Raw genomic sequence first — 113,024 nt, forward strand, 5'->3', positions numbered from 1 at the left:
GCGCTTCCGACACCACCAGCGGGGTTCCCTGCATGCAGGTCGTGACCATGCCCGGCTCGATCCTGCCGCGGACCACTGCAATCACACCAGGACGCAGCTCGGGCGGTGGGTGCACCAGCAGGTACTCCCGGTCACTGGTGTTGAGGACCAGGCAGCCGAGTTCGACCCCCGTCCGCACTTCGCCGCGCAACGTCACCTCCGTTCCCGCCACCTGGGCGGCGGGCGGCGACGCGGGCGCGCTGTTCGGGGGATTCGCGGGCGGCTCGCCGCAGCCTGCCAGCGCGATGAGCGCGGAGAGTAGCGCCGGGTAGCACCAGACGGCCCGCGAAGCTGGTGGCCTCAGAAGCACAGTGCGCACGTTATGGGTGTGCCCGGGTGCGGCTCGCGTCAACCGTCCGAAGGGATCCGGGCGCGGTCGCTGTGTGAGGTATCAATGACCCCGTTGGCAATCGTGACGGGAGGGCTGATGAGCGACATGCGAGTCGCAGTGGTGACCGGGGCCGGATCCGGCGTGGGGCAGGAGATCGCGCAGGCGCTGCTCGGCGCGGGCTACCGGGTGGCGCTGGCGGGCCGGCGGCCAGAGCCGTTGGAAGAGACCGCGCAGGGCTCCGCAGCCGCCCGAGTGGCACCGACCGACGTCAGCGACCCAGAGTCGGCCGCCGCGCTGTTCGAGGGCGTGCGCGACGCGTGGGGCCGGGTCGACCTGCTGGTCAACAACGCGGGCATCTTCGGCGCCGCCGGTTCGGTCGGCGAACTGTCCTATTCGGACTGGCAGGACGTCGTGCAGGCCAACCTGACCGGCTCGTTCCTGTGCGCGCACCACGCCTTCCGGATCATGCGGGACCAGGACCCGCAGGGCGGCCGGATCCTCAACAACGGTTCCATCTCCGCGCACAGCCCGCGGCCGCGCAGCGTCGCCTACACCGCGACCAAGCACGCCATCACCGGCCTGACCAAGTCGATCTCGCTGGACGGTCGGCCCTACGGCATCGCCTGCGGACAGATCGACATCGGCAACGCGGCCACCGAGATGACCTCGGGCATCGCCACCGGCGCGGTGCAGGCGGACGGCTCGGTTCGCCCCGAACCGACCTTCGACGCCCGGCACGTCGCCGACGCCGTGCTCTACATGGCGGGCCTGCCGCTGAACACGAACGTGCAGTTCCTGACCATCACCGCTACCGCGATGCCGTTCATCGGACGAGGTTAGGACGCCAGCCAGGACTTGGCGAGCAGTTCGTAGGAGCGGACCCGGTCGGCATGGTCGTGGGTGGCTGTGGTTATCACGAGCTCGTCGGCGGCGGTGGCATCGCGCAAACTCACAAGCTTGCGCACCACCGTCTCCGGCGAGCCCACGATCTGCGTGTCCAGCCGGTCGGCGACAATTTCCCGCGCCTGGACTGTCCACGGGAACTCAGCTGCTTCGGCCGGGCTGGGGTACGGGTTCGCGCCTTCCCCGGCGCGGATGCTGTGCACCGGCCCGTACGGGGCGGCGAGCTCCCGGGCCTGCTCGTCGGTGTCGGCCACCACCACGTCCGCCGACACCACGACGTGCGGGCGGGCCAGCTTCGCGGATGCGGTGAAGTCGTCCCGGTAGGCGGCGACCGCCTCCAGCACCGTTGATGGGCTGACGTGGTAGTTCGCCGCGAACGGAAGGCCCAGCGAACCCGCCGCGGCCGAGCTCTGCCCGGCGCTGGACCCGAGGACCCAGACGTCGAGATCGGCACCTTCGACCGGCAGCGCGTGCAGCGGTTCGCCGCTGGCGGACCGGAATCCACCGTCGACGAACCGTAGGATCTGCTCGACCTGGGCTCGGTAGTCCAGCGGCGATTCCGCGGGCTCGCCGGTGCTGAGCAGCCGTTGCTGCTCCTCGATGCGCGCCACGAACCGCTCCGATCTGGCCAGCCCGCGCGGCTTGGGCGGGATCAGCAGCCCGTCCACCACCTTGGCCTCGGGCGCCGGCCCGTCGGCGGGACCGGCGAACCGGCGCACCAGCTCCCGGCCGCGCAGCAGGCCGGAGCGCCCGAGCCCAAGATCGACGCGGCCCGGGTGCAGCTGGGCGATCGTGCCGAACTGCTCGGCGACCACCAGCGGTGGGTGGTGCCCCAGCAGCACCGCCGCCGAACCCACCCGGATCCGGCTGGTCGCGCCCGCGATCAGCGCGATCAGCACCGCCGGCGCCGAGGAGGCGACGCCGCGCATGAGGTGGTGTTCGGCCACCCAGTAGCGGCGGTAGCCGAGGTGTTCGGTGCGCTGCGCGAGGTCGATGGTGTTGCGCAAGGCGTCGGCCGAGGTCTGCCCGGACGGGACGGGCGACAGGTCGAGGACGGACAGCGGGGTGGGCATCAGTGCGACCTCCAAGCCGACCTGGTCATGAGGCGGTCTTCGTGCTGCGGTGGGGGTCTGCCAGCGGCGGCAGCCCGAGGTTCTCGCGCAGCGTCGCGCCCGGGTACTCGGTGCGGTACACGCCCCGTTCCTGCAGCAGCGGGACGACGGTGTCGACGAACTCGTCGAGGCCGCCCGGGGTGAGGTGCGGGACGAGGATGAAGCCGTCGGAGGCGTCTTCCTGCACGCACCGGTTCATCGTCTCGGCCACGGTCTCCGGCGTGCCGATGAACGACTGCCGGGCGGTGACCTCGATGATCAGCTCCCGGATGGACAGCTGCTTGGCCTCGGCGAGTTCGCGCCACCGCCGGGCGATGGTGATCGGGTCGCGGTGGCGCCGGGAGCTGGCCCGCCCCTTGGTGATCGCATCGGCGCCGACCACCGGATCGAACTCGGGCAGCGGTCCGTCGGGGTCGAAGCCGCCGAGGTCGGTGTTCCAGAGCTGTTCCAGGAACCGGATGGCGGTCTGGCCGCTGACCTGCTGGTGACGGATGTGCGCGGCGCGTTCGTGGGCTTCCGCGTCGGTGTCTCCGAGCACCACGGTCGTCGCCGGGAACACCAGGAGCTCGCCGCGGGACCGGCCGTGCCGGACAAGCCTGTCCTTGACGTCCGCGTAGAACTCCTTGCCCGCCTCCAGGGTTCCGTGGCCGGTGAAGATCGCGTCGGCGGCCGAGGCGGCGAACTCGCGGCCCGCGTCGGAATCCCCTGCCTGGAAGATCACCGGTCGGCCCTGTGGGCTGCGGGGCACGTTGAAGCGGCCCGCGATGTCGAAGTGCGCGTCGCGGAGCGCGAAGGAGCCGGCCCGCGGGTCTTTCAGGAAGACCCCGGACTCCTTGTCGGCGACGATCTCGTCGCCGCGCCAGGAGTCGAAGAGCTCCCACGCGGTGCGCAGGAACCGCTCGGCGCGTTCGTAGCGCTGGTCCTCCGGCAGGAAGCCGCCGCGCCGGAAGTTCTCGCCGGTGAACGCATCCCATGACGTGACGACGTTCCAGGCCGCCCGGCCGCCGGAGAGGTGGTCGAGGCTGGCGAACTGCCGGGCCACCTCGTACGGCTCGTTGAACGTCGAGTTGATGGTGCCCGCCAGCCCGAGGTGCTCGGTGACGGCGGCCAGCCCGGCGAGTACCGTGAAGGTGTCCGGGCGGCCCACCACGTCCAGGTCGTAGATCTTCCCGGCGTGTTCGCGCAGCCGCAATCCCTCGGCGAGGAACAGGAAATCGAACTTCCCGCGCTCGGCGGTGCGAGCTAGGTGCGTGAACGAGGAGAACTCGATCTGGCTCAGCGAAGCCGGATCGCTCCATACCGTTGTGTTGTTTACGCCCGGGAAGTGCGCGGCCAGGTGAATCTGCTTGCTCACAGGTGTCCTCCGGCGGTGGCGGCATAGCGGCCGGCGGGCCGGTGCAGGCCGAACAACCCGCGCAGCGTGCCGGCCTCGTAGGCGGTGCGGAAGGCTCCGCGTCGTTGCAGCTCCGGGACCAGGCCGCGGGTGATCGCGGTGAGGTCGTGCGGGATCGCGCCGGGCCGCAACCGGAATCCGGAAAGCCCCGCCTCGGCCCAGGAGAGCAGCCGATCGGCTAGTTCGGACGCGGTGCCGGTGAACACCGGAGCGTCCGATGTGTACACCGCACCGTCGAGCTCGTCTAGCCGGTCCTTCCGCTCGGCCGCGCGTTCGCCAAGGAACACGACCAGATCGCCGAACACGTGCGGGCCGGGTCCGGAAGCCGGTTGGTCGGCGCGGATTCGGTCGGTGTTGATCCGCGCCTGCTCCGCGTCGTGCGGGGTGGTAAAGACGACGTCTGCGGCGCGGGCGGCGAACCGGTGCGCGGCGGCCTCCGAGGCCAGGGCCGTCACCAGCGGCTGGCCCTGCGGCGGACGTGGCGTGATCGACGGCCCCTTGACGTCGAACCACTTCCCGGCGAAGTCGATGTAGTGCAGCTTTTCGCGGTCGATGAACCTGCCGGTCGCGACGTCGCGGATCTCCGCGTCGTCCTCCCAGCTGTCCCACAGCCGGCGGACCACCTCGACGTAGTCGGCGGCCTCGTCGAAGAGCTCCGCGGGGTCGACCTCGCGCCGGCCGAAGTGCGCGGCCTCGGTGCGTCGGTCCGAAACCTGCACCTGCCAACCCGCGCGGCCGGCGCTGATGTAGTCCAGGCTGGCGACCGCCTTGGAGATGTGGAACGGCTCGGTGTGCGTGACGACGGCGCTGGGCACGAGGCCGATGTGCGTGGTGCGGGGCGCGACGCGAGAGGCGATCAGGCCCGCGTCGAGCCGCCCGCGCACCTGGTCGGTCCGGTCGTCCGAGCCGTCGACGAGGGTCGACTGCGGGCCGAGCGAGTCCTCGATCGTGACGAAGTCGAGCAGGCCGTGCTCGGCTTCCCGCACGACGTCGACCCAGTACCCGGCGGTGAAGAGCTCGGCAGCGCGGGCCGATTCATCCCGCCACGCGGCGGAATGCCAGCCAGCGCCGTCCAGCGCCACCGCGAGGTGCAGGTTCGGTCGTGGTGCCATCTGCAGGTCCTTCCTGCCGCGCGACGACGAATCCACAGTGGATCGTCAGCTTGGGGAGCGTTCGCGAAGCGACGCCGGGAACCGGCGGCGAACGGTGACCGGCGAATGAGGCCGGGATGATGTGCGGGGCTGCGGGAGCTCAGTGCCGCGGACAGACGGCGGAGGTGATCCGGAGGAGGTCGACATGGTCCCTGGTGACCAACTGCACCGACTGCGCCATGACATGAACGCTAGAAGCGGTGTGGGGAAGCGTCAACGGATCGCCCCGGCTGCCCACGATGTGGACGGGAAATGCTCAGCGCAGCGAGATCGTCGCGGTACCGGCGGGCAGCACCCGGCCGATCACCGGCGCGCCCGGGATCTCGCCGACCACGAGCAGACCGCCCGAGGTTTGGGCGTCGGCGAGCAACAGCAGGTCTTCTCCCGACGTCGAACCGGGATCGAGGTGAGGGAGGACCCAGTCGAGGTTCCGGCGGGTGCCGCCGCTGACGAACCCGGCCCGCACCGCGTCCCGCGCGCCGTCGAGATACGGCACGGCGGCGACGTCGATTTCGGCGGCGGTCCCGGACGCGCGCATGGTCTTGAACAGGTGACCCAGCAGACCGAACCCGGTGACGTCGGTCGCGCACACCACCCCGGCCCGCGCCGCAGCGACCGCGGCGTCGCGGTTGAGCGTCGTCATCGCCTCGATTGCCTGCTCGAAGCGTTCCCCGGTGCGCTTGTGCCGGGTGTTGAGTACGCCGAGGCCCAGCGGTTTCGTCAGCGACAGCGGCAGGCCCGGCCGCGCGGTGTCGTTGCGCAGCAATCGATCGGGGTCGACGAGGCCGGTGGCCGCCAGGCCGTACTTCGGTTCGGGGTCGTCGACGCTGTGCCCACCGCCGATGTGGCAGCCCGCCGCCCCGGCGGTATCGGAGCCGCCGCGCAGCACCTCGGCGGCCAGCTCGAACGGCAGCACATCGCGCGGCCAGCCCAGGAGGTTGACCGCGAGGATCGGAGTGCCGCCCATCGCGTACACATCGGACAGGGCGTTGGCGGCGGCGATGCGGCCCCAGTCGTAGGGATCGTCGACGACAGGTGTGAAGAAGTCCGTGGTGGCCACGATCGCGGGTCCGCCGTCGGCGCGCACCACGGCCGCGTCGTCACCGGTCTCCAGGCCGACGATCAGCTCCGAGTTCGGCCGTTCGACGGCGGGCGCCAGGGCGCTGACGATCGACTCCAGCTCGCCGGGCGGGATCTTGCAGGCGCAGCCGCCGCCGTGCGCGTACTGGGTGAGGCGAATCGGTTTGGACCCGGTCATGCCCCCATTGCAGCACGTCGGAGCCGGCTCCACAGGCGGAGACGGACGGGAATCGAACCCGCCGCACCGAGGTGCTCGGTGCCATCGGCTTTGAAGGCCGAGGGGGCCACCAGGCGCCCATACGTCTCCGCCGCCACTGTAGCCCCGCGTGCGACAGCGCACCTGCCGGTGGACGGAGTCCTTTGTGGACGAACGTCTGTGAGCTCGGCGACTTCCGGGCTGGTGCCGCGTCGGCGGTCGTAGGATGTCGGCGTGCCGTTCGCGAAGACTGCTGACCAAGCCGAGATCTATTACCAGGTGCGGGGTTTCGGCGAACCGCTGGTGCTGTTGAGCGGGCAGGCGAACACCCACCACTGGTGGGACAACGTCCACGCCGACTTCGAGGGCGACCACCAGACGTTCGTGCTGGACTACCTCGGCACCGGCGAGAGCGACAAGCCCGAGGACGCGGAGTACAACGTCCGCCGCTTCGCCGGCGATGTGATCAGCGTTCTCGACGAACTAGGCATCGCGCGGGCCCACGTCTACGGCACCTCGATGGGCGGCAAGGTCGCGCAATGGGTGGCCATCGACCACCCGGACCGGCTCGGGGCGCTGGTCCTGGGCTGCACCTCGGTCGGCGGCACCCGCGGACTCCACCCGGATGCCGCGGTCACCCGATCCCTGGCGCAACCGTCGGTCGAGGCGGCGCGCCAAGCCTTGATCGACCTGATGTACACGCCGGGATGGGTGCGGACCCATCCCGGCCCGTACGTGGTGCTCGGCGGCCGGATGCCCAACCACGCCCGGCGCGGGCACCTGCGGGCCAGCAACGGCCACGACAGCTGGGCGGAGCTGAACCGCGTGACGGCGCCGACGCTGGTGCTGCACGGCACGGACGACATCTTCAGCCCGGCGCGGAACGCGGCGATCCTCGCCGAGCGCATCCCCGGAGCTGAGGTGCACTACCTCGACGGAGCCCGCCACGCGTACTTCGAGGAGAAGCAGGCCGAGGCGTCCGGGGTAGTACTGCGGTTCCTCGCCGCGCATCCGTTGCGCTGAATCCGGCTCACTGCGGGTAGGTGTCGGGCAGCCCGAAGGAGGGGAACAGGCTGACGTCGAAGAACGTGACGGCGTGCTTGACCTTCGCGCGGTCGAATTCGAGCACCTGCAGGTGGAACGGCCGGAACACGCCGTCGGGCTGGCGCATGTAGACGCCGAAGGCGACCTGGCCGTTCGCCCGGGCCGGCAGCAGCCGCATGTCGTCCGGGCCGGCCGGGCACTTGAGGTCGACCAGCACGCCGATCTGCTCGGCGCCGCGCACCCAGTTGGTGAAGGGCGGCATCTCCCAGATCGCGTCCTCGGTGAACAACTGCACGATGCGGGAGATGTCCTTGGCTTCGAACGCCGCCACGTAGCGCTCCAGCATCTGCTGCTGTTCGGCGGTCAGCGGCTCGCGGGTGTCGTCCTCGGACGGCTTGACCTGGTCCAGCTGCGCCCGGGCGCGTTGCAGGGAGCTGTTGACCGCAGCGGTGCTGGTGCCGAGCGCTTCCGCCACTTCGGCGGCCTTCCATTTCAGCACGTCGCGGAGGATCAGCACCGCCCGCTGCCGGGCGGGCAGGTGCTGCAGGGCGGCGATGAAGGCCAACCGGGTGCTCTCCCGCGTGCTGACGATCGCCGCCGGGTCCGTGTGGTCGTCGGTGATCATGGTGTCCGGTATGGGCTCCAGCCACGGCACCTCGGGCAGCTCAACCAGCTTGTCGCGGGACGGGTCGCTGGGACCGCCCAGGCCGGTCGGCAGCGGTCGGCGCTTCCGGTTCTCCAGCGCCGTCAAGCAAGTGGTGGTGGCGATCCGGTAGAGCCAGGTGCGCAGCGACGACCGGCCCTCGAACCGGTCGTAGCCCCGCCAGGCGCGCAGGTAGGTCTCCTGCACGAGGTCCTCGGCGTCGTGCAGCGAGCCGAGCATCCGGTAGCAGTGCGCCAGCAGTTCCCGCCGGTACGGGTCGGCCTTCGCGACGAAATCGTCGGTGACCGTGGTGGTGGCCATGACTACGCCCTTTCGGCTTCCTGTGCTGCTGCTTCGGGACGCCCCGGACTGCGCCGACCGGCAGATGGGGTGTCGAAGGGCACAGTATCGGATACCACCGACAGGACGGTCCGATTCGCCGGCCAGCCAGCCGCCGCGGGACCGCGATCCCGATGCCGCCGTCTGATGTGGACGGTCGTGTCGCGGCTCGTGCCTGGTGGCGCAGGCATGGGCCGAGTGAATCCCGGAGATCCGCATCCGCTTGGATGAATCGAAGTCTTGTTGGCGGAACATGCCGTACGAGGGGTTAGCTCGGTGGGAAGTCTTCGATCTCGGATCTCGTCCTGGTTCGTGCGTCGGTATCTCACGCGCCTGCGCGGGAAAGGGACCGGGGCGCTGGCGTTGTTGCCGGACGCGGCGTTGATGCCGTTGCGCCGGACCGGCCTGGACCCGGTGCCGGAACTCGGCGTCAAGCGCCAGCAGGAGCCGGTCGCCAAGCTCCCGGTGCCGTTTGGGCTGAACGTCTGGCTGGTCACCGGCTATCGGGAGGCCAAGGCGGTGCTCGGGGACGCCGGCACGTTCAGCAACGACTTCAAGCACCTCGTCGGCAACGCGGGCGTCCAGGCGGAGGACAACCCCGGTGGCCTCGGCTTCACTGATCCGCCGGACCACACCCGGTTACGCCGCATGCTGACGCCGGAGTTCACGATGCGGCGGTTGGAGCGGTTGCGGCCGGAGATCCAGGCGATCGTCGGCGAGCGGCTGGACTCGATGGCAGCGGCGGACGGGCCGGTCGACCTGGTGCGGGAGTTCGCGATGCCCATCCCGTCGCTGGTGATCTGCGAACTGCTCGGTGTGCCGCACGTGGACCGCGCGGAGTTCCAGCAGCTGAGCGTGGCGCGGTTCGACCTGTTCGACGGCGTCGCCGCGTCGCTCGGCGCGATGTCGCAGTCGTTGGAGTACCTGCACCGGGTCGTCAAGGAACAGCGCGAGAGCCCGGGCGACGGCCTGCTGGGCGCCCTCATCAAGGAGCACGGCGAGGACGTCACCGATCGTGAGCTGGCGGAGCTCGCGGACGGGGTGCTCACCGGCGGGTTCGAGACCACGGCCAGCATGCTCTCGCTGGGAGCTCTGGTCATGCTGCAGAACCCGGACCATTTGGCGATGGTCCATGACGATGCCGCCGTCGCCGGTTTCGTCGAGGAACTGCTGCGCCACCTCACCGTCGTCCAGGTCGCTTTCCCGCGCTTCGCACGAGAGGACGTGGAGATCGGCGGGGTGAAGATCTCGCGAGGCGACGTCGTGGTGTGCTCGCTGGCCGGCGCGAACCGGGATGACGAGCTCGGGTCGGACCTCGAGCGGCTCGATCCCACGCGTCCTGCCACCTCGCACCTGGCCTTCGGCTACGGCATCCACCGCTGCGTTGGCGCGGAGCTCGGCCGGTTGGAGCTCCGCGAGGCCTATCCCGCCCTGGTGCGGCGTTTCCCGGACATGCGCCTGGCGATTGCCCCCGAGGAGCTGGCCTTCCGGAAGGCTTCGATCGTCTACGGGCTGGAATCCCTGCCCGTCCACCTGAAGTAGGCGCGCCTAGCTGTCGAGGGCAGTTCAGTTCCTCCAGCACCGGGCGTCGCAGCCGCCGAGCGTGGCGGCGAAGCGACGGATGCTGCGGCGGTACGCTGCTCGCCGCTGACCTCCAGGAGTCGGCTCGTGTCGGCCCCGACGGAATCGGACTCGAAAGATGTCGGACATCGTTGTCTTCGCCAACGCCGCGATCACCATCGTCGGCGTCGTCGTGCTCATCCTCCGGGCCAAGATCAGCCCGGCCATCGCGCTCGTCCTCGGCGCGATCTACCTGGGGCTGGTCTCGAGACTGGGCCCCGAGCAGACCATCAAGTCCATCACCACCGGCTTCGGCGACCTGATGACCGAGGTCGGCCTGCTGATCGCGTTCGGCGTGCTGCTCGGCTCGCTGATGGCCTCCCTCGGCGCGATCGAGAAGCTCGTCGACCTGCTCGTGCGGACCTTCGGCCCGCGGTCCCTGCCCTACACCTTCGGCGCCACCGTCGGCACCGTCCTGCAGTCGATCTTCGCGGACGTGCTGCTGGTGATCACCGCGCCGCTGGCCGGCCGGCTGTCCCGGCAGATCGGCCCGTACGGCGCGGCGCGGATGTGCGCGGCGATGGCGCTGGGCATCGAGGTCGGCCTGGTGTTCGTGCTGCCCGGTGTCGGGGCGGTCGCCCTGGCCGGGGTGCTGAACCTGTCGTTCGGCAAGATGTTCATCTTCGGCCTCGTCACGGCGGTCTTCACCATCGTCGCCACGCTGGCGCTGTTCACGGCGCTGGCCAAGCGCGGCTTGTGGAACCCGAAGCTGGACGAGACCGAGGACTTGCCGGTCGCGGAGGTCGCCGAGGAGGAGCGGTCGCGCGAGCTGCCGCCGCTGCCCCTGCTGCTGGCTCCGCTGCTGCTCGCGCTGGCACTGATCGCCTTCGGTGCCATCGCGGAGATGGCCGGGTTCTCCTCGCCGTGGGTCGACTTCCTCGGCGACCCGGTGATCGCCCTGCTCATCGGCCTGGTCGGGGCGGTGGTCCTCGCGCGTTGGAAGCTCCCGGCCGAGCAGACCGCGGCGGCGTTCAAGCGCGGTTTCCACGAGAGCGGCCAAATCCTCATCCTCACGGGTGTCGGCGGCTCGCTGGCGCAGACGGTCAAGGACGTGGGCCTGGGTGAACTGCTGAAGGGCTACTTCTCCACCAGCACGGTCGTCCCGCTGCTGCTGGTGTGGTTGGTGGCCGCGGTGCTGCACATCGCGATCGGCTCGGTGACACTCGCCTCGATCACCGCCGCCGGGGTGCTGGGCCCAGTCATGCCGCTGCTGGGCATAGACCCGGTCTTCGTCGCCCTGGCGGCGGGCGCGGGTTCGCTGTTCGTCATCCACGCCACCAGCAACACGTTCTGGCTGCTGCAAACCCTGCTGCCGCAAACGACTCGAGGGACCCTGAAGTCGGTAACGCTGACGGTCTCGGCCGCCTCGATCATCGCGATGATCCCGATCCAGGTCATGGCCCTGGCTTTCTGAACCGCGGGACGCTCGTGAAGACGGTGCTCATGCGGCGAAGTTACCGAGAGCCGCGGACCTCCAGCGACGCCAGTAGGGTGGCCGTGGCCTTCTCGATCTCGTCCACCGCCTGCTCGAAAGCGGCCGCGTTGTGCGCGGCGGGCGCGCGGAACCCCGAGATCTTGCGGACGTACTGCAATGCGGCCGCCCGGATGTCACCGTCGGTGACGTCATCGGCGTAGGGCGGGCGGAGCGTCTTGATGCTGCGGCACATGAACATTCCCTGGTTGGATTTCCCCAGCTCGTACCAGGTCGATGAGCTGCGGACCGAGACGGCTCGGGTGCTGTCCCGGTCATGTTAGCGGCGATGTCCCGTCCGGAAGGCCCGGCGGCCGGGCCGAAGGCTGAGGCCGTTGGACCCTGGGGAGGCACCGTGGGGCCGCGCAATCTGAGGAGGCCGAACCCGACGAGCCTCTTGTGAGGTGGTCATGCCGAACGCCCATGCGCAGCCCGCTACGACTGCCGCTGAACCGCTGGCCCGGCTCGGGCAGTCCTGGGGTTGGCTGCTGACCTTCGGGGTCCTGACCGCGATCGCCGGAATTCTAGTGCTGGTGTGGCCAGGGCCGGCGGTCGTGGCTTTGGCGATCATTGTCGGAGTGCAGTTGTTGGTCGGCGGGATCTTCTGGTTCGTCAAGGCCGTGAGCGCGCACCAGGAGAACCGCTTCGCCCTGGTTCTGCTTGCCGTGCTGGCGATCATCGCTGGTGTGGTGGTGCTGAGGTCGCCTGTTGCCTCCGTCGCGCTGTTCCCGCTTGCGCTGGGTCTGTTCTGGACGATCAGCGGTGTTGTCGAAACCTTGCACGCCATCGTCGCTGCGGGCGTTCCGGCGCGGGGATGGGCGATCGCGTCCGGGCTGCTTAGCGTGCTCGCCGGTATCGCCTTGCTGGCCTACCCCGGCCTCGGGCTGGTGACCCTGACCTACATCCTCGGCATCTGGCTGGTGGTGTACGGGGTTGTCGCCGCTGTCCGAGCAGTTAGAGTACGGCCGCATGCAGCAGCGGCAGCCGCAGCGCAGGCGGGTCCAGCACCCGCGTAGCAGCAGGAGTTCGCCATGAGCAGTCAGAGGAGCCAGCATTCACCGGACAGGACGCATCATTGGGCGTCCCCCCGCGCCATCACGAGCTTGGTGCTTGTCGTGGCGGCAGTGGTGCTCGTGCTCGAGAACCGGCAAGCTGTCGAGATCAGGATCTTCGTGCCGTTGGTCACGATGCCGATGTGGACGGCGCTGGCCGTGATGCTGGTCGTCGGGATCGTCGCCGGGCTCTTGGTGTCCCGTCCCCGGAAATGAAGGGGAGCTGGCGGGCCCGGCGTCGCGGTGCTTCGATCACTGCGCCTCGGGTTGGCGTCGTGGTCTGAGGTCGCCCGAGGTGTGCAGGTGCACGCTTTCAATCGCGGTCCAGTACCGGGTGGCGTCCGTGACTGCCACGGCCAACTCGGCGCTGAGCGTGGCCAGGTGGGTTCCGGCGAGCCTCAGCTTGTCACCGGGGTGATTGCTGGTCTTGGCCCGCTCCACATCCTGTTCGTCGAAGCGCCCAACCTGTTCGGCCAGCACGGAGCTCAGTTGGCTGAGCTCGGCGAGCGTGCCCACGATTGCCGAGCCGAAGGCGTGGAGTTCGTTCAAGGACGGCTGCGGGGTCCTGGCCTGCAGGCTCACGGACTCCGCCACAGCATCCCGCCCGCGGTGCAGCGCTTCCAGGGGATGTTCGTGTTCGGGCATGGGAAATGCCTCCTCGGCTGAGTGGCGACTCCAGCGGCTGCGGAGCGGGGAAGCCCTGTTCGGAGGCTTCGCTGCCCGGTGGCGCAGGAAGGCGCGGTAACGCTGAAGTACCCGATTTCGCTGACCGACTCTCGTGCGCAGGACTCCGGCGGTCCTGGACGTTGTCTCAGTCGTCGACGGACAACCGGGCGAGGCGCCGGGCCGTTGGCCAACGGACGTGGGTGACCCAACCGAGCTTCTCGAAGATCCGGATCAGCCGCGCGGAGATGTCGATCTGGCCAGGCCGGACGCCATGCCGAGCGCAGGTCGGGTCGGCGTGGTGCAGGTTGTGCCACGACTCGCCCATGCTCAGCAGGGCGAGCGGCCAGAAGTTGGCCGCCTTGTCGCGGCTGCGGAACGGGCGCTCCCCGAACATGTGGCAGATCGAGTTCACCGACCAGGTCACGTGGTGCAGGAAGGCGACGCGGACCAACCCGGCCCAGAAGAAGGACGTCGCGGCACCCCACCAGGTGCCGGTGATCAAGCCGCCGCACAACGCGGGCAGCGCGAACGTGGCCACGGTCAGCGGCCCGAACAACCGATGCACCAGCCGGATGTCGGGGTCGGCCAGCAGATCGGGCGCGAACCGCTGCTGATTCGTCAGATCCCGGTCGAAGATCCAGCCCATGTGCGCGTGCCAGAACCCCCGCGCCAACGCGACGGGGGACGTGCCAAACGCCCACGGCGAGTGCGGATCGCCCTCCCGGTCGGCGAACGCGTGGTGCCTGCGATGATCTGCGACCCAGTGCAGGATCGGTCCCTGGACCGCCATGCTGCCCGCGACCGCGAGTGCGATGCGCATCGAGCGCTTGGCGCGGAACGCGCCGTGCGTGAAGTAGCGGTGGTAGCCGACCGTCACGCCGAGAATGGTGAACACGTACCAGCCGGCGGCGAGCAGCGCATCCCACCAGCGCAAGCCCCACCCCCACACCAGCGGCACAGCCGCGATCAAGGCCAGGAACGGCACGAGGATGAACGCGTAGACCGACAGGTGCGGGGCCAGTGGCCTGCGCCCGGCCAGCAGCGGTTGGGGATTCGACTTGGACACGTCGCTGGCGACCATCGCAGCAGAAACCTCGAATCCGCCTAGTCGGAAGCTCTGCCACCACCGACCGGGAGGCAGCCGTTCACCCACCACACAACCGGCAAGGGGCACGAAGAGCAACGAACCGCTCGGCAAGCATTGGTGAACGCGGGTGAAGAGCTTGGTGTCGAGACACTGCTGCCGGATCCCCTCATGAACGTGCGGTCAGGTCTGTGCTGGAGGAAAAGCCTGGTTGCTTTCGACCTCGACCCGGTTGCGGCCGGCGTGCTTCGCCCGGTAGAGGGCTCGGTCGGCGGCGGCGAATAGGGGGTCGAATTGGGTGGGGCCGATGGCCACGCCGACGCTGATGGTCGGCGGTCGGGTTCTCGGGCCCACCTGCGGCGTCCAGTCGTGGGTCTCCACAGCGGCGCGGATGCGCTCGGCCAGCTCCGGGCCGCCGGGGCCAGGAGCCTGTTCCCGGTCGGCGAGCAGTACCAGGAACTCGTCGCCCGCCCATCGGCAGACGAGGTCGTCGGAGCGGCACTCGCGCCGCAGCAGCAGGGCCACCTCCTGCAAGACGGCGTCGCCTGCGGTGTGGCCCGCGGCGTCGTTGATCTTCTTGAAGTTGTCGACGTCCATACCCCTCGGCGACGAGGTCGAGGGCGAGCGGAATCCGATCCAGCCGCCACGCCAGGTAGGCCCGGTGCACGAGCACGACGCTGGAGTCCCACCGGTCATCGACGTGGTTGGCCCCGTCGGCGACCAGCCGCCTGAAGGCGAGGCCGGCGGCGTTCGGGCGGCCGGACTCCAGCAACATCCGGACGTGCCGGTCCGGCTCGGGGACCAGCCCCGCCATCAACGGATCGTTCTCCCGCACTGCCTCATCCTCGCAGCCACGCAACCCGGTGACCTGCTGTTCTGTGCCACCGCGCTGCGTTCAGACTACTGGGATTGCTCAGCCCCAAAGGCCGAGGGCGAACTCGGCGATCACGGTCGACAGGAGGAACGACGCCGTGATCGCGAGCAGGCCGACCGGGATGATCTTCCAGCCGATCCGCCGCAGCAGCGGGATGTCCTTGCCCAGCGACAGCCCCGCCAGGGTCAGCATGATGGTGGCGATCGAGAGGAAGTCCACCGACTTCACCAGCGGGTTCAGCACCTCTGCGCCGGGGAACCAGGGGCTCGAGATGTAGGCGCCCACCGTGGTGATCCAAACGATCGCCGAGATCTTCCGGGACACCTTCGCCAGGAGGAGCCCGACCAGGACCAGGGCCAGGAGCACCGCGTAACCGCCGACGACCTTCCAGCTCAAGGCACCGGCCGCGATCGAGGCGGTGCCGATGCCCAGCACCGTCAGCACCCCGAGCGACCGCCACAGCGGCAGCGTGACCTGGGTGGAGACCGCGGCGACCTGCTCCCGGAACGCGCGGTTGTCCGCGACCTCGTCCGACCCGGCACCGGCGGAAGCCGCTGGCGCGCCCGATCCCGCAGCGGCGGTGTCCCGGCGTCCCGTGAGCAGCCGGTAGAACCGGTCGGCCAGCGGCAGCGCGATGTAGATCCCGACGTACACGCCCAGGATCGTGGTGATCAGGTTCGACACGGCGGCCATGCCCAGGATGGCCTCTTCACCGGCCGGATACGCGTCCACGATGCTCGCCGTGGACGCCGCCATCATCGAGCCGGACCCGACTCCCGCGCCCATGGCCAGCGCCAGCGGATCGAAGATCCGCCAGTTGGCCACGAGGGACGTCAGGAGCGTGATGAACACCGCGCCGAAGAGCGTGCCGAATACGTACATCGCCAGCACGCCGCGGTACTGGTCCGAGTCCGGCCCGTACTTCTCCGAGACCATCGCGAACGACGGCTCGCGGTCGAGGGAGAACGTGGCGCCGACCGTGGCCTTGCCCATGCGCAGCAGCACGGCCAGCGGCAGGGCGAGGGCGATCGTCCCGAGCAGATGGCCGACCTCCTGCAGCAGCAGGGCGGGCCCCGCTTTGACCAGGGTCGGCAGGCTCGGGCCGATGTTGAAGGCGAGCCGGGCCACCAGCAGCATCACCGCCACGCCGACTAAGGCCGAGGCCGCCTTCTGCAGGTCCAGGCCGAGCGGCTTGAACCGTTGCACCGACACCAGCAGGCCGAGGACCAGCCCCCACACCATCGGGAAGATGATGATGGACCCAATGCCCAGATCGATCTTGACTTGGCCGACGAACTGGACGACCAGCGCGATGACCAGCGCCAGGGCGGCGATCGGCAGCGTTTGCTTCGTTCCGGCCTCGGCCGGGGCGGTGGAAATGGTCATCGGGCTGCTGCTTCCTGCGAGGGGTTCCGGCGGTGGGCCGCCGCGGTGAACCGGTCTTTCTGCTGGTTCGGTCCCATCACGCCGCCTAGTAGCTCAGCGCTGGGAACGGTGCGCCTGCGGCGCGGGTGGGCACCCAGACGGCCTTGGTCTGGGTGTACTCGTCGAGCACACCCGGGCCGGAGGAGCGGCCGTGGCCGGAGTCGCCGAAGCCGCCGAAGGGGACGGCGACGTGGATCGTCTTGTAGGAGTTGATCCAGAAAGTGCCGACCTTGACCGAGCGTGCCACGTGGTGGGCGCGGGACACGTCGCCGGTCCACACCGCGCCCGCCAGGCCGAAGTTCGTGCCGTTGGCCCGGTCGATCGCTTCCGCCTCGGTGTCGAATGCGTCGGCGCCGACAACGGGACCGAACACCTCGCTGGTCTCCAACCGGTTGGCGGGTGTGACCCCGTCGAGCAGGGTAGGCGCGACCCAGTGACCGGCCGCCAGCGCGGTGCCGGTCAGCGCGGCGGGCAGCTCCGCGCCGGTGACCCGGCGGCCGCCGTCCTGCAGCCCCGCCTCGATCAGGGAGGTCACGGTGGCGAACTGCGGTGCGGTGATGATCGGGCCGACCTCGGTGTCGGGGTCGAGCGGATCGCCGAGACGCAATCGCGCCGCCCGCTCCGCAACGCGTTCGACGAACTCGGCGTGGACGCTGCGCTGCACCAGCAGCCGCGAACCGGCCACGCAGGACTGCCCGGCACCGGAGAACACGGCCGCGATGGCACCGTCGGCCGCGCGGTCCAGGTCCGCGTCGGCGAAGACGATGTTGGCGCTCTTGCCGCCGAGTTCGAGGACGGCCGGAATACCGGCCTGGGCCGCCGATACCGCCACCCGGCGGCCGGTGGCCACCGAGCCGACGAACGAGACCTTCCCGACGCGCGGGTCGCTGGTGAGCGCGGCGCCGACGGTGCCCCCGAGGCCGACGGCGACGTTGAAGACGCCTTCCGGCAGACCGGCCTGGTGCGCCAGCTGGGCCAGCCTGACGGTGGAGGCCGGGGTGAACTCGCTGGGTTTGACGACGACGGCGTTGCCGGCGGCCAGCGGGGCGGCCGAATTCCAACCGGCCGTGAACAGCGGCGCGTTCCACGGCGTGATGGCCACGACGACGCCCCAGGGGATGCGTTCGGTGTAGGTGTGCCAGTTGCCGGGGACGGGGATCGTCCGGCCCATCAGCTTGTCGGCCCACCCCGCGTAGTAGCCGAACATTTCGGCGACCTTGGCCGCCTCGCTTCGGGTGTCCCGGAGCGGCTTTCCGGTGGTGGCGGACTCCAGCACGGCCAGTTCCTCGGCGTGCTCGGAGATGGTGCCGGAGACCTTGCGCAGGATCGCCGCCCGTTCGAAGGCGTCCGTCGCGGCCCACTTCGCGGCCCCGTGGACCGCGCTGGTCAGGATGGCGTCGGCGCCCTCCCGGCCGGGATCGTTGAAGTCGGCGTAGTCCTCGCCGGTGGCGGCGGAGGTGAGGGTGATGCGCTCGCCGCCGCCGGTGACGATGGCGCCGTCGATGAAGGCTCCAAGACCTTGCGGGAAGGCGGCGTCCAAGGCCTGGCGTGCAGATGCGGCCGAAGAAGTGGCCGGGATGGTGCTCATGATTTGGGGGATCCTTCGCGGGTGAGGGAGGGGGCGACGGTTCGCGCGATCTCGGTGAAGTCGGCGCTGGGGCCGAGTCGGGCGAGGGCGTCCTGCCAGCGCTGGCTCGCGGCGGCCAGCAGGCCTGGCTGCTCGCCGCGCTGGCCGGCGATCTCGATGGCCAGGGCGGCGTCCCGGGCCATCAGCCCGAGGGAGAAACCGGAGTCGTGGGTGCCGGAGAGCACCCAGTCCGGGTACATCGCGGCGGAGACCAAGCTGGCGCCGGAAGCTCCGCTGATCCCCGCCGCGGCGATGGCGGGATCCACGCCGTAGGCCTTCGCGACGGCTAGGGCCTCACCGACGGATACCAGATTGGCCGCGGCCAGGACGTTGTTGAGCAGCTTGACCACGTTGCCGGAGCCGGGGCCTCCGAGGTGCTGGTACTGGCCGCCGGTCAGGGCCTCCAGCACGGGCCGAGCCGCGTCGAGGGCGTCTGGCGTGGCCCCGACGAACGCGGTCAACCGGCCCGTCGCGGCCCCGTCTCGCCCGCCCGAGACGGGTGCGTCCACGAAGGCCGCGCCCCTTTCGGCGGCGAGGGCGGCGAGCTTGGCGCTGGTGGCCGGCTCCGACGTCGTCGTGTCGACGATCGCGATGGTGCCCGCGCTCTCCAGCAGTTGGGGGACCGTCGCCTCGACCACGCGGGCCGAGGGCAGCGAGAGGACGACGTAGGGCGTTCCGGCCAGCAAGCCGACGTCGTCCACGGTTCGGATGCCGCCACTTCCTGCGGCGGAACGCGCATCGGGGGAGGGGTCGAACCCGGACACCTGCCAGCCGGCCCGGTGCAGGGCGGAGGCCATGGCACCGCCCATCGACCCCAGGCCGACGACGGCGATTTGCTTGTCCATCAGAGCTCCTGTTCGTGGGGACGTTCCGATTCGTCCCTAGTCGAGGTAGATGTCCAGGTCCTTCCACAGCTGCTGGGTGCGGCGGATGGCGGCGCGGCTGCGTTCCGGCTGGGCCGCTTGCATCCCGGCGAGCAGCCCGTAGACGACCGAGGTGGCCGCGGTGACGGACTGGAAGAAGGAAATGCCTTCCGACGGCACGATCAGCAGGTGGTCGGCCACGGTGGTGGCCAGCCGGCCTCGGCGCATGTCGGTGATCGCGATGATCGTCGCGCCTGCGGCGCGGGCTGCCTCGGTGGTGGCGATGAGCTGCTTCATGGATCGCCACATGTTGATGACCACCAGGACGTCGCCCGGTCCCAGGCTGTTGATGGCGGTGGCCAGGTGCACCCCGGCCCGGTTCTCCAGGAAGATCGGGTAGCCCATGGTGGAACCGAGGTGGGCCATGACGCTGGCCGGGCCGGCGAAGGAGCCGACGCCGACCACGAGGATCGACCTGGCCGCGGCCAGTGCCGCGATGGCGGCCTCCGCGTCGGCGGCGGTGTTGGTGTCCAGCGCCTGGCGCAGGTTGTCGATGTCGTGCGTCAGGGCGTCGTGCAGCGGGCTCCGGTGCTCGCCGTGCTCGACGAGCGTGTCCTCGGAGGAGATCAGCACCAGGTAGCGGGCGCGCAGCTCGCGCTGCAGGTCCGGCCAGCCCCGGTAGCCCAGCGTCTGGGCGGCGCGGACCACGGTGGAGTTGTTGACGTCGGCCCGCTGCGCGATCTCGGCGATGTCCGCGTAGGACGCAAGTTGCGGATTGCGGGCGATCACGTCGACCACGCGCGACTGCGCCTTGGAGAGCGGCACGCCGGGCAAGACGTCACCCAGCCACTGGGCGTCGGCGTTGCCGAAGATCTCGTCGTTGTGTGCTGTGGACACGAACCCTCTCCCGGATACGAGGCGGAGCGCCCTGCAAGCGCGATTGCGACAATGTACATCGCAATTTTGATTGCAGAAAGGCCTCTTGCGCGCTGGATGGCGAGACGCCGGCGTGGGATCAAGTCGACTGCGCGGACCGTCTGGGGCCGAACCCGCTCGCTGCTGCCGTGAGCAGCAGCGCGGCCCCGAGGAAGTAGACGGCGGTGATGCCGAGCCAGTCGGCGAGCACGCCGCCCAGGAGGAGGCTGACCAACCTGCCGGTCTGGAACAGCGCGTCGAATCCGGCGAAGACGCGACCTCGCGCTGCCTCGCCGGTGTGGGTTTGCACCAGGCTGGTGAAGGTTATGGTGCCGGTCGAGGTGCTCAGGCCGTAGAACAGCAGCGCCGCAGCCGCCAACAGGGGCCACGTCGTCAGGGCCAGCAGCACGTCGACCAAGCCGCGAACGCCGTATGCACCGAAGACGATGCCCGGCCGGACCGGGCCGCGCACGATCCGGGTCAGCAGGGCGGGGCCGGCGAGGGCGCCGACGGCGATGGTGGCCAAGAGCCAGCCGAAACCCTGCGGGCCCAGACCGAGCCGTTCCCGGACGAGGACGACGAGTAAAGCGCTGGTGGCTCCGGCCGACAACGCGGCAAGCAACTGTGCCGTGGCCAGTGAGCGCAGCAGCCGGTCGGCGACGAGCAGTCGCACGCCGTCGAGGGCGTCGCGCGCCCAACCCTGCGAGGTCGCGGCGCGATGACCGGGAACCGCCAAGCCGGTGAGCAGCATGGCGCTGATGGCGAACGATGCGGCGTTGAGCCAGAACGCGGCGGCGTAACCGGCGACGGCGGCGAGCGCGCCGGCCAGCGGTGCGAGCGCGATTTGGGCGACGATCGCGGTGGTCCAGATGCCGGAATTGGCGGCGACGAGTTCGCGTTCGCCGACCAGTGCAGGTAGCAGGCTGTTGGCTGCGGGGTTGAAGAACACCGCGGCAGCCGAGAGCGCGAACGCGATCGCATAGACCGCTCCCAGGTGGGTACCGACCAGAGGCAGCAAAGCGGCGAGGGCCATGCGGACGAGGTCGGCTGCGATCATGATGCGGCGTCGAGGCAGGCGATCGACCACGACGCCGGCCACGGGAGCGAACAGCAGCACGGGCACGACGTCGGCGATCACCACTCCGGCCACACCCAGACCCGAGCCCGTGCGGTCCAGGACCAGCAGGAGCAGCGTCACCCCGGCCAGGATGTCCCCAGCGCGCGAGATCACCGCAGCGGCCCACCACCTCCGGTAGACGGGCCGCGCGAGCAACTCGCGCACCGTGATCCGGCCCGGTTCTGCCGCTGGCACAGATGTCCTCCCGCAGCTTCCCGACGGTGTGAGGGCAGGACCTGTTGTTCAGGAGGCCGGGTTGAGCGGGTTGGGGCAGCACGGGCAGCGGGCACGCGCCTGGGCCCGCAGCCCGGACCGGTCAGTCACCGTCGAGTTCCACCCACCGCTTGGCGACGAGGCGGGCGAGGAAGTTCGCCACGTCGTCGTCGGCCACGTGGTCGTAGCGGTCGCGCAGCTTCTCCACGATCTCGGCGACCGTGCGCCGTCCGTCGCACAGGTGCAGGGTGGTCGCGCCGGTCAGGTTCAGCACCGTCGCAGATTCGGGCACCTGCAACATGTACTGCTTCCGTGCCCGGTCGAAGCCCAAGCGCACGTGCGAGGCCAATTTGGGCTGGCTCGATGGCTGTAGTGCTGTGCTCATCGCCGTCTCAGTTCACTCGGTCCGGACAGCTCGGTCTGCGGACCTGCATCGGGGAGCAGGTTTCTCGCGGTGGTCTGCTCGTCGACGCAGGGGCCACTGCTGGTGTTCGGTGCTAGCCCTCCATCCGCGAGACGTACATCGTCACTTCGGACGCGCACGCGAGTTCTTCGAAGTCCGGGGCCTCCCAGTCGACTTCCTCGAACTTCGGGGGCTCCCATTCAAGAGCCGTCCGAGCGGTATCGGATTGCATGGTCGGCACCTCCGCTCTGCGGATTTCACCGTCTTGCAAGGGAACTCCCGCCTGCGGGCAGGCGGGAGCTCTGCGGTTGACAAGAGCCGGTTTATGGGCTGAAAGCCCGGGCTAGCTGGATAAGATTGGTGGGGTCAGGGCGCGATCAGCAGCCCCAGCCACCCCAACCCCAGCCGCCCCAGCCCCAGCCGCCGCGGCCCCAGCCGCCCCAGCCTCCGCCATGGTCGCCCCAGCCTCCGCCGCGGCCGCCCCAGCCTCCGCCGCGGCCGCCCCAGCCGCCGCCGCGGGAGCTGAAAATCGTGCTGATCTTCATCGTGATCCCTCATTTTCAAAAGGGTTCAACAACTTTCGTTGGACCTTCGGATGTTGCTTTTGCAACCAACAACGCCGGCGTCGTTCCGAAAAGCATCAGCCCGGGATGGTCGGGAATGTGCACGATCGCTCTGCGTGGTGTTGCACTTGCAACCATAGAGTTAAAGGGTGGTGTCAACAGGGGGCTTTCGTCCTCAACACTATCTGTAGCCCCTTTGGTTGCGCTACGTATTCGGGTGTCGCGCTGCGGCCAACGTGCCGGTCGCGAAATCGCGTGCCAGAGCATCCACTGTGGAATTTTCTTTCGCGGATCTGCGCGCGATTTCCAGCTGTCAGAGACGGTTGTGCGGGCGGCTGGACCGCCTACGTGGTCCATGGCCGCCTGTGTGGCTGCCGTGGTTCGGCGTGCGCGAGAATTCCAGGGTGCTGTTCGGGATTCTGGGTTCGGCTGGAGGTGCTGGGCTCGCCGCGCTCAACGGCGACGGCGAGCGCGCCGCGCTGCTGCGGGGGATCGCGAAGACCCTCGTCGGCCGGACGTCGACCGCCCACCGCGAGCTGGTGAGCGACTTCGCGCCCTGGAGATGAGAACGGTCTTGTTGTGCATCGTTGCTCCTAACTCGGCTTTCGTGCTTGACGGGAACGAGCTTCGGCAACGGCGCTGATCGCTCGCTGACGGGCCGCTGACGGGTGGTTTTCCCGAGTCGAGCGGCGGGACGGCGCGTAAGGTGGACGCCGCGCTGCAACGAGCTCGCGCCCGGGCTAACCCTGATCAACCTCGGCGTGCACTTCGCCGGCGGCACGGTGCTGCACTGGGACAGCGGCGAGGGAGCGCTGTTCACCGGCGACATCGTGCAGGTCATCCCGGACCGCACGCACGTGGCCTTCATGTACAGCTACCCGAACCTGATCCCGGAACGTCCCAGCGTCGTCCGCCGCGCCGCGCAGCTGCTGGAGCCCTACCGTTCGACGCGCTCTACGGGGCCTGGTGGGACACGGTGATTCCTACCGACGCGCGCGGCATCGTGCAGCGCTCCGCCGCCCGCTATCTCCGCTACGCCCTGGATGACGTGGAGAACTGAGCGGCTCACACGTCGATGGTCGCGGCGCAGTGCCAGCCGCGAGAGTCGTGCTCGATCTGAAGTTCGTTCAGCGAAACGGCTTTGGGCGCGGCACCGATGATCTCGGCGCGTGCCACCGCGACGTTGGCCAGTTCCAGCGCGATGCCGGTTGCGCGCGGCCGGACGCGGATGTCCAGCGGGACCGTGCCTTCCGCGTCCAGCAGGTAGATGATCTCGTCGAGCACCGCGAGCAGGAGTTGCTCGTCGGTGCCGTCGAATTCGACGGTTCTGGTGCTTTCCGGCCCATCCACCGCGACCTCGGCGAAAGCGGCCACCAACGCGCGGGCCGCGGCTGCCAGGCATTCCTCGCGCGTCGAACTCCACGCTTCGAACCGGATGTCGGCGGTGTGCGGCAGGAAGCGGAACCCGTTCATCTCGACTCCATACGGCGGATGCCCCGGCCGTCAGGCCAGGGAGGAGACGATCCCGCGTGTCCGGCTGCGCAACGGCCACTGTAAGATCGGTTCCGGCAAGCGAACCTTGCCGCCCCAGCACACCAAGCTGGAACCACAAGCAACACCATGGGTACCGGTGGTCTATCGGGAGCCCGCCCACGGAGTGGGCGAATGCCTGCGGAGCTGGCGCAAGACATAGCAGGCCGAGCCTGGCGCGGCTGGCTGTGAAACAGGAAACCCAGTCCGCGAGGACTGAATCTCCCTGCACCAACCGGGAGAGAAGTCAACCCTTCACCACGCCCAGCGGCACGAGCCTGGCGATGCGGCGGCACAACCCGGCTCCTTCGGCGACGGCGACAACGGCGTCGACGTCCTTGTAGGCGGTCGGCGCCTCCTCGGCGAGCCCGCGAGCGGAACTGCCGCGGACGACGATGCCGTCGTGCTCCAGGTCCCGGCGCAGGCGGCGGGGATCGGTCGTGCGGATCGCCTGGTGCCGGCTCTGCGTGCGTCCGGCGCCGTGGCACGTCGAGAAGAACGCATCACCGGTCGGCACGCCGGTGAGCACATAGGACGCCGTGCCCATCGAACCGGGGATCAGCACCGGCTGCCCGGCTTCCCGCAGGCCCGGCGGCAGTTCCGGGTGCCCGGGCGGCAGCGCGCGCGTGGCTCCCTTGCGGTGCACGCACAGCGTTCGTCGCTGACCCTCCACCTCGTGCGTCTCGATCTTGGCGAGATTGTGCGAGATGTCGTAGACGAGGTCGAGCCCGCGGCCGGTCACCTTCCGCAGCACCTCGCCGGCGGCGACGCCGAGCACCTGGCGGTTCGCGCGGGCGTAGTTCGCCGCTGCGGCCATCGCGCCGAGGTAAGCGCGACCCGCTGGCGAATCGACCGGCGTGCACGCCAACTGGCGATCCGGGACGGTCAGGCCGTAATCGGCCATGCTCTCGTCCATGCTGCGCACGTGGTCGGTGCAGATCTGGTGGCCGAGCCCGCGGGAACCGCAGTGGATCATCACGCACAGCTGGTCGAGGCGGAGCCCGAAGGCCCCGGCGACGCCCTCGTCGTAGATCTCGGCGACCGCCTGGACCTCCAGGAAGTGGTTGCCGGACCCGAGGCTGCCGACCTGCCCGAGGCCCCGGTCCCGCGCGCGGGCGCTGACCCGACCCGGCTCCGCGTCGGCCACCGCGCCGCCGTCCTCGCAGCGCTCCAGGTCGCGCGGCGTGCCGCGCCCGCGCGCGACGGCGTAGTGGCACCCCTCTTCCAGTAACCGGTCGAGGCCCTCGCGGGGCAACTCCCACACCGCGCCCCGGCCCGCCCCGCGCGGCGTGGCCCGGCTGAGCCCGTCCATGATCCGCTCGGCGACTCGGCGGAAGTCCGGCCGGTCCAGCTCGGCGGCCAGCAGCCGCACCCCGCAGGAGATGTCGAAACCGACGCCACCCGGTGAGACGACACCGCCGGCGCGGACGTCGGTCGCCGCGACGCCGCCGATCGGGAATCCGTAGCCCCAGTGCATGTCCGGCATGGCGTACGACGCGCCGACGATGCCGGGCAGGGCGGCTACGTTGACGACCTGGTCGAGCGCGCCGTCGCCCTTCGACGGCAGCAGTCGCCGCGACGCGAACACCACCCCCGGCACACGCATCGCGCCGTGCTGTTCGATCCGGAACCGGAATGGCGTTTCCTCGACGAGCTCCACCCGGGCCTCCCGCGTTCCTCCGCCCCCGCAGTACCCACCGAGGCCCGGCCCGACACGCGCCCGATGGCAGGCAGCGAACTCGGCCCCGTCGGTCAGGCCCCGTCGGGTCAGGCTTTGGCGGGTCAGGCTTTGGCGGGCTCGTCCTCCTCGCGGGGGAGCGGCGGCGCGGACGCCGGGTCGGCGAGGGTGGCTCGGGCCCGGTCGCAGTCCAGCGCTCCGTCCCATTTGGACACGATGAACGTCGCCACGCAGTTGCCCAGCAGGTTGGTGACGACCCGCATGGTGTCCATGATCCGGTCCGCGCCGAGCATCAGCGCGACCGCGGCGACGGGGATGACGCCGACCGCGCCGGCCGTCGCCGACAAAGCGATGAACGCCAAGCCGGGGATCCCGGCCATGCCCTTTGAGGTGAGGACCAGCACCAGCACCACAGTGATCTGCTGCCCGATGGTGAGGTCCACGCCGACGGCCTGGGCCATGAACAGCGTTGCCAGCGAGAGGTAGATGGACGCGCCGTCGAGGTTGAACGAGTAGCCAGTCGGGATGACCAGCCCGACCGCCTCCTTGCGGCAGCCCGCGCGTTCGAGCTTCTCCGATTTTCTTAATGTGGAAGTATACTTCTGAAGTTGTCTCCTGGGGCTGGTACGGGAGTTTGCGTGCTGTCGGGATCCGCGTCAAGGGACCGAATGTGAGCGCGATTCAGAATTTCCGGCGAGGCGGCCTTGAACTGCGGTTTCGGCGTTGTCGCCAAGCCTGACTGGAGTGAATCCGGATTGGGTTACAGCACGGTTCGAGGTAGCTGCTGAACCCACTGGTATCGAGGGTGCGCTCGGGAGCCGGCGTCAGTCGCAGCGTCGCGCACCGGTGGACCGGGAGGATGACGGCTGGCACCGGCGTTTCGCGTTCGCCGACCGGGACGAGCACCTTCGTGGTGATGCGGCTCTGGGCGTTCAGCCGCTCAAGGGCGCATCGCTCCAGCTGGGAGTAGTGCGATCTGGAACTTCTCCACGAGCGCTGTGCGCAACCTCGGCGGGATAAGCGGGTGGTCGAAGCCCTGGTCGGCGAGGTCGAACGGGCCGGCGACGTAGGCCTCGGCGAGCGTTGGTAGCACCGTGAATTCATCGACGGCGACGGAGTGCACGACCTCCGCCATAGTGGGGGAGCCCGGCAGGGCAGCCGCACCCCACTCCGCGATCCGCGGCAGTCTCCGCAGCCGGTTGACCGCGAGTCGCCGGAGGGATTCCCGGTACAGGGCGCTCGTGCGGTCGGCGTCGGCCAGAGCGATGAACTCGCAAGCCATGGCGACGGCCTCCGCGATGAGCAGGCCTTCTCCGAATTGCAGTTGGGTCGCTGCGGCCGGACCATTGTGCTCGGTGAGTTCAGCCAGGTGGTCCATGTGCGAGGCCATGTGCAGGTGCAGGCCCCAGCGCACGACGCGAGTTGCGGCGGTGCGTTGCTTCGCGACGACGACCAGGGTTGGTCGATTGTTGTCCACCAGCCATTCCCGCCATACGAGTTCTGCCGGCAGATCGGTGTCGACGCAGTGGTGGCCGGTGCGTCCCAGCACTCGTGTGCGGGCGTTGCGGTCCAGCTCGGCGGAGACGTCCGCTGCATCGGCCGGCTCGGTGTGCTCCTCGTCCCACCCTTCTGGCGTGCAGCTGTCGACGAAGCGTGCCAGCTGCGCCGCGCGGGCGCGGACGGCGGGGCGGGGCCACGGGGCTTCGGGATCTTGCTTGCGGTCCTCCACGTAGTCGGCAGGCGCATCTGCGAGGAAGCCGCGCATCCGACGGAGCCGGTCGGCGAACCGTGAGTACACGGGGGGCGACGTCAGGACAAAATCGTCCACTGCGGACACCAGGAGTGGGTCTCTCGATGTCCGGGCCGCCAGCAGCAGCTCTGCCATGTTGCGGGCGCGCCAGTCATCCGCCTCGGTGTCCGTGGCGGGAACGTTCGTGGCGAGCCGGATGAGCACGTCGGCGGGTGTCATCGGATGACCAGCCTGACGCGCAAGATGAGCCGTCGGGGGTCGGAGAACCACGTCCGCCCGTGCAGGACGCGTTCGTTGTCGCAGATGAGCACGCTGTCGGTGCCAAGCACGAACTCAGCTGCGTCGGGGTGCGAGTCCAGGTGTTCGTCGAAGTCGGTCGCCACCGAGCGCAGCGCGGAATCCACGTCGAGGTTGTCGACCCGCCACCGGATCCTTCCGTCCTCTCTGGACACCGAGCGTGGTATGTCGGGTTCACCGCCGAACGTGGCTGGCGGAATCCAGCGCCAGACGGGTTTTCGCAGCAGAGCGGACATCTCCCCCGGGAGGCCGGAAAGTGCTTTCCGGGCTTGCAGCAAACGGCTTGCTCCACCGTCTTCGGCGGGGCGCACGCAGAACAGTGCGAATCGCTGCTCGGGTTCCGCTCGGTAGGCGGCGTCGGTGTGGAAGCGTGCCTCGCCGGCGCGCACGCTGAACGTATCGGTTGACCCGGACTTCCGCGGTGTCACCGGCCAGATGGCCTGCCCTCCGTCGCGATCCGAGGCCGTTCCGTAACGGCTCGCGATTCGTTCGACCTCCCGGTAATCCACGTCGGATCCATCGGTGAAACCGGCGCTGTCGATCAATGCCCAACCTTGATTTGTTAGCGTTTCGAGCACGGAGGTCATGGTTGCCTTTCCATGGTCCTTACGCCTGGGGGCAATCGTGCCTGCCGGATAGTACGGCCCACAATGGTCCATGTGGGTGGCGCTTCGCTTGCGCCACAACCCGTTCGGCCGAAGAGAGCGGTCTGACGGGCCAGGCGTAAAATTCCGCTCGCGACCAGGCGGCTGACGGGTCTGGGATGTAGATCTGACGATTGTTGCGCCAGATGAGTGATGTTGGGATCGGGTGGTGCGGTACTTGCTGGAAATTGGGCAGACTCGCCGTCATGACGGGATTCGCTGGGTATCAGCGCGAAATCGTCCAACTCGGCGAAGATGGAGTATCGCTTCCTTTTACGACGGATCTGGCCGCGCTGGAGGACGCCGTTCGAGCCAAGGTGCCGGCCGGACCGTACTGGTACGTGGCAGGCGGTGCCGGGACGGGTGCCACTGTTCGCGCCAACCGCGCGGCGTTCGAGCGTTGGCGGATCGTGCCAAGGATGCTCCGAAACGCCGACCGCAGAGACCTGAGCACCACAGTGCTCGGCATGCACCTGCCTGCCCCGGTGCTGCTGGCACCCGTCGGTGTTCAATCCATACTGCACCCGGAGTCGGAACTCGCGAGCACACGTGCGGCCGCAGATCTGGGTCTTCCATCGGTGCTCTCCTCGTCAGCGTCGCGGACTCTCGAAGAGGTCGCTTCCGCCGGTTGTGACGCGCCGAGGTGGATGCAGTTGTACTGGTCGAGCGACCGCGAGATCTGCGCCAGCATCCTCGACCGCGGCAAGCGCGCCGGCTTCTCCGCCCTGGTGGTCACCGTGGACACCTGGGCCCGGGGCTGGCGACCTCACGAAATGGACAGGCGCTACTACCCGGCTGAGCAAGGAATCGGCATGGCGATCCCGTTTTCCGATCCTGTTTTCCGATCCAGGCTCGCCAGGCCGCCCGAAGAGGATCTCGCCGCGGCACTCCAGTTGTGGCAGCGCATGCCCACTGATGCCGGCAAGAGCTGGCAGCAGTTCTCCTTCCTGCGCGATCACTGGTCCGGCCCGATCGTGGTGAAAGGAATCCTGCATCCCGACGACGCGCGCCATGCTGTCGCGCGCGGGGCCGACGGGATCGTCGTCTCCAACCACGGAGGACGCCAGGTCGACGGTGCCGTAGGTGCGTTGGAGATGCTCCCCGAGGTCGTCGACGCGGTCGGCGCGGAGGTAGACGTATTGTTCGATTCCGGAATCCGGACCGGTGCCGACGTCATCAAAGCCCTTGCCCTGGGAGCGAAAGCCGTGCTCGTCGGCCGACCCTACGCGTACGGGCTCGCTCAAGCGGGCGAGGCGGGCGTGCGCCACGTGCTGCGCAGCCTGCTCGCGGACATCGACATCACGCTCGGGCTTGTCGGGTACCGCAGCCCGGCTGAGCTCGACCGAGATGCGCTCCGCTGAATCACCCGGCTCCCCGGCCATACACAGGGTTGGAGAAGACACCTTGAACTTTCCCGTCAGCCTCGTCGACTGCACGTTGCGTGAAGTCGAGTACGAAACCCACCTCACCCTTGCCGAGTCCGTCCGAATCGCGGCGGAGCTCTCCGATGCCGGGGTGCACTACCTCGAGATTGCCGACAAGGGCGCTCCGTCCTGGGCCGATCTGGAGATCGAGGAGTACGTCGGTGCGGTTGCGCAGGCGGCCCCCCGATCCACCGTGGCCATCATGGTCTACCCGGGCGCGTCCCTGGAGACCATCGCGCGGGCGGTTGCGGCCGGCGCGGGCTGCGTCCGCCTGACCGCGAACATCACCGAGGCCTCGGACATTCTTCCCTTGGCCGCCAGCGTGAAGGAACTCGGTGTCCAGCTGATCACCTTCAACGCCATGAAGACCTATGCGGTGCTTCCCGCCGAAGCGGTCCGCATTGCCGAGGACGCCCGCGCTGCCGGGGTGGATGTCTTCTACACGGCCGATTCCGCTGGCTGCATGCTGCCTGGAGAGGTCATTGGCCTGCTCCGGTTGTTGCGGGACCGGGGGATCGCCACCGGATTTCATGGCCACGACAACACCGCCCTCGCCGTGGCGAATTCCCTGGCGGCGCTGGACGCCGGTGCTGTGATGGTCGATGGCACGCTTCGCGGGGCCGGCCGTAGCGCTGGCAACGCGCAGCTCGAAGTACTCGTCAAGGCCGCACAACGCGGCGGGTTCCTGTCTGGTGTAGATGGTGATCTGCTGGCCGGGAAGTCCGAGGAGCACGTCGCAGGTCGTCGGTTGCGGGATCGCGGAGTGTCCTATTTGGATATAGCGATCGGAGAAGGCCGCTTCCACACCGAGCGGCTGGCTCTGGCCCGCGAGGTCGCCGAGAGCTGCGGCGTGCCGCTGCCGGATTTGGTCCGGGAAGTCGGCCGCCGCGATCCGGTGCGGCCGTCGCGTGAGCTGATGGAAGCGGCCGCAGCGGACCTGTGCGCCTCGCGGGCCGGATGACCGTGCACGCTAATGCGCTTCGGCGATGTGGATTCGGCGTAGGTGGCGATGTGGATCAACGAAGGCGGTGCGTGCGTGCAGCAGGCGCCAGTTGTCCCAGATCACCATGTCGTTGCGCTGGTAGCTGATCGCTAGGTGCTGTTCGTCGAAGAGCCGCTGCCAGACCGACTGCAGCGCGGCGACTGGATCGGTGTCATCGCGGACGATGTTGTTGACCGAGAATCTCACCACCGTGCTCCCGCGGTGCTCGTCCAGCAGCGGGTGCCGGAAGGCGACGCCGAGGTCGCCGTGCGGATTCGTCCAGTCGTACGCGGTCTGCTCCAGGTGCTGGCGGTTCTGCTCGGACAACCCCGTCAGCCACGGCCGAGTGTCGGCCAGAGTTGTTTCCCCGCCATCTCCAGCCGGGGGATGCACGCACCAAAGGGCCAGGTACCGCGGCGGAAGCCCTAGCAGGTCATAACCCTCGGTGTGCGGCGCGAACGCTTTGGTGCTGCCCGGGTAGTAGACGCCGTCTGCCGTGGGCGCGGGTCTGACCTCGGCCACGAGAGCACCGTCATGGTGCGGCATGAGCGGACCCAGTCGACGGCCGAACGCCACGGGGTCGAAGTCATCCGGCAGGCCTGTCAGGTGGACGTAGCCGTGTTCGTCCATGAGGCTTTGGAAAGTCTTCTCGAAGAGTACGTCGGGAACGGGTTTTCCGTTGGCATCAGTCCGGTGGAGGACGCTGAGTGGTGAACGACCCATGTTCCACTCCTTTCGGTCGATGTGCACTCTCGGGCGCGTCGCGTTCGAGACGAGCGGTAGAAGGGGCCGGGGTCAGTGCTGCTGCCCCGGCCCCGCTCCATCGGCGTGGTACGGCCGTTGCCTAGGGCGCGGCCGGGAGGTCTGGGAACGGAATAGTGCTGACCTGCCAGCGTGAGCCAGCGGCGTGCACGACCGCACCCGGCTGGCAGTCCGGTGCCAGGTGGGCGAACGCCAGCACGCGGCCTTCCCGCGGAGAAGAGGCGGCTGACGTGACGTATCCCAGGAAGCCGCCGCTGTCGTCGAGCACCTCGTCACCCACCAGCGGGCAGCCGGATTTCGTGTCGGCAGCGTGCAAACCGGCCAGCCACAGCCGTTGCGAACCGCGGCTTTTCAGCAGTCCCTCGCGACCGATGTAGTCGCGGCCGTCGTGGTCGTCGGGCACCATCCAACCCGCTCCGATCTCGAACAGGGTGGTGCCGGTGTGGACGTCTACCGGGAAGAGACCGAAGGTGATGTCCCGGCACTCCATTCGGTAGATGGTGAGTATTTCCCAGCCACACGGGGTGATCTCGGGCCGTTCGGTGACGAGCTGCCGCCACATCGCAGCCAGCACCTCTGCGGACGCCCAGACCTCGTAACCAATGACGCTCCTGAGCACTCGGGCCCGGCCACCGGCGAGCGTTCGCACCTGGCAGGACTGGAAGTTGCGCAGGTCGGCGATCACACGCCGGTCCGCATCCTCGACGAGGCTCTGCACCGCTTGCAGGCGCTTGGGCCCCTTGATGTTGAAGCTGAAGACTTCGCTGGGCAGGATGCTGACTTCGGTGAAGAATTCGGCAGTGCGGCGCAGCCAGCCCGGCTCCTTTCCGCCGCCGCAGGACAACAGGAACTCCTCCGGACCGGTGCGGACGACGACAGCCTCCTCGTCGACCGTTCCGGCCGGCGTGGTGAACAGCACGAACCTCGCGGAACCGAGCGGCAGGTCCGACACCCTGCGGGGGGAAAGTGCGTCCAACAACGCCCCGGCGTCGCTGCCCGAAACCTCGAGGTAGCACATCGCGGACGCGATGAAAGCGCCTGCGCCGTGGGTCACCGCGCGGTACTGCTGGTCCAGATCGACCTCGCGCCACCCCCACGCGCCGATCACGTTGTCGCCGAGGATGGTCCACTTCGTGACCCCGCCGAGCAGTACGTCCGTCGCGTGCAGGATCCCCCCAGGATCGACGCGGCGCAGTTTGAGGACGTTCTGCATGACTGGCAGTTCCGCTGGTTCAATATTGCTCCATACCGTACCCGATTGGGCTAGCGGGTTCCGGATTTCCGGATTCCATTCACGAGGTGTAAAGCCTTCGTCCCGTAGCGTCTGCACGGGGCGATGCTAGCCGGATTTCTTGATTCCACGTTGCTACAGGCAGGTGAATCACATCAACCGCCCGATCGGACGCGTTGACGAGTGGGGCTCAACGGTGGGACATTCTTCCAGGTTTGCTCCCGGGGTGGTTGCTTAAAAATCCATTATGGACAACTTCGTCTGTCATTTTTCCGAAGTATCCGGTAGCGGGTGGTGAGGATTCCCTGACAAGGTCCTGCGGTCCCGGAACGTTAGCTGGTTGCGGCTCGGGGGGAACAACACCGGCCCCAACGGTTCTTGTGCGAGTCAAGGAGGGCGTCCATGAATGAAACCCACGCACCGCTGGTCTGGTGGCACGGTGAGGTCGTGCCCTGGGACCAGGCCCGAATTCCGGTCACTGCGCTGCGCGGACTGACCGTGTTCGACGGCCTCCGCGCGTACTGGCGGCCGGAGCAAAAGCGGTTCGCGGTGGTGCAGGTGGACGGCCACCTGAACCGCCTCCGGTCGGCCGCCGAGCTGCTGCACGTTCCGGAGAACGGTTTGATTGACCAGTTGGACAAGGGAATGGCCGATCTCCTAGCGGCGACCAGCTTCCGCGAGGACGTCTACCTACGGCTGACCGTGTACATCGACTCCGGCCGGTCCAATGTGTACCCCGACGCGCTGTCGCCAGGGCAGTCGCTGGATGAGTTCGCCCCGATGGATTCGTTCATCTCGTTGCACCAGATCGGTCCCCGCTTCGACGAGCCGATCAGCTGCGTGATCAGCTCCTGGCAGCGCACCCAGGACACGTCCTTCCCGGTGCTGGTGAAGACTGGTGCGTCCTACGCGGCGCTGAGGCTGGGGCGGGTCGAGGCGAAGAAGGCGGGAGCCGACCAGGCGATCCTGCTCAACAACCGAGGCATGGTGGCGGAAACCGCCGAAGCGGTGATCTTTATGGTCCGCCACGGCCGGCTGTACACGCCTCCGCTGTCCGACGGAGTCCTGGACAGCCTGACCCGGGAGACCGTGATCCAGCTGGCCCGCAGAGAACTCGCTCTTACGGTCGAGGAGTGTTCGATCACCCGCTCCGAGCTGTACACCGCCGACGAGGTCTTCATCTGTGGTACCTGGGAAGAGATCCGGGTGGTCGGCTCGATCGACGGCATCCAGCCGCGCAACCCGGAAGCACCGATCTCCCACGCGTTGCGGCAAGCCTACCTCGACATGTGCACCGGGCGGCGCCCTCCGATCGAACCCGACTTCGTGCGATTGCTGCCTTGACGGAACCAGCATTGCAGAGGTGAGAACAGGTGCGCGACCAAGAACTGCGTCCCGACGCATCAACCGCGACGCCGGGCGGAGCACCCGACCCGCGGGAGACCATGCGGGTGCTACCTGGATTCCTCCAACCCGCCCTCACGTGGCTCACCGGCAAACCGCTGGGAGACCAGCGGCCGTGGCAGCTCACGCCGCTGCACCACCTGTGGGCCAGCGTGCTGCCCATTGTCGCGGGAATCGCGCTGGGAGCTGCGGTGGTGGGCGCGGGGTGGTGGATGCTGTTGCTGCCGGCTTCCTGGCTGCTGACCACGCACGGCATCCGGAAGCTGCGGGTGATGATCGTCCACCAGTGTTCGCACGCGAACTTCCTGCGGCGCAAGCAGATCGACACCGCGATCGGCAGCGCGATCGCGTTGCTGCTGGTGACACAGGAGTACGGCGAGTACAAGAGCGAGCACGTCAGCGACCACCACTCCAGCAACCACATGACGTTGAAGGATCCCACCGTCCAGTTCCTGATGCTGGTCCTGGACATGCGTGTCGGCATGACCCGCCGGCAACTGTGGCGCAGAATGCTCGCGGGTGTCTTCTCGCCGCGTCTGCAGGCGAAGGCGACTTACTCGCGGATCGCCTCGCACCTCCGGGGCACCGCTGCCTGGTACCGGACGCTGTTCCTGGCGCTGGTCGGCGGGCAGCTCATGGTGGTCATCGCACTCGGGATCTGGGTCGAGTACCTCGTCGTGTGGGTGTTCCCCCTGGTGTTCCTGTTCAACGCCGCAGCCACGATCCGCCTTTCATCGCGACACATCTTCCCGGCCCGCGGACCGGTGCGTAAGGGGCGGGCAACGGTGGCCGGGTATACCCACGGCGTCTTCTTCGGCGAAGCCGCGCCTGGCCCCGACGTGTCCGGTGTCCGGCGGGTTCTGAGCTGGTCGCGGTGGTGGCTGCGGATGCTGTTCGTGCACCTGCCGGCGCGCCTGTTCGTCTTCGTCGGCGACGGGCCGTGCCATGACTACCACCACCGGTTCCCACGCTCGCGGGACTGGGCGAACTACATCTTCGCCCGGCACCGCGACATCGCCGCCGGGCATCCGGGCTGGCCGCCCTACACCGAAGTGTGGGGTCTGGTGGCCGCCATCAACGCGGTGTTCACCACGCTGAGCGCGGCCGACCGGCAGCTGTACGACGTCTCCCAGGTCACGTCGGTCAGCCAGCAGGAACTCCTGTCGGCCTTCGAAGAGTAGTCCCGCAACGCGGAGGGCTTGCGACGCGCCATGCAGAACACGAAGCACTCATCCTTCTCCGGTGTCGAAATCCTGCCCGGCACCACGATGCAGGAGTACCTCGACGAGCTCCGGATCCGCCACCCGAGGTTGTACGAGCGCCTTGACCTGGCACGGCTGGACCCCACGCAGCTCGCCCGGATATACGAGGCGCTGGACTGCTTCGCCTCGCCGTTCGACACCAAGGAACACGGCGGTCGCGGTGACGCCTATCGCAGCACCCAGCTCGCGCATCCCCTGGTACGTGCACGGGGGATCAGCAACCTGTGCGAGCTGGCCATACCGGTGGACAGCAGCCCCGCCCGCAGCCTCCTGCTCGACGCGCTCGGTGGCAACGGAACCATGACGCGAGCGATGCGGCTACTCCAGCCGGCCACGGGTCCCGCCATCTTCACCGGCGACGTGGCCGCCCCGATGATCGCCGACGCCTTGGCCCAAGGGCTCCCAGCCGTGCGGCAATCCACGCAGCGGTGGCTGTTCCGGGATGCGGCACTCGATGGCGTCATCTTCGCCTACGGCACCCACCACATTCCCGTGGATGAGCGCCCGCAGGCGATGGCGGAAGCCCACCGGGTGCTCCGGCCAGGGGGGCGGATCGTCGTGCACGACTTCGAGGAGGGCAGTACCACGGCCCGCTGGTACAGCGAAGCCCTGGACCGCTACACCTACACCGGGCACAAGCACGAGCACTTTCTTCGCGAGGAAATGCACGAGTTGCTCGTCACTGCGGGCTTCCACGACGTGCGGGTCCGGGACCTCTACGACCCGTGCGTCGTAGATGCTGACTCCCCGGCGGCAGCACGGCGCGGCGTGATCAACTATATGTACGACCTATTCGCGCTGGCGAAGCTCGTTCCCCCGGACGCGTTGGACGACGAGGACTCCTGGATGATCGTCGATGAGGTGGTCCGTCGCTACGCCACCTTCGGTCCAGACGAACGAGCCAGGCTTGGCGCGCAGGTGGCGGAGCTGACCGTCCGTCCGGCCGGCCGAGGTTTCCGGGCCGAACTCCCCAGGGTTGCGCTCGTCGCGACCGCAACCCGTTGATCCCTGTTCGAAAGAACGTTTCGGCAGCAGGACCGTTTGTGACTGGTTGCCGCGAGCCCGGCAGCCGTTGATGTAAAGCACGCCGAGGCGCGGTGGTGCGCGCCTACCTGCTCCGCGAGCTGGTCCCGGTGCTCGCGCGCGTGTTCCCCGACATCATGAATGCCTAAGGGCGTCGGCCAGTGACGGTCGGCGCCCTTCAGGCGTTCAGCCGCATGGACAGGCCCGCCTTGGCGACAGCCCAGCGCCGGCGCGCCGAGAGTCAGCTCACATCGGCCCGTCTTGACGCCCCCGACCAGCTGATTCCATACTCGTCCACAGTTAGCCACAAATAGCCACAGAAACGGTCAAATATGCTCGTTGCTGAGCGGCATGCCCGCATCAACCAGGCAATCCGGTCTGGCCGGGTCGTGTCGACGGTGGAGCTCTCCGAGCTGCTAACCGTCTCCACCGAGACCATCCGGCGCGACCTGGCCGAACTGGGGAACAAGGGCGTCCTGGTGCGCGTGCGCGGTGGCGCCGTGCGCACCGGCCACCTCGGCGACGAGGTGCCCTACGTGGAGCGGTCCAGCACGGCGGAGGAGGGCAAGTCGGTCATCGGCAGACTGGCCGCGGAGCTGATCCGGCCCGGTCAGACGATCGCCATCGACGTCGGCACCACCGCTGTGCAGGTCGCCCGCGCCATCCCGAAGGACTTCACCGGCGTGGTGGTGACCTGCTCGATGCAGGCAGCCACCGAGCTCGCCGACGTGCCGGGTGCGGAGGTCCATCTCAGCGGCGGCCGGATGCGGCGCGGCGACCTGGCCCTGTGTGGATCTCCCGGCTGGCCAACCCGGTCCTGGGCTGGATCATGGGCTGGGTGTCGTTCACCTTCCTCGGCGTGGTCGTCGTCGCCGTGGACTACACGATCGCCGCGACGATCCTGCCCGTGCTGTTCCAGTACCAGGGCACCAACGAGAATGCCTGGGCCATCACCGCGGTCGTGCTGCTGCTGCAAGCGATCCTGGTGGCGCTGTCCACCCGGGCCACGCAGCGGGTGAACAACGTGGCGGTCACCATCCAGCTGATCGGGATGGTGTCGCTGACCGTGCTGCTGTTCGTCGTCGGCGGCGTCACCGGCCAGCTCGACTTCAGCACCCTGTTCAGCACCGGCGACATCCCGCGCGAGAGTCCTACTTCTCGCTCGGCGGCCTGACTTCGGTCGGCCCGTGGGCCCTGGGTTTCCTGCTCGGCGCGTTCACCATCGTCGGCTTCGAATCAGCGGCGAACCTGGCCGAGGAGACCAAGAACCCGGCGCGGGTGGTGCCCAAGGCGATGGCGCAGGCCGTGGTCGGGCTCGGCGTGCTCGGCATGCTGTTCCTGGTCGCGGTGACGGCGCTGGCCGGTGACCCGGTGGCGCTGGCGCAGTCCGACACCCCGGTCGCGGACGTGATCGCCCGGGTGCTCGGCTCCTACGTCGGCAAGGCGCTGCTGGTGCTGGTCGTGGTCTCGATCTTCTCCTGCGGCCTGGTGATCTCGCTCAGCGGCGCCCGGCTGGTGTGGGCGATGGCCCGGGACAAGCGGTTCCCCGCCTGGCAGCTGCTGAACAAGATCAACGGCTCGACCGGCACCCCGATGAACGCCTCGGTGTTCATGTTCGTGGTCAGCCAGATCGTGCTGGCGCTTTTCGCCCGGTCCACCCAGGCGTTGTTCTCGCTGTTCTCCGCCGCGACGCTGCTGCCGGCGCTGATCTACGCGGCTACCGTGGCCCTCTACGTCGCCAAGCGCAGGAGCCTGCCGCCGTCGAAGGGCTTCGAGCTCGGCCGCCTGGAGATCCCGGTGCTGGTGCTGGCGGTCGTCTCGCTGGCCTACGAGCTGCTGATCTTCCGGGAGACCTCGTTCGCGGAACCCTGGCTCTACGTGCTGGTCATGTTCGCCATCGGCGCGCTCTACCTGATCTACCTGCTGGTGCGCCACGGCGCGAGGGCGAGCTTCAGCGGGATGACGCTGTCCACAGAAGCCGGACATCTGGTCAAGGCGGCGCTCGACGGCATCGCCGCCCAGGTCACCGAGCTCGTCGACTGCGCCGCGCGGGACATCGGCGAACCGCTGTCGCGGCTGCGCGTCGACGGCGGGCTCACCCGCAGCCGGGTGCTGATGCAGGCGGTCGCCGACCTGCTGCAGGTCCAGGTCGATGTGTACCCGTCGGCGCATGCGACGGCGCTCGGTGCGGCCGGCTTCGCCCGCGCCGCAGTCGATCCCGGGCTCCCGCTCGATCAGGCGGTCGTCGACTGGACGCCGAGCACCAGCTTCGCCCCGCAACTGGGCGCCGACACCGCCGCCGCGTTCCGCGCCCGCTGGCGCGCCGCCGTCGACACCGCGCTCACCAGTGATCGCAAGATTCAGGAGGAGTCATGACTTCGGCGCACGACAAGGGGATCGTCGATGTGGCCGTGATCGGTGCCGGGGTCGTCGGTTCGGCGATCGCCCGGCTGCTGTCGGGGCACCAGCTCGACGTGGCGTTGATCGAGTCGCGCTGCGATGTCGGCGACGGCACGAGCAAGGCCAACACGGCGATCCTGCACACCGGCTTCGACGCCAAGCCGGAAACGTTGGAGTCACGGCTGGTGGCCAGGGGGTACCACCTGCTCAAGGCGTACGCCGATGAGACGGGCATCCCGTACGAGCCGACCGGGGCGTTGCTGGTGGCGTGGGACGACGAGCAGCTGGCGGCACTGCCGGGGTTGCAGGAGAAGGCCGAGCAGAACGGTTACGCCGGGACCGAGATCGTCGGTCCGGACGAGGTGTACCGGCAGGTGCCGACGTTGGGCCCGGGAGCGCTGGGCGGTTTGACGGTGCCGGGCGAGTCGATTATCTGCACGTGGACCACGAACCTCGCCCTGGCCACGGACGCGGTCCGGCGGGGCACGCGGCTGCTGCGCTCCCATCGCGTCGAGTCCGTGACCGTCGGTGCCGACGAGACAGTGCTGCACACCAACCGGGGCGACCTGCGAGCCCGCTGGGTGATCAACGCGGCCGGTCTGGGCAGCGACGTGATCGACGAGCTGTTCGGCCACGACCGGTTCCACCTGCACCCGGCCTACGGCAAGGTGGTGTGCTTCTGCGAGCGGGTCACCGAGGGCGAGGTCCGGGACGCGCTGAACAGCACGATCCCGCCGTGCGACCTGGATGGATTGCGCCGGCGGACGAGGGCCATGAACGGGCGCTGCCAGGGGTTCTACTGCGGCGCGAACGTGACCGGGATGTTGCAGGACACCGAGACGGAGGCACGCCGATGAGCACGGCACGCACGCGGCTCACCCCGACCGTGGCCATCGTCGGTGCGGGCCCGGCCGCCCTGCGCGCGGCGCAGGAGTTGGCGCCGGCAGTGCCGGGCGAGGTGCTGGTGCTGGACAGGGAGCAGCAGGCCGGGGGAATCCCGCGGCACTGCGCCCACCCCGGTTTCGGGATCCGCGACCTGCACCGGTTCTACAGCGGCCCGGAATACGCCCGGAGGATGGTCGAAAGCGCCGAGCGGGCGGGTGCGGTGATCCGCACCGGTGCGATGGTCACCGGCTGGTCGGCCGACGGCGGGCTGGAGGTGACGAGCCCGGAGGGCCTGTTCGAGGTGCACGCGGAGGCGATCGTGCTGGCCACCGGCGCGCGCGAGCGGCCGCGCACCGCGCGGATGGTGCCCGGCGACCGCCCCGGCGGGGTGTACACGACCGGTCAGCTGCAGAACCTGGTTCACCTGCACCACCGGGAGGTCGGCAGCAAGGCGGTGATCGTCGGCAGCGAACTCGTCTCCTGGTCGGCGGTGCTGACGCTGCGCGACGCGGGCTGCGACACCGTGCTGATGACCAGCGAGCAGCCGAAAATCGAGTCCTACGCGCTGTTCTCGGTTCCGGGCAAGCTGGGCTTGCGGGTTCTGGTGCGCACCCGCACCAAGGTCACCCGGATCATCGGCAAGCACCGGGTGCGGGCCGTCTAAGTAGCAGACCTCGGCACCGAACACCGCGAAACGGTGCCCTGCGACACCGTGGTGTTCACCGGCGACTGGATCCCGGATAACGAGCTCTTCCGCGCCGCCGGGCTGGAACTGGACCCCGGCACGCTCGGCCCGGTGGTGGACACCGAGCTGCGCACCGATCGGCCCGGCGTGTTCGCCGCCGGGAACGTGCTGCACCCGGTCGACACCGCTGATATCGCGGCGCTGGACGGCAAGCAGGTCGCCGCGAGCGTGCTGGACCACCTCCGCAGCAACCGACGCCCCTCGGAGAAGGGCATCCGGATCGTCGCCGACGAGCCGCTGCGGTGGATCTCGCCGATGGTGCGCCGGGTCGGCGACCGCCGGCCCGCCCGCAACCGGCTGCTGGCCTGGGTTGACGAGTACGTGCGGTTCCCGCGGGTCGTGGTGACCCAGAACGGCCGGGTGGTGGCCGAGAAGCGCCTGCCGTGGCCCGCCGCGCCGGGGCGCGTTTTCCGCATCCCCGGCGAGCTGCTCGACGCCGCCCGCCCCGGCGAGGGCGACGTGCACATCTCGCTGCGCCGATGACCACCGGAACCGCCGTCGTCGACCTCGACGGCGTGTTGTACGCGGCGGACACGTTCGCGGAACTGGCGATTCACCGCTACCGGCGGTCTCCCAAGCGGGCGCTCGCGATCGCCGCGAGCGCCCCGCGCCTCGCCTGGGCCTGGCACCACGAGCACCTGCGGCCAGACGTGTTGCGCCGCTTGGCCACTCGCGCGGTGGTGGGGATGGAACGATCCGCCTACGACGGGTTGGCCCGGGACCTCGCGAACCGGATGGCGAATTCGTCTCGCGTCGCATGGGATGGAGTGGCGGTCCTGCGCGGATTCTGCAACGCGGGTTGGCGGGTCGTCGTGGCGACTGCTTCGGAACACGAGCTCGCGTCCGCGTACCTGCGGGGTATCGGACTTGGTGCGGTGGAACTCGTCGCATCCCAGCTGGATCCCACCGCTGGTCGCTTCATCGTGCACAACCACGGCGCGGAGAAGGTGCGTCAGCTCGGACTTCTCGGCTGCACGAGCTGGGATCTGGCGTATACCGATGCCCTGTCGGACCTGCCGCTGCTGGCGCGCGCCGCGCGGCCGGTGCTGGTCAACGCGGGCAGCGCACTGGTCCGCAGAGCCGCGGAGCGGCTGGGTGCCGAACCAGAAGTCGTACGGTGGGGAACCGGAAAGCGTTGGTAAATGTGCGGCGCCGATGGCGCAGTGCGATCATCGCCGCGCCGGTTATCGGTCCCGCATTGCGCCTCATTAAGCTCTTCGGGATTGGGAACTTTTCCGGGAGAAGAGGTGGCGGTCGCGTGACTCAGCGGTCCGTGCAGGTCACGCGTCGCGGTTGGGCGTCGAAATCCGCCGGTCTCTGCGCGGCGTTGCTGGGTCTGCTTTCCGCGCTGCTGGCGCTGGCGGTGCCGTTCCTGCCGGTCGAGCACGAGGTCACGACGCTGCAGTGGCCGACCGCGCAGGGCACGAAACCGGTCTCGGCACCGCTGGCCAGCCACGCCCCGCTGTGGCTCGCGGCGGAGGTGCCGTGCGCGGCGGCGCGGAGCCTGGATGCGCGCATCGACGGGCCGGGTGTGCTGATCGCCACGAACGCGCCGTCGTCGGAGTACGGCGGGCTGACCGGGATGACCCTGCAGGTCGACGCCGGGCAGGTCACGCTTTGGTCGAAGGGGCACCAGGCCGGCACCGCCACCCTGCCCGAGGGCGACTGCTTCATCTCCGTGCACTCGGACGCGGCCGGCACGCAGGCCGGCGTGGGCGGGCTGCCGCTGGCCGCGGTGCCCGGCGATCAGCGGCCGCAGCTGACCGGCATCCACTCACAGCTCGACTCCGCGATCGACGACGTTCGCGGCCTGGATTTCCAGGCGCGGGTGGACAACCGCTTCGCGAGCCAGGCGACTCCGCTGAAGGTCGCCGTGATGGTGCTGGCCGTCCTGGCGTTTCTTGGTTCGATGATCGCGTTGCGCCGCCTGGAGATCCGGCGGGCGCCGCGCCTGGTCCCGCCGGGGTGGTGGCGGCCGGACGTCCGCGACGTCGCCGTGCTCGGCGCGCTGGGCGTGTGGTGGCTGATCGGCGCGATGACCGCCGACGACGGCTACATCCTGACCATGCTGCGCGCGGCCGACAGCGCCGGGTACGTCACCAACTACTTCCGCTGGTTCGGCAACCCGGAATCGCCCTTCGGGTGGTTCTACGAGATTTACGCGCTGTGGGTGCAGATCTCGCCCGCGACGCCGTGGGTGCGGTTGCCCGCGCTGTTCCTCGGGGTCGTCAGCTGGCTGCTCGTCAGCCGCGGCGTGCTGCCGCGGCTCGGGCAGCAGGTGGGGCGCAGCAAGTCCGCGGGCTGGGCCGCGGCGGCGGTGTTCCTGGCATTCTGGCTGCCCTACAACAACGGTCTCCGGCCGGAACCGGTCGTCGTGGCGTTCTTCCTGCTCGCGCTTTGCGCAGTCGAGCGGGCGGTCGCCACCCGGCGGCTGACTCCGGCCGCTCTCGGGCTCGTCGCGGCGGCGTTGGGCCTGGGCGCGAACCCGCACGGAATGGTCGCGGTGCTGCCGTTCGTCGTGGCCGCGAAGCCGCTGCTCCGGATGCTATGGCAGCGTGTGCGGGAACGCGGCGCGCTGCCGGTGCTGGCCCCCGTCGCGGCGGCCGGGCTGGTGATTCTCGTCGGCGTCTTCTTCGACCAGACCCTGCAGTCAGTGCTGGACTCGGTGGCGCTGAAGACCAAGTTCGGCCCGAACGAGCAGTGGTACGAGGAGCTCAGCCGCTACGACCGGCTGTTCGGCCAGTGGCCGGACGGGTCGTTGACGCGCCGGTTCCCGGTGCTGCTGCTGGTCCTGTGCCTCGTGGCGAGCGGAGTGGTGCTGCTGCGCCGGCACAAGATTCGCGGCGCCGCGCTGGGCCCGAGCCGCCGCGTGCTGGCGGTGGCCGCGCTGAGCTTCGTGGTGCTGGCCATGACGCCCACGAAGCACACGCACCACTTCGGGATCCTCGCCGGGATCGGTGCGGTGGTGGCCGCGCTGACTGCGTTGGCGACGAGCGCGGCCGTGCTGCGATCCCGGCGCAACCGGGCGGGCTTCTTCGCCGGTCTCATGGTCATCTGCGCCTTCTCCGTCACCGGCACGAACTCGTGGTGGTACGTCTCGGGTTGGGGCGTGCCGTGGTTCGACCGGGCGCCGAGCCTCGACGGGCGAAGCGTGAGCACGTACTTCCTGGCGGCAGCGGCGGTGGCCGGTGTCCTCGCCATGGTCGAGCACCTGCGGCACGACGAGCTCCCGGTCATCACGCCGGCCGCACGACGGCGGGTGCTCAGCCTCGGCGCCGCTCCGCTGACGATCACCTGCGCGATCCTGCTGCTCGGTGAGGTGGCGCTGTTCGCCGCGGGAATGCAGCGGCAGCGCGGCGGTTACAGCCTGGGCGCGGACAACATCAAGCAGCTAGCCGGTTCCAGCTGCGGGCTCTCCGACTACGTCGGCGTCGAGACCGATCCCCGGCGAGGTGTGCTCACCGTGTCGCCGTTCCAGCCGGCCGCGGAGAGCGCGGAGTCGGCGAACCGGCGCACCAAGCCGAAGCCCGCCGACTACCTCGCTGCCACCGCGGTCGGCTTCCACCGCTTCGGCTACCCGGGGGGCAAGCAATGGACCCCGCCGTTCGGGTTCGGCGGCGACGACGCGCCGGTGTGGGGCACGTTCTCCGCCGACAACCCCGTCACAGGTGAGCTGCGCACCCCCTGGTACGACCTGCCGCCGCAGGCCACCAGCGGTGAAGCCCCCGTCGTGCTGTCCTTCGGCGGCGACGCCACCGGCGTGAATTTGCTCGGCGTCGAATGGGGCCGGGACACCCCGCAGGGCTTCGAGATCATGGGCCACGTCGACATCGCCCAGCTCAGCGGCATGTGGTGGGATCGCCGGTTCATCGTGGACGGTGCGACGAAGGTCCGGGTGGTGGGCGTGGACCGGAAGATCGACAGCGGTGGCTGGATGGCGGTCAGCGCGCCGCGCGTCCCGCAGTTGACCAGCATGACGAAGGTGATCGGCGACGCCCCCGCCTTCGTGGAATGGACCGCCGCACTGGTGCACCCATGCCTGAACCTCGCGCGCCTGCACAACGGGATCGTGGAGATGCCGCGGTTCCGGGTCGCCGGTGGCGGAATACTGCGCGACATGGGCCAGGGCTGGTCGGCGCCGGGGGCGGGCGGCCCGTTCGGTTGGCTCAACGTGGCCGCCAGCGTCCGCGTGATGCCGACCTATCTCGAAGGCGATCTGCACCGCGACTGGGGCTCGCTGTACCTGGTGGACTCCTACCAGTCCGACGCGCTCCCGGCGGAGGCCGCGATGGCGGTCCACTCCGAAACGCATTGGGGGCTTTGGAGCCCGGGACCGCTGACGAAGGCCGTGAAGCTGCCCGGCGGCGCGCCCGGCTCCAGCGGCCGCACCGATCTCAGCCCGCTGGGCCCGGTCCCGGCCGGCGACGCTGCATGATCCGGTGTGAGCATCGCCATGTCCGAGCGTCGGCGGCGACCTAGATCGTTTAGGATCGCTAACCGTTGAGGCGTGCTGGTGCACCGGCACCTGACGGGACTTCTGCCGCGCGGAGGCGTCGTGGGTGGCGTGATCGAGGGCTTCGGCGTCATCGCCGCCATCGTGCTGACCGGCTACCTGCTCGGCCGCACCAAGGCACTCGGCGAGAACGGGCGCGAAGTGCTGACCCGGTTGTCGTTCTACGTCGGAACTCCCGCGCTGCTGCTGAAGATGCTGTCGGAATCCGACGTCTCGATCATCTTCTCGACCCCGCTGCTGGTCAGCGCCTTGAGCACGTTCGCGGCCGCGGGGCTGTTCGTGCTGGTCGGCGTGCTGCGCCGGTGGAACATCCGCCGCACGACGATCGGCGCCCTGTGCTCCAGCTACGTCAACGCCGGCAACCTCGGCATCCCGATCGCCGTGTACGTGCTCGGCGATGCGACGCTGGTGGCCCCGGTGATGCTGTTCCAGCTGCTGGTGATGACGCCGATCGGCCTGACCGTGATCGACTTCTCGCAGGCGGGGGAGCGTTCCTCGGCGTGGCTGCGGATCCTCGCGCCGTTCCGCAACCCGATCGTCATCTGCTCGCTGATCGGCGTCGGGATCTCGTTGAGCGGCTGGCGGATCCCGGCGCCGGTGCTGGAGCCGATCGGCCTGCTCGGGCACCTGTCCGTGCCGACGGTGCTGCTCGCGTTCGGTATCTCGTTGCACGGCAGCGCATTGCCCGCGGGCGGCACGGAGCGGTGGCCGGTGCTGCTGTCGGTCGTGTTGAAGTCGGTCGTGCACCCGGTGATCGCCTGGGCGATCGGCGCGGGCCTGTTCGGGATGGAAGGCGCGTCGTTGTTCGCCGCGGTGGTGATCTCTGCGCTTCCGGCGGCGCAGAACCTTTTCGTCTACGCCTCCCGCTACGACGTAGGTGTGCGGCTGGCCCGCGAATCGATCTTGCTGTCGACAATCCTGTCCGTGCCAGTGCTTTTCACCGTCACGGCACTGCTTGGTTGACGTGGAGGCGGGTCACCGCTGGTTTCGCCGAGGAGTTCTTCGCACAGTTCCAGGCCGACTCGGCGGACGCCGGCAGGCAGCTCGCCGCGGCCGGCGGCGAGTGCGAGCTCGTCGAGGAAACCGACCAGCACATATCGGCCGTAGGGCACGATCGGCGCCCGGCCGACCGCGCTCTCGGCCTGCTGGCGACGGGCCCGGCGGCGAACGGATTCGGCGGCCCGGGCGATGAGGTCGTGGTCGGTTCGCCGTTGGCGGAGCTGTGCTTGCGTTACCACGGACAGTCATCCCCGCCCGTGGCCGGCGTGCGCTCCGCGGAGCGTTGATTGCGCACGCAAGTAATCGAACATGGGTTCTAGTCTGGCAAAGTCCATCCTTGATCGCATCTCGCCGATGACCTGCGCTTTTGTCCGGTCCTGACGCGCCCCCTCGGCACCGTGCCCTGGCCGGGCCGAACTCCCGTGCGCAACTGCTCACCAGTCGTTGCATCGTGCTCGCCGCGACCTGGCATGGGCGAACCGCTCCGCGCTGGGACTGATCTTCCCGCGCTGCGACTACGTGCACGCGGCGACAAGCAAGAGCTCTGTAAACTGGACAAGGGCTATCCGGCCGGAGCCGAATGACCCTCCGCGCCGGACCAGCTCGCGAGGATCCGGCGGGATTCGAAGCGGCGCCGCCGACCGCTGATCGGATCGGTGAACTCCAGCGCCTTGGCGAGGAGCTGCAGGGGAGCGGTGAAGTCGTCTGCGGCGCGGTCGCGGACGATGGGGTAGAGGTCGTCGCCGACGATCGGGATACCGAGACTGTTGAGGTGCACGCGCAGCTGGTGGGTCCGGCCGGTGCGCGGCAGCAGCCGGTAGCGACCGAGGCCGTCGCGGTGCTCGATCAGCTCGATGCGCGTTTCGCTGTTCGGCTCGCCGGGTTCCTCTCGAGCGGCCAGCACGCCGCGATGCTTGACGATCCGGCTGCGCACCGTGCGCGGCATCGCCAAACCCGGGTCGAAGGGGGCGACGGCGTCGTATTCCTTGCGCACCAAGCGGTCGTGGAACAGGGTCTGGTACGCACCGCGCAGTTCGGGTTTGAGCACGAACATGACCAGCCCGGCGGTCAGCCGGTCCAACCGGTGCGCCGGGCTGAGCCGCGGCAGGCCGAGGTCCCGTCGCAGCCGCACCAGCGCGGTCTCCACGACATGCCCGCCGCGGGGTGTGGTGGCCAGGAAGTGCGGCTTGTCCACGACCAGCAGGTCGTCGTCGCGGTGCAGAACGTCCAGGCCGAACGGCACCGGTGCCTCGTCGGGCAGGTCGCGGTGGAACCAGATGAACCCGCCGGGCGTGAACGGCGCGCCGGGCCCGAGCGGGCCGTCGACGCCGACGATCCGGCCCTCGCGGAGCATGGCGTCGATGCGTTCCGGGGCGAGCTTAGGTATCCGGTCGACGAGGTGGTCCCGGACGGTGGCCCAGTGGCCGTCGGCGGGCAGTCGCAACCGGACGGGGTCCAGGCCGTGCCGCTGGGGCAGCGGAGACTTGAGCTTGCGTCGCATCGCCCCGCCAGCGTAACCGGTGATCAGAGCCGGAGTTTGTAGCCCTCGTGCGAGGCCTCGAAGCCGAGCCGGTCGTAGAAGCGGTGCGCGGCGGAGCGTTCTTGTCGGTGGTCAGCTGTACCAGCGTGCAGCCGCGCCCGCGAGACTCGGCGATGGCCCACTCGAAAATCTCGCGCCCGAGGCCGTGGCTGCGGTGCTGCTTGTGGACGCGGACCGCTTCGATCTGCGCCCGCAACGCGCCCCGCCGGGCCAGCCCGGGGATGAACGTCAGCTGCATCGTCGCCACGACCTGGCCGCCCGGCGTCGCGGCGACCAGTAGGAGATGCGCGGGATCGGCGTCGATCGCCTCGAACGTCCGCCGGTAGGGCTCCAGCTCGGCCGCGGATTCCCGGGTCGCGCCGAGCTGGTCGGCTGCCAGCAGCTCGACGATCGGCCCGAGGTCGTCGGCGGTCGCACGGCGCAGCAGGTACTTCCCGGACCGGGTGGACAGCGCGGCCGGCACGCTCACGAAACCTCCACTGTGGACTCTAATTCGAGATCTGCCGACCCTAGCGTGGCACATGAACACGAAGACCCGGAGCGCGAGCCGGCTGGCCTTTGGCATGATCGTCGGGGACTCCGGAGAAGGGAGGGGTATGCCCGAAGTCGCGACCGATCGGCGGCCGGTGGCGGCGCGGCTGGCGGTGGCCACGCTGTTCCTGGTCAACGGCGCGAGCTTCGCCAGCGTCGTGCCCCGCTACCCGGAGCTCAAGGACGCCCTGTCGCTGTCCAACGCCGCGCTGGGCACCGCGATCGCCGCGCTGGCCCTGGGTTCGCTGGTCGCGGGACTGCTCGCCGGGCCGATCCTGGCCCGATGGCGCTCGGCGAGCGTCGCGGTCGGCTGTTCGGTGCTGCTGGCCGCCGATCTCGTGCTGATCGGGTTGGCGGCGCAGTGGTGGCAGCTGGCTGCGGCCCTGTTCTTCGCGGGCGCGATGGACGCGGTCGTGGACGTGGCGATGAACGCGCACGGGCTTCGGGTGCAGCGGCGCTACCGGCGATCGATCGTGAACTCCTTCCACGGCATGTGGAGCGTCGGCGCGATCATCGGCGGCCTGGCAGGCTCGTTGGCAGCGGGAGCGGCCCTACCGCTGCCGGTGCATCTCGGCGGCGCCGCCGTCGTGCTGTCCGCCGTCGCGATCATCTCCACGCGGTTCCTGCTGCCCGGACATGACGACGCCGAACGGGAAAGGAGACCGCGAGCCCGGCCGCGCTTCACACTGCTGGTCGCCCTGCTGGCGCTGGGCCTGTTGTGCGCTGCGGCGGCGCTGGTCGAGGACACGGCGGTTTCGTGGGGCGCGGTGTACATGCGCGATTCGCTGGGCGCGGCCCCGGTGTTGGCGGGGCTGGCGTTCGTCGCGTTGCAGGCCGCGCAGACGGTCGGCAGGCTCTCCGGCGACCGGTTGGTGGACCGCTTTGGCAACCGGGCGGTGGCCCGCATCGGCGGGCTCATGGTGCTCGTGGGCGTCGGTACGGCACTCGTCTGGCCGTCCATCCCCATGACGCTGGTCGGATTCGCGGTGGCGGGCTGGGGGGTCGCCACGATCATCCCGGCCGGGTTCCACGCCGCGGACGAACTCCCCGGCCTGTCCTCCGGTGCCGGGATCGTGGTCGTCAGCTGGGTCTACCGGCTCGGGGTGCTGGCCGTGCCGCCCATCGTCGGGCTGCTCGCCGATGCGGTCAGCCTGCGCGTGGGGCTGGTGATCGTTCCGGTCGCAGGCGGGCTGATCGTGCTGCTGGCCTCGCGCCTGCCCCGCTGACCCGTCAGGGCAGCCTTCCGCCCGCCCTCGACCGGTGCGGGCCTCCGCCGGTCAGCCGAGCAGCTTGGCGAAGAACCAGCCGACCCGGCTGACCTTGCGGATCCGCGGGTTGTCGGCCACGCCGTGGATCTCCCACTGCTGCCCGCATTCGTCGCAGCGCCACAAGCCGATCCGGCCGGTGTCGGGTTCGCAGGGGTGGCCTCGGCGCCCTCGTCTCATGCACCGATGACACCACACGCGGTGCCCGCGGTGACCCGAATCGGTTCCGGAAGATCGGGCGAAACCGTGACTTTCGGCCTTACCGCGGGTGCCCGGCAGCCCCGTACCGTCATCGGCGGTGTTGCACGTCGGGGAGAGGGGCACCAGGTGACGGTGCGGGAGTTGGTCGAGCAGATGGAACAGCGCTGGGAAGAGCTGATGACTCTGCGCGCGAGCCCGGACATGTACGGCAGCGAGAGCCTGGACGGCCAGCTCTCCGAGCTGGAGCTGTGGCTGCTGCGGATGCACCGCCTGACCGCGGGGACCTCCGCCGCATGACAGGACTTCCGGCGGTGCGCGGGGTCCGGATCAGCTGAGTCCATTGAGGACAGATCGGTTGCCGGGTCAGGTGGCCTGGCCGCGATTCTTGCCGAGCTGGCAGGTGCAGGGGTCCTGGCAGGCGTGGTTGACACCCGGCAGCGGATAGGTGTCGACCTTCCGCCCGCGGTCGATCGTCAGCCACGCAAGCACACCGCCTGCGGCGCACATGGCCGCCGAGATCAGCATGGCCTGGCCGAAACCGGGGCCGAGCGGGGCACCCGTTCCGGTGTGCGACAACCCGGCGATCACCGGGAGCACCGCGATTGCGAGCAACCCGGCCAGACGGGATATGGCATTGTTCACGCCCGAGGCGACACCGGCGTTGTCCGGGCTGACCGAGGCGAGTACCGCCGAGGTCAGCGGCGCCACCGTGATGGACAGGCCGACGCCGAAGACCAGGACGCCCGGCAACACGCCGCTCAGGTACGTGCTGCCGGGCACCGCCCACGTCATCAGCGCCAGGCCGACCGCGCAGCTGAACGGGCCGATGGTCATCGGCACGCGCGGGCCGGTGCGCTGCGCGAGAGCACCCACGCGGCCGGACATCAGCAGCATGATGATCGTGATCGGCAACGTCGCGATCCCGGCGGCCAGCGCGGGGTAGCCCATCGACTGCTGCAACTGCAGGGACAGCAGGAACAACGCACCGCTCAGTGCCGCATAGACGGTGAAGGTCGTGAGGTTCGCTCCGGTGAACTGCGCGGAGCGGAACAACGACAGCGGCAGCAGCGGATCCGGGTGGCGCATCTCGATCAGCGGGAAGGCCACCAGTGCGACCACGCCCACCACGGCCGCTGTCGCGGAGACCGCGTCAAGCCCCTTGGTCGGGATCTCGATCAGGGCGTACACGGCGCCGGCCAGGCCGACGGTCACGGCGATCGCGCCGTAGACGTCCAGGCGACCGGCCGCAGCCGGGTTTCGGCTCTCCGGCACGTGCCGCAGCGCGAGCAGCGCCGCTGCCGCGATGGGGACGTTGATGAAGAACACCCACCGCCAGGACGCCGCGTCCACCAGCCAGCCACCCGCGAACGGCCCGATCGCCGACGACATGCCGGTCAACCCGGCCCAGCGGCCGACCGCCTCGCCGCGGTCGTCGTGCCGGATGGCGGAGTTGATCAGCGCGAGGCTGCCGGGCACCAGCAACGCCCCGCCGACGCCTTGCACCAGGCGTGCGACGATCAATGCCGTGCCGCCGGGTGCCAGGCCGCAGCCCAGCGACGCCAGGGTGAACAGCACCAACCCGAGCACGTACACCCGGCGGCGGCCGTAGCGGTCGCCGAGCGCCCCGCCGAGCAGCAACAACGCGCTGAGCGTGAGCAGATAGGCGTCCAGCACCCACTGCAGGACGCTGAGGTCACCGCCGATGTCCCGGCCGATCGCCGGCAACGCGACGTTGACGACCGAACCGTCGAGAAACGCCACACCGGAACCGAGGATCGTGGCGACGAGGATCCAGCGTCCCGGCTGGGAGCGCAGGGCAACAGCGGTGGTCACCGCACGACCATAAGGCGCGTGCCTAGGGCCCGCCCCCGATCACCTGCTACCCGGCGTGAACGCCACCGGCAGGTGCTTGATCCCGTTGATGAAGTTCGATACCAGGTGCTCGACCGGCCCCGTCACCCGCAGATCGCGCATCCGCCACAGCGCCTCGTGGTAGAACGCCCGCAGCTGCAGCCGGGCGAAATGCGCACCCAGGCACACGTGCGGGCCGTTGCCGAAGGCGACGTGGTCGTTGGGCGTGCGCCGGACGTCGAAGCAGTGCGGGTCGGGGAACTGCTGCTCGTCGAAATGCGCCGAGCAGTGGAACACCACGACCTTGTCCCCGGCGGCGATTCGCTGACCGCCCAGCTCGGTGTCGGTGGTCGCGGTGCGGCGGAAGCTGAGCACCGGTGGGTGGAAGCGCAGCGCCTCCTCCACGGCGGAGTCCAGCAGCCCTGGATCGTCGCGCAGCAGCCGCAACTGGTCGGGGTTCTCCGTGAAGGCGAGCATCCCGCCCGGCAGCGCGCTGCGCACGGTGTCGTTGCCGGCCACCGAGAGCAGGAAGAAGAACATCTCCAACTCGGCGCCGGCCAGCCCGCGCCCGTCCAGCTCGGCGGTAGCCAGCGCGGTCATCACGTCATCGGCGGGGTTACGGCGCTTGAACGCCGCGAGGTCCTGGGCGAAGGCGAACATGTCGGCCAGCATCGTCGGCGAGCGCGGGTTGACCGGCTTGCCGTCCGGGCCCCGGGTCACCTCGGAGTGCTCCGGGTCCTGGTAGCCGATCACCCGGTTGGTCCACTCCAGCAGCATCCGCCGGTCCGGCTCCGGCACACCGAGCAGGTCGGCGAGGTTGCGCAGCGGGTAGTCGTCGGTGACCTCCACCGGCAGATCGCACTCGCCGCGCTCGATCACCTCGTCGACTAGCTGGCGGGCCCGCTCGGCGATCTCGTACCGGAACCGGTCGATCCGCCGCGGTGTGAACGCGCGGCTGACGAGGCGGCGCAACCGCCCGTGCTCTGGCGGGTCGAGGTTGAGCATCATGCTGCGGATGAACGGCAGGTCCGCCGGGTCGGGATCGCGGATCTGCGTGGCGCCCAGCCAGGACGAGTAGACCTCGGCGGACTTCAGCACGGCGACGACGTCGGTGTACCGGGTGACGGCCCAGAACCCGGGCCCGGCCGGCCAGTCGCCGATCTCGTGCTCCTCCTGCCAGCTCACCGGCGCGTGCCGGCGCAGCCAGGCGAAGTCCTCGTGCGGCACGCCGCCGGCGTACCTGCGCGGATCGAAGATGTCCGGGACGTGGGCGGGCGCTGCCATGGCGACTCCTTCAACGTCTTACGGTCCTGGAGCCTATAGCCGGATCCGTTTCGTGCGGCAGTGCAAGCGGTGGAACTTCCGTTCGATATTCCGCACAACGTTCGCTGGATCGCATGGTTTGGCCGGGTTGGCCGGGTTGGGTGGTCAAGCGCCTGAGCTGGTGTTGGCCGATACCGGGTACGATGTTCGGAATATCGGTCAAACAGTTGGCCGGTTGCGATATGACAGGGGGAGGAAACGCGTGGCACGAGCGGTACCTGCGGTGGAACGGGCATTCGATGTCCTGGAGCTGTTCCTGGACGCCCACGAGCTGAGCGCGCCGCAGATCACCGCGCGGCTGGGCCTGCCGCGCACCACGGTGCACGAGCTGGTCGGCACGCTCAGCGAGCGCGGCTACCTGATGCCCGCAGGTAGCGGCAGCAACCGGTTCCGGCTGGGAGTACGCGGCTTCCAGCTTGGCGCGGCCTACGCCGAGCGGCTGGACCTCGCCCGGGAGGGCCGGCTCGTCGCCGAGAACATCGCCGAGCGCTGCCAGGAAACGGTGCACGTCGGGGTGCGAGACGGGGCGGACGTGCTGTACGTGGCCAAGGTCGACAGCAGCCACCCGGTGCGGATGGTCTCGGCCGTGGGCCGGCGGCTGCCCGCGCACTGCACCGCGCTCGGCAAGGCGCTGCTGGCGGCGCTGCCGCGCGCAGAAGTCGACGAGCTCTACGGCAACCGCCGCCTGGATGCGATGACCGAGCACAGCATCACCACCCGCAAGGCGCTGCGCCAAGAGCTCGACGCCATCGCCAAGAACGGCGTGGCACGCGAGTACTGCGAGTCCAACGAGTCGGTGGCCTGCGTTGCGGCGCCGGTGCGCGACCAGTCCGGCGAGGTAGTCGCCGCGATGAGCATCGCGGTGCCGATCCTGCGCTGGAACGACCAGACCGAAGTGGCGCTGCGCGAACTCGTCCACGAAGGCGCGGCCGCCCTGTCCGAACGCCTGGGCCACACCGGCTAGGCCGCCGCGCTACCCCTAAGGCCTGTTTCGAAAGTGGTTTGCGTAGCGGTGCGGGTAGCGGAACCTCAGAGGCCTTCTCACTGCGGGATCCCCGACATCATGAATGCCCAATTCACCACGTCGGGGACTGGCCTCGCCGAGAGCCCTCCGGCGGGCACAGCCCCTGAGAACCCACGGTGGTGCCAGTTGAGTCCCACACCGCAAGCGGCTGCCGCCGCTTATAAACACGTCCTAGTGCCGGACGATCACCACCGGGCATTTCGCGTGTTGGACGCAGCGCTGGCTCACCGAGCCGAGCAGCGCGCCGTAGAAGCTGCCGTGGCCGCGGCTGCCGACCACCAGCAGGTCGGCGCCCTCGGAGGCGTCCAGCAGCGTCTGCGCCGCGTGCCCATGGGCGAGCTCGCGCTCCACCGGCACCGGCGGGCTCATCTCGTGCTCGATCTCGTCGACGGTGTCGTGGAGGCTCTTGCGCGCGGACTCCTCGAAGTCATCCGGCGGCATCGGGCCACCCTCCCAGCTGTAGAAGGCGGGGAACTCCCAGGAGGTGACCGCGTGCACCGCGGCCCCGGAAAGCGCTGCCTGCTTCAGCGCCCACCGCAGGGCGCACTTGGACGACTCCGAGCCGTCCACGCCGACGACGATCTTGTGCTGGGTTCCGCTGTTCATGACGCCAGCCTCCAGTTCGACGATCCGCTGTGGCGGGTTCAGCCGCGGGCCCGCTCGACGAGCTTGCCGGAGAGCTCTCGCAGCCGCGTCCTGTCCTGCTCGTCGTAGGCCTGCTCGAGCGCGCGGCACGCGCGGGTCCCATGGAAGTACTCCCCGGTGACCTCGTCCAGTCCCGGATCCGCGACCAGCCGCATCGTCGCCTCGACGCCTTCGGCGATCGTGCCCAGCGGACTCACGCCGGCCTCGCGGACCATTGCGGTGTTCATGTAGGTCGCCGGGTGCAGCGCGTTGACCGTCACGCCGTGGCCACGAAGCTGTTCGGCCAGGTCGAAGGTGAACATGATCTGCGCGAGCTTGCTCTGCGCGTACGCCCGGGCGCCGATGTAGTTCTCGGTCATCATCGGGTCGTCGAAGTCGATCGGGTGCTGACCGGCCGAGGCGACGTTGACCACCCGGGCCGGTGCCGAGGCGAGCAGCAGCGGCTGCAGCAGGTGCGTCAGGTGGTAGCCGGCCAGGTAGTTCACCGCGAACCGCAGTTCGATGCCGTCCGGGCTCTCCTCGCGCCCGCCGCCCGGCGGCCCGGAACCGATGCCCGCGTTGTTCACCAGCACGTCCAGCCGGTCGCAGCGCAGCTGCACGTCGTTGGCCAGTCGTTCGACCTGGCGCAGCTCAGCGAGGTCGGCGAGCGCCACGTCTAGGCGGTCGGAGCCGGTGGCCGCCGCGATCTCCGCGCGCGTTTGCTCGGCTAGCTCCGCGCTGCGCCCGTGTATCAGTACCCGGGACCCGGTCTTGGCGAGCTGGTGGGCAAGTGCCCGTCCGAGCCCGCTGGTCGCGCCGGTGACCAGGATGCAGCGCTGGCTGGGAGTGCGCACGGTCGCTCCGAACTGTCGGGAGTTGATTACCACCAGTGTGCGGATGAGCTTCCGCTGTTGTCATCAGCGCATGCGTGTCGTACCTGATAGCCCCCGACCTGAGTACCCCGAAAGCGTTGTGTCGCAGGTATTTCATTGAGGACATCGAGACCGGCGGCACAGATCGTGCAGTCCTTACCCGAGTGGGTGCTTGTAACTGTGGGTAACCCGCGATACACCTGGGGACGGTGTGGCGCCGCTACACCCGAAACCTGCCGAGGGAGCGACCATGACCACCAGCGAGGAGAGCTCCACCGGACGTTATCTGGTGCTGCTGGAAGACAATTCGACGATCATCGGAACCCGCGAGCTGACGCGGCTGACGGGCATCCGCTGCGCCAACACCGCCGACGCGGCCGGCGCGGCACCGGGGGAGCTGTTCCGCGGCGCGGGCGGGATCGTGCTGCATCAGCTCGGCATCGCGTTGATCAGCGCCGACCCGGACCAGGCCGCGGCGCTCGAACGCGCGTCCCGGGAGACCAGCCCGATCGCTGCGTTCGAGCAGGAGCGCAGGGTGTTCGCCATCGGCGCGGAGGCGCAGGTGGAGGACGGCGAGTCCACGTGGGGCCTGCAGGCGGTGCGCGCCGACCACGCGCAGCCCACCGGCAAGGGCGTCCGGGTCGCGGTGCTCGACACCGGCCTGGACCTCAAGCACCCCGACTTCGCCGACCGGGACATCGTCGCCGGGTCGTTCGTGGAGGGCCAGGACGTGCAGGACGGCCACGGGCACGGCACGCACGTGATCGGCACCTCCTGCGGTCCGCGGACCTTGCAGGGCGGCCCCGGCTACGGCATCGCTTCGGAGGCCAGCATCTACGCGGGCAAGGTGCTCGGCGACGACGGCTCCGGAACCGACGGCGGCATCCTCTCCGGCATCGAGTGGGCAATCTCCAACGGAGCCGCCGTGGTGTCGATGTCGCTCGGCGCGCCGACGCAGCCCGGCGAACCGTTCTCCGCGGCCTTCGAGCGGGTCGCCCAGCGCGCTATGGAGCGCGGCACGCTGGTCATCGCCGCGGCCGGCAACGAGAGCCAGCGTTCCGCCGGGGTGGTCGCGCCGGTCGGCCACCCGGCGAACTGCCCGTCGATCCTGGCGGTCGGCGCGATTGACCCGCAGCTGCAGATCGCGGACTTCTCCTGCGGCACCGTCGACGAGATCGGCCAGGTGGATCTGGTCGGCCCCGGCGTCGACGTCTACTCCAGCTGGCCGGGGGCGGAGCGCTACCGCAAGCTCAGCGGCACCAGCATGGCCACCCCACACGTCGCCGGTGTCGCGGCGCTGTACGCGCAGCAGTATCCGGAGCGAGCGTGGGGCCTGTGGGCGCGGCTGTCGCAGACCGCACGCCGTTTGCCGCTCGCATCGACCGACGTCGGTGCGGGCGTGGTCCAGGCGCCGTAGCTGCCGGGGTCGCCGCGCGGTCAGTCATCATCGATGGCCTGCGCGGCGACCTTCGCGCAGTTGCCGAGGTCTTCGGCGGCGGCCGCGGCCTGGTCGAGCGCGACGTGCACCGCCGACGGCTCGGCGGCGTTCGGCGTCTCATAGCTGGCGGCCAGCAAGTCGAGCTGCCGGGCAAGCCGGGCCCCCGCCGCGGTGACTGCCAGCAACGCTTCCCGCGCCGCGGCGATTTCGGCCGGTGTCCTGGCTTGGCGGGTGCTCCATTCCAACTTGCCGCTGGCCTGCGCGATCGCTTCGGCGGTCGCGTTGACGTCCTGCCAGCGCGACGGCGTTCCGCTCTCCATCTGGTCGCCCCCCACAAGCACCGGTATCGGCGCACTATCAGCAGTTTCCGTCCCTGGTGGGGCGGTTGAACCGGGCCCCCCGCCGCATTCACCCACCCGAACGGCGGGAACCCGCGTTCGGCAGCTCGGCATTCGGCTCAGCTCCGCTGCAGGGCCCGCTCCAGCTCCGCCTTGGTCATCCTCGAACGGCCCTTGATATCGGCGCGCTGCGCGTCCGCGTAGAGCTGTTGCTTGGTTCGACCGCCCGGCCCGGAGCCGGATCCGGAGCGTAGTCCACCGCGGCGTTGCGGGGGGATGTCCTGCGTGGCGGTCCTGCTCCGCTGCTGGGACTCACCTGCCTGCGCGCGGTTCTTGTTGACCGTCCGCGCCGCGATCTCTTCGGCGCGGTCCTCGCTGCTGCCGCGCTCCATCGCCTGGTTCTTGATGTGCTCGTACTGCCGTTCCTCTTTCTCGGTCCAGCTCTGCTGCGGCATTCCCACCCACCTCGCCTCCGCGGTACGTCGGTTGCGACGTGCTTCGCGTACCCGGTGCGAGCGGCGGTCACACGTTGGCGTGACGGGAGCGGAGGCGCGCCGCGACGACCGCGCCGAGAGCACCCGCGGCGACCTCCAGGCGCCGCGGGCCGGAAACAGCGAGCCGTCGCCCGAACACGTCGAACCCGGACTCCACGATGCGGTCGAGGATCTCGCCGTACAACGTGAACGCGGTGCGCACGCACGGCCGCGACCAGGAGGCGAGCAGCGCGATGCCAGGTTCCGCGGCCCGGTACTTCGAGCGGGTGCGGGCGACCTGGTCGGCGAGCGCCCGGCGCACCGGGAGGTCGGGCCGGCCGGCCTTCCGGCACCAGACGAGCCGCTCCCGGTCGACGCCGAACACCGCCAGTTCCTCCAGCGGCAGGTAGACCCGGCCGCGGTCGAGGTCCTCGCTGACATCGCGCAGGAAGTTGGTGAGCTGAAAAGCGCCGCCCAGCACCGCGGCGTAGGGCTCGGCCTCGCCGGCCGGGCACACCGTGCCGAGCACCGGGAGCAACTGGAGGCCGATCACCGCCGCCGAGCCGTGGATGTAGGCGTCCAGTGCAGCCCGCGTCGGGTACGAGCGGACGGTCAGGTCCATCCGCATCGAGGCCATGAAGTCGGTGAACAGCGCCGGGTCGATGCGGTGCCGGGCGGCGGTGTCGACGAGCGCGGCGAGGATCGGGTGTTCGCTGTTACCGGCGCGCAGACCGGCGCGCAGCTTGTCGTCCAGCTGGTCCACCGCCCGCTGCCGGTCCCGGACCGTTCGCGACTCGTCGGTGTCGTCGACGATGTCGTCCACCCACCGCGCGAAGCCGTACAGCGCGTGCACCGCGGGCCGCTGCGCCGGGGTCAGCAGCCGGGTCGCGAGGAAGTAGGTGCGGCCGTGCGCGGCGTTGAGCACCCGGCACCGCTGGTAGGCGGGACGCAGCTGCGGCTGGACGCCCGCGGCGTCGAGCTCGCGGCGCGCCGCCGCCCGCGGCCAGGTGCCCGTGTCCATACCGGGAATCTCAGCACACGGAGTGCGCGAGCGTGCGCACGGTGGGCATCCGCGGTGAACCCGGTCACTACCACAGTCCGATCAGGACGTTTCAGCCGAGCCCGCTCTCGGCGAGGGCCTCGTCGAGCCCGTCGAGCAGGACCACGCCGAGGGTGTTCGAGACCGAGCCGGTCGCCAGCTCGCTGCGGAGCCGGTAGGCGAGCAATCGCACCCGGCGCGGGTCCGGCCGGTCCTGCCGCGCGGCCTCGCGCAGCCGCCGTGCGATCAATTCGATCTCGGCGGTCTCGCCGTAGCGGGCGTGCACCGTCGGCAGCGTGAGGAGCACGACCTTGGCCACCCGGGTCAGCCCGGTGAAGTCGGGCCTGGGCGCGGGTGCCGGCGACGGCTGGGCGGGCACCACCGGTGCCGGGGGCTCGTCGAGCACCGTGACCGACTGCGCCCGCGCCCACGAACCGATGTCCCCGCCGTGCCGGCCGGCGCAGATCAGCCCGGAGCCGGTCAGGCCGGCGCGGGCGGGTGCGCCCTGCTGCCCGGTCCCGCTGGTGGCGATCAGCTCCTGCTCCCGCAGCGTCCGCACGACCTCGGCGAGCTCGGCCCACGACGGCTGCAGCGCCGCGGCTTCGGCCGCCGGGCTGTCGAAGAAACCCGCGACCTCGGGCCGGAATCGGTCGTCCTCGTACAGGTAGCGGAGGAAGGCGCGAGCGAGCGACTCAAGCCTTGACACGGTTGGCCTCCAGATTGCTCGTCCAGGGTGCAGGGCGAGAGGGAGGGCGGACCCGGGTCCTGCCGAAGACCGCCGAACGCACCGGCGCGCAACCGGTTTCGGAATCATGGTTGCCGCTGTCCCCAGTTTCAGCGGATCCGCCATGCGACCGCCGGGTCGCGGTCGGTCACATCGAAGGAGCGTAAGCGGATCCCGGCCGTGATCGCAGTGGTCTTTTGTCACCCACAAGCTGGGGATTGCGCTGCCGGGGCGTAACTGTCCATTGTGCTCAATGTCGGCATAATCCGCACCACTGCGCAGAAAGGGGCTGGAGTGACGCGGGGGACCGCCAGCCGTCCCGCATGGATGATCGTCATGACGGGAGTTCCGGAGATTTATCGCGCGCGAGATCCGGAAGCGCCGGGCGCGTGCTCGTCGGCGCTGGACCGCAGACCCTCGAAGGCGATCTTGGTGACCGCGTCGGCGAGCTGCGCGGCCCGCAGGCCGCGGCTGGGCTTGTACCACTCGATGACCGAGTTGACCATGCCGAACAGCAGCCGGCTGGTCAGCGCCGGGTCGACGTCCGGCCGGATGCTGCCCTCCGCCTCGGCCTGCTTGACGAGGTCACTGACCACCTGGTCGAACTCGCGGCGCCGGGTCAGCGCCTGCCGCTCGACCTTGGTGTTGCCCCGAACCCGTAGCAGCAGCGTGACGAACGGCAGTTCGTCGATGAGCACCTCGATGCTGCGCCGGACCACATGCTCCAGCCGGTCGATGGCCTTGCCGGTGGTCGACGCCTCTTCCTCGGTGACCGCGAACAGCGCGTCCAGCGCCCGGTTGACGCTCAGCCGCATCAGCTCGTCTTTGCTGGACACGTGGTAGTAGATCGCCGACTTGGTGATGCCCAGCCGGCGGGAGAGGTCCTCCATGCTGGTGCCCTCGTAGCCGCGCTCGTTGAACACCCGGACGGAGACGTCCAGCAGCCGACCGAGGTCGTAACCCGGCCGACCCCGGCGATTCGCGCGCCCAACGTTCCCCGACATGGCTCGCAGTATTTCAGCCGGTGGATCCGGATTCGCGGCGGTCCACGAGGCGGCGCAGCTTGCCAACGGAACGCTCCAGCGTGTCCGGATCCACCACGGTGACCTCGGTGCTGATGCCGACGCCGTCCTTGATCGCGCGGACCAGCTCGGTGCCGGCCGGATCCCGGCGGTCGCCCGCGCAGTCGGTGCGGGCCTCCACCCGAACCGTCATCCGGTCCATCCGGCCCTTGCGGGTGAGCACCAGCTGGAAGTGCGGCGACAGGCCGTCGACGCTCAGCACCAGCTCCTCGATCTGGGTGGGGTAGACGTTGACGCCGCGCAGGATGATCATGTCGTCGCTGCGGCCGGTAATCTTGGTCATCCGCCGCATCGGCCGGGCCGTGCCGGGCAGCAGACGGGTCAAGTCCCGGGTGCGGTAGCGGATGACCGGCATGGCCTGCTTCGTCAGCGAGGTGAACACGAGTTCGCCCTCGGTGCCGTCGGGCAGCACTTCCTCGGTGAACGGGTCGATCACCTCGGGGTAGAAGTGGTCCTCCCAGATGTGCAGCCCGTCCTTGGTCTCCACGCACTCGTTGGCCACGCCGGGGCCCATCACCTCGGACAGGCCGTAGATGTCGACCGCGTCGATGTCCAGCCGTTCCTCGATCTCGTGCCGCATCTGCTCGGTCCACGGCTCGGCCCCGAAGATGCCGATCTCGAGCGAGGTGCTGCGCGGATCGATGCCCTGCCGTTCGAACTCGTCGATGAGGGTGAGCATGTAGGACGGGGTGACCATGATGATCTCGGGCCGGAAGTCCTGGATGATCTGCACCTGCCGGGCGGTCATCCCCCCGGAGGCCGGGATGACGGTGCACCCGAGCCGCTCGGCCCCGTAGTGCGCGCCGAGCCCGCCGGTGAACAAGCCGTACCCGTAGGAGACGTGCACCTTGTGGCCCGGCCGCCCGCCTGCTGCGCGGATGGAGCGCGCCACCACATCGGCCCAGGCGTCCAGGTCCTGCTCGGTGTAGCCGACGACGGTCGGCTTGCCCGTGGTGCCACTGGAGGCGTGCAGCCGCCGGACCTGCTCCATCGGCACGGCGAGCAGGCCGAACGGGTAGTTGTCCCGCAGGTCCTGCTTGGTGGTGTGCGGGAACTTCGCCAGGTCGGCCAAGCTCTGGCAGTCCTCCGGCCGGACGCCCGCCGCGTCGAACTTGCTGCGGTACAGCGGCACGTTCTCGTAGGCGTGGTGCAGGGTCCGCTGCAGGCGTTCCAGCTGCACCGCGGCGAGTTCGTCGGCGGAGTACCGCTCGGCGGGGTCGAGGTCGGCCGGATCCGGCGCGGTTCCGAGCCGGCGCGGCGCGCCCGTCGTCGCTGTCATGCTTTAACTCCTTCGGGCTCCCAGCGCCTGCGAGGCTCGGTCGTCGTCGAACATGGCCTGGGCCGGGTTGCGCGTCGCCGCGCCGGGCTCCTGCACTGGGTCACCGCCTCGTCACCGAGCGAACAGTCGGTAATTAATCCTGCGCCGCAGGATCCTGTCAAGGGTTCCCGGCGAAGCCGGTCCCCACCTGGCTCGGTAAAGCAGAATTTAGCTGCATCGGGTGGTGCGCGACAGTCTTGACGAGTGCTACTTTTTCGAACGAACGGTCAGTTAAAGAGCCAGTCGGAGGAGGTCGGGCGAATGGCTGCCCTGCGGAGCTATGTCAACGGCGACTGGCACGCGCCGTCGGACAACGGGGTGCCGTTGCACGATGCGGTGACCGGTGAGGAGGTCGCGCGGGTCTCCTCGGCGGGGATCGACATGGCCGCGGCGCTGGCGCACGGGCGCAGCCGGGGCGGCCCGGCGCTGGCGGAGCTGACGTTCCACCAGCGTGCCGCGCTGCTGAAGAGCCTCGCCTCGCACCTGCGCGAGCACCGCGAGGAGCTGTGCGCGCTGTCGGCCCGCACCGGTGCCACGCTCGGCGACTCCAAGTTCGACATCGACGGCGGGATCGGGGTGCTGTTCGGCTACTCCAGCAAGGGCCGCCGGGAACTGCCCAACAGCACGGTTTACGTCGACGGCGTGGTCGAGCCGCTGAGCAAGGGCGGCACGTTCGTCGGGCAGCACATCTGCACGCCGCTGCAGGGCGTCGCGGTGCAGATCAACGCGTTCAACTTCCCGGTGTGGGGACCGCTGGAGAAGTTCGCGCCCGCCTTCCTGGCCGGGGTTCCCAGCTTGATCAAACCGGCCAGCCAGACCGCGTACCTCACGCACCGGCTGGTGGAGCTGATGGCCGACTCCGGGCTGCTGCCAGACGGCTCGCTGCAGCTGGTCTGCGGCAGCGTCGCCGACCTGTTCGAGCACCTGACCGACCAGGACCTGGTGTCGTTCACCGGCTCGGCCTCGACCGGCCAGCGGTTGCGCGCCCACCCGGTGGTGGCGGCGAACTCGGTGCGGTTCAACGTCGAGGCCGACTCGCTGAACTGCTCGATCCTGGGCCCGGACGCCGCGCCGGGCACCGACGAGTTCGACCTCTTCGTCAAGCAGCTGGTCACCGAGATGACGGTCAAGGCCGGGCAGAAGTGCACCGCGATCCGGCGGGCGCTGGTGCCGGCGAACCTGATCGACGAAGTGGTCGCGGCCGCCAAGGAGCGGTTGGCGAAGGTAGTCGTCGGCAACCCCGCCTCGCCGGAGGTCCGGATGGGGGCGCTGGCCAGCCTGGAGCAGCGCGAGGAGGTGCGGCGGTCGCTGAAGGCGCTGCTGGAGGCCGGAACGCTGGTGCACGGAGACCCCGGGCGGGTCGACGTCGTGGACGCCGAAGCGGAGCGCGGCGCGTTCCTGCCGCCGCTGCTGGTCCGCTGCGACGACCCGGACCAGCCGCAGCCGCACGAGGTCGAGGCCTTCGGCCCGGTCAGCACGGTGATGCCGTACGAGACCGCGGCGCAGGCCGTGGAGCTGGCGCGCCGCGGCAAGGGCAGCCTCGCCGGTTCCGTGGTGACCGCGGACGCGGAATTCGCGCGCGAGGTGGTGCTGGGCGCGGCATCGCGGCACGGCCGGATGCTGGTGCTCAACCGCGAGAACGCGAAGGAGAACACCGGGCACGGTTCGCCGCTGCCCGCACTGGTCCACGGCGGGCCGGGCCGGGCCGGTGGCGGCGAGGAGATGGGCGGCGTCCGCGGCGTGCTGCACCACATGCAGCGGACTGCGGTGCAGGCCGACCCGGCGACGCTGACCGCGATCACCGGGCAGTGGGTGGGCGGAACTCCGCGCAACATCACCGAAAAGCACCCGTTCCGCAAGCATCTCGGCGAACTGCGCATCGGTGACACGGTGGTCGCCGGGCCGCGCACCGTGACGCTGGACGACGTCGAGCACTTCGCCGAGTTCACCGGCGACACCTTTTACGCGCACACCGACGAGGAAGCGGCGCGGGCCAACCCGTTCTTCGACGGCCGCGTGGCGCACGGCTACCTGGTGGTGTCCTTCGCCGCCGGGCTGTTCGTGGATCCCGACCCGGGACCGGTGCTGGCCAACTACGGCCTGGAGAACCTCCGGTTCCTCACGCCGACCTACCCCGGTGACGAGATCACCGTGACCATGACCGCTAAGCAGATCACTCCGCGGGTCGGCGCCGACTACGGCGAGGTCCGCTGGGACGTGGACGTGACCAACCAGGACGGCGCCTCGGTGGCGAAGTACGACGTGCTGACGCTGGTGGCCAAGCGGCCGGGGGAGCAGGGGTGACCAGGTGACGACCTCGGTGGACCGGCTCGACGACGCCGAGCTGCAGCAGCACTTCGACGAGCGGATCGTGCACGACCAGCGCATCGAGCCGCGGGACTGGATGCCCGAGGGCTACCGCAAGACCCTCGTGCGGCAGATCGCCCAGCACGCGCACTCCGAGATCATCGGCATGCAGCCGGAGGGAAACTGGCTGACCTGCGCCCCGAGCATGCGGCGCAAGGCGATCCTGCTCGCGAAGGTGCAGGACGAGGCGGGGCACGGGCTCTACCTGTACTCCGCGGCCGAAACTCTCGGAGTGGACCGTTCGGAGCTGACCGAGAAGCTCATCGAGGGGCGGCAGAAGTACTCGTCGATCTTCAACTACCCGACGCTGACCTTCGCCGACATCGGCGTCATCGGGTGGCTGGTCGACGGCGCGGCGATCTGCAACCAGGTGCCGCTGTGCCGCAGCTCCTTCGGTCCTTACGCGCGGGCCATGGTGCGGATCTGCAAGGAGGAATCGTTCCACCAGCGGCAGGGCTACGAGCTGCTGATGACGATGATGCGCGGCACCACGGAGCAGCGGGAGATGGTGCAGGACGCGACGAACCGCTGGTGGTGGCCGTCGCTGATGATGTTCGGCCCACCGGACGGCGACTCGCCCAACACCCAGCAGTCCATGGCGTGGCGGATCAAGCGGCACACCAACGACGAGCTCCGGCAGAAGTTCGTCGACATGACCGTGCCGCAAGCCGAGGCGCTCGGCGTCACGCTGCCCGATCCGGAGCTGCGCTGGAACGACGAGCGCGGGCACTACGACTTCGGCGAGCCGGACTGGTCCGAGTTCAAGCGGGTCATCGCCGGCAACGGGCCCTGCAACGAGGAGCGGCTGGCCCGGCGCCGGGCCGCGCACGAGGAAGGGCAGTGGGTGCGCGACGCGGCAGCGGCCCACGCCGCCAAAAAGGCCGTACGGGAGGAGGTCGCGCGATGAGTCCGGACGCCGAGACCGGCGCACCGCGGTCCTCGTGGCCGCTGTTCGAGGTTTTCGTCCGCGGCAAGCGGGGTCTGAACCACGTGCACGTGGGCTCGCTGCACGCCGCGGACGAGCAGATGGCGCTGCACAACGCCCGCAACCTCTACACCCGCCGCAACGAGGGCGTGAGCATCTGGGTGGTCCGAGCGGACGCGATCACCGCGTCCAGCCCGGACGAGAAGGACCCGTTCTTCGCACCCAGCGGCGACAAGGTGTACAGGCACCCGACCTTCTACCGGATCCCCGACAACGTTCCGCACATTTGAGGTCATCCCAATGTCGTTCGACAACGCCTACCAGGCGCTGACCGCCGCGGAGCCCGACGGCGAGTCCCGCTGGGCCTTCGGCACGGGCTTCGACGATCCGCTGTCCGGAGTGGACACCGCGCTGCCGGACGGCGTGGACGGCGTCGCGTTCGCCCGGTACTGCCTGATGCTCGGCGACGACGCACTGATCGCCTCGCAACGGCTGACCGAGTGGGTCACCTACGCGCCGGAGTTGGAGGACGAGCTGGCGCTGGCCAACATCGCGCTCGACCTGCTGGGCCAGGCGCGGCTGCTGCTGGCCCGCGCCGGGCAGGCCGACGGCAGCGGGCGCGGCGAGGACGAGCTGGCGTACTTCCGCGACGAACGGGAGTTCCGCAACGTGCGGCTGGTCGAGCCGCCCAACGGCGACTTCGCGCACACCATCGCCCGGCTGCTGGTGTTCTCGACGTGGCGCCTCGCGCTGTTCGCCCGGCTCGCCGAATCGCGCGACCCGGTGCTGGCGGCGATCGCGGCCAAGGGGGTCAAGGAGTTGGCTTACCACCGCGAGTACACGGCACAGTGGATGGTCCGGCTCGGTGACGGCACCGAGGTGTCCCATGTGCGGATGCAGCAGGGGCTCGACGCGGTGTGGCCGCTGGTCGACGAACTGTTCGTGCCGAACGCGACCGACCGGGAGATGGTCGCGGCCGGCATCGGCACCGACCCGGCACAGGCGCGTGCCGAGTTCGACGACGTCCTGGAGCAGGTCGTCGCGGCGGCCACCTTGCAGCGGCCCGAGGCGTCGGCGCTGGCCGGGGTGGCCGAGCAGACCGGCCGGGACGGCATCCACACCGAGCACCTGGGCTACCTGCTTGCGGAGATGCAGAGCCTGGCCCGAGCGCACCCGGAGGCGGCATGGTGACGAGCACGAAGCCGGGCCTCCGGCACGCCCGGGCGGTTGCCGGGTCGGTCACCGACCCGGAGCTGCCGGTGCTGACGCTGGCCGACCTCGGGGTCCTGCGCGGCGTCGAGCTCGCCGGGGACGGGAAGGTCGTCGTGTCGATCACGCCCACCTACTCGGGCTGCCCGGCGATGCCCGAGATGCGCGCGGACCTCAGCAATCGGCTGAGCGAGGCCGGTTTCGCCGACGTCGAGGTGCGCACCGTGCTGGACCCGCCGTGGACCACCGACTGGATCAGCCCGGCAGGGCGGCAGAAGCTCGCCGAGTACGGCATCGCCCCGCCGGGGGCCGCTCCGCAGCGCGCTGCCGGCCCGGTGCCGCTGACGCTGGCCCCGCCGCGCGCCCGGGTCCGCTGCCCGCAGTGCGGTTCGCCGGACACCGAGCAGGTCTCGCGGTTCGGCGCGACCGCGTGCAAGGCGCTGCGCCGATGCCGCTCGTGCCACGAACCGTTCGAGCACATCAAGGAGATCTGACGTGGTCCGTCCCGCCCCCGTCGACCCACCCGGGGCCCCCGCACCGGCGCGGACCGGCCGTCGCCGCACGTCGTTCCACCCGCTGCGGGTCAGCCACGTGGAGCGGCTGTGCGAGGACGCGGTCGCCGTCAGCTTCGACGTCCCACCGGAGCTCGCCGAGGATTTCGCCTTCAAGCCGGGCCAATCGCTGACGCTGCGCCGCCGGGTCGACGGCCGCGAGGAGCGCCGGTCGTACTCGATCTGCGCCCCGCACGGCGCAACACCCCGGATCGGCGTGCGCCACGTGCCGGGCGGGTTGTTCTCCAGTTGGCTGGTGCAGGAGGTGCGGCCCGGCGACGAGATCGAAGTGCTGCCGCCGACGGGCAGCTTCACCCCAGACCTGACGACACCCGAGCGGCACGTGTGCATCGCCGCCGGATCGGGGATCACGCCCGTGCTGTCCATCGTGGCATCGGTGCTGCGCGAGACGGACGCGACCGTCACGTTGCTCTACGGCAACCGGCGCAGCGACACGGTGATGTTCGCCGACGAGCTCGCCGACCTGAAGGACCGCTACCCGACGCGGCTGGAGCTGGTGCACGTGCTTTCGCGGGAACCGCGCGAGTCGGAGCTGTTCACCGGCCGGTTGGACGCGACGAAGATCCGGGCGATGCTGTCCACAGTGGTCGACGCCGACTCGGTGGACCAGTGGTGGTTGTGCGGGCCGTTCGGCATGGTCAGCGACGCGCAGGACGTGCTGCGCGAAAGCGGCGTCGCGAACGGACGAATCCACCAGGAGCTGTTCTACGTCGAAGACGTGCCGCCGGAACCGGCGCGCCACGAGGAGCCGACGGTGGAGGGGCCGACGAGCGAGGTCACGGTGGTGCTCGACGGCCGTTCGACGCCGATGTCGCTGCGGCGCGACGTCCCGGTCCTGGACGCGGCCCAACGGGTCCGCCCCGACCTGCCGTTCGCCTGCAAGGGCGGCGTCTGCGGCACCTGCCGGGCGAAGGTCACCTGCGGCGAGGTCCGCATGCGCCGCAACTTCGCCCTGGAGGAATCGGAAGTGGCGGACGGGTTCGTCCTCACCTGCCAATCGCTCCCGACCACCGACACGGTCACGGTCGACTTCGACGCCTGATCAATCAGGAGGCCTTGCGGGAGCGGGAGCGGCGCCCTTCGGTACCGGTGGGCTTCTCCGTCGCCTCGGCGACCGCCTTCTCGAGTTCGGCCCGCTTCATCTTGGTGCGGCCCTTGATGCCCAGCCGCTTGGCCCGGTCGTCGAGCTCGGCCTTGCTCAGCTCGGACAGGTCCGCCTCGGATCGCGCGGGCTTGCGGCCCTTGCGCGCCTCGTCGACGCTGCGCCGCAGCGCCTCGGTCAGGTCGGTGACATCCGTCGGCTTCGGCGGTGCCTCCGCCGCCGCCACCTCGCCGCCGCGCGCCTTCTCCGCCAGCAGCTCCTCGACCTTCGCGGTGTAGGTGTCCTCGTATTGCTCCGGTTCCCACGGCCCGCTCATCGACTCGATGATCGTGGTCGCCATCTGCAGTTCCTTCTCCGACGGCTTCGCCTGCTCGCCGTCCTCTCCGACCAGTTCGCTCGGATCCCGGACTTCGTCGGCGAAGAACAGGGTGTTCAGCGCAAGCACGTTGTCGTCGGCGCGCACCGCCGTGAGGTACTGCTTGCCCCGCAGCACGAAGGTCGCGATTCCCGCTTGGCTGGTTTCGTGCATCGCCCGGCGCAGCAGGTTGTAGGGCCGGAAGTGCTCCTTGCTGTTGGGTGCCAGCCAGTAGGTCTTCTGGAAGTGCACGGGGTCGATCTCGGTGATGTCGACGAAGGTGGTGATGTCGATGGTGCGGGAACGGCCGGGGGCGATCTCGTCGAGTTCGGACTGCTCGACGGTGATGACCCCGCCGTCGAACTCGCGGCCCTTGACGATGTCGTTGTAGCCGACTTCTTTGCTGGTGCGTTCGTTGACGCGCTTGTAGCGGATCCGGTCGGTGGTCCCGCGCTCGTACTGGTGGAACTGGATCGTGTGGTCCTCGGTCGCTGCGTAGAGTCCGACCGGGATAGTGACGAGGCCGAAGTTGATCGAGCCGGTCCAGATCTTCCGCGGCATGGCTGCCTCCCATCGCCCTGGCGCCACCGGTGTTCACCATGCGGTGGTGGGCGCAAGATCGCAGAACTCCTGCTCATCGCCGTGGCGTCGAGTCGCTCTCGGTATTTCCCGGAGCCGGGGGTGGAGAAACAATGCGGTGGGTGCCGTCGGCCAGCCGTTGCGTCCGGCCGCGGCGAGCGAGCAGTTCCAGCAAGGGAACCGCAACGCGGCGCGACGTGTCCAGCGCCTGCCTGGCCCGGCTGAGGGTGAACGGCTCGGGCAGCTGCGCCAAGCGCGTAACGGCCGCTTGTTCGGCGTCCGGCAGGAGCACCAGGCCCGGGGCCAGGCGCAGTAGCGCGCCCGCGTGCGCGGCCGCGGCGAGTTCCTTGTCGCCGATTGCCAGTTCGGCGAGTTCGCCGGCCGTCGGGGCCTGGAACGGGTGGTCGATGAGCGCCCGCCGGATCGTTTCCACCGCGCGGTGCACGCGTTCGGGGAGCGGGGTTGGCCCCTTGTGCAGCCGTCCGTCCGACAGGGAGACACCGGCGGCTTCGGCGATCGGGGGCAGCAGAGCAGGATCGGGCAGGTCCAGGGCGCGGCGTGCGGCCTCGGCGGACATGCCGGCTTCCAGCGGGTGCGTCTTGTGGTGCTGGGTCAGCAACTCGTCGAGGCGAGTGCCGAGTTCGTCGCGGTGCTCCTCGCCCAGCAGCCACCGCCCGGGCCCGGGCGGTGTGGCTCCCATCGCGCGCAGGTCGCCGGCGTGCATCAGGCCCCGTCGCCGCAGCTCGGCCGCCCCGTCGGCGCGGCCGTCCATGGTGTCCAGTTCGGCCGCTCGCGCACGGGCCGCGCCGCGCCTGGTCAACTGCGGGGGGCGGACATCGAGCACCACGAGTCCCCCGCAGATGCGCCGGCTTCCAGGATCCCGCAGCAGCGCTCGGTCGCCGATGCGGAGGGGCAGCGGGGTGCGCAACGTCAGCCGCGCCGTGTCATGGCCGAGCGGCCGGACGCGCGCCCCGACCGCCGCCGCACCGATGTGCAGCACCAGGTCACGGGGCAGCCGTGGTGTCGCGCCGGTTCCAACGGAAGTCGGCGAGGTCGCGCGGCGGATCCGGACGTCGAGGACATCGGTGGTCAGCCAGCGGTCCGGGGTCAGCAGCGCGTCGCCGCGCCGCACCTGGTCGAGGTCAACGCCGCGGAGGTTGACCGCCACTCGCGCCACAGCGCCGACCTGGTGCTCGGACGATCCGAGCGCCTGCAGGCCGCGGATCGTCACGTCCACGCCGGCGGGCTGCAGCTGGAGCCGGGCATCTTTGCGGAGGGTGCCTGCCGGAAGCGTGCCGGTCACGACCGTTCCAGCGCCGCGGATGGTGAACGCGCGGTCCACCCAGAGCCGCACATCGGCATCCCGGTCGGCTGCGGGCAGCCGGTGGATGAGCTCGTCGATCTGGTGCCGCAGCTCACCCAGGCCGGCTCCGGTGCGGCCGCTGACGTGCACGGTCGGGATGTCGGCCAGCGTGGTCGCACGGAGCCGGTCGCGGGCCTGTTCGGCGGCGGCACAGGGGGCGGCCAGGTCGCAGCGGGTCACGGCGAGCAGGCCATGCCGCACGCCGAGTGCGTTCAAGGCGTCCAGGTGCTCGTCGGACTGCGGCATCCAGCCCTCATCGGCTGCGACGACGAACAGCACCGCCGGCACCGGACCGATGCCGGCGAGCATGTTCGGCACGAAGCGCTCGTGGCCGGGCACGTCGACGAAGGCGGCGGTGCAGCCGTCGGGCAGCCGGGTCCACGCGAACCCGAGGTCGATGGTCAGGCCCCGGCGGCGTTCCTCCGCCCAGCGGTCCGGTTCCATGCCGGTGAGCTCGCGGATCAGCGTCGACTTGCCGTGATCCACGTGTCCGGCGGTGGCGATGACGTGCATCAGTGCACCGCCAGCACCGCGCGACGCAGATCGTCGTCGTGTTCAGGGGAGAGCGCGGCCAGGTCCAGCAGGCAGCGACCGCGTTCGGTGCGGGCGAGGACCGGCGGGCAGCCCTCGCGCAGGAGTTTCGCGAAACGTTCGGGGAGCACGACCGCCGCGCTGGGCAGCGCGACATCGGGCGCGCCGCCACCGCCGACAGTCGCCTCGCTGCGTTGCACCGAGGCCGGGACGCCGGCCGCGTTGAGCGCATCCGCGAGACGTTCGGCACGGATCAGCAGTTGCGCCTGGTCTTGGCGCAGCCGCTGCGCGGTCGGCGTGATCGGGCCGCGAAGGGTGGCTTCCAACGCGGCGAGGGTGAGCTTGTCGACGCGCAGCGCGCGGGCCAGCGGATGCCGCCGAAGCCGGTGCACGATCTCGGCGCTGCCCAGCAGCAGGCCCGCTTGCGGCCCGCCGAGCAGCTTGTCCCCGCTGGCGATGACCAGATCGGCTCCGTCGGCAAGTGTCGTGGTCGCGTCCGGTTCCTGCGGCAGGGCCGGATGCGGGTGCGGCAGTCCCGAGCCGATGTCGACCACCACCGGCACCTCGAGTTCACGCAGCGCGGAGACCGGGACGGCAGCGGTGAAGCCGCGGATCATGAAGTTCGACGGGTGCACCTTGAGGACGAAGCCGGTGTCCGGGCCCAGCGCCGACCGGTAGTCGTCCAGCCGGACCCGGTTGGTGGTGCCGACCTCGCGCAGCCTCGCGCCCGTGGCGGTGAGAAGTTCGGGAATGCGGAATCCGTCGCCGATCTCGACCATTTCGCCGCGCGCCAACACGATTTCGCGGCCTTGGGCGAGTGCGGTCGCCGCGAGGGCGAGCGCTGCGGCACCGTTGTTGACCACGTGCGCGGCCTCCGCGCGCGGCACGGCGGCGAGCAGCGCCGCGATGGCGGCCGCACCACGCGGGCCCCGCCGGCCGGTGTGCAGGTCGAGTTCGACGTTCGTGGTTCCGGCGGCCTGCTGCAGGGCGTGGATAGCCGCGTCCGACAGCGGTGCGCGCCCGAGATTGGTGTGCAGCAGCACGCCGGTCGCGTTGAGCACCGGCCGAATGCTCGACGCGGAACCCGGCAGCGCGGCCAGGGTTTCGGGGACGACCCGATCCGGCTCGATCTCGCCGTTGCGGGCGCGCTCCTGCGCCAGGTGCACGGCCTGCTTGACCAGCCGGTGGCCCAGCCGCGCGGTCGCGGCGGCCACCTCGGGATCGGCCAGCACCCGGTCGGTGCCGGGCACACGCCGCCGCGGATCGGCCATGACCGGACTATAGGACTGTTCCCGGGTATGCAAGGGACTCATCCCGCATCCTTGATCGCTGAACCGACCACGTCGGCGGCCTGCGCGAGGCCGCCCGCCGTCTCGTCGAGCACCTGGGCGAGGATCTCGCGCAGCGGCGTGCCGTCGGTGCAGACCAGCCAGCTGTGCATGGCCGAACCGAAGCAGCTCATCAGGATGATCGACCAGGCGACCGTGCGCGAGTCGTCGGTCCCGGTGCCCGACCGCTGCGCGACCAGGCCCGCCATGTCCTGCACCGAGCGCTGCTTGATGAGGTGCATCTCGTAGTCGCCGGCGTTCTCCAGGCTGTCGAGCAGTTCGGCGCGCATCAGGTGCTGCGCGCGGTCGAGCTCGGCGCGTTCGGCCGCGTCGAGCAGCGCCGCGGCCAGCGAGCGCATCGGGTGCTCGCCGGCGGGACGGGTGGCCAACACCTCGCGCATCCGCTCCGCCTCCCGGTTCTGGTCGCCGAACAGGACGGCGTCCTTGCTGGGGAAGTGGCGGAAGAACGTGCGCGGAGCGATGTCGGCGGCCTCGGCGATCTGCTCCACCGTGGTGTGGGCGAAGCCCTGCTCGGCGAACAGCTTCAGGGCCGCCGCCTCGATGGCCGCGCGGGTGCGCATCGTCCGGCGGTGGCGGCGGTCCTGGGGTTCGGGAGCGGGATTGGGCGCCGCGGCGGCCGTCATACCTGCCAGATTCGTCCCAGCTCAGGCCCAGGTCAAGCGTGTAGCGTGACAAATGTCAGTCCTGCCACAACATGGCGAGGCAGCACGCGAGCAGCGCTGAACTTGCACCACCCCGGCAACGGGTTTTCCCTGGAGACCGCGAGCCGCACTCTCCTAGGGAGAACGCGAGATGGTCGAGTGGTTGCGTTGGCCGGTGGTGCGCCAGCTGACCGGGACGGACCCGCTGGGCAGGGGCCTGGCCGCCCGGTCGCGGCGCACCGATGAGCGGCGGGCGCGCACCGAGGACGCGGACTCGGTGGTCCGGTCGGTGTGCCCGTACTGCGCGGTGGGCTGCGGCCAGCGGGTCTTCGCCCGGGACGGGGCTGTCACGCAGGTCGAGGGCGATCCCGATTCGCCGATCAGCCGCGGCCGGCTGTGCCCGAAGGGCTCGGCCAGCCGCGAACTGGTGACCTCGCCGCTGCGGCAGACGAAGGTCCGCTACCGGCGCCCGCACGGCACCGCGTGGGAGGACCTCGACCTCGACACCGCGTTGGACATGATCGCCGACCGGGTGCTGGCCACCCGGGCCGCCACCTGGCAGGACGCCGACGCCGATGGCCGGCCGCTGCGGCGCACGATGGGCATCGCGAGCCTCGGAGGAGCGACCCTCGACAACGAGGAGAACTACCTCATGAAGAAGCTCTACACCGCCCTCGGCGCGATCCAGGTGGAGAACCAGGCGCGCATTTGACACTCCTCCACGGTGCCCGGTCTGGGCACCTCGTTCGGGCGCGGCGGCGCCACCACGTTCCAGCAGGACCTCGCCAACGCGGACTGCATCCTCATCCAGGGATCCAACATGGCCGAGGCGCACCCGGTCGGCTTCCAGTGGGTGATGGAGGCCAAGCGGCGCGGCGCCACGATCATCCACGTCGACCCGCGGTTCACCCGGACCTCGGCGCTGGCGCACCGGCACGTCGCGCTGCGCGCGGGCAGCGACATCGCGTTCCTCGGGGCGCTGATCAACTACGTGCTGACCAACGACGCCTACTTCCACGACTACGTGGCGACCTACACCAACGCCCCGATGATCGTCGGCGAGGACTTCCGCGACACCGAAGACCTCGACGGCGTGTTCTCCGGCTTCGACGCCGAAACCGGCACCTACGACACGGCGACCTGGCAGTACGAGGGAAGCACCGCGGTCCCGGCGGTCGGCGGCCACGGCCCGGAGAGCACGCCGCCCACGACGGCGCACGAACGCGAGCGCGACGCCAGTCGGCCGGAGCGCACCGGATCGGGCGGTCCGGTCTACCGCGGTCGCGCCGCCACCGACCCGACGCTGCAACACCCCCGCTGCGTTTTCCAGCTGCTAAAGCGGCATTACGCCCGCTACACGCCGGAAGTGGTGGAGGAGGTGTGCGGGGTGCCGCGGGCGAACTTCCAGTGGGTCGCTCAGCAGCTGGTGGCCAACTCGGGCCGGGAGCGCACCACGGCCATCGCCTACGCGGTCGGCTGGACACACCACACCGTGGGCGTGCAGTACATCCGTGCCGCCTCGATCCTGCAGCTGCTGCTGGGCAACATCGGCCGGCCCGGCGGCGGAATCCTGGCCCTGCGCGGGCACGCCAGCATCCAGGGCTCCACGGACATCCCGACGCTGTTCAACCTGCTGCCCGGCTACATCCCGATGCCGCACGCGCACGTCGACTTCGACCTGGACACCTTCGTCGCGTCGGACGAACTTGCCCGCGGCTACTGGGGGAACATACGCTCCTACCTGGTCAGCCTGCTCAAGTCCTGGTGGGGAGAGCACGCCACGGCCGACAACGACTTCTGCTTCGACCGACTGCCGCGGCTGACCGGCGACCACAGCACTTTCCAGACCACGATCGACCAGATCGAAGGGCGTTGTAAGGGCTACTTCGTCGTCGGCGAGAACCCGGCCGTGGGCACCGCGAACGCCCGCCAGCAGCGGATGGGCCTGGCCAACCTGGACTGGCTCGTGGTGCGCGACCTCAACCTGATCGAGACGGCCACCTTCTGGAAGGACGGCCCGGAGATCGAGACCGGGGAGATGCGCACCGAGGACATCGGCACCGAGGTGTTTTTCCTGCCCGCCGCCGCGCACACCGAGAAGGACGGCAGCTTCACCAACACTCAGCGGCTGCTGCAGTGGCACCACAAAGCCGTCCCGCCGCAAGGGGATCAGCGCAGCGACCTGTGGTTCTTCTACCACCTGGGGCGGCGGGTCCGGGAGAAGCTCGAACCGCAGGGCGAGCGGGACCGCGCGCTGCTGGAGCTGACCTGGGACTACCCGACCGAAGGCGACATCGACGAGCCGAGCGCGGCAGCCGTGCTCCAGGAGATCAACGGCTTCGACGCCGACGGCAACCCGCTGTCGTCCTACACGCAGTTGCGCGCGGACGGTTCGACGCGCTGCGGCTGCTGGATCTACTGCGGAGTGTTCGCCGATGGGATCAACCAGTCGGCCAGGCGGCGCCCCGGCCGGGAGCAGTCGTGGGTCGCGCCCGAGTGGGGCTGGGCCTGGCCGGCCAACCGGCGGCTGCTCTACAACCGCGCGTCGGCGGATCCGGACGGCCGGCCGTGGAGCGAGCGCAAGGCCTACGTCTGGTGGGACGGCGAGCGCGGCGAGTGGACCGGCCACGACATCCCGGACTTCGACAGGGGCAAGCGCCCGGACTACGTGCCCACACCGGAGGCCACCGGCCCGGAGGGCATCGCGGGCACCGAGCCGTTCATCATGCAGAGCGACGGCCGGGGCTGGCTCTACGTCCCAGCCGGTCTGGTCGACGGTCCGCTTCCGGTGCACTACGAACCGCAGGAATCGCCGCTGCAGAACCGGATCCACGACGGCCAGCAGCGGAATCCGGCGCGGCAGGTGCATTCCCGGCCGGAGAACCGGTACCAGCCCAGCGGCGCCGAACCCGGCAGCGAGGTCTTCCCGTACGTGTTCACCACGTTCCGGCTCACCGAGCACCACACCGCCGGCGGCATGAGCCGGTGGCTGGCCCACCTGTCGGAGCTGGCCCCGGCGATGTTCCTGGAGGTCTCCCCGGACCTGGCGGCCGAACGCGGGCTGCGCCACCTGGACTGGGCGACCGTGGTCACGGCCCGCAACGCGATCGAGGGCCGCGTCCTGGTGACCTCCCGGATGCGGCCGCTGCGCCACGGCGAGCGCACCGTCCACCAGATCGGCATCCCGTGGCATTGGGGACCCAACGGGCTGACCGTCGGCGACGCCGCCAACGAGCTGATCAACGTGGCGCTGGACCCGAACGTGCACATCATGGAGACCAAGGCGGGCAGCTGCGACATCCGCGCGGGCCGCCGCCCGCGCGGCGCGGCGCTGGTCCGCTACGTCGAGGAGTACCGCAGGCGCGCCGGGATCACCGAGCGCACCGGCACGGAGCACGCCGACAGCCCGAGGCGCGGAGGGGAGTGAGGTCGTGGATTCGAACCGGTTGAGCGGCCCGCTGGTGGATCCGGCGGGGGAGGCGGGTTACCCGTCGGATCACCCCGACCGAGTCGGCTTCTTCACCGACACCAGCGTGTGCATCGGGTGCAAGGCGTGCGAGGTCGCTTGCAAGGAGTGGAACCTGCTGCCCGAGGACGGCCTCGACCTCACCGGGATGTCCTACGACAACACCGGCGCGCTCGGCGCGACGACCTGGCGGCACGTGGCCTTCGTGGAACAACACGGGTCCACTGGATTCATTGGGTCCACTGTGGACCTGGGGATGCCGGGCATGGGCGAGGACCAGGTGCGCTGGCTGATGTCCTCGGACGTGTGCAAGCACTGCACGCACGCCGCATGCCTGGACGTCTGCCCGACCGGGGCGTTGATCCGCACCGAGTACGGGACAGTGCTGGTGCAGGACGACGTTTGCAACGGCTGCGGGTACTGCGTACCGGCCTGCCCGTACGGGGTGATCGACATCCGCCCGGACACCGGCGGCGCGGCCAAGTGCACGATGTGCCAGGACCGGTTGGGTGCCGGGCTCATGCCGGCCTGCGCCACGGCGTGCCCGACGGAATCCATCCAGTACGGTCCGCTCGACGAGCTCCGCGACCGCGCCGGGCAACGCGTCGCGGAGCTGCACGACCAGGGCATCACCGAGGCCCGGCTCTACGGCCACGACCCGGCCGACGGGGTCGGCGGCGACGGTGCGTTCTTCCTGCTGCTGGACGAGCCCGAGGTGTACGGGCTGCCGCCGGACCCGGTCGTGACGACGCGCGATCTGCCCTCGATGTGGCGGCATGCGGCGGGTGCGGCGCTGACCGCGGCGGCGGTGATCGTCGGGTGCTTCGTCGGGGGCAAGCGGTGAAGCGCGGCGACCGGCTGATGGTGCCCGAGGCGGAGTTCCGGTCCTACTACGGCCGGCCGGTGCTCAAGCGGCCGGTGTGGAAGGTGCCGGACGTGCCCGCGTACCTCTACCTCGGCGGGCTGGCCGGGGCGTCGTCGACGATGGCGCTGTGCGCCGACCTCACCGGCCGTCGTCGGCTGGCCCGCTCCGGGAGGCTGGCCGCAGCGGTGGGGGCGACGGCCAGCGTCGGGGCGTTGATCCACGACCTCGGCCGCCCCGCGCGGTTCCTGAACATGCTCCGAGTGCTGAAGCCGACGTCGCCGCTGAGCGTCGGTTCTTGGATCCTGGCGCCGTTCTCGGCTTTGTCGGGTGCGGCCGCGGCCAGCGAGATCACCGGGCGGCTGCCTGCGCTGGGCCGGGCGGCGGCAACCACGGCCGGGATGATCGCGCCCGCGATGACGACCTACACCGCGGTGCTGCTGGCCGATACGGCGGTGCCGGGATGGCACGCGGCCTACCGCGAGCTTCCCTTCCTCTTCGCCGGGAGTGCGGTGTCGAGCGCGGGAGCGGTGGGCATGCTCGCCGCACCGGCCGAATCGGGTCCGGCCCGCCGGATGGCCGTGGCCGGGGCGGCGCTGGAGTTCGCGGCGGAACGGAGCATGCACCAGCGGACCGGCATGGTCGGCGAGGTGTACCGGCAAGGGCGCGCGGGCGCGGCGTGGCGGGCGGCCCGCGTGCTGACCGGCCTCGGTGCGGGCGCGGCGCTGTTCGCCGGGCGCAGCCGACCGGCGGCGATCGCCTCGGGGCTGTGCTTGACGGCCGGGGCCGTCGCGACGCGGTACGCGATCTTCGAAGCCGGCCGCGCCTCGGTCAGCGACCCCCGCTACACCGTCGTTCCCCAACGCGATCGCCTCGACGCACGCCGTTGACCTTTCTTTTCGTCTGACCGGGGCAAGTTCGAAACCGACTCGGCGAGCAGTTGGTGCACGGCTCGGCCCAGGACCCCCGAAGCTTCGGTCGGGTGCAAAGTAGATCGTTGTAGCTGGTCACAAGCTCTGTGTGAGGCAGGATCGCTGCAAGTTATGAGGTTCTGCTCGCCTTGCTGCTGGGCCTTGCGGGCACGTTTCTCGCCGGACTGGACCTTGGCCCGGTCACTTTCGGCGGCACGCTGAGCTTCTTCAGCCTCGGCCTGGGCGGCTTCGGCGGCTGCGGCGCGGGCGCGGGTGGCCACTCGATCGTGTCGTGGGTGGGGTCTACCGTCCGCGCTCGTGGCAGCTCGGTGGCCGCGGCGAGCAAGAAAACCGGCGCCACAGTCGACCGCCCCAGCCTGACCGGACTGCTCCGCTACGCCCGCGAAGGCGACACCATCGTCGCGCACACCCTCGACCGGCTCGGCCGCTCGCGGGAGCACTTGATCCAGCTGTCCAAGGAGTTGTCCGGGCGCGCCGTGGACCTGGTGATACTCGACCAGGGTATCGACACCAGCCGGGGTTCCGGTAGTAATGGCCGAGGAAAAGACGGGGCACCGGCCGCGCCAGGCAGTCTTGGACAGTAAGTCTGGTGAAACGCTGACCAGGAAATCCGGTAGTTCTGCCGCCGTTACTACCGGCACTCCCATATGGCGGCTGGATAGAACACTGGTTCCAGTGACACTTTGTGTCGGCCAGAGGGACTAAAGCGGCACCATCGAGGGACCCCGTTCGGGTCGGTGTTCATCGGGCGCTCGGGATTAGACTGGCGTTGTCCTCAATGAGTATGGCAAGTGCACCTTATGGAGTCACCTGTTCGAAGTCGCTTTGATGTTGAATCTGACCTGATGTCGACCTTTGTCGGTCATCCGATGTCGGATGACGGTCCATCGGATACCTTCCGGATGGTTCCGGATGGTGTAGTGGACCTTAAGGGCATATCAGGATTGTTGCGTCTCAAAATAGGGAGTGATTCGTATGGCGACGACGCATACCGAGGACATCGCCACTGGCGAAAGCAGTGAAAAGGTTGACGCAAACGAGATGTCGGTTTTCCACGCGCCGCCGGTGGCATTGCTGGACGGCAGGGTTCTGGTAATCGGCGATCGGCGGCTGTCGAAGGATTCTTTTGACGAGCTCCTGTTGCCGTTGCTGTTTTCCCAATTGCGCGCGAACTTCGAAATAAAGAAGGGAGGTTCCGGAAGTAATCCGGATGCCCCGGAGGCGCGGGACCCGATGGGTTGGCTCGGTCATATCGCAGTTGAGCTGGAAAATTGTACGTGGAGCACTAAGAAAACGACCGTGACCGATTATGCTCCGGCTGAGCCGGGGTCCAGTGCATGGACCTACATCCAGCGTAATCTGCTATTCGGCGCCGGGGAGTCAGAGGCTGGCCGGGGTGTGGCTCGTTCCCTTGGAAAAGCAGAGTGGTCGCCGTCGCCCGTGTTCTACGGAAGCTCGCTAGACGGGGGTCAGACTGGCCAGCCCAGGACTATTCGATGCCGGATGGTGTGCTGCCTGCGCCCCGGAATCGATGGGCGCGAACTCGCACTGGCACTCCTGGCTACCCAGTACACCACCGCACCCGCGCCCGATCTGGACACTCCCTTTGCGAAGGGCGTCAACGTTCGCTGCGCCAGCCACTGGTACAGGCTCAATGAGGACGACTTTCGCGATATCAAAGAGCGTCTGCTCAATCGGCTGAAGCAATCCGGGAAACTCGGCCTGGCTTCACCCGTCGCGATGCGGACGTGAACATCTCCTGCAAGAAAGGAAATATGAGAAATGACAACACATGCCACTGACATCGCGCAGCATATCCTCACCTCGGACATCAGCATCCCGGAACTGGACGTCGCTCCCTCCCCTGGAGTGGATCCGGTCGATGAAATCGACTGGGGAGAAAAGGGCGACAAACGCCTCTTCGTGCTGACCGACGGCTGGAAAATGGCCGTAAATCAACCCACGCTGACCAAGCGGCAGAAGCAGGACGTCACGCTGTCGCAGTGGTTCGCAGGGCGACGCGCTGCGTACGAGATCAACAGACAATACGGTATCCCCCGAGGCGAGACGGCCGACAAGAAGCCTGAGGAATTCTTCGGTATCTTCCGGGATGAAATCGGAGGAATCGGATGGGATCTGAGTAGTTTCGTAGCTACCAAATACCACTACCAGAACAGCGAGAACGACGTTCCAGAGTTCCTGAAGAACCAACTGAGTTCCATCGGCGGCAGTCCGGACATACAAAAGGCGTGCAAGGACGTACGAGACTGGGCGGACCAGGGAAAGCCCAACGCCAAGCTCTTCGCGCGCAAAGAATCCCCGATGCGGATGGTAGGAAAAGAATATGGAGATTCTTTCCTACACGACGACAATCTGCGATTCCGGGCCGGATTCTTCAGTCTGGACGCAAACATGGATGTCAAGGATTGGCTCGTATTCCAGGTTAAGAACACTGACGTCAAGCTTTGGACCTTCCGGGGAACGGTGTCCTGTAGCAACGGCAGCCAACTGACCGACGAAATCCACGACGCTCTGGTCAAGAAGTACAACAGCAGCGGCAAGGGGAATATCGATGGTGGTAAAATCTGACCCTCCATGAGGGGCACGATCTAATCTGAGTTGACGCCACGGGTTAGGGCATGGTGTTCCGGTGCGAACACCATGCCCTAACCCTGGAGTACACACTGCAGAATGTTCTTCCACACCCTCGGCGCCGGCGCCGAGTCCGAGGCGGCCCTCGCCTCCGCGCGCACCCTCGACGGCCCGGAGGCCGCCAGGCGCGCGGCCGTACCCGGCGGCCAGAGGCCGAAGCCCAGCCCCAGGCAAGTGAAACTCGCCTGGCAGATGTACGACGCGAAAGACGAGCACGGCAAACGTAAGCACACCGTCCAGCCGATCGCCGACGAGTTCGGCGTCACCCGCCCCACCTACCGCCACCTTCCAAGACCACCCCGACACCCCGACGCCTTGATCCACGCAGGTCAGCAGCTCATTGCGTGGCTACCTTGCCCCTGGCCGTAGCTTCGGAGTCCCGGGCCGACTACGCCCTCTTCCAGTTGGAGGCGGATCTGCGCTGGCACCGAATGACCCGATTGGTTAACTATATCTATGAGTTCAGTGTCAATTGAAATTGATCCGATCGAGTGCGGTGGATCATGTTGTGCTGCGAACCTTCGGGAAAATGGTTAGGTTAGCCTTCGTTAAAGCGTTGGTCGTCGCGCCGACGAATGCAGATCCGGAGTTCCCGCATGACGATCTCAAGTCCGCCGCGGCTCGAACTGGGCACCGAGGCCCCGCCGTTCCGGTTGTTCCGGATCGAGGTCGCCGAGGTGCACCGGTTGAGCCGGCGCCTGGTCCGTATCACTTTCACCGGCCCCGAGCTGTCGGCGATGACCAGCGGCGGGCTCGACCAGCGGGTTAAGCTGATCTTCCCGCAGCCCGGGCAGCGGGAGCCGATGGTTCCGGCGGGGGAGCGGCCGTACCAGGCGTTGCGCGCGTTGCCGTTGGAGATCCGGCCGAAGCTGCGCAGCTACACGGTGCGCGCCCACCGGCCCGAGCACGACGAGTTCGACGTCGACTTCGTGTTGCACGGCGACACCGGTCCGGCCTCTGCCTTCGCCGGTCGGGCCCGGCCGGGGGACCGGTTGGTGGTGTACGCGCCGAACGCCGCATGGCCGGCCAGCTGCGGTGGCGTGGAGTTCCGCCTGGACGCGGTCCGCGACCGGGCGCTGCTGATCGGCGACGAGACCGCGCTCCCGGCGATCGCCGGCATCCTCGCGGCGCTTCCGGGCGGAGTACGGGCGAAGGTCTACGTCGAGATTCCGGACCCGGCAGACGCCCAGTACCTCGCGAGCGCGGCGCAGGTCGAGTTGCACTGGCTGGCGCGCCGCGGGCGGCGTCCCGGTGCAGCGTTGCTCTCCGCGATCCGCGCCGCCGTGCTGCCTGGCGAGTGGTATGCGTGGCTCGCGGGGGAGACCGGGATGGTCGCCTCGCTGCGACGCCATCTGGTCGACGACCGGGGGTTCGACCGCTCCGCCGTGACATTCATGGGTTATTGGCGCCTCGGCAGGTCCGAGGACGAACCGAGGGGTTAGGAGCGGGTTAGGAGCGGTTGACGCAGTGGGCGCGGAAATTCGAGCCGCGCCCGTTCTTGGATTCGCCGACGCAAACCTGATCTTCCCGGGGCGGCAGCTGGCCGTGAAGTGACCCGCTCGGACGCGGCGCGCCACGGCTCATTTCAGCTTGCGGCGGCGCAGGTCGCTGCGGATGTCCCAGACGGTCCAGCTGATGCCGCCGAGCGCGATACCGGCCATCAGGATCAACACCAGTTCCTCGGTCACGGCGGGCTCCCTTCGGGCGGTGTGGGGCCGTCGAGATTGGTTTCTGAGCCTAATGACCGCTCGCTTGATCGCCGAACGTGTCGGGTTATAAAACCTGGTCAGGCGAACTTTCCAAATCGGCCGATCGTCCATCCGATGCCCAATTCCCGCGCCGGAGCCGAATTCGCGGCTCGTTCGAACGCGCGCCGCCGCCTCCCGCTTCTCACATTCCGTGTCATCAGATCATTACTTGGGTGAATGATCCCCGGCGGAGTGATTCATCGGCATGTTGGTGCCGGTCGCATCGCGCATTACCCCGATCATGTCCGTGGTCAATCCCCGGCCGCGTTCCTGGTGCCGGGAACGGCGCGCGCAGCGGAAGGAGGCCGCACGATGTTCTCCGGCCAACACGTCGCACTGGTCGAGTCGACCGCCCTGGACGGCTGGGTGGGCCCATCGGCGATCCTCGCCGGGCTCTTGTTGTTGATCGTCGCGCTGTTTCGCCGAACGCGCGCCACACTGGCCAAGAAGCGCCGGGCGGCGCGGCCAAGTGCGGCCGAATGGTGGTGACGCGTCGCCCAGGGCCGGCCTAGGCGTACCGCGTGCCGGCGGGCGCCGAGGGGGAGGGATGCATGACCGACACCACGCGGGAGTCCAGGGAGGCGACGGAGCGCACCCCGACCGAATACCTGTCGGCCGATCAGCGCTGGCGGGTCGTTCCCGCTCCGGCGCTACCGCCAACCCGCGGCGCGCACCGGCAGGACCTGCGCACCACCATCGCGGTCGATCTGGGACGGCTGGCGGCGTCGATGTCACGACGGCTCGGCATGGGCAGTGGCGGGATGATCGGCGGCAGACTCGCGTTGAGCGTACAACCGCGAGCCCTGCGAAGGCTGGCGTCCGGACGGCGTGTCGTGATGGTCACCGGCACGAATGGCAAGACGACGACCACGCAGATGGTGGCCGAGGCGCTGCGCTCCCGGGCTCCCGCGGTCAGCAACGGCACAGGCGCGAACATGCTCGACGGCCACGTCGCCGCGCTGATGACCCGGTCGGACGCCCCGTTCGCCGCGCTGGAGGTCGACGAGCTTCACCTGGTGCAGGTGACCGAGCAGTTCGAGCCGGCGGTGATCCTGCTGCTCAACCTGAGCCGGGATCAGCTCGACAGGGTCGGGGAGATCCGCACCGTCGTCGCGAGCCTGCGGCGCGCCCTAGCGCAGGCGCCGGGAGCGCAGGTGATCGCGAACCGGGATGATCCGAACATCGTCTTCGCCGCAGCCGGGCACCCGGCGGTCACCTGGATCTCCGGCGGGGTGCGGTGGAAGGACGACGCGTTGAACTGCCCGAACTGCGGCGAGTTCATCGGTGACACCGACCGGGGCTGGCGCTGCGCCTGCGGTCTGGCGCGTCCGGCGGCGGACTGGACGGTCACCGAGGCGGGGGCGCTCGCCGCGGACGGCTCCCAGCACGAGTTCGACTTGTCGCTGCCGGGCCACGTCAACCGGGTCAACGCGACGTTCGCGCTGGCCGCGGCGCTGCACCTGGGCTGTGATGAGGTGGCGTCGCTGGCGCGGATCGGCCGGATCTCGGAGGCCGCCGGTCGCTACCGAACGGTGCGACTGGCCGGTCGGGAGGTCCGGTTGCTGCTGGCGAAGAACCCCGCGAGCTGGCTGGAGATGCTCGACCTCGTCGGCCGCGAGGACCAGCCGCTGGTGCTGGTGGTCAACAGCCGCGAAGCCGACGGCCACGACGTCTCGTGGTTGTGGGACGTCGATTTCGAGGTGCTGCGCGACCGCCCGGTCTGGGTGGCGGGGGACCGGGCGCTGGATCTGGCGGTGCGGCTCCGCTACGCCGAGGTGCGCTGCGCCGTGGCGTCTGGTGTGGACGAGGCGCTGTCCGGGTCGGACCGCGGCGTGCCGGACGTGATCGCCAATTACACCGCCTTCCGCGACCTCGTGACGAGGAGCCGCCAATGATGCGCGACCGGGTCCGCCTCGCACTTGTGCTGCCCGACCTGCTGGGCACCTACGGCGACCGGGGCAACGCGCTGGTGCTGGCGCAACGCTTGAAGTGGCGCAACATCGACAGCGAAACGGTGACGGTTCTGTCCTCCTCCGACGCGGTGCCGGAATCCTGCGACCTGTACCTGATCGGCGGCGGCGAGGACGTCGCGCAGATCGCCGCGGTGCGGTTCCTGCACCGCGGTCCGGGGTTGCGGCGCGCGGTGGACCGTGGCTCACCGGTGCTGGGCATCTGCGGCGGTCTGCAGGTGCTCGGGACGAGCTTCGTCACCGGCGACGGCGTCCAGCATGGTGGGCTGGGCCTGGTCGATGCTGCCACCGCGCCGGGCAGCGGACGAGCGATCGGCGAGGTGACCACCCAATCCACGTTGGGCGGCGTCGGGATGCTCACCGGGTTCGAGAACCACCTGGGCCGGACCCGGGTCGGTCCCGGATCGCGGCCGCTGGGCCGGGTGACCCGCGGCATCGGCAACGGTCACGACGACGCCGAAGGCGCGGTCAGCGGGCACGTCGTGTGCACCTACCTGCACGGACCGGTGCTGGCGCGAAATCCGAAGCTGGCCGATCTGCTACTGGAGTGGGCGATCGGCGAACCCCTGGAGCCGCTGCCCGATCCCCCGGAGCTTCGTTCGCTGCGCTCCGAACGGACCCGGCTGCACGTGCGCAACCGCAAGTGATTCTCAGCGGCGGCGGACGATCCGGGCCAGCCGGTCGACGGCGGGTTTGAGTTCCGGGGCGCGGACCAGCGCCAGCACGCCGAAGCTGACCGCCAGCACCACGACCGTGTGCACGACCAGCGAGAACCACGCGTCGGTCACCGGTCCGAATGGGCCGAACGCGCTGCGCAAGCCGGCGAGGACCGCGATGCCGCAGCCGGAGCCGAGCAGGGTTGCCGCGAGCGTCCGCGCGATCCCGGCGAGGGTGCGCCTGGTGTGGACCGGGCCGACCCGGCAGTGCAACCAGATCTGGCCGGCGATCGCGCCGACCACGAAGCTCACCGACATCGCCGCGGTGACCCCGATGACCAGGTCGCGCGGATCCAGCACGGCGAGCACGACGTAGCAAAGCACGCTGCGCACCAGCACCATGATCACGTTGATCCAGGTGGGTGTGCGGGCGTCCTTCATCGCGTAGAACGCGCGGAGCTGCAGCATCGTGATTGCGAAGGGCACGACGCCCAGCGCGGCGGCGGCCAGTGCCCAGCCGAGCCGGTCGGCGGCGGCCAAATCGCTTGCCCCCAGCGAGAAGAACGCGACGCCGATCGAACCACCTGCCACCGCCAGCAGCGCGCTGATCGGCATCAGCAGCACGGCGCTCATCCGACTGCCCAACGACACGTCGGCGACGAATTCGACGGTGTCCTTGGCCGCCGCGGCGCGGCTGATCCGGGGCATCAGGGCCGTCAGCAGCGACACGCCGAGCACGCCGTAGGGGACCTGCGACAGCAGCCAGGCGTAGTTGAAGGTCGCGACGCTGCCGGTGGTGCCCTGCCCGGTGACGCGGGTGATCACCACCATGCCGACCTGGCTGACCAGCGTGTAGAGCACGACCCATCCGGCCAGCCCGCCGAACTCGGTCAGCCTGCGGTCCCAGCCCCACTGCCAGCGGTACCGGAAGCCGCTGCGGCGCAGCGAAACCGCCATGATCAACATCTGCGCGGTGATGCCCAGCGCGGTGCCGATGCCCAGGACCAGCAGTTTCGGTTCGCCCATGCGCACCGGGTGGGTGGTGATCTCGCCGGGTGCCATCGCGTACACCACAACTGTGGCGATCACGACGACGTTGTTGAACACCGGTGCCCAGGCCGGGGTGCCGAACACGCCGCGGACGTTGAGGATCGCCTGCAGCAGCGCCGACATGCCGTAGCAGATGATGCCGGGCAGCAGCAGGTACGCGAACGCCGTGGTCAGCGCGGCGTTCGCGCGGGTGTCGGGGCCGAGGTAGAGCTCCGTGAGCAGCGGTGCGGCGGCCACCGCGGCGGTGGTGGCCGCGACCAGCAGCACGCCACCCATGGTGATCATCCACTGGGCGTAGACCTCGCCTTGCCGCGCGCCCTCCTGCTGCGCCCGGACCAGCAGCGGCACGGCGATGCTCGTGAGCACGCCACCGAGCAGCAGCTCGTTCACCACGGTCGGCAGCGTGTTCGCGACGGTGTAGGAGTCGTTGACCATGCCCAGCCCGAGGACGGCCACCAGCAACACCTTCGCCAGCAGACCGCTGACCCGGCTGACGGTGGTCGCCACCGCCATCGCCGCGCTGGCTCGGGCCAGCGCGGTGCCGTGCACGCGGGAATCGGCTTGATCGACCACGACGCCCCCAGCTCTCGACCTCACCTGCGCCGACCGTGCCACGAAACGCCCGCCGTCGCCGCGCGACGCTCCACCGGCGTCCGATTCATGGCAACCTGATCACACCGACGTGAACGGGGGAGACGCATCGATGATCGTGATCGGCGGGCTGCTGCTGGTGTCCGGGGTGGTCGTGGCGATCGTGACCGGCGGAGACACGGCCGGGGGCTGGTTGCTGCCGGTTGCGCTGATCGCCGCCGGTGCCGGCATGCTCGTGGCCGGAACGGTCGCGGCGGCTCGGCGTCGCCGAGCGCTGCGGGCGGCGGTGCGCGCCCACCGGGCGGCGCCGGTGGGTGGCCCGCTGCGACGAGCCCGCGCGGTTCCGTCGATGATCGCCTCCACCGCGCGTGGCCGGAATCCCGCGCTGCCGCGCTACCAGCTCGCGCTCTGGCTGCTGGCCCTGGTGTACGTGGTCTCGCCGGTCGACTTCATCCCTGACTTCCTGCCGCTGCTGGGCATCGGCGACGACATCGGCGTCGGTACTTGGCTGCTGACCAGCCTGTACGCCGAATCGGGGAACTACCTCGCGGCGAAGGAGCAGCGCAGCGAGTTGGAAGCCGGATGACCGTCAGGTCGCGGTCGGCGTGGGCAGCTGCTTGCTGCCCCAACCGTTCGGGGCTCAGCCCTTGAGCAGCGAGCGGGCCATGACCATGCGCTGGATCTGGTTGGTGCCTTCGTAGATCTGGGTGATCTTGGCGTCGCGCATCATGCGCTCCACCGGGAAGTCGCGGGTGTAGCCGGCGCCGCCGAACAGCTGCACCGCGTCGGTGGTGACCTCCATGGCGACGTCCGAAGCGAAGCACTTGGCCGCGGCGGAGATGAACCCGAGGTTCGGCTCGCCGCGCTCGGCGCGGGCCGCGGCGACGTAGACCATGTGCCGCGCGGCTTCGACCTTCATGGCCATGTCGGCCAGCATGAACTGGACGCCCTGGAATCCGGAGATGGCCTTGCCGAACTGCTTTCGGTCCTTGACGTAGGCCAGCGCCTGTTCCAGCGCGCCCTGCGCGATGCCGACGGCCTGCGCGCCGATGGTGGGCCGGGTGTGGTCCAGCGTGCGCAGTGCGGTCTTGAACCCGGTGCCGGGTTCGCCGATGATCCGGTCGGCCGGGATAGTGCAGTCCTCGAAGTACAGCTCCGCGGTCGGCGAGCCCTTGATACCGAGCTTCTTCTCCTTCGGCCCCACCACGAACCCGGGGTCGTCGGCGTGCACCACGAACGCGCTGATGCCGTTGGTGCCCTTGTCCCGGTCGGTCACCGCCATCACGGTGTACCACTTGGATTCGCCGCCGTTGGTGATCCAGCACTTGCTGCCGTTGAGCACCCAGTGGTCGCCGTCGAGGCGCGCGCGGGTCTTCATCGACGCGGCGTCCGAGCCCGCCTCGCGCTCGGACAGCGCGTACGACGCGCTCGCCTCGCCGCTGGCGATCGAGGGCAGCACCTTCTTCTTGAGCTCCTCGGAACCGGACAGCAGGATCGGCATGGTGCCGAGCTTGTTGACCGCCGGGATCAGCGACGACGAGGCGCAGGCCCGGGCGACCTCTTCGACCACGATGCAGGCGGCGACCGAGTCGGCGCCCTGCCCGTCGTAGGCCTCCGGCACGTGCACGGCAGCGAAGCCCGACTTCTCCAGCGCGTCGCGCGCCTCGCGCGGGAAGCGCTCCTGTTCGTCGACCTCGGCCGCGTACGGCGCGATCTCCTTGTCGGCCAGGGCGCGCACCGCCTCGCGCAGCGCCTCGTGCTCCTCAGCCAGCTGGTAGGTGCCGAAGTTCGGGTTCACCGGGTCCTCCTGGTTCCCGGCTTCCCGGCCGGGGTAGTTCATCTCCGCCCGCGCGATGGCGGACACCTTGCGCCGCCAATCGTAACGGCACTGAGTGCCACTTCCAAGTCGGTGTCGGTGTATATTCCGGCCATGTCCGAGCCAGCGGCCCCGGCGCCCAGAACCCGCTCCGGCCGCACCCCGCACGGCCGCCGAAAGGTGCGCAGCGCCTTGGCGCTGGCCGCGATGGAGCTGTTCGCGGCGCAAGGCTTCGAAGCGACCACTGTGGACCAGATCGCCGAGGCGGCGGGAGTCGGTCGGCGCACCTTCTTCCGGTACTTCCGGTCCAAGGAGGACGTCGTGTTCCCCGGGCACGACGAACGGCTGGCTGAAGTGGTCGAGCGGCTCGACGCCGCCGACCCGGCGGCAGACCCGGTGGTGGTGCTCGGGCGGACCGCCGAGGTGGTGCTGGAGATGTACCTCGCCGAGCCGGAGGTCTCGCTCAAGCGCTCGGAACTGACTCGCGAGGTTTCTTCGTTGCGGGACAAGGAAATCGCCAGCATCGATCGCTACCAGCGGGTGTTCGCGCGTTACCTCCGCGATCGTTTTTCCCAGGAGCCGGGCGGGGACCTCCGCGCCGCGGTGGTGGCTGCGGCGGTGGTCGCGGCGCACAACCATGTGCTCCGGCAGTGGCTGAAGAGCGGGGGAGCGCTCGACGCGATGCAGATGCTGCGCGATGCGTTGCAGCAGGTGGCGGGCGCGATGTCGGGGCAGTGGGGCGAGGCGCATGCCGCCGAGGCGGGGGAGAACGTCGTTGTGGGCGTCGTGCGCACTGCGGCGCCTGCCGGCGTCGTGCTCAAGCACCTCGAAGAAGCACTGCGCGATCTCCGCTAGCGAGCGTGCGGCACCCAGTGTCAGAAATCATGTGACATGGAACGCTCGGTCAAAAAGATCGATTGGTTCTATTGTTTCAGTGTTAGCCGAATTTAATCGGCAAAACGAGGTTGTTGCGACGCGCTGCCGGGGTGGTCGGCACCAAACACCGCGTCGTAGCCGTGTTGCGATGTCGGTGGGCACGGTGGGGGACGTGCCGGGGTGGATCAGTCGTAGCCGCGGATCAGGTGGCTTTCGTCGTGGTCGTCGTGGTCCGCGCCGGGTGCGGTTTCCACGCGGTCCTGGGTGGGTAGGTGGATGTCCGGGGTGCGGGAGTCGGTGCGCTGCTGGGGGGCGGTGAAGTGGTCGGTGAGCGTCATACCCGGCTCCTATCGAAGCGGAAGTTATTGCCTGATGGTGCTTCTCGTGTAGGGAGATCGCATGCGCGGAGCGCGTTCGCTGATCAGAAATCGCCCGGTCGGGAGGGGTGGGCTGGGATATTGATCTCTATGATATCAGTGATGACTAAAATGAATCTTCCTATCGGAACGTCCATCAAGCACTTGAAAAAAGCAATGACAGGGCTCACGCCTTTGGTGTGAGCCGGATTCCGGCGCGGGTGCCGAGGTATTCGCCGTTGTCGACGACGGTTCGCCCGGCCTTGCAGACCCAGGGGATGCCGGCCGGTGGCCGCAGCGGGTCTTGGTAGTCGCCGACGTCGATGACCGTGTCGGCGTGGAAGGCGACCAGATCGGCGACGTGGCCGGCGGCGATCACGCCGCGGTCGGGGATGCGGAAGCACTGGGCGGGCAGCGAGGTCATCCGGCGGATCGCTTCGGGCAGGGTCAGCACGCCGCGCTCGCGGACGTAGCGGCCGAGCACACGGGGGAAGGTGCCGGTCAGTCGCGGGTGCGGTTTTCCGCCGGTGCCGGGAGGCAAGCCGTCGGAACCGATCATGGTCTGCGGGTCGGCCATGGCGAGTTCGAGGTCGGCCTCGTGCATCGAGAAGTTAATCATCGCGACGCGGAGGCGTTCGCCGACCAGGACTCTGATCAGCGCGTCGACGGGTTCGGTGCCGTCGGTCGCAGCGATCTCGGCGATGGTGCGGCCTTCGAAGCGGTGGCTGGCGGTGGTGGCGATGAGGATGCGGTCCCAGGCGGTCTGGTCGCCGATCGTGACGGCGAGGTCGTCGCGTCCGGTTCGGCTGCGCAGGCGCGCGAGGGTCTCGTCGGCGGTACCGGCGAGGTAGGTGGTGGGTAGCACGGCGGTGAGCATGGTCGAGGATGCGGTGTAGGGGTAGACATCCTGGACGACGTCGTGGCCGGTGTCGCGGGCCTGGTGGATCTTGTCCAGGGCGGGGCGCATCTTGCCCCAGTTGTCTGAGCGGGTGGCTTTGAGGTGCGACAGGTGGGTGCGTCCTGCGGTGGCGCCGATGCGAAGGGCTTCGTCGATGGATTCCAGCAGGGCGTCGCCTTCGTTGCGCATGTGCGTGACGTAGAGGCCGGTGCCGCCGAGGGCATCGGCGACGGCGGTGAGTTCGTCGGTTGTGGAGAAGACGGCGGGTGGGTAGATCAGGCCGCTGGAGAGGCCGAACGCGCCGGCGGTCATGCCTTCTTCCAGGGCGGTTCGCATGGTGCGCAGGGCGTCGTCGTCGGGTGCGGTGTCGGCCATGCCGAGGGCGGCGATGCGGAGGGTGCCGTGTCCGATCAGGGGGCAGTAGTTGGTGACGTAGCCGGCGGCGTCGGTGGCGGCGAAGAGGTCGTCGAAGCCGGTCCAGGTGAAGTCCAGCGGTGGGAAGAGGCGTTGCAGGAAGGTCGCGAGGGTGTCGGCGTTGCCGCGGGGTGCGAGGCTGAAGCCGCAGTTGCCGACGACTTCGGTGGTGATGCCTTGAAGGATCTTGGTGGTGTCGTCGGTGGTGAGCAGCGGGGCGTTGTCGGCGTGGGAGTGGACATCGATGAAGCCGGGGGCGAGGACGAGTCCGGTGAGGTCGCGTTGGGGGGTTCCGGCTGGGAGCGTGCCGGGGTGTTCGACGGCGGTGATGCGGTCGTCCTGGATGAGGATCTCGGCGGGCCGCAGGGGCGCTCCGGTGCCGTCGGCGAGGAGTGCGCCGGTGAGCAGTTCGGTGGTCACGCGGGTTTGCCTTTCGTGCTGCCGGTGGTGGGGTGTGCGGTGGAGCCGGGTTGCGGCGGCAGACGGGGTTGGCGCGCGGGGTGATCATCGAGCGGTTGATCGAGTCGGAGTTCGCGACGCGGGAGTGGTTGTTGCGGGTGCCGTGAGCGTGCAGGGTCGGTTCTGGCTGGGTCAGGCAGAACCGTGGGGTGTTGGGCTCAGGTGAGCAGGCCGGGTACGCCGGGGGTGGTTCGGCGGCGGCGCAGCCAGACCTTGCGGGTTCCGTCGGAGTAGAGGAGTACCCGGGAGAGTTCCCAGCCGGAGAATTCGGCGTGGATGCTGAGCTGGGTCGCTGCGTTCCAGCGGGTGATGCCCGGGGGCAGGCGCAGCGGCCGGTACTCCCAGTCCGGGTCGGTGTCGGTTCCGTCCGCGTTCACGGGTTTCACACTCTCACCACCTGGTATCCGGCGCCGTTGGCGGAGGCGATGTAGATGTCTCCGGTGTCTGGGTCGACTGCGACTGCGTTGGGTTGGGTGATGGTGGGGAGCCGGTGGCGTTCTTGGGGTTCGCCGCCGGCGATGTCGTAGCCGACGAGTTCGTTGGTTGCGGTCAGCGTGACCCAGGCTAGGTCGCGGGTGGGGTCGTAGGCGAGGCCGTAGGGGGCGCCGGGGACGGGGTAGCGCTGTTTCATGATCAGCGGGTCGGTGCTGAAGGCGAGGAGTTCTTGGCCGCGGGTGTCGATGGTGAGGATGCGGCCGTAGCGGTCCGTGACGGCGTTGGTGGCGCCTTGTCCGGCGCGTAGGCCTGCGCCTTTGGTTCCGGTGGTGGTGTCGATGGGGGTTAGTGCGGTAGTGAGGCGGTCGAGGACGACGATGCTGCCGTTGCGGGTGCGTAGTAGTTGTGCGGGGCCCTGGAATTTTTCGGTGGTGGCGGTGGGGTTGCCGTTTTGGAGGATGGTGACCGTGGCGGTGTTGCGAAGGATGATCGCGGTGTGGTTGCCGTCGAGGTCGATTGCGTCGATGGGGCCGCCGGGTACTGAGGTGGGTTGTGCGGTGGCGGTGCGCAGGTCGACGCGGGTGATGGTGTTGGCGTCGGGGAGTGCTGCGAGGAGTTGGCCGCGTTCGGCGTGCAGTGTGGCGGGTGCGCTGGGCAGGGTGACTGTGCGTTGGGTGTTGGTGCGTGTGTCGGTGAGGGTGAGGTTGGGGCCGCTGGCGAGTACGAGGGTGTGGGTGTCGTGGTCGTAGGCGGCGTGTTGCACCGGTGGCGCGGGGTGGACGGTTCCTGCTGGTGGTGTGGTTGCTGGGGGTGCGGTGGCGGGTGTTGCGGCGGTGAGGGTGTCGGTGACCTGGAGGGGGTCGCTGGTGGTGTCCATTCCGCAGCCGGTGAGCAGGGTTGCGGAGAGGCAGATGATGGCCAGCCGACGCAACGAGGCCTCCTTGGTGCCGGGTGCCCGCGGGGTGCGGTGCGTGTTGCTTGTTTCCAGCATCCCTGATCCGGCGGTGGGGGCTGTGTGGGGTGTGGTGGACGTGTCGGTGGGGTCAGGGCTGGGCGGGGTTGCGTTCGGGGTAGCTCTTGTTGGGGGTGCTGATGTCGTCGAGGGCGGCGCGGATGGCTGGGGGGAGGGTGAGGTCTTCGGCGGCGAGGGCGGTTTTGAGTTGGGTGGCGGTGCGGGCGCCGAGGACGGGGGCGGTGACGCCGGGGCGGTCGCGGACCCAGGCGAGGGCGACGTGGACGGGTGAGGTGCCGAGGCCTTCGGCGGCGGTGAGGACGGCTTGGACGATGCGGGCGGCGCGTTCGTTGCGGTGGTGTTCGACGTAGCTGGCGAGGTGGCTGGTGGCGCCGCGGGAGTCGGGTGGGGTGGCGTTGCGGTATTTGCCGGTGAGGACGCCGCGGCCTAGTGGTGCCCAGGCGAGCAGGCCGAGGCCGTGGTGTTCGGCGGCGGGGGTGACTTCGCGTTCGATGCCGCGTTCGAGCAGGGAGTATTCGACTTGGGTGGCGATCAGGGGGGTGCGGGTGGGGTGGGTGTTCTGGTGTGTGGCGGCGGTGGCGAGTTGCCAGCCGGAGTAGTTGGAGATGCCGGCGTAGCGGACGCGGCCGCTGGTGACGGCGGTGTCGATGGCGGAGAGGGTTTCGTCGAGGGGGACGGTGGGGTCCCAGGCGTGGAGTTGCCAGAGGTCGAGGTGGTCGACTTGGAGGCGGCGCAGTGAGTTGTCGAGGGCGGTGAGCAGGGCGCCGCGGGAGGCGCCGCCGCCGAAGGGGCCGGGTTTGCGGCGGGCGACGGCTTTGGTGGCGAGGACGATTTCGTCGCGGGGGAGTTGGGTGGTGAGGAGGTTGCCGAGGATTTCTTCGCTGTGGCCGTCTTGGTAGACGTCGGCGGTGTCGATGAGGGTGCCGCCGGCTTCGTGGAAGGTGGACAGTTGTTCGGCGGCTTCGTCGGCGTTGGTGTCTAGTCCCCAGGTCATGGTGCCGAGGGCGAGGCGGGAGACGCGGAGGCCGCTGCGGCCGAGTTGTCGGTGTTCCACGTTGGGTGAGGGTATTCGGTGTGGCGGGCGTGGTTGGTGAGGCTGAAGCGGCGGGTCTGGTTCTGGGTGTTCCGGATCACAGTGCTTGGTGGGTGTCGGGTTTGTTCGTTGTTCGCTGTGGTCAGTTGTTTGCTGACCTGCTGGGATGCGGGTTTGCGGGGTGGGGGTGGGTGGTTGTTGGGGATGTTGCAGGATTTGGGTTCCGGGCCCGGCGGCCGGTGGCCGGTGGGCGTACAAGAGTTTTCTCGATCGTCCTGGAGTGGGTTTCGTTGTCGTGGTTGCAGGCCATGGTGTTGGCCGTGGTCCAGGGGCTCACCGAGTTCCTTCCGATTTCTTCGTCTGGTCATCTGTCGATCGTGTCGAAGTTGTTCTTCGGTGACGATGCGGGTGCGTCGTTCACGGCGGTGACGCAGATCGGTACCGAGTTGGCGGTGGTGGTCTACTTCGCTAGGGACATCGTGCGTTTGGTGGCGGTGTGGTTCCGGGGTTTGGTGTCGGCTGAGGTGCGGCGGACGCAGGATTACCGGTTGGCGTGGTACGTGATCGTCGGCAGTTTGCCGATCGGGGTGCTGGGTTTGTTGTTCCAGGACTTCATCCGGTCGACGCTCCGGAGTTTGTGGATCACTGGTGCGACGTTGGTTGTGTTCGGTGTGCTGATGGGGTTGGCGGAGCGATTGGGCCGCCAGCGTCGGGCGCAGGACCAGTTGCGGTTGAGCGATGGCGTGGCGATGGGTTTCGCGCAGTCGTTGGCGTTGATCCCTGGTGTGTCGCGGTCGGGTGGCACGATCACGGCTGGTTTGGCGTTGGGGTTGGATCGGCCGACGGCGGTGCGGTTTTCGTTCTTGTTGGCGATTCCGGCGGTGTTCGCGGCGGGGTTGTCGGAGATTTCGCACGTGTTCGAGCCGAGCCCGTACGGGTTGCAGCCGTCGGTGGCGCAGATGGTCGTGGCGACCCTGGTGGCCGGGGTGATCGGGTATGCGGTGATCGCCTGGTTGTTGCGGTTCGTGGAGCGGCACAGCGTGTACGTGTTCGTGTGGTACCGGATCGTGTTGGGGTTGGTGTTGTTCGGGTTGTTGGGTTTCGGCGTCATGCAGCCGTGATCTGGTGATCGTTGGGCGCGGTCCGCACCGGGTTGGTGCGGGCCGCGTCGTTTTGTGGGGGTTGTGGTGGGTGGCGTCGGGGTTGGGCCTACCCTCGGCTGGCGTGGCGACTCTCATCCTGTTGCGGCATGCGCGGTCGGCGGCTAATGGTGCCGGGACTTTGGCTGGGCGTTCGCCCGGTGTCGGGTTGGACGAGACCGGGGTGGGTCAGGCGGCGGGCCTGGTGGACCGGTTGGCGGGGGTTCCGTTGCGGGAGGTCGTGGTGTCGCCGTTGCAGCGGTGCCGGGAGACCGTGGCGGGGTTGGCGGCGCGGCGGGGGCTTTCGCCGGTGGTGGAGCCGGATCTGGTCGAGGTCGATTACGGCGAGTGGACCGGGCGCAAGATTTCGGAGTTGGTGGGGGAGCCGTTGTGGAAGGTGGTGCAGCAGCACCCGTCGGCGGCGGTGTTCCCGGGTGGTGAGGGGTTGGCGCAGGTGCAGGCGCGGTCGGTGGCTGCGGTGCGAGCGCATGATCGCCGGCTGCCCGCGGATGTGGTGTGGTTGGCCTGCACGCATGGTGACGTGATCAAGTCGGTGCTGGCGGATGCGTTGGGGCTGCACCTGGATGCGTTTCAGCGGATCGTGGTTGATCCGTGTTCGGTGAGCGTGGTGCGCTATACGGAGACGAGGCCGTTCGTGTTGAAGGTCAACGACACGGGTGGGGATGTTTCGGGGTTGGTGCCGCCGGTGGATGCCGCGAAGTCGGGTTCGGATGCGGTCGTGGGTGGTTCGGCCGGTGTTTCGGAGTCTGGTCGCGGCTGACCTTGGGGTGTTCGGCTTGGTCGGCGGCCGTGGGTGTTTTTGGGTCGCTTTCGCGTCTTGAGGTGTTCACGGCCGCCCCCAGGTGGCGGTTAGTTGCGGAGTTGGACGAGGTGGCAGCGGGCGTCTTCGGGCAGGAATCGCTGGGTGCCGCCGGTGAAGCGGACGAGGACCTGCTGGTTGTTTGCCGGGGTGACCTGGTCGACGATGCCGACTGGGCCGATCGGGCCGTAGATGCGGATCGCGTCGCCGGGTAGCAGTTCGTCGGCGTTGACCTGTTCGACGTTGGTGGCGGCCGAGGCGGGCCGTAACCAGCGGGTGGTGGCGAACCAGGCGGCGAAGGCGGCGGCGGGCAGGATCAGCGGCAGCCAGGCGTGCAGGTCGATGAGCGCCAGGCCCAGCGCGGCGCCGGTGAGCGTGGCCCACAGTCCGGAGCTGATCGGGATTTTGCCCAGTTGCAGCCAGCCGGTGGTGCGGATGGTGCCGTCGGGTTGGTGGCCGCGGGGTGGTGTCGTGGGCTGGTTGGGGGAGTCGAAGTAGGTGTCGTCTGCGTCGGCGAGATCATCGCGGGTGGTTTCGTCGGCGGTGATCTTGCCGAGTGGTTCGCGGGCGGTGTCCTCGGGCCGGACCCGGGGGATTTCGGCGGTTTCGGTCACTGAGGGGTGCTCGGCCGGGATCGCCAGCGGCTGGTCGAAGCTGGTGTGGTCGGGGTTGAGCAGGGTGCGCAGCATGGTGACTTCCATGTCGCGGCGGTGCCCGCATTGCTGGCAGACCATGACGACGCCGGTGGGGGCGTCGTGGTCGGTGACGGTGGTCAGGGGGCCGTGCCCGTGGGGGCATTGCGGGGCGTGGGGGCCGTTTTCCAGGATGCGCAGGGCGCTGGCGTGGTGGCGGTCGGTGGGGTGGTCGTCGTCGGTGTTGTTCACCATTGTGTGGTCCACCTCAGTTTGCCGTCGTCGGCGCGTTCGCAGCTGGCGGCCGCGCCGGAGGTGGTGCGGCCGAAGTCGCCTTCCCGGGAGCAGCGTTCGCCTTCGTCGACTACCGGGCCCGGGTCGTCGTTGCTGGTGGTGGTGGGCCGGGGGCGGCCGTTGTCGCCGTTGTCGCCGTTGTGGCCCGGTGGGTTGGGCGGGCGGGTTGGCTGGGGTTGCTGCGTGGTGGGGGTGGCCGAGGTCGTGGGGGGTTTGGTGGTGGTGGTCGTCGTGCTCGGCGGCGTGGTCGGTTCCGGTTCGGTGGTCGTCGTGGTGGTCGGCGGGGCCATCGAGGTCGTGACCGGGGTGAGGTGGCTGACGGGCACACGCGGGGGTGTGGCGAGATCTTGGTTGCCTGTGGGTAGGGCGTTGATCACGCCGGCGCCGGTCGCGGTCAGCAGCGCGGCGGCGGGCAGCAGGCGTGCCGCCAGGGGGCTTTTCCACCACCAGCGGCGCAACTGGTCGGGGTGCTCGGCAGGCAACTGGCGACTCCGTTCGTGTTGTGCCGGTTTGTTCTCCCCGACCCGGCTGGCGCATCGTAGCGAATTCGTCACGGACTCGTGTCGTAAGCCGGGGTGGGCGCCGTGGGTTGCCGGCTGGTTGTCGGAGCGTATGGGACCAAGGAGTCTTGGCTGTGATCTCCATCGCAGCGTTGCGGGAGTGGGTGTGGGTCAACCGGAAACGCAGGTCCGGACACGAAGGGTCGTCGTCGTGATCATCCGATGTGGACTGTCCGCAGCGGACCGGGACCGGGCGCCGTGGGTATTGCGGTCGCTGGTTTCTTCGGCCGGGGTTAAGGAGGACTTATGTCTTGCGGCGGTGTCAGGCCGACATGCGGCGTTGCGTTTCCTGCGTCGCCGCGACGTCCCTGCGCAGTTCGTCCAGCGACAGTCCCACCGCGTCGGCGACCGCGGCGACGGTGAAGAACGCCGGGGTGGGGATGCGGCCCTTCTCGATCTTGCGGAGGGTCTCGGTGGAGATCCCGGATGCGGCCGCGATCTCGACCATGCTGCGTTCGCCGCGGGCGTCCCGCAGCGCTTGGCCAAGCAGTTCGCCCCGTCGCCGTTCGTGCTCGTTCAGCGGCACACGCACCATGGCCGTGATACTAAGTTCGGTATAGTTATTTGGGCCAGTGGTGTGGGAGAGACGCACGTGATCGAACTGAAGACAGCGATCGAGATCGACGCGCTGCGCGAAGCGGGGCGCGTCGTCGCCCAAGCGCTGCAAGCCGTCCGCGCGCACGCCACCGCCGGCAGCACGCTGCGCGAACTCGACGAGATCGCGCACACCACCATCACCGGAGCCGGCGCGCAACCGGTGTTCCTCGGCTACCGGCCCAACTGGGCACCCACCCCGTTCCCCGGCACCATCTGCGCCTCGGTCAACGACGCGATCGTGCACGGCATCCCCAATGGGCGAGCTCTGGCCGACGGCGACCTGGTCAGCATCGACTGCGGAGCCCGCCTGCAGGGCTGGGTCGGCGACGCGGCGATCACCTTCAGCGTGGGCCCGGCCCGCCCCGAGGACATCCAGCTGACCGAAACCACCGCGCAGGCCCTGGCCGACGGCATCGCCGCCGCCCGGCCCGGCGGCCACACCGGCGACATCGCCCGCGCCATCGGCGTCGTCGGGCGCGGCGCGGGCTACGGCATCCCCGGCCCCCTCGGCGGCCACGGCGTCGGCCGCGACATGCACGAAGCCCCGTTCGTGCCCAACGACGGCCCCGCCGGACGCGGCACCCCGCTGCGCCCCGGACTGGTCCTGGCCATCGAGCCGATGTTCCTCGCCGGCGGCAGCGACGACATCCGCACCGCCGAGGACGGCTGGACCGTGCTCACCAGCGACGGCAGCCGCGCCGCCCACGTCGAGCACACCATCGCCATCACCGACGACGGACCACGCGTGCTCACCCTGCCCTGACCCGCCCCGGAACTACGCGGTTCCGGGGTTTTGCGCGAAGCCCCGGAACCGCGTGGCGCACGCGGTGGTAACCGGAAACGGCACGAGGAAATGCGACGAACGGCCGATGCCGGACGCAATTCCTTCACGGCATGCGCGGTCGTCCGGCGATGGCCCAATTCGGATGCGAGCCCCGTTTTCCCCGGGAAAGGTGTGAAAACGGCGATGATCAACGCCACACACCGCCACCGGAACAGACCCGGATACTGGACGGTGAGCCCCGCGCGCGAAACGCGCATGTCCAGCACGAGGAACCATGAAAAAGCACTTCGCCTTCATCAGCATGCCCGCCGCCGGCCACGTCAACCCCACGCTGCCGCTGGTCGCCGAACTGCTGCGCCGCGGCCACCGCGTCAGCTACGCTATCGGCCGCGAAATGGCGTCCACCGTGCAAGCCAGCGGTGCCGAAATCCTGGAACTACCTACCGAATTGCCGAAAATACCGCCACAGGACCAGCCCGGCCCGCCGCCGGTGGCGAAACTGATGCAGTTCTTCATCGACGACATCCGCGCCAGCTTCCCGCCTCTGCGGCAACGATTCCGCGCCGACCCGCCGGATGCGGTGTGCTTCGACGTGATGACCAGCACCGGACGCATGCTGGCCCAAGACCTAGACGTCCCCGCGATCGCGCTGGTGCCCAGCTTCGCCGCCAACGAGAACTTCTCGCTGCGCGACGTGCTCGACGCCGACAACGCCGGATTCCCCACCGAAGCGTTCGCCGAATTCGGCAGCCGGATGCAGCAGGTGGGCGCCGAGTTCGGCGTGCGCGCCGAACTGCCCTTCGGCGCGCCGCCCGCGGAGCTGAACCTGGTGTTCCTGCCGCGGGAATTCCAGCTCCGCGCCGACACCTTCGACCAGCGGTTCCGCTTCATCGGCCCGCTGCTGGGCGAGCGCGCCGAAACGCCCTGGAAGCCCCGCGACCCGCATGCCCCGCTGCTGTTCATCTCCCTGGGCACCGCGTTCAACAACCGCCCGGAGTTCTACCGGATGTGCTTCGAGGCATTCGGCGGGAGCCACTGGCAGATCGCGATGTCCACTGGCCAGCACATCGACCAGGCCCAACTCGGCGCGATCCCCGCGAACTTCGACGTGCGCGCCTCCTTCCCGCAACCGGCGGTGCTGCGCCACACCACCGCGTTCCTGTCTCACACCGGCATGAACTCCACCATGGAATCCCTGCACGCCGGGGTGCCGCTGGTTGCCGTGCCGCAGATGCCCGAACAGGCCGCCAACGCCGCCCGCGTCGAAGAACTGGGGCTCGGCCGCCGGCTGAAACCCGAAACCGTCACCGCCACCGACCTGCGCGCCGCAGTCGACACCATCGCCGCCGACGAGCAGGTCCGTGCCAACCTCGACCGGATGCGCGAGATCATCCGCGGCTGCGGCGGAGCCCCCGCCGGAGCCGACGCTCTCGAGACCCACCTGAGCTGCCCCCCGGGGAAACGGCAGTGGCCAGCACGCTACGGGAAATGACCCACCCGATCGCGACCACCGGCCCTGAGGTGGCCGGCACCAGTGATCCGCACGGCCCGTGAGTGGTTTCGGGGGCCACAGACTCTGCTGGTTAATTCCTGATCATGCTGCGAGGGCGTGTTCAAGGCGGGTGAGATGGCTGGTGCGGGTTCGGTCGAGTGGGTGGCCGTTCCACCAGGCATCCAGGCGGATCAGGTTGAGTGCGACCGCGGAGAACACGTGTTGCAGGTGGGTTTTGGCCAGTCCGCGGTAACGGGCGTGGCGCAGGTCGGTGACCGCGATGCCTTGGCGGATGGTGCCCTCGACCCCGGCCCGCAGCGCGTATTCGGCCTGCCAGTCCTTGGTTTCCTGGTCGGCGCGGGCAGCGCGTTGAGCCTCGTGGACGGCCCGCGGATGCACGGTGATCTGCCGGCGCCGGGTCCGGGAGGTGGTGCACTGCTCGCGGACCGGACAGGGCCCGCAGGTCGCGGTCGCGAAAGTGATCACGATCGTGTCGGTGCCGCGCTGGGTGGCCGGGTTCCAGGTGGAGCTGGTCTGGCCCTGCGGGCAGGTGGCCTGCTCGCGATCGAAATCGATGGTGAAGCGGGTGCGGTCGAACCCGGCGCCGGCCCGGGCCTGCGGTGAGTGGTCGGCCAGCACGGGAGTGATCAACGTGACACCGAAATCGGTCACGGAACTGACGATCAGCTCGGCCGAAGGGTAGCCGGAGTCCAGGTAGTGCTCGCCGGGCAGCAGGCCACGACGATCCAGCGCCTGGTGGATCGGTTCGGTCATGGCCACGTCCGGGACACTCGCGTCCGTGGTCGCCACGTTCGTGATCAGGTTGGGCCGTGACACGGTGGCATCGGCCGGCTCCGGCTCCGGCTCCGGCTGGGTGCTGGGGCGCCGGCAGGTCTCGCTGAAGTGCACCTTGTAGCCGTTCCAGAAGGTGTCGCGTTTGCCGCCCCAGCGGGCATCGGTGTCATACGGCGAGGTCAGACGCGATCTCCCTGGCGGGAGACCGTCCGTGTCCGCCTCCCGCCGTGTGATCACCTCCCGTCCGTTGCCGGTGATCGTGCGGGTGTAGTTCTGCAGCAGCACCACCCGCAGCACCTCCACGGCAGGCAACTCACGCAACCAGCCAGGAGCGTTCGGGGAATACACCGCACCCAGCAGCGCATACCCGTCGGTACCGTAAGTCACCGCCAGATCCCGGCGTTTGGTCTCCGAGGTGGGCAGCCGCCAGGAATCCACCCGCGCGGCATACCGCTGTCCCCACGCCGGCACATCGATCGCCTCGGCCAGCCACTGCGGTACCGCGGCCGCGAGAGCCTCCAGCGCGGCCCGCACCGACTCACCCGCCAGCTCCAACCGGTTGAGATCCCGCACCGCCGCCACCACGTGCGTCGAATCGGTGCGCTGCTTCCCGCCGGCGGCCACCAATCCCTTGTCCTGCAACACTTTCAGCAGCAGATCCAGCGCCCGTTCCTCCAACCCGTGGGCGACCAGCCTGGTGCGGAACTCCGACAAGACCGACGCATCAAACCCTGGATCGTCCAGCTCCATCCCCAGCGCGTATTTCCAGTCCATGCCGAACCGGACCCGGTGGGCCGCACCCCGATCGGTCAGATTCTCCGCCATCTGTAACACCGTGACCAGCGCCAACCGTCCCGGCGACCACCCAGGCTTCCCCCGCACCCCGAACGCCTCGATGAACTCCGCATCGCTGAACAGCTCACCCAGCTCGTCACGGACCCGCATCGCCAACGGGTACTCGCTCGTGCCCGCCGCCGCCCGCGCGGCACGCACGGTCGCTTCCGGAATCCGCGGCCACGGCCGGGGCTGCATAGACACCACACACTCCATCCCACGGCCGGGAACCAGGAAAGTCGACCGCAGAAAGATCATGCACCAGATCAACGGATCACGGCGACACCAAACCCAGCCCCTCGCCGAATTAACCAGCAGGGTCGCCACAGCGCCCAAAACCACTCACGGACATCACCGGACTCGGACGGCCACCGCCACGGCCAGCAGCGTCAACACCGAAGCGACGCCGAAACCCGCGAAATACGCCGTGACCGGCGACCACACCAACCACGCCGCGAACAACGCACCCGTGACCGCCAGAACGGTCGTGGTGAACAGCGACTCGCTGAGCTGCAACGCCGAACTGTTCACCCCCTGCGCCTGCGGCGCCGACCACCGCAGCGTCAACGCCGACAACACCGGGTACATCAACCCCATCCCCAGTGACAGCACCGTCAACCCGGCGATGCACAACACCAGCGGCACCACCGGAACAACCGTCGCGGTCACCCCCGCCACCCCGACGACCAGCAGCACCGCACCCACCACCGGAACCCGCTGCTGCGAGGACATCCTCCCCTGCAGCCACGAACCGGCCATCCACCCCACCGCGCTGGTGGCCAGCACCAAACCGGCCGCGGTGGGCGACAAACCCCGTTCCCGCGACAACATCAGCGGGATGAACACCTCGGCCGCCGAGGCCGCCGAGCCCGCGATCCCCCGCAACGCCACCACACTGGGCAACCCCACCCGGCCCTGAAACGTCCCCACCGGCAACAACCTCGGCGCGAACACCACCAGCGCACCCAACCCCGCAACGACCAGCACCACCGGAACCCAACCAGTCTGCTGCCCGCCGTAATGCAGCAGCAGCGCCCCCGCGGCCGCACCAACCGCCCACAACGGACGACGCGAGCGGGGCCGCTCCGGCGCCACGGGCCACGACAACCCGCGCAGACTTGGGTTCACCAGTACCAGCGAAGGCACCGCCAGCACCGCTGTCGCCAGGAACACCCACCGCCAGCTCAACTGCTCCACCAGCAAACCCGCCACCAACGGGCCCGCGATCGACGGCAACAGCCACGCTCCGGCCAGCAACCCGAAAAACCGCGCCCGCAACTCTTCCGGCAACGTGTGCCCGACGACCACGTACAGCGCCACCGAGATCAACCCGCCACCCAGGCCCTGCACGATCCGGCCCACCACCAGCACCCATATCACCGGCGCCACCCCGGCCAGCAGCAACCCGGCGGCGAACATCGCGACCCCCACCCGCAGCGGCACCGCCGGCCCCCGAACATCGCTCCACCCACCCGAGACGACCATGCTCACCACACCCGCGGCCATGGTGCCGCCGAAAGCCACCGCATACAGCGCCAACCCGTCCAGGGCCCGCACCACCGTCGGCATCGCCGTGGCCACCGCCACGTACTCGAAGGCCACCAACGAGATCAAGATCAGCGCACCAACGGTCAGCGACCGGTAGCGGCGGGACAGCAAACCCGCCCCGGTTGCGGAATCGGCATCGATCGCGGACACGGCCCCCCTTGCGCGGCTCTTCGGACGACGGACCGTGCCAGCGTTCAACCTCCACCGCACTCCAGGTCAAGCCTGCCGGTGATCAGCGTGCCCGGGCGTGCTTGGGGCGGCGGTCCAGCCACAGCTGGGCGAGCGTCAGCGGAACCGCCCAGCCCAGCCACGCCGTCAAACCGCCGGTGGTCCACATCATGAACTGTTCGTTGCCGAGTTGCGTGCCGGTGACTGCGCCGTTGACGGTGCCGATGACGAGGGGTGAAGATAAGCCGGGTGCGGACAGCAAGTCCGCACCCGGCTCCGGCATGAGAGGTCAGCCCCGCGAGGCCATCAGATCATCGAACGATGGGAACCGCTCCGCAGTGTTGGTGTCGCAGAAATCGCCCACCCAACCGTCCTCGTCGTGGAAGAAGCGGATCGCGACGAAATCCGGGCGGGTGCCCATGTCGAACCAGTGCGTGGTGTTGGCCGGCACGCTCAGCAGATCACCCGCCTCGCACAGCACCGCGTAGACCTTCGCGCCGATGTGCAGATAGAAAACCCCCGCGCCACGAGCGAAGAACCGGTCCTCGTCATCGTCGTGGGTGTGCTCGGAGAGGAACTTTTCCCGGGCCGCTTTGGCCTGCTGCTCCCACTCCGGATCACCGTCGCGCGGCGCCATCACCGCCGCGTCCACCTTGATGTAGCCCTCGGCGTCGATGACGGCGTCGACCTCGGCGCGATAGGCCGCCAGCACGTCCTCCGACGTGGCGTCCTCGGCCAGCTCTGTGAGCTCCCAACGCTCGAAGCGCACCCCGAACTGCTTGAGGACGTCCCCGATCTGCCCGGGGTCCTCGGTGCGCAACTCCACCGTGCCGGGATCGGTGTCCGGCCACACGGTCAGCAACGTCATGCCACTACCTCCTGGAATCCGTTCGTGGCCAAGATGAACTGGAACAGCCAGTCCAAGCATTCCGTGCGGTGCCTGGCCTGCACCAGGTCCCGCCCCCACACGTACACGCCGTGGCGCGCCACGATCACCGCTGGCGTCGCGGCATCGAAACCCGCCTCGAACGCATCGCCCAACACACCCATGTCCTGGCTGTTGGGGACCACCGGGACCGTCATTACGTCGTCGTCGCGGCGCCCGAGCCCCTTGAGCATCTCCAGATCCCGCAACGCCACACCGCCGGGCCAGCGCTGTCCGGCCACCACCGCCGAGAGCATGTGCACGTGCACCACCGCGCCCGCCCCGGCCACCGCCGCGATCCTCGCGTGCAGCCCCGCCTCGGCCGAAGGCCGCTGCGCGGGATTGGGCTGATCGGGCACGGCCTTACCCGTGGCGTCCACGACCACCACGTCGGCAGCGGTCAGCTCGCCCTTGTCCAGGCCGCTGGCCGTCACCGCCAGCCGCAGCGGGTCCTGCCGCAACGTCACCGACAGGTTGCCGGAGGTGCCGCGCATCCAGCCCAGCCCCGCCATCCGCGCCGACTCCGCGGCCAGCGCCGCCGCGGCCTGCTTCAGCTCGATGCTCACGCGATCACCTCAAGCTCAACATCGCCGAAAGTGGACACCACCGGGTGCGTCCCGTAATCGGCGTCCGCGAACGGTTCCCCGGCCCGGGCCACGCCCACCGTCCGCCAGCCCGCCGCCGCGGCGGCGTCCAGCTCCGCGGGCACGTCGGAGAAGAACACGATCTCGGCCGCCGTGGCGCCCAGCCCGTCGGCGATCCTCTCGTAGGAGTCGCGTTCCCGTTTCGGCCCGGCGTTGACCGTGTCGAAGTGATGCGCGAAGAGCACCCGCAGATCGCCGGAAGTCGTGTTGGAGAACGACGCGATCTGCCCGGCCACCGAGCCGGAGGAGAACACCGCCAGCCCCAGGCCCCGGTCGCGCCAGGACCGCAGCGCCGGCACCACGTCGGCGAAGTAGTCGGTGGTCAGCTCCCCGCGGGCGTAGCCGTCGGACCAGATCAGGCCCTGCAACGTCTTCAACGGGGTGGCCTTGCGATCGGCGTCCATCCAGCCGTGCAGCACCGCCACCACCTCGGCGGTCCCGGCCTGCTTGCCCAGCCCGGCGTCGGCCTTGACCTGCGCGACAGCCTCGGCCACCACAGGATCGTCGGAGTGTGCGTCGATCCACGACCCCAACCGTGGGCGCGCGTAGTCGTAGAGCACCACGTGCACCTGGCTGGTGGCGGTCAACGTCCCCTCGATGTCCAGCACGCCCCACCGGGCCGCGACCTGCACGCTCACCGCGCCGTCCCCCGTTCCTCTTCCCAGTACTCGTGCACCCGCTCCGGCCCGAACGCGCCCCGGTCGGTCACCACGGTCGTCACGAACCGCGGATCGGTGATGTCGAAGGCCGGGTACAGGCCCCGCACCTGCTCGCTGGCGCTGCGCCGTCCCAGGGTGTGCAGCACCTCATCGCCGTCGCGGAACTCGATCGGCACGTCCGCGCCGGTGGCCGAGCGGGGATCCGGCGCGTGGCACAACGCGTGGAACGGCACCCCGAACGTGTGCGCGGCCACCGCCAGCTGCAGCGTCCCCACTTTGTTGATCACGTGACCGTCCATGGTGACCCGGTCGCTGGCGGTCACCAACGCGTCGATCTCGCCCGCGCGCATCAGCGACGCTGGCATGCCGTCGGTGACAAGCGTGGTGTCCACACCCATCTCCGCAAGCGTCTCCGCGGTCAACCGCGCGCCCTGCAGGTACGGGCGGGTCTCGGTGCACACGAACGACAGCTGCTTGCCCGCCTCCAGCGCCGCCTCGACGAGCCCGACCAGGTACAGATCACCCCAGCAGTGCGTCAGGATCCGCCCCCGCTCCGGCAGCAGCGCCGCACCGGCGCGCCCCATCTCGCGGCTGCGCCGCCGGTAATCGGCGTCACCGGCCTGCGCGCCGGCGAGCGCCGCGGCGACCACGTCATCGCCGCCGGCGTCCACCGATGCCATGACCCACTCCACGGCTTTGCGCGGCTGGTCGTTGGTCGGCCTGGTGGCGATCAACCGGTCACCGGCGACCCGCAGGTGCTTGCGCGCGGTGTCGGGCCCCTGACCGGCGGCCTCCCGCGCGGCCAGCACCATGCCCCACAGCACCGCGAAGTACGGCCCGGAGGACTGGGTCACCATGTCCTCGATCGCTGCGGCGACCTCTTCGACCGTGCGAGTGCGCACCCACCGGTGCTCGAACGGGAACACCCGGCGATCCAGGATGTGAACCCCGTCCTCGGCCAGCCGCACGCTGTCGGCCAGCGTCGGCAACCGGGGGTGTGCGGCAGGTGGCGGCATTCAGGTCCTCGGCAGTACTCGTGGGCGGTGAACAGGTCTTCACCCCAGGGTATCGATCCCGGTCCACCTACCGGAAACGAGATCCACATCGCGGGAGCAGCGCCCACGCGGCGTTTGCTAGGGTGCCGGTACCGACCATGACCGGACGTCCACGCAGCTCAGAAGCGGTCGATCCGACCCATACATAGCGATCACCACACGTGTTGCACGCGCGACGCGCCGGGTTCCCGCTCAGTGTTCGTCCAGCCAGCGGAGGAACGTGGCGCGTGGTTCGGCAGCGAGTGGAAGGTCGATCCGGGCGTCCGTTTCAGGGTCGTTGGTGTTGACCATGATCGAACCGTCGTCGTTGAGTGTGAGATCGAAGTACGTGACGCCGTCGTGAGTTGAGCGTGCCCCAATTACGTCGTCGGCGTCGCGTCGGGGCGGGTGCCGATCTCGTCAGTAGGGTGTCGGCAGGACGGCGCTGTTGGCCTATTCCAGGGCGCTCAGGGGCGCACGCGAATGACGGTCTTGCCCTTGCGCCGCTCGGTCGGGTTGAGCGCAGGGACGGCGTCGTCGAGGGTCGCGACGGTTCCGATGTGCGTGCGAAGGCGCCCGTCCCGCACCCGGTCGACGATCTCCACCAGCTGACTCGGGACGGACTCGACGACGAAGTCGACCGCGAGGCCGTCGACAGGGCGAGCCTCAGCAGGCCCGACCACCGACACCAGCGTCCCGCCAGGCCGGATGATGCTCGCCGAGCGCCTTTGGATGTCACCGCCGATGACATCGAAGACCAGGTCGACCCCGCCGATGTCTTCGAGATCGTCGTCATCGAGGTCGAGGAACTCGTTCGCGCCGAAGTCACGCGCCGCCTGGCGGTCCGCCGCCCGCCCGGTACCGATGATGTAGGCGCCGAACTCCCGGGCGAGCTGCGTCACCACAGATCCGACCGCGCCGGCGGCGCCGTGTGCGAGGACGCTCTGCCCCGCCTGAAGACGACCGTGCTGGAACAGGCCTTGCCATGCGGTCAGGCCGGAGATCGGCAGGCTCGCACCCACCGTGAAGTCGACGTTCCCCGGCAGCGGAGCAAGGTTGCGTGCCTCCACGGCCGCGTACTCGGCCAGGGTTCCATCGCGGTGCCAGTCCGTGATCCCGGACACCCGCTGTCCCAGCGAGAGTCCCGTCGTGCCGTAGCCGAGGGAGGTGACCACTCCGGCGAACTCGTGGCCGATGATCGCCTGGGCTCGATCGTGACCGGAGCGATCGACCCACGTCGAGGGCCACTCCCACTCTGCAGAGACGAAGCCCGACGCATGGACTTCAACGACGACGTCGTTGATCGCCGGCGTCGGCTCAGGCCGCTCCGCGAGTGTGATCCCGGCTGCTTCCGCGGCCTGATCCGTCGCGATGATCGCCTTCATTGGTACCTCCGTCATGGGGATCACCGTAGAATGACAGGAGCGCGCCGGTGGGCCAGCCGACGTGGTCGCCGGATCACCGGAGACGGCTGAGCAGCGGTTTCAGGGCTCATTGCCCCTTTCTCGCGTATACCGACCGGCCCGGGTACCGACCGGCCCCTGGGATCTCAGTCGCCAGCGAAGACCGCGGTCACGGGCTTGCCCTGCCGGACATATTGCTGCATCGCCTCATGTACGAATGTTTGCCGCGGCAGGAGTACAAGCCCACGCCCCAAGCGGAGGTGACGGGCTGGAGCACCCCGGCGATCGAGTCGAAGGCGGTCTCCTGCCGTACGAGCCGGGTGCCGTCGGTGATCCACTCCTTCTTTCCGCTGTTCAGATCTGTCTCATGAGATCTGTGGTTCAGTCTCGATCCGTTGTGGTGGTACGAGACAGGTGAGCCGACGGGAGTTCCTCTCCGGGCCCCTGGGAAGGGTGCAGAGTGGATCTTGCCTTTGTGCAGTCCGGGCTGCTGGAGAGGTTCCTGGACAGTGACGTCATCTCCGCGGCGGAGGTGGAGGCGTTGCTGAAGCGGCGGGGTGTGCTCGACGGGACGCCGGTGTTCCTCGACGAGGAGACGCAGATGCCGGTGCCGCCCTTGTGCGAGTACGGCAGGTACCTGTCGACGGCGTTGTTGGACGAGACGACGCTGAAGGACTACGGGCGGGCGGTCGGCCGCCTGGATGACCATCTCGCGGGCCTGGGCAGTGACGTGCTGTCGGCGGTTGAGTCGGATCTCGTTTCGTTCCGCGACCAGCGGACCCGGTGGCAGAAGAAGCCGATCGGCTGGTCGGCGTGGGGCAAGGAGTCGTTCGTCCAGGACGACCTCTACGGGTTCCTCGTCGACCGCAAGATCTTGACGCACCGGCCGGCGCGGGTGGCGGCACGGGGACGCAACGCGCTGGCGCCGCAGGTCCGGTCCAGCATGGACATCCGGCATCTGAACTTCGAGCAGTACCGGTACTTCCGGGACGTGGGACTGGGAGGACAGCTGCCTGATGCCACGGTTGACCAGCGCTTTCGCGGGTGGTCACCGCTGCGTGGCCGGGCCGGTTCCGATCTGGCCCTGGGAACGGGGGGACGGTGGCGGGAGTGGTCGACGGTGCTGCTTCCCGAGATGGGGCTGTGGCCCGGGATGCCGGGCGGGGCCGTGGAATACACGGTTCAGGCCTGCGCGAAGTACGGCAAAGCCCGCAACATCTACGTCCCCGAGGATGCGGTCGCCTCCGCAGACCTGTTCTGCCTCCTGGAGCGTCCGGACATCGTCCGCAGGGCCGCCCGAGGCCTGGAGCGCAAGGCCCGCGACCTGTTTGTCGTCGGTGAGGTCGACATCGCCGGCGGGAGGGTGCGGGGCATCCTGGACGGCGTCGTGCGCGAGTTCCAGATGTCCGCCATGCCCGCCAAACTGCGGCGGATCACCGTCCACGAAGGCGAGTTCGGCTTGGAGGCGCTGTCCTTGTTCGTCTGCCGCGGCGGGCTGATGCCGGGGGCGGACGCCTGGAAGGGCTACCGCCACCGGGCATGGACGCGCATGAGTGAACTCGCCGACCGGACCACTCCGCACCTGCCCACCCGGCGCTGGAGATGGCACGACCTGAGACATACGTACGCTTTGCAGCTGCTGACCTATCTGGAGAACGCCATGGACGGCGAGGAGCCGGACATGCAGGCTCGCCGCCGTCGGCACCGCTCATACTTGACCGGGCATATCCGGCACAATCCGTTGCTGATCGTCAGCCGTCGGCTCGGTCACTCCAACCCGGAGACCACCTACCAGTACCTCCAGTACACGGACGACCTGATCAACGAGTTTGAGGCCGCGTTCTCCAGCTGGGTTGGCGACGACGAGGCGACCTACGCCGAGATCGCCTCCCACGCCCTGGCCAGCACGAAGGGCGTTCGCTGATGTCGAAGCCGCGCCGGAAGTATCGGAGCAAGCAGGAACGCGAACGCCTGCTCATGGCCCTGGCGAATCCCGTCCCTCCAGGCGGCATCGGCCCCCGAGTGATCAGCATCCCCAGAGAGCTGTTGGCAGTGGACCCGTCAGGCTTCCGCTGCACACGACTGGCAATGCAGCTGGCGGACGAGTGGGTCGAGTACGTGGCCGCCACCGCCATCACATCCCACGCGAGGACCTATCACATGGCGATCAACCGGCTCTGCGAGTACGTCGACAAGAAGCTCGGGCCGGAGGCAGAGGCGGTGGGCCTGGCCGATCAGGGGCTCTTTGACCTGCTGATCGGCTGGGAACTGTCCCTGCCCGAGACCTACGCTCCGAGCTCGACCTATCCCGCGGTGATGGCCGCCGGACTGCGGCTGCTGGTCGTGCGTCGCGACGACCACTCCGATCGTGATGTTGCACCGGACCTGGCCAGGTGGGCCCGCGGGCCCGCACTCCTCGCAGGCGGCGAGAAGACGGAACGGGACGAGTTCACCCGGCCGGAGAAGCGGGCCCTGATCCGCGCCGCCTGGCAGAGCGTCCACGCCACCCGCAAGCGCCTGGACGAGGGCTGGGCTCTGGCCGAGCAAGGACAGCACCCCAACGCGGGCAGCTGGACCAGCATCGCTGACCTGCTCTGCGGACTGGCCCACGAGCAGATCACCCCCGACGACATCCGCCGACACATACCTCCGTCCCGAGAGTGGCCACCAGAACTGCAGGCGTTCGCCGCCGCCCCCGGCAGGGCCCTCGTTCCGCAGTCGGCGCGACAGCAGCTGGTGAGACAGCTGTTCGCGAGGTTGTATCCGCACACCATGGACCTGCATGCCTTCCGCGTCCTGCTGATGGACGCGACCGGCTACACCTCGGAAGAGGTCACCGGGTTCGGCGAGAAACAGGTGGAGTTCCTGCCGAAGGGAGTCCGGCTCACCCTCCTCAAGAACAGGGCCCGACTGCTGCGGCACAGGGCCTTTCGAGACCAGCCCGCATCCGCCGACGAGCTGGAGCCGCAGAGCGCGAGTGACCACCAGATCACCATGGACTGGCCGCGGCGCGAGGCCAGCGCGGTGGTCCGCCAGCTCCTGGAAACCACCGCCCGGGTCCGCGCCAAAGCACCCCACGTCACCGACACGCTCTTCGTCACCGGCGCCGTCTCGCCCAGCTTCACCCCCGAGTTCGGCAAATGGGATCCCCAGTCCCGGAGGACGTTCGCCCACTGGCTGGACGCCATGGGTATCGAGATCAAGGGCGACCGGAACATCGGCCGCCTGCGGAAATCGGTCAAGGTCGAGAAGGCCATCGTGACCGAAGGCCGCATCAGCGACGCGGCGGACGATCACACCGAGGAAGCCTTCGCCGGCCACTACGCACAGGGCACCACCCTTCGGATCCTGTCCGGCCGGACGATCACCACGGCTCAGCAGCACTGGTTCGACAAGGCACTCGACTGCGTCGACGGCCCCACCGTCGTCCCGGACGTCTCCGCGGCCGTCGACAGCGACCTGCTCAAGGACACCGGCTTGTCCGCCGAGGAGGCCGAGGCCATCATGTCCGGCCAGCTCGACATGGGCGTCTCCCACTGCAAGAACCCCTACCAGGGGCCCTACAGCCGCCCCGGCGAACTCTGCGCCGTCGCGCCGCTGCGCTGCCTGGAGTGCCGCAATGCCTGGATCCTGCCCTCCAACCTGCCTCAACTTCTGCTCTTCCAGCGTCACTTGGAAAGACTGCGTACGGTCCTGGCCCCGCCGGTCTTCGCTCGACTATGGGGGCAGAGCTGGGTGAACCTCCGAGCTGTCCTGAAGGACCGCACGCCCGAGGACATCGCCCTGGCCCTCAAGCACATCGAAGCCGGCCAGGCCGTCCTGGACCTGCCGCTGGCCGCGAACACGGAGTTCGACGCATGATCGTCACGCTGCCCCAGCAACGACGTCCGCCCTTGTTCCGGGACGACGAACCCGTCGTCGCCGGCCGCTCGTTGCTGCCCGGGGCTCGCGAGCCCGGCGCCTACGTCCCCCGGTTCGGCGATACGGGCTGCTGGGACTTCAACGGGGTTCTCAAGCGGCCCGCCAACACCTCCGCCAGTGGCTGGAAGGTCATGTTCAGCCTGGAGCTGGAGGACCCGTACTGGAATCTGCTGGCTCGTGAGTTCATCATGCTCGTCTTCAACCCGCGGCATCCCCAGGTCCTCAAGAGCGGCGTCGTTCTGGAAAGGGCTGGCGACCCGCGAACTCTGGCCCACATCGCCTCGCGCCTTCGGACGGCAGCGCGTTGGGGCCGTGAGAGCGGGCTTCCGGCTCACCCCGACGCATGGAGAGTGGAGGACCTGCGGCAACGCATCACCGATTTAGCTGCCGCAGGCACCGCCGCAGGAACGGTCAGGTGCCACGTGACTACCCTCAAGAGCCTGGCAGCGGCCGAGCCAGCCCTCAGCCTGCCCTGGCCTGCCGGAGATCCGTGGTCGGGCCAGAGTGCCCGCGACGTCGCCCGCGACATCCGGGACAGGATGGAGAAGATCTCCACCCCCAGTGTTCCTCCACAGACCTGGTTCCCGCTGATCAGGGCCGCCTGGGCCTACATCCACGACTTCGCCCCCGACGTCCTGCGTGCTGACCGTCGCCTCAGCGAGCTCCTGGCCGTCGCGACCTCCTCTATGCTCGGCTTTGACGCACGACTTGAGGAGTGGCTCGCGGACCCTCAGAACAAGATCCCGGTCCATCCCGCAGCGTCGAATGACCAGACCCCGCAGGTGAATTGGAACCTGCTGCTGCTTCTCCTGGGCTTCGACGCGTCCACCCGCTCGAATGCCTTTTCTCCGGACTCCCCGGCATCGAAGCGACGACGCGTCCTCATCTTGGACGCTGCAGCCGAGGGGCGGATCACACCCCATGCCCTGACCGGGGAGCTCCGCCAGGTCGCTCGGCCGGACGGCAGCACTGGGGGATGGCACCCCGGCATCGAACGCCGTGCCCTGAACGACCTCAAAACGGCACTGCGCGATGCGGCATTCGTGCTGGTCGTGGGCCTCTCTATGATGCGCGATTCGGAGATTCACGAGATCTTGCGGGAGCCCGTCGTCGAGCACTACAGCACTCCCGCGATCGCCTCCACCAAGATCAAGGGCACCACCCAACGCCCCGGCAAGCACTGGTGGGTCGCCGAACCCGTCGTTGAGGCCCTCGCAGTCGCCGAGACGATCTCCCTGCACCCCGAACGCATCTTCTCCCCAGTCACCGCCAGCATGCAGGACGGCGCCATCCTCGGCG

At 69.2% G+C, this 113,024-nt stretch carries 107 protein-coding genes, 1 tRNA gene and 4 pseudogenes (2 of these 112 running past the window's edge); 52 read left to right on the plus strand and 60 right to left on the minus strand.

The annotated features are described in order from the left end of the window. A protein-coding gene (locus ACRXBZ_RS39930) for a hypothetical protein (RefSeq protein ID WP_433883492.1) crosses the window boundary here: on the minus strand, positions 1-349 show its 5' portion. 11 nt of this gene lie to the left of the window's left edge; 349 of the gene's 360 nt are visible here — the first part of the coding sequence; the start codon lies at positions 347-349; the stop codon falls past the left edge of the window. 117 nt (positions 350-466) lie between these two features. Between ACRXBZ_RS39930 and ACRXBZ_RS39935 the strand changes: the two genes are divergently transcribed. Beyond that, positions 467-1,210: an SDR family oxidoreductase gene (locus tag ACRXBZ_RS39935; RefSeq protein WP_433883493.1), complete on the plus strand. Its 744-nt coding sequence runs from the start codon at positions 467-469 to the stop codon at positions 1,208-1,210. Here the strand turns inward: ACRXBZ_RS39935 and ACRXBZ_RS39940 are convergent. The 5 genes from ACRXBZ_RS39940 to ACRXBZ_RS39960 form a co-directional block, all read right to left on the minus strand. Further along, complete coding sequence (locus ACRXBZ_RS39940) at positions 1,207-2,346, minus strand: MsnO8 family LLM class oxidoreductase (protein ID WP_433883494.1); 1,140 nt, start codon at positions 2,344-2,346, stop codon at positions 1,207-1,209. The genes ACRXBZ_RS39935 and ACRXBZ_RS39940 overlap by 4 nt on opposite strands. Before the next feature lie 25 nt (positions 2,347-2,371). Further along, positions 2,372-3,739 (minus strand): NtaA/DmoA family FMN-dependent monooxygenase, encoded by a 1,368-nt coding sequence (locus tag ACRXBZ_RS39945; protein ID WP_433883495.1) that lies wholly within the window; start codon positions 3,737-3,739, stop codon positions 2,372-2,374. Then, entirely contained in the window at positions 3,736-4,890 is a 1,155-nt protein-coding gene (locus tag ACRXBZ_RS39950) for an LLM class flavin-dependent oxidoreductase (protein WP_433883496.1), read from the minus strand. Before ACRXBZ_RS39950 ends, ACRXBZ_RS39945 begins: the two co-directional genes overlap by 4 nt. Before the next feature lie 295 nt (positions 4,891-5,185). After that, complete coding sequence (selD, locus tag ACRXBZ_RS39955) at positions 5,186-6,187, minus strand: selenide, water dikinase SelD (RefSeq protein ID WP_433883497.1); 1,002 nt, start codon at positions 6,185-6,187, stop codon at positions 5,186-5,188. A 36-nt stretch (positions 6,188-6,223) separates the two neighbouring features. Further along, positions 6,224-6,316: transfer RNA gene (locus tag ACRXBZ_RS39960), tRNA-Sec, on the minus strand. Between the two features lie 123 nt (positions 6,317-6,439). Between ACRXBZ_RS39960 and ACRXBZ_RS39965 the strand changes: the two genes are divergently transcribed. Continuing rightward, a complete protein-coding gene (locus ACRXBZ_RS39965) occupies positions 6,440-7,228 on the plus strand; it encodes an alpha/beta fold hydrolase (protein WP_433883498.1) in 789 nt (262 codons plus the stop codon). Between the two features lie 7 nt (positions 7,229-7,235). Here the strand turns inward: ACRXBZ_RS39965 and ACRXBZ_RS39970 are convergent, their stop codons facing one another. Next, positions 7,236-8,213, minus strand: coding sequence for a sigma-70 family RNA polymerase sigma factor (locus tag ACRXBZ_RS39970; protein WP_433883499.1), 978 nt, complete (start codon positions 8,211-8,213; stop codon positions 7,236-7,238). A 294-nt stretch (positions 8,214-8,507) separates the two neighbouring features. Between ACRXBZ_RS39970 and ACRXBZ_RS39975 the strand changes: the two genes are divergently transcribed. Both ACRXBZ_RS39975 and ACRXBZ_RS39980 read left to right on the plus strand, forming a co-directional pair. Beyond that, positions 8,508-9,773 (plus strand): cytochrome P450, encoded by a 1,266-nt coding sequence (locus tag ACRXBZ_RS39975; RefSeq protein WP_433883500.1) that lies wholly within the window; start codon positions 8,508-8,510, stop codon positions 9,771-9,773. A gap of 157 nt (positions 9,774-9,930) precedes the next feature. Beyond that, positions 9,931-11,265 (plus strand): GntP family permease, encoded by a 1,335-nt coding sequence (locus ACRXBZ_RS39980; RefSeq protein WP_433883501.1) that lies wholly within the window; start codon positions 9,931-9,933, stop codon positions 11,263-11,265. A 40-nt stretch (positions 11,266-11,305) separates the two neighbouring features. Here the strand turns inward: ACRXBZ_RS39980 and ACRXBZ_RS39985 are convergent, their stop codons facing one another. Continuing rightward, positions 11,306-11,518, minus strand: coding sequence for a DUF2277 domain-containing protein (locus tag ACRXBZ_RS39985; protein ID WP_190813857.1), 213 nt, complete (start codon positions 11,516-11,518; stop codon positions 11,306-11,308). A gap of 214 nt (positions 11,519-11,732) precedes the next feature. Here ACRXBZ_RS39985 and ACRXBZ_RS39990 point away from each other — a divergent pair, with 214 nt between their 5' ends. Together ACRXBZ_RS39990 and ACRXBZ_RS39995 are read left to right on the plus strand one after the other, a co-directional pair. Next, positions 11,733-12,338: an HdeD family acid-resistance protein gene (locus ACRXBZ_RS39990; RefSeq protein WP_433883502.1), complete on the plus strand. Its 606-nt coding sequence runs from the start codon at positions 11,733-11,735 to the stop codon at positions 12,336-12,338. 15 nt (positions 12,339-12,353) lie between these two features. Next, entirely contained in the window at positions 12,354-12,590 is a 237-nt protein-coding gene (locus ACRXBZ_RS39995) for a LapA family protein (RefSeq protein ID WP_433883503.1), read from the plus strand. A gap of 36 nt (positions 12,591-12,626) precedes the next feature. Here ACRXBZ_RS39995 and ACRXBZ_RS40000 read toward each other — a convergent pair whose 3' ends face one another. The 10 genes from ACRXBZ_RS40000 to pqqA form a co-directional block, all read right to left on the minus strand. Further along, the gene (locus ACRXBZ_RS40000; RefSeq protein ID WP_433883504.1) at positions 12,627-13,019 is read right to left on the minus strand and encodes a hypothetical protein; all 393 of its coding nucleotides are present in this window, start codon (positions 13,017-13,019) and stop codon (positions 12,627-12,629) included. 166 nt (positions 13,020-13,185) lie between these two features. Then, positions 13,186-14,121: an acyl-CoA desaturase gene (locus ACRXBZ_RS40005; RefSeq protein WP_433883505.1), complete on the minus strand. Its 936-nt coding sequence runs from the start codon at positions 14,119-14,121 to the stop codon at positions 13,186-13,188. A 186-nt stretch (positions 14,122-14,307) separates the two neighbouring features. Next, entirely contained in the window at positions 14,308-14,721 is a 414-nt protein-coding gene (locus ACRXBZ_RS40010; protein WP_433883506.1) for a GGDEF domain-containing protein, read from the minus strand. A gap of 316 nt (positions 14,722-15,037) precedes the next feature. Beyond that, positions 15,038-16,384: a DUF3100 domain-containing protein gene (locus ACRXBZ_RS40015; protein ID WP_433883507.1), complete on the minus strand. Its 1,347-nt coding sequence runs from the start codon at positions 16,382-16,384 to the stop codon at positions 15,038-15,040. Between the two features lie 85 nt (positions 16,385-16,469). Beyond that, positions 16,470-18,011 (minus strand): aldehyde dehydrogenase family protein, encoded by a 1,542-nt coding sequence (locus ACRXBZ_RS40020; protein WP_433883508.1) that lies wholly within the window; start codon positions 18,009-18,011, stop codon positions 16,470-16,472. Beyond that, the gene (locus ACRXBZ_RS40025) at positions 18,008-18,895 is read right to left on the minus strand and encodes an NAD(P)-dependent oxidoreductase (RefSeq protein WP_433883509.1); all 888 of its coding nucleotides are present in this window, start codon (positions 18,893-18,895) and stop codon (positions 18,008-18,010) included. The genes ACRXBZ_RS40020 and ACRXBZ_RS40025 overlap by 4 nt, the downstream gene beginning before the upstream one ends. A gap of 36 nt (positions 18,896-18,931) precedes the next feature. After that, positions 18,932-19,810: a MurR/RpiR family transcriptional regulator gene (locus ACRXBZ_RS40030; RefSeq protein ID WP_433883510.1), complete on the minus strand. Its 879-nt coding sequence runs from the start codon at positions 19,808-19,810 to the stop codon at positions 18,932-18,934. A gap of 118 nt (positions 19,811-19,928) precedes the next feature. After that, positions 19,929-21,140 carry an MFS transporter gene (locus ACRXBZ_RS40035; protein ID WP_168588681.1) on the minus strand — a complete coding sequence of 404 codons (1,212 nt, stop codon included), beginning with the start codon at positions 21,138-21,140 and terminating at the stop codon, positions 19,929-19,931. 121 nt (positions 21,141-21,261) lie between these two features. After that, positions 21,262-21,543, minus strand: a complete 282-nt coding sequence (gene pqqD, locus ACRXBZ_RS40040) for a pyrroloquinoline quinone biosynthesis peptide chaperone PqqD (RefSeq protein WP_433883511.1) — start codon at positions 21,541-21,543, stop codon at positions 21,262-21,264. A 112-nt stretch (positions 21,544-21,655) separates the two neighbouring features. Beyond that, a complete protein-coding gene (gene pqqA / locus ACRXBZ_RS40045) occupies positions 21,656-21,793 on the minus strand; it encodes a pyrroloquinoline quinone precursor peptide PqqA (RefSeq protein WP_433883512.1) in 138 nt (45 codons plus the stop codon). A gap of 717 nt (positions 21,794-22,510) precedes the next feature. Here pqqA and ACRXBZ_RS40050 point away from each other — a divergent pair. Then, complete coding sequence (locus tag ACRXBZ_RS40050) at positions 22,511-22,690, plus strand: hypothetical protein (RefSeq protein ID WP_433883513.1); 180 nt, start codon at positions 22,511-22,513, stop codon at positions 22,688-22,690. Between the two features lie 156 nt (positions 22,691-22,846). After that, positions 22,847-23,184 (plus strand): annotated as a pseudogene (locus tag ACRXBZ_RS40055) (MBL fold metallo-hydrolase); the annotation flags it as partial. Positions 23,185-23,189: 5 nt separating this feature from the next. On the opposite strand, the gene ACRXBZ_RS40060 reads toward ACRXBZ_RS40055, so the two are convergent. From ACRXBZ_RS40060 to ACRXBZ_RS40080, 5 genes and pseudogenes are all read right to left on the minus strand, one after another. Beyond that, positions 23,190-23,597, minus strand: a complete 408-nt coding sequence (locus tag ACRXBZ_RS40060; RefSeq protein WP_433883514.1) for an archease — start codon at positions 23,595-23,597, stop codon at positions 23,190-23,192. 304 nt (positions 23,598-23,901) lie between these two features. Next, positions 23,902-25,314, minus strand: a complete 1,413-nt coding sequence (locus ACRXBZ_RS40065; RefSeq protein WP_433883515.1) for an RtcB family protein — start codon at positions 25,312-25,314, stop codon at positions 23,902-23,904. A 122-nt stretch (positions 25,315-25,436) separates the two neighbouring features. Beyond that, a pseudogene (locus tag ACRXBZ_RS40070) lies at positions 25,437-25,895 on the minus strand (cation:dicarboxylate symporter family transporter); the annotation flags it as partial. 377 nt (positions 25,896-26,272) lie between these two features. Beyond that, positions 26,273-27,301 carry a hypothetical protein gene (locus tag ACRXBZ_RS40075; protein ID WP_433883516.1) on the minus strand — a complete coding sequence of 343 codons (1,029 nt, stop codon included), beginning with the start codon at positions 27,299-27,301 and terminating at the stop codon, positions 26,273-26,275. Further along, on the minus strand, positions 27,298-27,924 hold the full coding sequence (locus ACRXBZ_RS40080; RefSeq protein WP_490885436.1) for a TauD/TfdA family dioxygenase: 627 nt from the start codon (positions 27,922-27,924) through the stop codon (positions 27,298-27,300). Before ACRXBZ_RS40080 ends, ACRXBZ_RS40075 begins: the two co-directional genes overlap by 4 nt. Positions 27,925-28,229: 305 nt before the next feature. Here ACRXBZ_RS40080 and ACRXBZ_RS40085 point away from each other — a divergent pair, with 305 nt between their 5' ends. Continuing rightward, a complete protein-coding gene (locus ACRXBZ_RS40085; RefSeq protein WP_433883518.1) occupies positions 28,230-29,384 on the plus strand; it encodes an alpha-hydroxy-acid oxidizing protein in 1,155 nt (384 codons plus the stop codon). Positions 29,385-29,427: 43 nt separating this feature from the next. Further along, positions 29,428-30,408, plus strand: coding sequence for a hydroxymethylglutaryl-CoA lyase-like TIM-barrel protein (locus ACRXBZ_RS40090; RefSeq protein ID WP_433883519.1), 981 nt, complete (start codon positions 29,428-29,430; stop codon positions 30,406-30,408). A gap of 9 nt (positions 30,409-30,417) precedes the next feature. On the opposite strand, the gene ACRXBZ_RS40095 is transcribed toward ACRXBZ_RS40090, so the two are convergent. Further along, on the minus strand, positions 30,418-31,152 hold the full coding sequence (locus ACRXBZ_RS40095) for a TauD/TfdA family dioxygenase (RefSeq protein ID WP_433883520.1): 735 nt from the start codon (positions 31,150-31,152) through the stop codon (positions 30,418-30,420). A gap of 121 nt (positions 31,153-31,273) precedes the next feature. Then, entirely contained in the window at positions 31,274-32,404 is a 1,131-nt protein-coding gene (locus tag ACRXBZ_RS40100) for an aminomethyl transferase family protein (protein ID WP_433883521.1), read from the minus strand. A gap of 420 nt (positions 32,405-32,824) precedes the next feature. On the opposite strand from ACRXBZ_RS40100, the gene ACRXBZ_RS40105 reads away from it, so the two are divergent. From ACRXBZ_RS40105 to ACRXBZ_RS40160, 12 genes and pseudogenes are all read left to right on the plus strand, one after another. Further along, positions 32,825-33,766 carry an aminotransferase class IV gene (locus ACRXBZ_RS40105; RefSeq protein ID WP_168588697.1) on the plus strand — a complete coding sequence of 314 codons (942 nt, stop codon included), beginning with the start codon at positions 32,825-32,827 and terminating at the stop codon, positions 33,764-33,766. 29 nt (positions 33,767-33,795) lie between these two features. Further along, positions 33,796-35,007, plus strand: coding sequence for a hypothetical protein (locus ACRXBZ_RS40110; RefSeq protein WP_433883522.1), 1,212 nt, complete (start codon positions 33,796-33,798; stop codon positions 35,005-35,007). A 30-nt stretch (positions 35,008-35,037) separates the two neighbouring features. Then, on the plus strand, positions 35,038-36,093 hold the full coding sequence (locus tag ACRXBZ_RS40115; protein ID WP_433883523.1) for a class I SAM-dependent methyltransferase: 1,056 nt from the start codon (positions 35,038-35,040) through the stop codon (positions 36,091-36,093). Between the two features lie 350 nt (positions 36,094-36,443). Next, positions 36,444-36,848: pseudogene (locus ACRXBZ_RS40120) on the plus strand (DeoR/GlpR family DNA-binding transcription regulator); the annotation flags it as partial. Positions 36,849-36,898: 50 nt separating this feature from the next. Further along, positions 36,899-37,285 (plus strand): amino acid permease, encoded by a 387-nt coding sequence (locus ACRXBZ_RS40125; protein WP_433883524.1) that lies wholly within the window; start codon positions 36,899-36,901, stop codon positions 37,283-37,285. Between the two features lie 29 nt (positions 37,286-37,314). After that, positions 37,315-38,487 (plus strand): APC family permease, encoded by a 1,173-nt coding sequence (locus ACRXBZ_RS40130; RefSeq protein ID WP_433884113.1) that lies wholly within the window; start codon positions 37,315-37,317, stop codon positions 38,485-38,487. Continuing rightward, a complete protein-coding gene (locus tag ACRXBZ_RS40135; protein ID WP_433883525.1) occupies positions 38,484-39,368 on the plus strand; it encodes an NAD(P)/FAD-dependent oxidoreductase in 885 nt (294 codons plus the stop codon). The genes ACRXBZ_RS40130 and ACRXBZ_RS40135 overlap by 4 nt, the downstream gene beginning before the upstream one ends. Continuing rightward, a pseudogene (locus tag ACRXBZ_RS40140) lies at positions 39,365-40,624 on the plus strand (NAD(P)/FAD-dependent oxidoreductase). Before ACRXBZ_RS40135 ends, ACRXBZ_RS40140 begins: the two are co-directional and overlap by 4 nt. Beyond that, entirely contained in the window at positions 40,621-41,283 is a 663-nt protein-coding gene (locus ACRXBZ_RS40145; RefSeq protein WP_433883526.1) for an HAD family hydrolase, read from the plus strand. Before ACRXBZ_RS40140 ends, ACRXBZ_RS40145 begins: the two are co-directional and overlap by 4 nt. Before the next feature lie 116 nt (positions 41,284-41,399). Next, complete coding sequence (locus tag ACRXBZ_RS40150; RefSeq protein WP_433883527.1) at positions 41,400-44,576, plus strand: arabinosyltransferase domain-containing protein; 3,177 nt, start codon at positions 41,400-41,402, stop codon at positions 44,574-44,576. Positions 44,577-44,696: 120 nt separating this feature from the next. Continuing rightward, on the plus strand, positions 44,697-45,617 hold the full coding sequence (locus tag ACRXBZ_RS40155) for an AEC family transporter (RefSeq protein WP_433883528.1): 921 nt from the start codon (positions 44,697-44,699) through the stop codon (positions 45,615-45,617). Further along, on the plus strand, positions 45,614-45,940 hold the full coding sequence (locus ACRXBZ_RS40160) for a hypothetical protein (RefSeq protein WP_433883529.1): 327 nt from the start codon (positions 45,614-45,616) through the stop codon (positions 45,938-45,940). Before ACRXBZ_RS40155 ends, ACRXBZ_RS40160 begins: the two co-directional genes overlap by 4 nt. Before the next feature lie 275 nt (positions 45,941-46,215). On the opposite strand, the gene ACRXBZ_RS40165 is transcribed toward ACRXBZ_RS40160, so the two are convergent. After that, positions 46,216-47,097: an RluA family pseudouridine synthase gene (locus ACRXBZ_RS40165; protein WP_433884114.1), complete on the minus strand. Its 882-nt coding sequence runs from the start codon at positions 47,095-47,097 to the stop codon at positions 46,216-46,218. Next, the gene (locus ACRXBZ_RS40170; RefSeq protein ID WP_433883530.1) at positions 47,033-47,662 is read right to left on the minus strand and encodes a GNAT family N-acetyltransferase; all 630 of its coding nucleotides are present in this window, start codon (positions 47,660-47,662) and stop codon (positions 47,033-47,035) included. Before ACRXBZ_RS40170 ends, ACRXBZ_RS40165 begins: the two co-directional genes overlap by 65 nt. A gap of 127 nt (positions 47,663-47,789) precedes the next feature. Here ACRXBZ_RS40170 and ACRXBZ_RS40175 point away from each other — a divergent pair, with 127 nt between their 5' ends. Further along, positions 47,790-48,950 (plus strand): MFS transporter, encoded by a 1,161-nt coding sequence (locus ACRXBZ_RS40175; protein ID WP_433883531.1) that lies wholly within the window; start codon positions 47,790-47,792, stop codon positions 48,948-48,950. Positions 48,951-49,001: 51 nt separating this feature from the next. On the opposite strand, the gene ACRXBZ_RS40180 is transcribed toward ACRXBZ_RS40175, so the two are convergent. Continuing rightward, positions 49,002-49,169 carry a hypothetical protein gene (locus ACRXBZ_RS40180; protein WP_168588710.1) on the minus strand — a complete coding sequence of 56 codons (168 nt, stop codon included), beginning with the start codon at positions 49,167-49,169 and terminating at the stop codon, positions 49,002-49,004. A gap of 66 nt (positions 49,170-49,235) precedes the next feature. Here ACRXBZ_RS40180 and ACRXBZ_RS40185 point away from each other — a divergent pair, with 66 nt between their 5' ends. Further along, a complete protein-coding gene (locus ACRXBZ_RS40185) occupies positions 49,236-49,487 on the plus strand; it encodes a hypothetical protein (protein ID WP_433883532.1) in 252 nt (83 codons plus the stop codon). Positions 49,488-49,553: 66 nt separating this feature from the next. Here the strand turns inward: ACRXBZ_RS40185 and ACRXBZ_RS40190 are convergent, their stop codons facing one another. Both ACRXBZ_RS40190 and ACRXBZ_RS40195 read right to left on the minus strand, forming a co-directional pair. Next, positions 49,554-51,023: an MFS transporter gene (locus ACRXBZ_RS40190; protein WP_433883533.1), complete on the minus strand. Its 1,470-nt coding sequence runs from the start codon at positions 51,021-51,023 to the stop codon at positions 49,554-49,556. Positions 51,024-51,062: 39 nt separating this feature from the next. Next, on the minus strand, positions 51,063-52,325 hold the full coding sequence (locus ACRXBZ_RS40195; RefSeq protein ID WP_433883534.1) for a cytochrome P450: 1,263 nt from the start codon (positions 52,323-52,325) through the stop codon (positions 51,063-51,065). 241 nt (positions 52,326-52,566) lie between these two features. Here ACRXBZ_RS40195 and ACRXBZ_RS40200 point away from each other — a divergent pair, with 241 nt between their 5' ends. Continuing rightward, positions 52,567-53,328, plus strand: a complete 762-nt coding sequence (locus ACRXBZ_RS40200) for an IclR family transcriptional regulator (RefSeq protein ID WP_433883535.1) — start codon at positions 52,567-52,569, stop codon at positions 53,326-53,328. Between the two features lie 231 nt (positions 53,329-53,559). On the opposite strand, the gene ACRXBZ_RS40205 is transcribed toward ACRXBZ_RS40200, so the two are convergent. Both ACRXBZ_RS40205 and ACRXBZ_RS40210 read right to left on the minus strand, forming a co-directional pair. Continuing rightward, positions 53,560-53,994, minus strand: a complete 435-nt coding sequence (locus tag ACRXBZ_RS40205; RefSeq protein ID WP_168588714.1) for a universal stress protein — start codon at positions 53,992-53,994, stop codon at positions 53,560-53,562. Between the two features lie 38 nt (positions 53,995-54,032). Further along, the gene (locus tag ACRXBZ_RS40210; protein ID WP_433883536.1) at positions 54,033-54,866 is read right to left on the minus strand and encodes an SDR family NAD(P)-dependent oxidoreductase; all 834 of its coding nucleotides are present in this window, start codon (positions 54,864-54,866) and stop codon (positions 54,033-54,035) included. A gap of 268 nt (positions 54,867-55,134) precedes the next feature. Here ACRXBZ_RS40210 and ACRXBZ_RS40215 point away from each other — a divergent pair, with 268 nt between their 5' ends. Beyond that, positions 55,135-56,301, plus strand: a complete 1,167-nt coding sequence (locus ACRXBZ_RS40215) for a S8 family peptidase (RefSeq protein WP_433883537.1) — start codon at positions 55,135-55,137, stop codon at positions 56,299-56,301. Between the two features lie 20 nt (positions 56,302-56,321). Here the strand turns inward: ACRXBZ_RS40215 and ACRXBZ_RS40220 are convergent, their stop codons facing one another. The 6 genes from ACRXBZ_RS40220 to paaK all read right to left on the minus strand — a co-directional run bounded on the left by ACRXBZ_RS40220 (position 56,322) and on the right by paaK (position 61,257). Next, positions 56,322-56,642, minus strand: coding sequence for a hypothetical protein (locus tag ACRXBZ_RS40220; RefSeq protein ID WP_433883538.1), 321 nt, complete (start codon positions 56,640-56,642; stop codon positions 56,322-56,324). A 137-nt stretch (positions 56,643-56,779) separates the two neighbouring features. Continuing rightward, on the minus strand, positions 56,780-57,115 hold the full coding sequence (locus ACRXBZ_RS40225) for a plasmid stabilization protein (protein ID WP_168588718.1): 336 nt from the start codon (positions 57,113-57,115) through the stop codon (positions 56,780-56,782). Between the two features lie 67 nt (positions 57,116-57,182). After that, positions 57,183-58,154 carry a phytoene/squalene synthase family protein gene (locus tag ACRXBZ_RS40230; RefSeq protein WP_433883539.1) on the minus strand — a complete coding sequence of 324 codons (972 nt, stop codon included), beginning with the start codon at positions 58,152-58,154 and terminating at the stop codon, positions 57,183-57,185. Between the two features lie 91 nt (positions 58,155-58,245). Continuing rightward, positions 58,246-58,878, minus strand: a complete 633-nt coding sequence (locus ACRXBZ_RS40235) for a hypothetical protein (RefSeq protein WP_433883540.1) — start codon at positions 58,876-58,878, stop codon at positions 58,246-58,248. Positions 58,879-59,252: 374 nt separating this feature from the next. After that, the gene (locus ACRXBZ_RS40240; RefSeq protein ID WP_433883541.1) at positions 59,253-59,900 is read right to left on the minus strand and encodes a TetR/AcrR family transcriptional regulator; all 648 of its coding nucleotides are present in this window, start codon (positions 59,898-59,900) and stop codon (positions 59,253-59,255) included. A 13-nt stretch (positions 59,901-59,913) separates the two neighbouring features. Then, complete coding sequence (gene paaK, locus ACRXBZ_RS40245; protein WP_433883542.1) at positions 59,914-61,257, minus strand: phenylacetate--CoA ligase PaaK; 1,344 nt, start codon at positions 61,255-61,257, stop codon at positions 59,914-59,916. Positions 61,258-61,557: 300 nt separating this feature from the next. Between paaK and paaZ the strand changes: the two genes are divergently transcribed. From paaZ to paaE, 6 genes are read left to right on the plus strand one after another with little or no spacing between them, the layout of a single operon-like run. Then, positions 61,558-63,600, plus strand: a complete 2,043-nt coding sequence (gene paaZ / locus ACRXBZ_RS40250; protein ID WP_433883543.1) for a phenylacetic acid degradation bifunctional protein PaaZ — start codon at positions 61,558-61,560, stop codon at positions 63,598-63,600. A gap of 16 nt (positions 63,601-63,616) precedes the next feature. Further along, a complete protein-coding gene (gene paaA, locus ACRXBZ_RS40255) occupies positions 63,617-64,570 on the plus strand; it encodes a 1,2-phenylacetyl-CoA epoxidase subunit PaaA (RefSeq protein ID WP_433884115.1) in 954 nt (317 codons plus the stop codon). Continuing rightward, entirely contained in the window at positions 64,567-64,878 is a 312-nt protein-coding gene (gene paaB / locus ACRXBZ_RS40260; protein WP_168588724.1) for a 1,2-phenylacetyl-CoA epoxidase subunit PaaB, read from the plus strand. The genes paaA and paaB overlap by 4 nt, the downstream gene beginning before the upstream one ends. Positions 64,879-64,888: 10 nt before the next feature. Beyond that, positions 64,889-65,779, plus strand: coding sequence for a 1,2-phenylacetyl-CoA epoxidase subunit PaaC (gene paaC, locus ACRXBZ_RS40265; RefSeq protein WP_433883544.1), 891 nt, complete (start codon positions 64,889-64,891; stop codon positions 65,777-65,779). Then, positions 65,773-66,291 carry a 1,2-phenylacetyl-CoA epoxidase subunit PaaD gene (gene paaD, locus ACRXBZ_RS40270; RefSeq protein ID WP_433883545.1) on the plus strand — a complete coding sequence of 173 codons (519 nt, stop codon included), beginning with the start codon at positions 65,773-65,775 and terminating at the stop codon, positions 66,289-66,291. The genes paaC and paaD overlap by 7 nt, the downstream gene beginning before the upstream one ends. Before the next feature lies 1 nt (position 66,292). Next, positions 66,293-67,411 (plus strand): 1,2-phenylacetyl-CoA epoxidase subunit PaaE, encoded by a 1,119-nt coding sequence (gene paaE / locus ACRXBZ_RS40275; RefSeq protein ID WP_433883546.1) that lies wholly within the window; start codon positions 66,293-66,295, stop codon positions 67,409-67,411. A 4-nt stretch (positions 67,412-67,415) separates the two neighbouring features. Here the strand turns inward: paaE and ku are convergent, their stop codons facing one another. The 4 genes from ku to ACRXBZ_RS40295 all read right to left on the minus strand — a co-directional run bounded on the left by ku (position 67,416) and on the right by ACRXBZ_RS40295 (position 72,271). Continuing rightward, positions 67,416-68,387, minus strand: coding sequence for a non-homologous end joining protein Ku (gene ku, locus ACRXBZ_RS40280; RefSeq protein WP_433883547.1), 972 nt, complete (start codon positions 68,385-68,387; stop codon positions 67,416-67,418). A gap of 73 nt (positions 68,388-68,460) precedes the next feature. Continuing rightward, positions 68,461-70,281: a selenocysteine-specific translation elongation factor gene (selB, locus tag ACRXBZ_RS40285; protein WP_433883548.1), complete on the minus strand. Its 1,821-nt coding sequence runs from the start codon at positions 70,279-70,281 to the stop codon at positions 68,461-68,463. Further along, positions 70,281-71,570 carry an L-seryl-tRNA(Sec) selenium transferase gene (gene selA, locus ACRXBZ_RS40290; protein WP_433884116.1) on the minus strand — a complete coding sequence of 430 codons (1,290 nt, stop codon included), beginning with the start codon at positions 71,568-71,570 and terminating at the stop codon, positions 70,281-70,283. Before selA ends, selB begins: the two co-directional genes overlap by 1 nt. Positions 71,571-71,608: 38 nt before the next feature. Then, complete coding sequence (locus ACRXBZ_RS40295) at positions 71,609-72,271, minus strand: TetR/AcrR family transcriptional regulator (RefSeq protein WP_433883549.1); 663 nt, start codon at positions 72,269-72,271, stop codon at positions 71,609-71,611. Positions 72,272-72,440: 169 nt separating this feature from the next. Between ACRXBZ_RS40295 and fdh the strand changes: the two genes are divergently transcribed. The 11 genes from fdh to ACRXBZ_RS40350 all read left to right on the plus strand — a co-directional run bounded on the left by fdh (position 72,441) and on the right by ACRXBZ_RS40350 (position 84,566). Then, positions 72,441-75,716, plus strand: coding sequence for a formate dehydrogenase (fdh, locus tag ACRXBZ_RS40300; protein ID WP_433883550.1), 3,276 nt, complete (start codon positions 72,441-72,443; stop codon positions 75,714-75,716). A gap of 4 nt (positions 75,717-75,720) precedes the next feature. Continuing rightward, positions 75,721-76,599: a 4Fe-4S dicluster domain-containing protein gene (locus tag ACRXBZ_RS40305; RefSeq protein WP_433883551.1), complete on the plus strand. Its 879-nt coding sequence runs from the start codon at positions 75,721-75,723 to the stop codon at positions 76,597-76,599. Further along, entirely contained in the window at positions 76,596-77,507 is a 912-nt protein-coding gene (gene nrfD, locus ACRXBZ_RS40310) for an NrfD/PsrC family molybdoenzyme membrane anchor subunit (protein ID WP_433883552.1), read from the plus strand. The genes ACRXBZ_RS40305 and nrfD overlap by 4 nt, the downstream gene beginning before the upstream one ends. Positions 77,508-77,677: 170 nt before the next feature. Then, entirely contained in the window at positions 77,678-78,133 is a 456-nt protein-coding gene (locus tag ACRXBZ_RS40315; protein ID WP_433883553.1) for a recombinase family protein, read from the plus strand. Positions 78,134-78,524: 391 nt separating this feature from the next. Further along, a complete protein-coding gene (locus tag ACRXBZ_RS40320; RefSeq protein ID WP_433883554.1) occupies positions 78,525-79,301 on the plus strand; it encodes a hypothetical protein in 777 nt (258 codons plus the stop codon). Between the two features lie 30 nt (positions 79,302-79,331). Next, on the plus strand, positions 79,332-80,138 hold the full coding sequence (locus ACRXBZ_RS40325; protein WP_433883555.1) for a hypothetical protein: 807 nt from the start codon (positions 79,332-79,334) through the stop codon (positions 80,136-80,138). 102 nt (positions 80,139-80,240) lie between these two features. Next, positions 80,241-80,570, plus strand: a complete 330-nt coding sequence (locus ACRXBZ_RS40330; protein WP_433883556.1) for a hypothetical protein — start codon at positions 80,241-80,243, stop codon at positions 80,568-80,570. 227 nt (positions 80,571-80,797) lie between these two features. Further along, complete coding sequence (locus ACRXBZ_RS40335; RefSeq protein ID WP_433883557.1) at positions 80,798-81,643, plus strand: siderophore-interacting protein; 846 nt, start codon at positions 80,798-80,800, stop codon at positions 81,641-81,643. A gap of 618 nt (positions 81,644-82,261) precedes the next feature. Beyond that, positions 82,262-82,438, plus strand: coding sequence for a hypothetical protein (locus tag ACRXBZ_RS40340; RefSeq protein WP_433883558.1), 177 nt, complete (start codon positions 82,262-82,264; stop codon positions 82,436-82,438). 62 nt (positions 82,439-82,500) lie between these two features. After that, positions 82,501-83,844 (plus strand): MurT ligase domain-containing protein, encoded by a 1,344-nt coding sequence (locus ACRXBZ_RS40345; protein WP_433883559.1) that lies wholly within the window; start codon positions 82,501-82,503, stop codon positions 83,842-83,844. Then, positions 83,841-84,566: a type 1 glutamine amidotransferase gene (locus ACRXBZ_RS40350; RefSeq protein WP_433883560.1), complete on the plus strand. Its 726-nt coding sequence runs from the start codon at positions 83,841-83,843 to the stop codon at positions 84,564-84,566. The genes ACRXBZ_RS40345 and ACRXBZ_RS40350 overlap by 4 nt, the downstream gene beginning before the upstream one ends. Positions 84,567-84,569: 3 nt before the next feature. On the opposite strand, the gene murJ is transcribed toward ACRXBZ_RS40350, so the two are convergent. Further along, on the minus strand, positions 84,570-86,198 hold the full coding sequence (gene murJ, locus ACRXBZ_RS40355; RefSeq protein WP_433883561.1) for a murein biosynthesis integral membrane protein MurJ: 1,629 nt from the start codon (positions 86,196-86,198) through the stop codon (positions 84,570-84,572). A 130-nt stretch (positions 86,199-86,328) separates the two neighbouring features. On the opposite strand from murJ, the gene ACRXBZ_RS40360 reads away from it, so the two are divergent. Further along, positions 86,329-86,802, plus strand: coding sequence for a YkvA family protein (locus ACRXBZ_RS40360; RefSeq protein WP_433883562.1), 474 nt, complete (start codon positions 86,329-86,331; stop codon positions 86,800-86,802). Between the two features lie 54 nt (positions 86,803-86,856). Here the strand turns inward: ACRXBZ_RS40360 and ACRXBZ_RS40365 are convergent, their stop codons facing one another. Then, positions 86,857-88,056 (minus strand): acyl-CoA dehydrogenase, encoded by a 1,200-nt coding sequence (locus tag ACRXBZ_RS40365; RefSeq protein WP_433884117.1) that lies wholly within the window; start codon positions 88,054-88,056, stop codon positions 86,857-86,859. A 90-nt stretch (positions 88,057-88,146) separates the two neighbouring features. On the opposite strand from ACRXBZ_RS40365, the gene ACRXBZ_RS40370 reads away from it, so the two are divergent. Further along, positions 88,147-88,887: a TetR family transcriptional regulator gene (locus ACRXBZ_RS40370; protein WP_433883563.1), complete on the plus strand. Its 741-nt coding sequence runs from the start codon at positions 88,147-88,149 to the stop codon at positions 88,885-88,887. Positions 88,888-89,093: 206 nt separating this feature from the next. On the opposite strand, the gene ACRXBZ_RS40375 is transcribed toward ACRXBZ_RS40370, so the two are convergent. From ACRXBZ_RS40375 to ACRXBZ_RS40395, 5 genes are all read right to left on the minus strand, one after another. Continuing rightward, complete coding sequence (locus tag ACRXBZ_RS40375) at positions 89,094-89,246, minus strand: hypothetical protein (RefSeq protein WP_168588740.1); 153 nt, start codon at positions 89,244-89,246, stop codon at positions 89,094-89,096. A gap of 205 nt (positions 89,247-89,451) precedes the next feature. Continuing rightward, positions 89,452-90,996: an N-acyl-D-amino-acid deacylase family protein gene (locus tag ACRXBZ_RS40380; RefSeq protein ID WP_433883564.1), complete on the minus strand. Its 1,545-nt coding sequence runs from the start codon at positions 90,994-90,996 to the stop codon at positions 89,452-89,454. Between the two features lie 197 nt (positions 90,997-91,193). Next, the gene (locus tag ACRXBZ_RS40385; RefSeq protein ID WP_433883565.1) at positions 91,194-91,421 is read right to left on the minus strand and encodes a DUF5703 family protein; all 228 of its coding nucleotides are present in this window, start codon (positions 91,419-91,421) and stop codon (positions 91,194-91,196) included. Further along, on the minus strand, positions 91,418-92,461 hold the full coding sequence (locus tag ACRXBZ_RS40390; protein ID WP_433883566.1) for a YncE family protein: 1,044 nt from the start codon (positions 92,459-92,461) through the stop codon (positions 91,418-91,420). The genes ACRXBZ_RS40385 and ACRXBZ_RS40390 overlap by 4 nt, the downstream gene beginning before the upstream one ends. 52 nt (positions 92,462-92,513) lie before the next feature. Then, on the minus strand, positions 92,514-93,497 hold the full coding sequence (locus ACRXBZ_RS40395; RefSeq protein WP_168588742.1) for an aldo/keto reductase: 984 nt from the start codon (positions 93,495-93,497) through the stop codon (positions 92,514-92,516). Between the two features lie 269 nt (positions 93,498-93,766). On the opposite strand from ACRXBZ_RS40395, the gene ACRXBZ_RS40400 reads away from it, so the two are divergent. Beyond that, the gene (locus ACRXBZ_RS40400; protein ID WP_433883567.1) at positions 93,767-94,597 is read left to right on the plus strand and encodes an undecaprenyl-diphosphate phosphatase; all 831 of its coding nucleotides are present in this window, start codon (positions 93,767-93,769) and stop codon (positions 94,595-94,597) included. A gap of 103 nt (positions 94,598-94,700) precedes the next feature. Next, entirely contained in the window at positions 94,701-95,396 is a 696-nt protein-coding gene (locus ACRXBZ_RS40405) for a histidine phosphatase family protein (protein WP_433883568.1), read from the plus strand. An 89-nt stretch (positions 95,397-95,485) separates the two neighbouring features. Here ACRXBZ_RS40405 and ACRXBZ_RS40410 read toward each other — a convergent pair whose 3' ends face one another. The 3 genes from ACRXBZ_RS40410 to ACRXBZ_RS40420 form a co-directional block, all read right to left on the minus strand. Continuing rightward, complete coding sequence (locus ACRXBZ_RS40410) at positions 95,486-96,322, minus strand: hypothetical protein (RefSeq protein ID WP_433883569.1); 837 nt, start codon at positions 96,320-96,322, stop codon at positions 95,486-95,488. Then, complete coding sequence (locus tag ACRXBZ_RS40415) at positions 96,316-96,843, minus strand: hypothetical protein (RefSeq protein WP_433883570.1); 528 nt, start codon at positions 96,841-96,843, stop codon at positions 96,316-96,318. Before ACRXBZ_RS40415 ends, ACRXBZ_RS40410 begins: the two co-directional genes overlap by 7 nt. 340 nt (positions 96,844-97,183) lie before the next feature. Then, positions 97,184-97,456 (minus strand): helix-turn-helix domain-containing protein, encoded by a 273-nt coding sequence (locus tag ACRXBZ_RS40420; RefSeq protein WP_190813385.1) that lies wholly within the window; start codon positions 97,454-97,456, stop codon positions 97,184-97,186. Between the two features lie 57 nt (positions 97,457-97,513). Here ACRXBZ_RS40420 and map point away from each other — a divergent pair, with 57 nt between their 5' ends. Both map and ACRXBZ_RS40430 read left to right on the plus strand, forming a co-directional pair. After that, positions 97,514-98,281: a type I methionyl aminopeptidase gene (gene map, locus ACRXBZ_RS40425; protein WP_433883571.1), complete on the plus strand. Its 768-nt coding sequence runs from the start codon at positions 97,514-97,516 to the stop codon at positions 98,279-98,281. A 295-nt stretch (positions 98,282-98,576) separates the two neighbouring features. Then, complete coding sequence (locus ACRXBZ_RS40430) at positions 98,577-99,794, plus strand: macrolide family glycosyltransferase (RefSeq protein ID WP_433883572.1); 1,218 nt, start codon at positions 98,577-98,579, stop codon at positions 99,792-99,794. Between the two features lie 102 nt (positions 99,795-99,896). On the opposite strand, the gene ACRXBZ_RS40435 is transcribed toward ACRXBZ_RS40430, so the two are convergent. From ACRXBZ_RS40435 to ACRXBZ_RS40470, 8 genes are all read right to left on the minus strand, one after another. Continuing rightward, positions 99,897-101,621, minus strand: a complete 1,725-nt coding sequence (locus tag ACRXBZ_RS40435; protein ID WP_433884118.1) for an IS1182 family transposase — start codon at positions 101,619-101,621, stop codon at positions 99,897-99,899. Between the two features lie 153 nt (positions 101,622-101,774). Continuing rightward, a complete protein-coding gene (locus ACRXBZ_RS40440) occupies positions 101,775-103,121 on the minus strand; it encodes an MFS transporter (RefSeq protein ID WP_433883573.1) in 1,347 nt (448 codons plus the stop codon). Between the two features lie 82 nt (positions 103,122-103,203). After that, complete coding sequence (locus ACRXBZ_RS40445) at positions 103,204-103,422, minus strand: hypothetical protein (protein WP_433883574.1); 219 nt, start codon at positions 103,420-103,422, stop codon at positions 103,204-103,206. A 6-nt stretch (positions 103,423-103,428) separates the two neighbouring features. Further along, positions 103,429-104,007: a 1,2-dihydroxy-3-keto-5-methylthiopentene dioxygenase gene (locus tag ACRXBZ_RS40450; RefSeq protein WP_433883575.1), complete on the minus strand. Its 579-nt coding sequence runs from the start codon at positions 104,005-104,007 to the stop codon at positions 103,429-103,431. Continuing rightward, positions 104,004-104,630 (minus strand): methylthioribulose 1-phosphate dehydratase, encoded by a 627-nt coding sequence (mtnB, locus tag ACRXBZ_RS40455; RefSeq protein ID WP_433883576.1) that lies wholly within the window; start codon positions 104,628-104,630, stop codon positions 104,004-104,006. The genes ACRXBZ_RS40450 and mtnB overlap by 4 nt, the downstream gene beginning before the upstream one ends. Next, positions 104,627-105,346: an acireductone synthase gene (mtnC, locus tag ACRXBZ_RS40460; RefSeq protein ID WP_433883577.1), complete on the minus strand. Its 720-nt coding sequence runs from the start codon at positions 105,344-105,346 to the stop codon at positions 104,627-104,629. Before mtnC ends, mtnB begins: the two co-directional genes overlap by 4 nt. Then, positions 105,343-106,383, minus strand: a complete 1,041-nt coding sequence (locus ACRXBZ_RS40465) for a s-methyl-5-thioribose-1-phosphate isomerase (protein ID WP_433883578.1) — start codon at positions 106,381-106,383, stop codon at positions 105,343-105,345. Before ACRXBZ_RS40465 ends, mtnC begins: the two co-directional genes overlap by 4 nt. Positions 106,384-106,868: 485 nt before the next feature. Beyond that, complete coding sequence (locus ACRXBZ_RS40470; RefSeq protein ID WP_433884119.1) at positions 106,869-107,786, minus strand: NADP-dependent oxidoreductase; 918 nt, start codon at positions 107,784-107,786, stop codon at positions 106,869-106,871. A 478-nt stretch (positions 107,787-108,264) separates the two neighbouring features. Between ACRXBZ_RS40470 and ACRXBZ_RS40475 the strand changes: the two genes are divergently transcribed. The 3 genes in view from ACRXBZ_RS40475 to ACRXBZ_RS40485 are tightly spaced (each overlapping or abutting the next) and all read left to right on the plus strand, a layout consistent with a single transcriptional unit that may run on beyond the window. Continuing rightward, entirely contained in the window at positions 108,265-109,728 is a 1,464-nt protein-coding gene (locus ACRXBZ_RS40475; RefSeq protein WP_433883579.1) for a site-specific integrase, read from the plus strand. Next, complete coding sequence (locus tag ACRXBZ_RS40480; RefSeq protein ID WP_433883580.1) at positions 109,728-111,665, plus strand: hypothetical protein; 1,938 nt, start codon at positions 109,728-109,730, stop codon at positions 111,663-111,665. Before ACRXBZ_RS40475 ends, ACRXBZ_RS40480 begins: the two co-directional genes overlap by 1 nt. After that, positions 111,662-113,024, plus strand: the 5' portion of a protein-coding gene (locus tag ACRXBZ_RS40485) for an integrase (protein ID WP_433883581.1). 740 nt of this gene lie beyond the right edge of the window; 1,363 of the gene's 2,103 nt are visible here — the first part of the coding sequence; its start codon is at positions 111,662-111,664; the stop codon falls past the right edge of the window. Before ACRXBZ_RS40480 ends, ACRXBZ_RS40485 begins: the two co-directional genes overlap by 4 nt.

The organism is Saccharopolyspora hattusasensis (assembly GCF_050972075.1).
GTDB classification, from domain to species: Bacteria; Actinomycetota; Actinomycetes; order Mycobacteriales; family Pseudonocardiaceae; genus Saccharopolyspora; species Saccharopolyspora hattusasensis.

Coding starts and splice junctions, on each gene's coding strand:
- ACRXBZ_RS39935 (WP_433883493.1), top strand. CDS start 467: ATGAGCGACATGCGAGTCGCAGTGGTGACCGGGGCCGGATCCGGCGTG.
- ACRXBZ_RS39940 (WP_433883494.1), bottom strand. CDS start 2,346: ATGCCCACCCCGCTGTCCGTCCTCGACCTGTCGCCCGTCCCGTCCGGG.
- ACRXBZ_RS39950 (WP_433883496.1), bottom strand. CDS start 4,890: ATGGCACCACGACCGAACCTGCACCTCGCGGTGGCGCTGGACGGCGCT.
- selD (WP_433883497.1), bottom strand. CDS start 6,187: ATGACCGGGTCCAAACCGATTCGCCTCACCCAGTACGCGCACGGCGGC.
- ACRXBZ_RS39970 (WP_433883499.1), bottom strand. CDS start 8,213: ATGGCCACCACCACGGTCACCGACGATTTCGTCGCGAAGGCCGACCCG.
- ACRXBZ_RS39980 (WP_433883501.1), top strand. CDS start 9,931: ATGTCGGACATCGTTGTCTTCGCCAACGCCGCGATCACCATCGTCGGC.
- ACRXBZ_RS39985 (WP_190813857.1), bottom strand. CDS start 11,518: ATGTGCCGCAGCATCAAGACGCTCCGCCCGCCCTACGCCGATGACGTC.
- ACRXBZ_RS39990 (WP_433883502.1), top strand. CDS start 11,733: ATGCCGAACGCCCATGCGCAGCCCGCTACGACTGCCGCTGAACCGCTG.
- ACRXBZ_RS39995 (WP_433883503.1), top strand. CDS start 12,354: ATGAGCAGTCAGAGGAGCCAGCATTCACCGGACAGGACGCATCATTGG.
- ACRXBZ_RS40000 (WP_433883504.1), bottom strand. CDS start 13,019: ATGCCCGAACACGAACATCCCCTGGAAGCGCTGCACCGCGGGCGGGAT.
- ACRXBZ_RS40005 (WP_433883505.1), bottom strand. CDS start 14,121: ATGGTCGCCAGCGACGTGTCCAAGTCGAATCCCCAACCGCTGCTGGCC.
- ACRXBZ_RS40010 (WP_433883506.1), bottom strand. CDS start 14,721: ATGGACGTCGACAACTTCAAGAAGATCAACGACGCCGCGGGCCACACC.
- ACRXBZ_RS40015 (WP_433883507.1), bottom strand. CDS start 16,384: ATGACCATTTCCACCGCCCCGGCCGAGGCCGGAACGAAGCAAACGCTG.
- ACRXBZ_RS40020 (WP_433883508.1), bottom strand. CDS start 18,011: ATGAGCACCATCCCGGCCACTTCTTCGGCCGCATCTGCACGCCAGGCC.
- ACRXBZ_RS40025 (WP_433883509.1), bottom strand. CDS start 18,895: ATGGACAAGCAAATCGCCGTCGTCGGCCTGGGGTCGATGGGCGGTGCC.
- pqqD (WP_433883511.1), bottom strand. CDS start 21,543: ATGAGCACAGCACTACAGCCATCGAGCCAGCCCAAATTGGCCTCGCAC.
- pqqA (WP_433883512.1), bottom strand. CDS start 21,793: ATGCAATCCGATACCGCTCGGACGGCTCTTGAATGGGAGCCCCCGAAG.
- ACRXBZ_RS40060 (WP_433883514.1), bottom strand. CDS start 23,597: ATGAACGGGTTCCGCTTCCTGCCGCACACCGCCGACATCCGGTTCGAA.
- ACRXBZ_RS40075 (WP_433883516.1), bottom strand. CDS start 27,301: ATGACACCCGCCGACGTGCTCATCCGGCTCGCCACGAACGTTCCCGCC.
- ACRXBZ_RS40085 (WP_433883518.1), top strand. CDS start 28,230: ATGACGGGATTCGCTGGGTATCAGCGCGAAATCGTCCAACTCGGCGAA.
- ACRXBZ_RS40095 (WP_433883520.1), bottom strand. CDS start 31,152: ATGGGTCGTTCACCACTCAGCGTCCTCCACCGGACTGATGCCAACGGA.
- ACRXBZ_RS40100 (WP_433883521.1), bottom strand. CDS start 32,404: ATGCAGAACGTCCTCAAACTGCGCCGCGTCGATCCTGGGGGGATCCTG.
- ACRXBZ_RS40105 (WP_168588697.1), top strand. CDS start 32,825: ATGAATGAAACCCACGCACCGCTGGTCTGGTGGCACGGTGAGGTCGTG.
- ACRXBZ_RS40115 (WP_433883523.1), top strand. CDS start 35,038: ATGCAGAACACGAAGCACTCATCCTTCTCCGGTGTCGAAATCCTGCCC.
- ACRXBZ_RS40135 (WP_433883525.1), top strand. CDS start 38,484: ATGACTTCGGCGCACGACAAGGGGATCGTCGATGTGGCCGTGATCGGT.
- ACRXBZ_RS40145 (WP_433883526.1), top strand. CDS start 40,621: ATGACCACCGGAACCGCCGTCGTCGACCTCGACGGCGTGTTGTACGCG.
- ACRXBZ_RS40175 (WP_433883531.1), top strand. CDS start 47,790: ATGCCCGAAGTCGCGACCGATCGGCGGCCGGTGGCGGCGCGGCTGGCG.
- ACRXBZ_RS40180 (WP_168588710.1), bottom strand. CDS start 49,169: ATGAGACGAGGGCGCCGAGGCCACCCCTGCGAACCCGACACCGGCCGG.
- ACRXBZ_RS40195 (WP_433883534.1), bottom strand. CDS start 52,325: ATGGCAGCGCCCGCCCACGTCCCGGACATCTTCGATCCGCGCAGGTAC.
- ACRXBZ_RS40205 (WP_168588714.1), bottom strand. CDS start 53,994: ATGAACAGCGGAACCCAGCACAAGATCGTCGTCGGCGTGGACGGCTCG.
- ACRXBZ_RS40215 (WP_433883537.1), top strand. CDS start 55,135: ATGACCACCAGCGAGGAGAGCTCCACCGGACGTTATCTGGTGCTGCTG.
- ACRXBZ_RS40220 (WP_433883538.1), bottom strand. CDS start 56,642: ATGGAGAGCGGAACGCCGTCGCGCTGGCAGGACGTCAACGCGACCGCC.
- ACRXBZ_RS40225 (WP_168588718.1), bottom strand. CDS start 57,115: ATGCCGCAGCAGAGCTGGACCGAGAAAGAGGAACGGCAGTACGAGCAC.
- ACRXBZ_RS40230 (WP_433883539.1), bottom strand. CDS start 58,154: ATGGACACGGGCACCTGGCCGCGGGCGGCGGCGCGCCGCGAGCTCGAC.
- ACRXBZ_RS40240 (WP_433883541.1), bottom strand. CDS start 59,900: ATGTCGGGGAACGTTGGGCGCGCGAATCGCCGGGGTCGGCCGGGTTAC.
- paaK (WP_433883542.1), bottom strand. CDS start 61,257: ATGACAGCGACGACGGGCGCGCCGCGCCGGCTCGGAACCGCGCCGGAT.
- paaZ (WP_433883543.1), top strand. CDS start 61,558: ATGGCTGCCCTGCGGAGCTATGTCAACGGCGACTGGCACGCGCCGTCG.
- paaB (WP_168588724.1), top strand. CDS start 64,567: ATGAGTCCGGACGCCGAGACCGGCGCACCGCGGTCCTCGTGGCCGCTG.
- paaC (WP_433883544.1), top strand. CDS start 64,889: ATGTCGTTCGACAACGCCTACCAGGCGCTGACCGCCGCGGAGCCCGAC.
- paaD (WP_433883545.1), top strand. CDS start 65,773: ATGGTGACGAGCACGAAGCCGGGCCTCCGGCACGCCCGGGCGGTTGCC.
- ku (WP_433883547.1), bottom strand. CDS start 68,387: ATGCCGCGGAAGATCTGGACCGGCTCGATCAACTTCGGCCTCGTCACT.
- selB (WP_433883548.1), bottom strand. CDS start 70,281: ATGCACGTCATCGCCACCGCCGGACACGTGGATCACGGCAAGTCGACG.
- selA (WP_433884116.1), bottom strand. CDS start 71,570: ATGGCCGATCCGCGGCGGCGTGTGCCCGGCACCGACCGGGTGCTGGCC.
- ACRXBZ_RS40295 (WP_433883549.1), bottom strand. CDS start 72,271: ATGACGGCCGCCGCGGCGCCCAATCCCGCTCCCGAACCCCAGGACCGC.
- ACRXBZ_RS40320 (WP_433883554.1), top strand. CDS start 78,525: ATGGCGACGACGCATACCGAGGACATCGCCACTGGCGAAAGCAGTGAA.
- ACRXBZ_RS40325 (WP_433883555.1), top strand. CDS start 79,332: ATGACAACACATGCCACTGACATCGCGCAGCATATCCTCACCTCGGAC.
- ACRXBZ_RS40330 (WP_433883556.1), top strand. CDS start 80,241: ATGTTCTTCCACACCCTCGGCGCCGGCGCCGAGTCCGAGGCGGCCCTC.
- ACRXBZ_RS40335 (WP_433883557.1), top strand. CDS start 80,798: ATGACGATCTCAAGTCCGCCGCGGCTCGAACTGGGCACCGAGGCCCCG.
- ACRXBZ_RS40340 (WP_433883558.1), top strand. CDS start 82,262: ATGTTCTCCGGCCAACACGTCGCACTGGTCGAGTCGACCGCCCTGGAC.
- ACRXBZ_RS40345 (WP_433883559.1), top strand. CDS start 82,501: ATGACCGACACCACGCGGGAGTCCAGGGAGGCGACGGAGCGCACCCCG.
- ACRXBZ_RS40350 (WP_433883560.1), top strand. CDS start 83,841: ATGATGCGCGACCGGGTCCGCCTCGCACTTGTGCTGCCCGACCTGCTG.
- ACRXBZ_RS40360 (WP_433883562.1), top strand. CDS start 86,329: ATGATCGTGATCGGCGGGCTGCTGCTGGTGTCCGGGGTGGTCGTGGCG.
- ACRXBZ_RS40365 (WP_433884117.1), bottom strand. CDS start 88,056: ATGAACTACCCCGGCCGGGAAGCCGGGAACCAGGAGGACCCGGTGAAC.
- ACRXBZ_RS40370 (WP_433883563.1), top strand. CDS start 88,147: ATGTCCGAGCCAGCGGCCCCGGCGCCCAGAACCCGCTCCGGCCGCACC.
- ACRXBZ_RS40375 (WP_168588740.1), bottom strand. CDS start 89,246: ATGACGCTCACCGACCACTTCACCGCCCCCCAGCAGCGCACCGACTCC.
- ACRXBZ_RS40390 (WP_433883566.1), bottom strand. CDS start 92,461: ATGCTGGAAACAAGCAACACGCACCGCACCCCGCGGGCACCCGGCACC.
- ACRXBZ_RS40410 (WP_433883569.1), bottom strand. CDS start 96,322: ATGGTGAACAACACCGACGACGACCACCCCACCGACCGCCACCACGCC.
- ACRXBZ_RS40420 (WP_190813385.1), bottom strand. CDS start 97,456: ATGGTGCGTGTGCCGCTGAACGAGCACGAACGGCGACGGGGCGAACTG.
- ACRXBZ_RS40430 (WP_433883572.1), top strand. CDS start 98,577: ATGAAAAAGCACTTCGCCTTCATCAGCATGCCCGCCGCCGGCCACGTC.
- ACRXBZ_RS40435 (WP_433884118.1), bottom strand. CDS start 101,621: ATGCAGCCCCGGCCGTGGCCGCGGATTCCGGAAGCGACCGTGCGTGCC.
- ACRXBZ_RS40445 (WP_433883574.1), bottom strand. CDS start 103,422: ATGCCGGAGCCGGGTGCGGACTTGCTGTCCGCACCCGGCTTATCTTCA.
- ACRXBZ_RS40450 (WP_433883575.1), bottom strand. CDS start 104,007: ATGACGTTGCTGACCGTGTGGCCGGACACCGATCCCGGCACGGTGGAG.
- ACRXBZ_RS40465 (WP_433883578.1), bottom strand. CDS start 106,383: ATGCCGCCACCTGCCGCACACCCCCGGTTGCCGACGCTGGCCGACAGC.
- ACRXBZ_RS40470 (WP_433884119.1), bottom strand. CDS start 107,786: ATGAAGGCGATCATCGCGACGGATCAGGCCGCGGAAGCAGCCGGGATC.
- ACRXBZ_RS40480 (WP_433883580.1), top strand. CDS start 109,728: ATGTCGAAGCCGCGCCGGAAGTATCGGAGCAAGCAGGAACGCGAACGC.